The organism is Micromonospora zhanjiangensis (assembly GCF_042650605.1).
GTDB classification, from domain to species: domain Bacteria; phylum Actinomycetota; class Actinomycetes; order Mycobacteriales; family Micromonosporaceae; genus Micromonospora_J; species Micromonospora_J zhanjiangensis.
Genome location: NZ_JBHSBN010000023.1, coordinates 1 through 108999 on the forward strand (window position 1 = coordinate 1; position 108999 = coordinate 108999).

Consider the following 108999-nt stretch of genomic DNA (forward strand, 5'->3'; position numbering starts at 1 on the left):
AGTGATCAAGACCGTCGCCCGCGACGCCTACGGCTTCCGCAACCCCATCAATCAGCGACTACGCACCCGCTGCGCCACCACTCGACGAACCCGAGGACACCTCAACCCCCGCTAACTTCGCTGAGCCACTTTAACTTGACAGCCCAGGAATCATTCGCCTTGACGACGATCACCAAAGACGCCTATACGAAGCACCGCTTAATTGACAAACTGGCCCTCGGTAGATGGCGACCGCGCCTACGAAAGCATGGACACCCCCGGTCGAGGTGCATCAGCAGCCTCACGCCGGGTGGGACTCGTAGCTGTACCCCGGAGCAGGGGCGAGCGTGAGCAGCGCGTCCAGGGCGTCGACGGTGTCGGCGCCCCACATCTTCGACAGCACCCAGGTCTGCCCGTCGGCGTGGAACGGGGCCTCGAAGAACCAGCGGCCGAGTTGGTGGGCGTACTTCGGGTAGGCCGCCGCGAAAGCCTCCTCGTGCTCCGGGCCGCTGACCGTGCCCTGAACGGCCAGGAGTCGCGGGTGCCCGGGCAGCTTCCCGGCCATCGCCGCCGGGCCGACGCCCGCCTCGTAGAGTGCGGTGGCGAGCGCCAGCAGGGCGCGACGCTTGGCGAGGGCTGGCGTGGTCGCCTCCGGCGTGGTGACGGAATAGCGGGTGAAGTCCCGTCCGGTGCTCGCCTCCGCGGCCCGCACGGCGGTCTCCCGGCGCCGAAGCCGGACGGTCAGTTCGGCCGCTTCCGGCAGCGGGATGACCTGTTGTACGTCGACCAGGAGCTTGCCGGCGACCCGGTACGGCGTCAGCCGGACGCAGGTGATGTCCAGACCATAGATGTCGTTCAGCCACAGCACGGTGGTGGTGATCTGCGGGTCGAACCCGGCCGCCGCGAGGATGATACGGACCTGGCGTTGCAGCACGGCATTCTCGCCACCGGCTTCGTCGAGCCAGTCCGCCAGCCGCTCGCGGGCGTCGTCGGCACTCGCCGGGTCGGTGCGGTTGAGATGCCCTTGATAGGTGTCCACGAGCTGCTCGAAGGTCATCGCCGACACCATGGCGGCGTAGCGGAGAGCCTGCAACTCCATGTGGCCGCCGTCCTCGGTCCGCTTCAGCTCGACGACCACGAGGTGACCGGTCCGGTCGACGCAGAGCAGGTCGATGCGGCGCCGTACCTCGAAGTCGCCGAACTCCTCGGCGACGACGAGTAGGTCGTCGCCGATCGCCGCGATGTGTTCGCGGAGCGCCCGCTGAAGATCACCGCGTTCGAGGACCTGTTCCGCCGCGAAGGTGGTGGCTGGCACGGACACGAGTTCGCCGCCCGGGGTCATCTCGAACAATCCCATGTGGAGCAGTGTGGTGATCGGTCGACACGTGTCAAGGCCGAGATCATCCGGGGTCAGGACGGGCGGATCGTCTCGACCGTGAACCAGTCCGCACGATGACTCCTCCACGCAGCAGTGACGGCGAAGCCGGCACGAACACACAGGACGGCGAACTCGTGCTCGGCGTAGTACGTGAACCATCGTTTCCCCGGCACCTCGGCCGTGCGGCTCCATTGCGCACCCGACCCGACCTTCATCGAGAAGCTCGCCCGGCCGCCTTTCGTCGTCGCCCGCCGTATCTCGGCAATCGCGGCCAGGCACGACGCGCGGGGCAGATGCAGCAGTACGCCGCTGGCGATGACGCCGGCAAACAACCCGTCGGGGAACGGCAAGGACAGCACGTCGCAGCAGACCACCCGGTCGCGAGGTAGCTGCCGCAGCAGGTTGATCGCCGCGTCGGCAAAGATCACGGGTCGGCCGAGAGTTGACGCGAACAGACCGTCGCGGCCCGATCCGCATCCGATGTCGAGCACAGGGCCGGTCGGCAGTCCACCGATGAACCTCTGGATCTCCTCCCGCAGGCCAGGGAAGCGGTCGTACGGCAGAGAACTCGCCCGGTAGTCCTGAGCCGCCGCATTGTACGACCGACTTACTTCTCGACGGATCCGCAGGTGTTCGTCCGGCTGGTTGTCAGCTCGACGTGACGTCATCTGCGTCCCGCCGCTGCCTGGGCGGCGCCGACCCGCCCTCGGACGAGTCGGACACGAGCAGACTGATGTCCGATTGCTGATGCTTCCAGGCAACGCCGGGAAGCGCTCCTACCGATCCGTCCGGCCCTACCGCGCGGACTTCGCCGGCGTCTGTCGCACGCCCGATGGCGTAGAGGTCAAGACCGTGCGCCAAGAAATCGGCACGGCACGCGTCCAGGTCTTGTTCGCCGACCGTGAAGGCGAGTTGGAAGTCCGCCGAAGCGCTCATGGCGAGGGCCGTCCGTCCGACCCCCATCACCTCGGCCACGGCCGCGACCGTTTCGTCCAGCGGCACGTCGCCCGTGGTGACGTCGAATCCCACTCCGCTGGCCTCGGCGATCTGCTCGATGGTCGCCTTGAGTCCGTCAGAGGTGTCCTGGCAGGCCGTGGCGTAGGGTTTCGCTGCGAGCAGTCGACCTTCGGCGACTCTGGCGACTGGCCGCTTCCAACTACCGAGCAGCCGTTTCTCGAGTTCCTCGGGTAGTTGCCAGCCCTTTTCCTCGCGCTTCGGAAAATACGCGACGGCCGCTCCCAGCAGGCCGCAGGGCCCGGTGACACAGAGGACATCGCCAGGTTTGGCGCCGCCCCGAGTCAGGACCTTTCCGGGGGCGCAGACTCCGATGGCCGAGGCGGACAGGATGAGTCGCTCGGCGTTGCCGATGTCGCCGCCCACGTTGAGGGTGCCGAAGTCCGTGCAGGCCTGGTGGATGCCGGCCATCACCGACCGGAACCTCTCGTCGGTCAGGTCCGGCGGATACCGGACGACCGTGCAAACTCCGATCGGCGTTGCTCCCATCGCGGCGACATCGCTGACGTTGGCCGCGACAAGGTAGTAGCCGATGTCGAAGTCCGACAGCAGGCCGAGTTCGTACAGTCTGAACTTGCTGCCGCGCACGTAGTCCGAGCCGAAGACCAGGGAGACCGAGCCGCCGATGTCAAAGACGGCGCAGTCGTCCCGCCGGTCCGCACCGACCGCCAGCGTGATGGCGGGGTTTCCCGGCCCCACCTCCGAGCCTGATTGCCCGGTCAGGAAGGCCGCGACCAGTTGGCGGACACGCGTCGGTTCATCGGCGAACTGTGCCATGCGGGAGATCCTCGATTTTCCGCAGTACCGCGCGTAGAACCGCGGTGGCCGGCAGGAACGTGCTGTCGAGTTCGATCGAGTTCGGCATCGTGCGGAGCGCTTCAAGGGTCCGGATGTCCAAGGCGGTTGCCGGACCCACGGCGGTGGACCGTCCGATCACGTCGCGGTACTGCGCTCGCCGGCGCTCGCGTCGCACCGTCAGACCTGCCCACAACGCGACGTGGAGGGTGGCGGAGGGCAGCAGATCCGTCGCCACGTCCCGTCCGACCAGCACTATTGACGGATTCGCCTCGACAATGTCGCGATGATAGTTCCGGATCTGGTCCCGCCACAGTGGATTTGCCGCGACGAGACCCAGCTGCCGCTCTAGGCCCGGCGCGAAGATCTTGTCGGTGACATCCTCGCCATGAAAGAGGACCCGTTCACTTCGCTCTGCCCCGGCGACGGGTTCGGCCCAGCTAAAGGGCTGGTGCTCGACCGCCTTGCACCAGCCGTCGTACGGCTCGAAGGGTTGCTGGGCGAGTGCGTAGCTGATGGCTCGGAACGTGAGGCCGGTATCGAAAAACGCCGTACGGAGCGCTGTCGCAAGCGCCATGCCCAGAGTGGTCTTGCCGCTGGCCGTGGGTCCGTCGATGGTCACGGAGACATTTACCGTCATGCCCCGCCGCCCGACCTGAGCGCCTGCTTGTGGGTTCTTCCGGTCGGAACGAATCCGGGTGAGGCGAAGGGCGCCGCCACGTTCCAGTCGGCCGTACGCCTCATCGTTTCACGCAGCAGCTCCTTACGAACCACGACCGCATAGTCCCACAAGGGATCGGGTATGTCCAACACCCTGGCCATTGCGGATCTCAGGTACTGCCGGCGGGTGTTGAAGTCCCCGCCGTAGGCTACGTGGCGGTCGTCAAAGGCGGAGTAGAAGTAGGCCGCATCAGCGTCCGCATACCGTCCGAGGTCGGAATAGTCGTGGAGGTCTTCGGCATTGAAACCGTCGGCCAGGACGATCCGGTGCACCTCGACTGCATCGAGTGGAACCAGGTGCCAGTGCGCGTGGGTGATGCACGCCCTGGTCGTCATGTCGGATGACGAACCGTGTTCGAGAATGAGTGAGGTGCCGAATGTCGAGCGGTATCGCGGCAGGACGAAGTCGAGAAAGCACTGTATCTCGGAGGCGATCTCCTTTGCGGCATGACCGAAACTGAGGTAATGCCGGACCGGCAAGATCAGCATGTGCCCCAGAACCAGCGGCGACATGTCGGCGACGAGCTTCAGGGATCCGCCGTCGACGATCATCCGATTAGGAGGATCGCCCGCATAGGTAGCCGCAAAACTCGTATCGGCAGCACCCGCAAGTTCCTCGCACAGGTCTGATCCCGAGCATCGATACCTTCCCTCCATGATCCTCCTTCGGACATGGCTCGACCGGGAGTGCGGGTTTCGTCGGTGAAAGCAACATACAGTGTCCACGTTGGAAGCGAAAGCAATGGATCGGCGATCAAGTTTGACGATCGGCATAGGATGCGGCCATGCGCCCGCCGACCGCGAAGCTCCTCGACCGCCTCATTGTCCTTGCTGCCACACTGATCCTGACCGCCCGCCAGTACAGCTTGCCCAACGAACAACTCTGGATTGGCCTCGTCGGCGGAAGAAGTTACATTCTTCTCATCCTGTTGACGATCATAGCCATATTCGGCGCATTCACCCCGTTCCAGGATCTGGCCACACGTCGCCTCATCGATCGTCGGTCGGCAATCCGACAGCAGGTGCTGGTCCACTACGGGCAGATGCTCAAGGTGTCGCAGCGCATCAGGCCCCCGTTGGACCTGGCGGACCTGGGCCTACACGTCTGGCGGATCCGTCGTTCGTTTCGCCACCCGCTCAAGGGCCACCTCAAGCGGGTCGCTACCTACCGCCTCGGGAGCGCGCCGACGACCAGGGCCTTCGCGCCACCGAAGGGGGTGGGCGTGGTGGGGCTCTGTTGGGAGCGGAACGAGGAGGTGCACGTGGATGTCGCCGCGATCGCGTCCGCCTGTCCCACGGAGGCCGAGTACGAGGCGTTTCGCGCCCGTGAGGGCGACGCGGCCGTCATGAGGTTCCCCTGGAAGGAGTTCCAGCGTCTCAAGCATCGGGGCGCGGTGTTCGCCAGCCCGATCAGGAACGGGCACGGCAAGTTCATCGGGTGTGTGAGTGTGGACGCGAGTCATGGCTTCACCACGCTCGACACCCGGGCGTTCTGGCGGGAGATCAATCAGGTCTGCGTACTCATCGGGCACGACCGGTTCCGGAGTCTCTGAGCCGGCGCCCTGCTCTGTCAGGTCGCGGACGCGGCGGGCTCTCGTTGCTTCTGCGACCAGAGGTCGGGGTCGCAGTCGGGAAAGATACGCCGCACTCCGCCACGAGGGTCGGGTACGTCACCGTAATATCTGGGGATCAGGTGAATATGCAGATGGTCGATCGTCCGGCCGGCTGCCTGCCCTTCGTTCACACCTACGGTGAAACCTTCCGCATTCCACCGCTCAGTTATCTGTTCCTGAGCACGGACCAGCAACTCGTAGGCATCCTGGACCTCGCCGGGCGTCAGGTCGAAAAACGAAACGACATGACGTTTCGGTACGACTTCCAAGTGTCCCTCGGCCGCCGGAAAGTTGTCCCAGCGCGCATAACAGGTGCTGTTTTGGATGACGACGGTGTTCAGAGTAGGGTTGCCCATCTGGCAAAATAAGCAACCAGACACCGACCTTGACGTAGTCATGGTTTCGCTGCCCTTCGCGGCGATAAGCCGGTTGATGATGTAAGCGATTCCAGGAACCCTGCGCAACACGCCTGCCGTCCTCGTACGATCCATCATGCCCGACGACCCTAGATGCTGGTCCCACAACACGCCATAGCGCTACCGGTCACTTCACGGACAGTCATGGCCCCGACCTGCGGACACGCCAGCACGAATCCCACTCATGGGCGGCGTCCAGTCTTTCGCGGCCGGGCGACTCAGGCAGCCGTTGCAGGAAAGACCACGAGCGATCCGTCGCTGCTTCGTTCGATCTCGATCGCAACGTCGGTCTGGTGGGTTCCCACGTCGAGGCCGTCGCCCAGGGCGCGCAGGCGGTAGGCGGCTCTGAGCAGGTCGTCGACCTCGCCCTGGGTGAGCATGATGTTCCGGAACCCGCCACTGCGCTTCACCTCGAGAGTCGACAGCCGCAGCAGGACCAGGTTGATGCCCGATTCCAGTTCGTCGACGCGACGCTCGTCCTGCTGCAGTGTCCCGACGAAGTTCTTGAACAGGTTGTCCGCCCCCACCGACTGCGCGTGTTCGACTGCCTGGAGCACGAGCACCCGGCGCTTGAGGGCGATGGCGAGTCGGGCAAGCTCCAGGTGCGCGCGGAACGTGCCGCCTTCCTCGTTGATGCCGGGAAAGGCGTTCGTCAGCGCGCCGACTTCAACCGGGCCGTCGGGCAGTGCGGCCAGCGCATCCTGCCACTTGATGAGCCGGCGCTTGGCACGTTCGATGGCCGTGCTGATCGCGTACGACGAGGAGTCCAACCCCAACGACAGGCCGATCCGGCCCTGGTCGAGGAGGACCGACGTCGCCTTGTCGATCGCGTCACGGCAGCCGTCCAGCTCGCTGCGTTCCTTCTCCAGGCTGTCTTCGTGCAACTGCTCCAGGAGGTCGGTGATCCGCTCGATCGCCTGCTGTCGCTGGTGATCGGCGTAGGCGCTGACGCCGACCGCGACGGCCATCAGCACCAGTGGCGCGGCCACCGTCAACGCGCCGGCGCTGGCCGCGGCCACACCGGCCGTGGTGGCCGAACCGGTTGCGGCACCCGCCACGGCGGCCTTGCCGGCAACGGGCACCAGCTTGGCGTGGGCAGCGATGCGGCCGGTGGTGGAGTTGACCAGCACGCCGCGAACAAGTCCGGCGGATCCCTTCGCAATCATGGGCCGGACGAGTCCCTTGCCGACCTGCGCGGCGACCTTTGCCGGCACCACCATCTTGTAGAGCACGTCACCGGAAGCGGCGACGTTCAGGCTCGACGGTGCTGACTTCGCGGTCTGGGTCACGAGCTGCGTCAACTGCTGGGCGAGCGGGCTGGCCGCATGCAGCGGAATCCCGCCGTCCCGGTCGCGCTTGGCCGGCAGCGGGTGGGCTTCCAGCGTGGCGATGGGGGAATCCGCCAGGGTCGCCAGCACTGTTCGCAGCTCCGCGAGTCGGGCCGGTGTCATGCCCTCGTCGCCGAGCAGGCTCGGCACGTTCACGGCCTCCGTGGCGAGTGTCCACACCGGCACGGGTGCCTTGTCATCAGTGGTCACGTCCTGCTCCCTCCCCGAGCTGACACCAACAGAACATCGGGCCGCGGCCCGTACTCATGCCTTGGCCTTTCGGCCGCGGGCGGCCTTGACCGGTCGCCACGACGTCAGCGCCTCGTCGGTGAGGTGCAGCCGGTTGGTGGTCTCGGCGAGGAAGCCGGCGTAGATGTCGGCCGGCGAGGCTCCCCACTCCGGGTCGAAGTCGCCGTGCCACTGGCGTACCCAGGGGAGGATTTCACGCAGCCCCGCGACCAGCGGCAACAGCCGGTCGGCGGCCCAGCCGTCCTCCTGCTCGCGGGCCACGACCAGGGTGGCCAGGGCCTGGGCCTGTTCGCGGTGGTCCCAGCCGGCCCAGCCGACCAGCAGCGACGGGTCACCGTCGCGGCTGGCTCCCGGGTACGACACGAAGCGCTCCTTCGGCACGTCGAGCTTGCCCCGGTGCTTCCAGAAGCTGGCCTTGCGGAAGTCTGCCGAGGTGTACTTCGGCGGCACCGGGATCTGCTTGCGGAACTCCCGCTTCGCCGCCTCGTCGGGCAGCGCGTCCTCCTGCCGTTGCAGGTCCCAGACCTGCTCCCAGTCGGCCCGCTTGGCCAGCCCGGTGTCCTTGTAGCGCAACGCGGCCAGGTGCGGCACGTGCTCGTCGGCGACCAGGTCGGCGATCACTTTGCCGAGGTCCTGGCCGGGCGCGTAGAGGTTGGCGACGGTGAGCACGTCCTCGTCGCGGCGCAACTCGTCGGCGAGTTGGTTGGTGGTCAGCGGACGCGGCTGCTCCAGCCCGTCGACGTGGTGGTACCACAGCTCGCGCGCCTCGCACCGGTCGAGCAGCCAGTCGCGCAACGCCTTGCGCTGCATCGCGTCCCAGCCCTCGGTGGCCCACCGCCGCTTGCACTCGGGCCGCTCGATCAGCCCGATGTTGCGGTTACCCTCGATGACCTCGATCCGCCGCCGCACGATCGCCTTGTACTCGTCCGACCAGTGCTCCGGCAGCTCGGTGATCGGCGTCGAGGAGTGCCGGGCGAACCACTGCGTCTCCGCCTCGCCGGCCGCCACCTTGCGGGCCAACACGATCTCGAATGCCCGCTGCCCCAGGCTGAGCATCGGCGGCCGGACGCTCTCCGGCGCGGTCAGGTCCTCGTCCAGCAGCCCGTAGAGCGAGTAGACCTGCCAGTCCAACTCCTCCTGCAGGCAGATCATCTGCCCCCGGACGGCATGCCACTCGTAGGCGGCGGCGTCCAGCCGCTCGCGGGTAGGCACCCCAGAGGCCGCGACCGCCGCCGGACTCACCGTGGCAAGCCGCTGCGCCAGCCCGTCGATCTGCCGAGCAAGCTCTAAAGGGTACGCCGAGGGCAGCGGAAACTCCTGAAGTTTGGTGCCTGTGAACTCGTATCGTTCCTCCCATGCCTCATCCTGCATGCCTCTACCATTGCCTCCGCCAGCCTTCGGCTGGCTAACCTGCTTCAGCCAGAAGCAGGACACCGAGCTGTTTAATACGCCCAGCACCTGGACGTAGTCCTTCTCGGAGGCCAACCCTTCTTTTAGCCTGATCACGGGGGCAGAATGGTTGAGCACCTCATTTGACCGTCGTAGATAAAAATGATTATGAGTTGTGACAAACGCTAGGCCAATCACTAACTCCGCATTGAGCCTCATGCGGGAGAGCATCGTGTACTCATGCCATGACATTCCCCGCCCTTCTCGAGTCTTACCAAATGCCAGCCCAGCTCGGAGCACTGTGCGAAGCTCCCAGAAAGGGCTGCGAGACTGCTCTTCAAGGGCGACGGAAAGACCAGGGGCGTACGGAAAGAGCGCTGAAATTGGTTCTGAACACCAATCCCGGATTCCGTCGCCAATCAAGAAAGGCTTCATCGTCAGCTTCGACCGCCTCCACTGAGGAGGGCCGACCAAATCGGAGGCGTAAGCTTCATCAAATCCCGTAACCGCCATGAAACCGATCGGGTGAGCAGCTTCGTTAAGCCGACGAGAGGCGCCGACCTCCACCGCAGATATCAGCTCCTTGGCCCCTCCACCACTTAGCGCCCAAGGGTGCTTAACCAGGTTGTTGCGAGGTATATCAGCGACGCTAACCCACTCAGACTCGCTGCCGGGCTCGTCAGCTTGATCCACAATCGCTCGCCACACAGGCGCAGTTTCCGGATTTATCGGAACACTCGGCTCGCCACGTATGCCCATTACGACCCGAACGACATTTGTGCGGTTAGGCCTACGAGCGCGACCGACCAATAGAACGGTAGGCGTGCCATGACCAGGAATATACGCACCCGAAGTGTCGATGATACGAGTCAACTCAACACAACTCGCAAAGTATTCTTCAATCAACTTCTTGCCGAATTCGCGTTTCATAAATGAATTCGAAGTAATTTGACCAACAAAACCCGAGCTACTTCCGCTAGATATCGCAAGCTCAAAAAATCTCTGCGCAAAAGGCGCAGACAATGAATACTTCATATGGCATACGGGATAAATCTTGCGATAAAGCAGATTGAGCGCTTTGTCTCTAACGGTTACATACGGGGGGTTTCCAACAACTACATGGTACCGACCTTCCTCAAGTATGCCCCGGTACTCGTGAGCATCGTAGGTCGCGTTCGAGCTACCAAAAAGGGCCAACTGCTCAGTCTTAACGAGAGAGTCCCCTACGGCTAACCGAATGGGAAATAGGTAACGGGTTGAATCTGCGAGGGCCTTGATGTTGCATGCGCGAAGGGCGGCAACCAAGAGCCGGAACCGGGCAATGGCGACGGCGAAGGGGTTGATGTCGACCCCATGCACGGCGTCGAGTACGAGACGTACCCGCTCGTACGGCTCACGGTTAGGGGCGTGACGCTCCCACTCCTTGAGTAAGCGGTGGAAGGTGCCGAGGACGAAATGGCCCGAGCCACATGTCGGGTCAATCATCTTAATCACATCGTGGCCGAACTCGTCGATCGCCGGCGTGAGTGTCAGGTCAAGAATGAACTCCTCCACGAACTCCGGGGTCTGGAGCAGAGCATAGGTCTTCTTGGCGTACTCGGAGAGGTCCTGGTAAAGATCGCCGAGGAAGCGGGTGTCCCACTCGGGATCGGTGAAGTCGTGAGCCAGATCGCCGGCCTCGCCGCGTCGACGCCAGAAGGCGATTAGATTTTTCGCCTCGTCGTGCGACAGCGGGATTTGGTAGAGCGGGTTGTGCCCTTTGTCGAACAGCGACTTGCCAGCCTCGGTACTTGAGATGGCCTCAAAGCCCTCATGGAGCCAACCACGCAGCGTCTCGTTGGGGCGCTCGCGGAAGAACTGCGCCTCGGCCTCCTCTGCGAGGACCAGGCGGTCCCCCGGCCCGGCCAGGTAGGGGTCCAGCAGCAGACCGTTGTCCTCGCAGAAGCGTACGAAGACAGTGCCGAGCACCCACGCAACGGCGACCTGGGTGACCCGCTCGTTCCGCCAGGCTGCCCACGTGGCGGCGGTGCGTCCGACCTTGAAGGCGCGGTCGTACTCGGCGCGCAGCTTGATGCGCACCTCCTCGACCGACTCAGCCTGCTCCCGCAGGTCTTTTTCCAGGTTCTTGACCTGCTTCTGCAGGTCGGACAGGAGCAGCTTCCGATCGATCACCCGGAGACTCTAGCCGTCCCGTTGACGCGACGTAGCCACCCGCCAGGGCAGAAAATCTGGCGGACTTGCCACCTACAGCAGCCCGTGGCGTCGTGCGTAGCCGCCGAACTCCGCTCCCGTGCAGGGCAAGCGGGCACCCGTCGCCCGAAGCGCGTCGATGAGATTCCCAGCGCCGAACTCTGCCAGTTTCCCGTCTCGGCAGGCTCGGGCCAACAGCCAGATCGTGCCGTGCACATCCGCTCCGTACTTGCGCGCCACCCGCGTCGCATCCCGATCGTCGGTGAGGGCGACACCGGCGCGCAGCTCTGCGGCGGCGATCACTGACGCTTCCCCGAGGTCCCGGTCACCTGCTCCGAGCCGGGTTGCCCACTTCATGAAGCACTTGATCTCGGCGAGGGTGTCCAACTGCTCGACGTTGAGCCAGTCCACGCCGAACGCGACGGACAACGCCGGATACGCCGCCGAGCCTGCCCGCAGCTCTTCGATGACGGCCCTCGTCGTCCAGCACTCCGAATCGACAAGTAGGTCTTGCAACTCGTCGAACCGGTCTGCCTTGACGAACTGACTGAGGCACATCGTGTCGAGCACCAGCACGCGCGTCGGATTCGACGGCATGGTCACGGCTCGATCTCCAGTTCGTCGATGGCGGGCAAATCTACGTCAGTTATCTGCCCGTGCATCAGCTCCACGGCCCTCGCCCGGGTGATGAAGCTCTCCCGCCATGCTTCCATGACGGCGTGGGCGTAGATCGGAGGCACGCGCACCGAGCCGAGATCCGGCTGAGGAACCCAGCCGAGCGCCTCCATGAACTCGGCGCGCGTCGGACGGGACTGATTCCACTCGATCCGGGTCGCCTCGTCGATCAGAGCCGCCCGGGTCGCCTGCCGCAGCGCCAGCGACCACGACACCCGGTATCGGGCCGCCAGCTTCACCAACAGGTCGCGGTCAAGGCCGCCCGGCTCGTCGGCGGCAGATTGCAACGCCGGTACGGGGAGCAGCAACTCGGCAGCGAATGCGTCGATGCCACCTTCTCGCTCGGCCCGCGACGCATGCACGCCGAGATCGCTCGAATACTCGTCGCCGATCACGAGATGCCCCAGTTCGTGCGCCGCAGTAGCGCGCCGCCGGCCCGGATCTCCGGTGGTGCTGACCACGGCCACTGCCAGGTCGCCGTCGACCAAGGATGCCCCGTCACCGGGTACATCGGTGACAAGGACGAACTGGCCGCCGCGCTCGCACACATCCACCACGCTGCCGATCGGCTCATCACCGAGGTCGAGTTGCCGGCGTACCCAATGGGCCGCATCCCTGGCGTCGGCCTCCGACGTGACGGTGCCGGGGTAGCGCAGGAATGGCTGTGGTCGCAGCACGCCGTAGTCGACGACCTGTCGGACCTCGCGCAGCCACTCGGCGAGCGCAATCTCCAGCCGCTGCGAGGCGCGCGACACGTCCGAATCGCTGTCCTCGGTGATCTGAGCAGACCGGCGGGACAGCACCTCCGGGCGGGGCGCGATCAGGTAGTCCATCGAGACTTGAAGCGCCGACGCCAGCCTCGACAACTCCAGGGCGTCCAGCCGTCGGGTGCCCGCCTCCACCTTGGCGAGCATCGTGCGGTCCAGACCGATGACGCGGGCCAGATCGTTCTGCGACATGCCGAGCGCCAACCGCACCTGCCGGACCTGGTCCCCGACAGCACTCCACTCAAGCTCCCCAGCCATGGTGCGATAATCGCACACCTCGCACCCCGTCAACGGTTAGACCGTCACCTCTGGAAAGTCACGGCTCCCGCATCCAGAGTTTGGGCTCGTTCACGAAGATGCCCTTGCCTTGGTGCCGCCAGATGACCCGCAACGCTTCCAGCCGGACGAAGACCTGTTTGATCGTCGACGGGCTGACGTCATACATCGTGGCGAGTTGGGCGATCGAGGGCAGCTTCTCCCCCGGCCGGTACTTCTTCGCCCGGATGTCGGCCGTGATCTCGTCGGCGATGCGGATGTAGTCAGCAGTGATCGGCATGTCTCTCCCTGCGTGGCACGCCAATTTGATCACGCATGGAGACGTCTCGACAACTCTGCGTTTGACTCAGATGACTGGGACAGCTAAGTTTGCGTCTGAGCCTCTCCTCGCGTGGCAACGATGAACGGCTCATCCCCTGGTCGGGGCGGGTTGTACGGCCCGTCCCGACCACCCGAGAGGCTCTGTCTCGCCGTACCGCCGAATTGAGGCTGCGGAGGGGCGGAGCGGGCGGGGCGTCCGCCACCGGCAGGCGGACGGCCCGCCCTTCCAGCACAGACCCCCGAGAGGACCACCGACAACAGCACAGGAAAGGACCGAGGTGGCCCAGGTCTCCCGCGGCGGCCGGATCTACCGATCCGGCGGCCCGACCCGGCTGACCCCCTACGAGATCCGAACCCGGGAGTTCACCGCGCGCCGCCGCGGTGTCGACCCCGATCAGGTACGCGAGTTCCAGCACCAGGTCGCCGACGAACTCGCCGACCTGCACCAGGCGGTACGCCTGCTCGGCACCGAGAACGACCGCCTCAAGCGGGTCCTGCGCGACTGGCAGATCATGCACGCCCGGCAGTGCGAGGACCAGCCGGACGACCGGCCGAACCGGGGGCACTGGTGACCGCGACCTTCCAGCCGCGACCCGGTGACCTGCTCGTCATCGACGGCCGGGCGTCGGTGCAGTTCGCCGGCGATTGCGCCCTGCTGTTCCGGGTCACCACCGTGTCCGAGAGACCGACCTACCACGGCTGGATCTGGCTCACCGGTTACGTGCGCCACGAGGCGCTATTCGATCGAGTGGAGGTGGGAGACCTGCACCGATGTCCTGTCGTGGTAGGGCATCGAAGCTGAGGGCAGTCTGATCTTTGGGAATGCGGGGATTGGGCGGGAAGCAGCCCTGACAAAGTCGTGACGGGCCGAGACTGCCAGGCGGTTCGGGTTCGGCAAGCGAGACGCGAAGGTGTACGTGAAGGAACCGGCGGTAAAGCTCCTTAAGTGAATACGCCGACTCAAATCTGGTGGATAGGGGTCGGTCAGCGGTCAGGCTCCTTTGATTTGTAGCTGTTGAGGGAGTCACCCGAGGGGTTTGTAACCGCTCGCTCGGGTGGGGGCGGGGAAAGTCCACGGCGTACCCGCGTCGAGGGCCGCAGGGGCAGAGTCGGGCGCCTCACGCGTCGATCGATCGGTAGTGAACGTGGGAACCATCTGGTGTGGACCCGCCGCACTCACGGCCAGTGGGGGTGGAGATGGGAGGGCTCGTTGCCGGCCGGGGCGTCAGATGGGGCGGAGTCCGCGTAGTAGTCCGAGGTCGGGAAAGCCGGCCACATGGCGAAGGCGGACAGCAGGTTACGTGCAGAGAGGAGATTGTCATGCCAGGAGACACGTTGGTGAAGACCGACGTTCCGTGGATGGTGTCCGAGGATGCCGTGTCACGGGTACTGGAGATTCAGGCCAAACTGCATCGGTGGGCGGCACGGGATGCGTCTGCCAGGTTCGATGATCTGTTCAATCTCGTTGTTGATCCCGCGTTCCTTGCGGTGGCGTGGGGTCGAGTCAGTGGTAACACCGGAGGGCGCACGGCGGGGGTGGACGGCTGGTCCGCCCGCCACGTCGAGGCGCACTACGGGGTGGAACCCTTCCTGAGCACGATCCGGGAGGTGGTGCGTTCGGGGCAGTTCCGGCCCCGACCGGTGCGGGAGCGTCTGATCCCGAAACCGGGCGGGAAGAAACGCCGGCTGGGTATCCCGACCATCGTCGACCGGGTGGTGCAGGCGGCGCTGAAGTTGGTCCTGGAGCCGATCTTCGAGGCGGACTTCCATCCGTGCTCGTTTGGCTTCCGGCCCGGCCGACGCGCCCAGGACGCGATCGCCGAGATCCATTTCTTCACCTCCCGCGCCTACGAGTGGGTGTTGGAGGCGGACATCGAGGCGTGTTTCGACTCGATCGACCACACGGCCCTGATGGACCGAGTGCGCACACGAGTCGGAGACAAACGAGTCCTGGCGTTGGTGAAAGCCTTCCTCAAAGCTGGTGTCCTCACCGAGACCGGCGACCGGGAAGCGACAATCACCGGCACACCGCAGGGAGGGATCCTCTCACCACTGCTGGCCAACATCGCCCTGTCGATACTCGACGACCATATACACGGGTATTGGCAGTCAACGGCGATGTCGACCGAATCGCGGCGGCAGAAACGACGGCTCAAAGGACTGCCGAACTGGCGGCTGGTGCGTTACGCGGATGACTTCGTCATTCTCGTCACCGGCACCCGTGAGCACGCCGAACAGCTCCGAGACGAGGTCGCCGTGGCCCTGGCACCGATGGGCCTACGCCTGTCACCTGCCAAAACCGCGGTGGTTCATATCGACGAAGGCTTCGACTTCCTCGACTTCCGCATCCAGCGGCACCGTAAGCGAGGCACGAACAAATCGTATGTCTACACCTACCCGGCCAAGAAAGCCCTCAAGGCGGCCACGGCCAAGGCGCGGACCCTGACGCGCCGCAACGCGTCACACGACCTGGCCGGACTACTCCGGCGAGTCAACGCCACCACCCGAGAATGGGCCAACTACTTCAAATACGGAGTGTCGAAAGCGACCTTCAACTACCTCGGCCACTTCACCTGGCAGCGGGTAGCGTACTGGATCCGCAAACAACACCCCGGACTGACGTGGAAGGCCCTACGACGGCGGTACATGCCCGGATGGGTACCCACCGCCGACGGGATCACCCTGTTCAACCCAGCGTCCACCACGGTCAGCCGGTACCGATACCGGGGCAAGATCCCGACCCCCTGGGCGGCGCGCAACGCCAACACCTGACCCACCGGCAGGAACCTGTGGAGAGCCGGATGCCCGGAAACGGGCACGTCCGGTTCGGGAGGCGGGCCAGGGAAACGGACCGGCCGAAAGGCCGAGAACGCGCCCTGGCCCGACCTCACGTGCTCGACCGGTCCGGCCGCGCCACCGACAAGCGCGAGATCTTCGTCCAACTCACCGGCCTCCGCCGCGCCCCTGCCGCCACCGCGCCCACCGAACGCGGACGGCACCCGGCCGCACCGGCCCGTCGCTCCGCCGAACCACCGGGGCAACCCGCTGCCAACCGCGAGAAGCGCCGCGACTTCGTCGACTGGTTCAAGTCCGGTGGCCCGCCCGAGCTGCATAGAATTGCGAGAAACCCTCCCAACTAGACCGATCATGTTAATTATCGAGTCGGGTCGGGCGTCCTTGACAGTGATGTCTGCGACGGCATACTGGGCTTTGCTCAGCATCCCGGTTGTGAGCCGTTCCAGCAGATGCGGTGATCCATGGACGACTTATCGGCGGCGGCCCTCGCTGCCGCGGCGAGCACGGCATTGATCCAGGCCATGGCCGCGGACGCCTGGCCTGCCCTAAAACGCCGCGCGGCGCGGATCATCAGTCGTGACGACCCCGACGCCACAACCCGCCTGTCGCAGGCGATGGACGTTTCCCGCGGCCAGATTATGACGTCGGCCGACGACAACCAGACGCAAATACGGGCGGTGGAGACAGCCCGTTGGGCCGGTCGACTGGAAGCCCAGTTGGATCAGGACCCGGCCTTTGCCCATGCCGTACGGGAACTCCTCGCCATGGTCTCCTCGGCAGGCGTCGGATTCGATCAGCAGGCCGTGGTGCGGCAGCACGTGGTGGCGGGGCGGGACGCATACACCGCCGGCCGCGATCTTTCGGTCGGTACGCCCGCCGACCGGGCACCCTGAGCAGTCCATGCCTGATCCGCGCCAAGACGTTCGACCCCAGCGCGACGGGTACGTGGCTGGTCGGGACCTCCACCTGCATCTCACCGGAAAACAGCTCAGCTTCTATCCGGAGGAAACCTTCGCCGTCCCGCTGACCTACGATCGAGCGCGCCCCATCTTCGTGCAGTATCTAAACCCGGAGATACGGTCCTGTTACGGCAAGCCTGCCGCAGGTGCCTTCACCGACGCCGACCTCGCGCAGGTGTTGCACGCCACCCGGCTGGCAGTCCTCGCAACCGACGAGGAATTGATCATCCCTGCGTCGTACCTGTTCGAGGTGCCGATCCTGCCGGTCTTCCTCACGAGGATCAGGCCGCTCATCGCTCGTGGCGAGGTTCACTACTCCTCGCACATCGGAGATCTGCAGTCGTACGTGGAACACAAAGCCGTCGAATATCGTCATGACGTTCGTAATCCGTATGGCCTGGCGCCCACTCGGAGCGTCACCGACGGTCTGATCTGGCGGCCTCGATATGCCCGAAACACCGCCTCCGACATCGAGCAGGGCTGGCGCGAGGCGCTGAGCCCGGATGGTCAACTGGGCGCCGCCCTGCTCGGCATCTCCCGCCGGTGGCCGCCCTCGGCCGGCGATGCCGAGACGCACCTCCTCGAAGTCCCCGAACGCCTTGACGGGCAGGCTTTCATAAGCCGGTTCGTCCGCGCCACGCTACCTGTGGATCTTAAACCCGAGGAACGGATCCGGATCGACATGTTCCTCTCCCGCGAGTATCTCGCCAGCTATCTCCAAGACTTGGACGCCGCGGTCGTGGCCGATTTCGACTTCGGCGACTACTCCTGCGGGGTTCGACAGGTCTACGGTCAACTCGGAGACCGCGTGCTGTCGGCCCGGACGTTCGACCTCGCACTCCGATGGCTCGGCATCTACAACTTCGTCCATCGCGGTGCGCGGTGGGGGCAACTGCTGGCCCTTCGCTCGACGGCCGAGTTCGGCGCTGTCGCCATTGCCACGCAGCATCCCGCCATGCGGGTCCGGCTCCGAGACGCGATCATTCGCACGAAGGGGCGCCGCAGATACAGGAACGCCGAATCACTCGGGCAAGCACGCGAGATCGTCTCCCTGGTTGCCGACAAGCTCGACGTCCAATTCGATTCGCAACATCTCAACAGGAGGACAGCCTGATGCCGCTTTCGGTGTATTGCTCCGGTTCTATCTTGAAAGGTGCCGACGACGCGCGACGTCCGTGCTGGACAGACGCCGAGAGGAAGGATGTCGCCGAGGGCGCGGCGCCCTACGACGTCGTCTTCCTCAACCCCGACGACCCCATCCCCGACGCCGGCAACACCCTGGGGCAGTTCGGGCGGGACATGTATCAGGTGCTGCTTGCGACAGCGGTAATCGTGGACGCGCGGGTGCGGCGCGGCTTGGGCATCGGCGTCGAGATGGCGGCGGCCGCGGCGCTGGGCACACCACTTGTCGTTGTGGCCCCGCACAACTCTCAGTACCGCAGCGACGTGCTCGAGTACCGCGGCGTGACGGTGAACAACTACGTTCATCCGCATGTCGCTTCGCTGGCGACGGTGGTTGTCGACGACTTTGTCGCCGCGGGCGCGGCGCTCGCCTCGCTGGCCCCCGGCACGAGGACACCCCGACCAGTTCCCACCTGGTTGTCGGCTGCGCTGACCGAGTATGAGGACAACGTTCTCGGTGTCGACTCGCCCATGCTCGAAGCCATGAGAAGGCTCGGCGCAACCGTCAGGCCGACGGCGAGCCCGCTCTCGCGATGATCGCGGACACGGGTTCCAGCAGAGTCGAATCCATTGCGGACAAGAGTGACGTCAGCGGCCTTCATCTCGTTCACAACGAGCAGTTGGAGGCGCTCCTCTTCGATCGCAACTTGACCGGGCTTGCCTTCCGCCAGGCATGCTTCGCCGCGAGCCGCCAGTTCGTTCGACACGTTCGGGATGATCTCGACACCGACGAGATCGCCGAGCTGATGATCCTGAGCAAGGGCCTGATCTATCAGCTCGCTGAGGCTGTGGCCGTCGAAGTCAACCGGAACCTACCGACAAACCTCGTTTCGACCACAAGGTTGGAAGTGACGTCCGACGACGCGACCGTGGAGGTGCCCTACGCACGCTTCGACGCCGGGGGTTCGACGCTCCTCATCGGCGACACCGTCGCTTCCGGAGCAACGATCGTGGCTGCTCTCAGGGAATATCAGAAGTTCCACGTGGTACGCCGCGTCTACGTGATGTCGTACGCCGGCGCGCTGCAGGGTGCGGCCCGCATCGCTGGCTACTGCGCCGAAAACGCGATCGAGTGCACGATGCTCTTCGGCCTGGCCGCGTTCGGCCTGGCCGAGAACGGGTTCGACCTCTCCTTCCTGAATCCCGCGACGTTGACCAGAGACGAGTACCGCCAACGGGCGTGGAGACAGTTCAACGGCAGGCCGGTCTCATCGGTCGGTTGGGATTTCGGCTCCCAGGCCATGGCGCCGGGGAAGTATCGACAACTCTGCTGGATGGAGGCCGAGATCTGGGGCCTCCACGGCTCACCCGGCCTGTCGATCGCCAAAGCTCCGGGGAGCATGGATGTCCTCGCCCACGAGGCCGCCGCCTACGCCAGTCGGGTACCGACCGTCGGATCGGACCAATCCGCCTCTAGGGCGGCCGACCACGCAACGAGCACCAACCGTTCAGGCGACGGCAGCGCTGCGGTGGGCGTTGACCACCCAGGCGTCCGGTAGGGCGATCCACTCGTTGTCGCCAACCCGTACCACCGAACCGTCCAGCTTGGGCAGTCGGTCCGGGTCGTCCATCGGACAGAGCACCCACAGGTCCCCCGCTCCGCCCCGGGCCGCGTCGGCCAACTCGTACAGCCGCTCCATCCCCCGGTACCGGTCCAGCACCCCGGCGTCGTGCAGCAGCACCGGACCGGCGTCCCGGTGCAACTGCGCCCGCAGCTCCGGGACGGCCAGCGTCCACGCCTGTTCGACGTACTCGCTGAGCTTGATGGCCGCCCGGGAGCCGGGTTCGGCGACGTCCGCCCGCACGACCGTCTCCCAGGTCGGCTTCGGGCGGGCGTCCACCAAAGCACGCAGGTGGGCCAGGAAACGGGCCGCCACGTTGACCGGGCGGGCGTCGAACCGGCGTACCAGTTCCTCCCGTGCCAGGTGGTAGCGGGACAGTCGTACCGTCAGGGCCCGGAACCCGCCGGCGGACGCCGCGCCGGTCAGCCGCTCCTCGGCCCGCAGCGCCGCCGCCAGTTCCGGCGACTCGGCCGACCAGTGGGTCGGCGACGCCGACCCGGACGGCCGGCGCTGCACGATGGACATGCTGGTCGAGCCGGCCCGGGGCGGCGGCGGGACGAACCGGTCCCGGTCCCAGCGCAGGTCGAAGCCGGCCTCGGCGAGCAGCCGGTGCAGTTTTCCCGGCTCGGTCGGCAGCGGGTCCAGCTCCGGGAACCGGGCGGCCACCCGGCCGGCCACCTGCGCCGGGGTCAGCCCGCGTCGCGGCTCGGCCGCGTTGGCCGGCGGCACCACGCCGGCCTGCGCCAGGCGCAGCGCCCGCACCGGTTCCAGGTCGCGCGGGTAGATCTCCAGCCGGGCGGTCGCGGCGGCCCGATCCGAGGCCACCGCAGCGAGCTGCACCCGCCGCCGCTCGTCGACCGCGTCGGCCGCGCCGCCGGGGGCGGTCACCGCGCCGAGGGTACGCAGCACCGTGGCCGGGCTGGGCAGCACCTCGCTGGCGGCGAGCCGGTCGGCGGCAGCGCCCAGCGCGTCGGCGTAGTCCAGCAGCGCGGGCGCGGCCGGAGTGTCCGGCGGGTCGTCGTCGCCGGCCTCCAGCGCCACCAGCACCCGGTCCCGGCTGGGCCTCCCCTCGGCGGCGGCGTCCTTTTCCGCGTCGTGCCGGCGCAGCAACAGCCGCTGTTCGTCAGCCAGCGCGTCGACCTCGACGGCGGCCCGCACGGCGGCCAACGCCACCGCGTGGCGCAGCTCGTGCCCGGTCTTGACCGAGCCGCGACTGACCAACAGGGCGCGGGCCAGCTCGTCCACGCCCATCACCCGCCCACCGTCGCGCAACAGCTCGACGATCTCGGTACGGATGCTGCCCACCACCGGCAGTGCGTGCCAGCGTTTGCGCTGCTTGCCGAGGATCTGCGCGATACGGCCCCGGGTGACCCCGACTGCCGTCGCCACCTTCGGCTGCCGGGGCCACGCCGGCGGCTCCGGCAGATTGCCGTCGGCGTCGGGCAGCCGCAGCAGCAGGCGGGTGGCCTCCGCCTCGCTGATGTTTCGGCTCGTCTTCGCCGGAACCAGCAGGGTGGCGATCGCGTCCAGCCCGACGCGTACCAGGTCGGGGTCGCCGTCGTGGCCGGCCTCGGTCTCGACGGACGCCTCGGCGGTGGCGGCCCTGCGGGCGGCCGGCGTGGTGGGGATGGTCTCCCGCTCGCCCAGCCGGGTCCGCCACTCCTTGACCCGGCGTTGCAACTCCTGCCGGGTCTTCGCGCCCAGGCCGGGCAGGTGGGCCAGCTTGTTGGCCACGGCGAGCAGCTCGCCGACGGTGGCGGCGTCCAGCCGGTGCGCGGCGGAGACAGCGCGTGGCGTCAGGCCGGCTGCCTCCAGCGCGGTGGCCCGGGTGGCCTTGCCTGCCGCCTCGTCGCGGGCCGTCGCGGCGGTGTCGACGTCCGGCTCGTCGGTGATGGACTCCGGATGGTCGGTGCCGACCGGTGCGCTGGCGTCCGACCGGCGGAAGACCTGCGACCAGGCGTCCCGCATGTCCTTCAGCGAGGCGAACCGGCGGCGGCTGTCCCGGTGCAGGGCGGTCCGGAAGAAGTCCACCAGCCCGTCCCGGACCGCCGGGTCGAACGCCTCGACCGCGAGCACCGGCGGGCCCTCGGTGAGCTGCGGCTCGGTGCCGCCGTCGCCCCAGACGGGCAGCTCGCCGGAGGCCATCTCGTGCAGGGTGACGGCCAGGGCGTACCACTCGGCGTGCTTGTCGTAGCCGGGCCGGTTCGCGGTGCCGAGGAACGGGTCGAGGTAGCGCGGGGTGCCGGCGTTGATCTCCTTGACCGACACCCCGGCCAGCGAGAAGTCGAACAGCACGAGCTGCCGGGTGCGGTTGGGCCGGATTCGGACGGCGATGTTGTCCGGCTTGACGTCCCGGTGGTAGACGCCCTCCCCCTCCAGGTAGTCGAGGGCGCCGAACAGGTAGTCGCTGTAGGTCTCCAACTCGTCGACGGTGAGCCGGCCGTCCTCGCGCAGCTTGCGGGCCAACGTCAGCTCGCCCGCGTGGTCGAGGACGATCACGGTGCGGCCGGCGATCTGCAGCGGCTCCGGCCGGGCCAGCCGGATCACCCGCGAGTCGGTGAGCGGGCCGAGCACCCGGGCCTCGTGCGCCAGCCGGGCGCCCTTCTCGTCGGAGAGGCCGACCTTGAGCACCTCGGCCCGGCCGGTGCGCTCGTTGTGTGCCAGGAACGCCCGGCAGGTGGAGCCGGTGCCGAGCCGCTTGCGGATCGTCCACTCGCCGACCCGGTCGCCGGGCCGTGCTTCCAGCGGGTCGGCCGGCTCCGGTTCGACCGGCTCCGGATGCACCGACGCCGCCGGCGGGGCGGTCATCTCGCCCTCGACGACCTCCAGCATCTCGACGAACTCGGCGACCGTGGTGAGCCGCTGCGCCGGCACCGGCGCGGTCGCGGCCTGCACCATCTCGTCGGCGAACGCGGACATCGCGTCGTCGACGGCACTGGCCCGCAGCCCGTTGTCCCGGGCCAGCCGGGCCAGCAGCTCGGGGCGCTTGGCTGCCGGCGGCTCACCGGTCAGCAGCAGATAGGTCAGCGCGCCCAGGCCGAACACGTCCATGGCTACCGGGTCCGGCCGCGGCGCGGTCAACTCCGGCGCCAGGTACGCCTCGGCGGACCGCTCGATGTGCGCGGCGGCGTGCGACGACAGGGCCACCGGGTCGCCGCTGCCGCCGGTGGCGCCGGTCGAGTCGGCCGCGCGGGTGGCCGCCTGCCAGTCGCTGATCTGCAGTTGCGGCGTCAGCCACGCCTCGTCCTCGTTGCCGCCCCGGCGCTGCCGTCCCGGGCTGACCAGCACGCTGCGGGCCGACAACGCCCGGTGGTGCAACCGCCGGCCGTGCGCGTACGCCATCGCCTCGGCGAGTTGGCGGATCATCGCCAGCCGGGTGAGCGCGTCGAGCCGGTCGCCGTACTGGCTGATGTAGTGGTCCAGCCGGACCGACCGCGGGTCGTAGCGGAAGATCAGCGCCGGACCGGCCTCGTGCGACTCCATCGAGTCGACCTGCACGATGCCGGGATGGTTGATGCCGTGCAGAGCAAGCATCTCCCGCTTCGCGGCGCGTTCGATGCTGGCCCGCTCGGCGCGTACGGCGTTGCGCTCGACCAGGTAGATCCGCACCCGGCGGTGTTCCCGCTCCAGGTCGCGGTGCCGGGCGTGGTGGTCCTGCCAGGTCGGGCCGACGTCGAACGGGCGGGTGTCCAGCTCCCACGCCCCGACCTGGTAGTGCCGCCGGCTGCGGGCGACGCCGATCGCCTCCAGCAGGCCGGGCAGGGCCCGCGAGGTCTCCACGGTGACCCGCTGCCGCTCGTCCTGTGGTGGCCGTTGCAGCAGCGAGGTGATGGTGGGCAGCGCCCCCGGCTGCGGTTGGTGACCGGCGGCCGGCTCCGGGCCGAAGATGTGGTGCCGGTGATGCTCGGAGAGTTCGACCTGCAGGCCCGGCTTGGACAGGAACACCGCCGCCTGCACGAACGGGACCCTGACCCGCTGCCCCGGGCGACGGTCGGCGGCCGTCTGGAGCAGCGACTTCAGCTTCTTGGCCTTGGCGTCGGCCAGGTGCAGCGGGTTGTCGAAGGTCCGGGTGCCGTTCGGCCCGTGCAGGATCCAGTTGGAACCGCTGGAGGACAGCCGCCCGGTCAGGCTCTTGATCTCGATCAGATAGAAGCCGCCGGGCGTGGCGACCAGCAGGTCCACCTCGTACGGGTGGCCGGTCTGCGCGGTGAAGGTGAAGTTCGACCAGGCCCGGTACGGCTCGGTGTCCGGCAGCAGCGCCTGGACGTGTGCCAGCGCCTCCCGCTCGTGCGCGAACTGCGACGGCGTGATCGTCGTCCACCGGCCCTCCTGCATGACACGGCATCTTAGGCCAGGTCGGGGTGACTGCCCCGGTGCGGTGAGTCGCAGCGGTCGACGCGAATCGAAGGTGCCAATAGCAGGGCAGCGATCATTCGATCGCTGCCGGTAACGTCGACTCGGTCGAGGTCGCCGCGACGAGCGAGTAGGACAAGAGTGCCGGAGTTCGAGCCGCCGCCGGGAGCACCGTCCTCGTCCCAGCCCGGGGCTCCGCCCCAGCAGCAATTCACGCCAGCCGAGTCTTCGCCACCACTCGGCCCTCATCATCAGCAGACCTGGCCACCACCCGCCGCTCCGGTGCCCCCGCCGACACGTACGGGTCGCCACCGCAGATGGTGGCTGTTCGGTGGGATCGCGGCGGTGCTGGTGCTGGTGGTGGGTGTCGCGGCGGCGGTGTTCGTGGTCCGTCGGATTTCAGACTCCCCGTCGGTGGCGTTGCGTGGGGCGGCCGACCGGATCCGATCCGCGCCGGCGGTCCGGGTGGGCGTGGCCTACCGCGACGCCGGTGGCCACATCATCATCGGGCAGTTCACCGTCACCGGCGACAACCTGGTCAGCGGAACCGTGACCGACCCGCAGGGCGGCCGGGCCGACCTCGTCGCCAGGGCCGGGACCTCCGCCGTACGCGGCGACGCCGACTGGTGGGCCCGCCGCTCCCCCAAACAGATCCGCGCCATCACCGGCCAATGGGTACGCCCCGAACCCGGCGTCGCGTTCCCCTTCGACATCGCCGCCCTGCTCAACCCGACCGCCCTCGCCCGCCGAATCGACGCCCTGGCCGGCGCCGCCCACCGCCCCGACCAGAACACCGAGGACGCCACCGACGACCAGATCCGCACCGTGGTCTCCGGCGACTGGACCGCACTGCTCGACACCAGCAAAGACCGCAAACTGCGATGGCTGGGCGGACCACTCGACCCCAGCCTGGTCATCCAACCCGCCGCCTACCACCACAACGACAACCACTCCACCGACATCGTCCCGGCAAGCCACTCCAGACCGACCACGCCCGGCCGGCCGGCACCGGTAGTACCGGCACGCTACGACCCGATCGCCATCCCCCCGTACGTCGCCATCACCCCCGAACCCACCGGGTCCGACGCCGCCAGCACGACCCAGACGGCAGTGGCGAAAATCCTGCCCGAAGCCAGCCCCGGCACCGCCTCCGGCCCGCAACCACCCGGCCCGGTCGCACAACGCACCGTCAAACCCGGCTACGCCACCTTCGACCTGGAGTGGACCGCCCAGGACTGCAACACCCCCACCTGCACCTGGACAGTCACCGTCACCAACACCGGCACCGCACCCGGCACCGGCGTGCTCTACGCCTCGGCCACACCCGGCATGCCACTGCTCACCTTCCCCATCACCCTCCCCGCCAGCGGCACCTTCGTCACCCCACCCATGACCTTCCCCAACCCGGCCCCCGTCATCAAAGGCAAGAACACCCAGATCACCGTCTCCTACAGCGCCTGGGTCCACAACTCCTCCTTCGGACCCGACCCAGCCCTGCCCCAACGCCTCGACGACCGAGGCATCAACCCGAACACACTCACCCCGATCGACCCCGGCTACGAAACCTCCAGACTCAACCTCCTCGACCAAATGATCGGTCACCTGCCCAAAGGAGACACCAGCCTCGCCACACCCGCCATCAACGCCGTCGACACCGCCATCCAAGCCGGCATGCTCCCCGAACTGAAAGCCATCGCCGACTCCGGACGCCTGGAGAATCCCGCAGACCTGGTCAAGAAATTAAAGCTGGTAAGCAGTAACACAACTCGAGGAGCACCTCCCCCTACGGACGGCAAGATCGGATTTCGCCGCGAGGTCGAGCAGGCCGCCGAGATCTTGCGCGAAGATCCCAAGGCTCGCATACTGCTCGATGGCGCCTTGCGGAATGCGAGCACCGGCGAACTGGAGGGCGCCGACATTCTCGACATGGAAAACAAGGTCGCGTATCAACTGAAGACCGTCAGCGGGCCTCAGATAATCGCCGCGATCAAGGCGGCCATCAGGCAACTGAATGGCGGAAACCGTCCAAGCGGAGATACCGACGTCATACAGAAAGCGCCACCTGGATACAAAAAAGTGGCCCTGATCTACGTTGAGCCGCAATCCAAACGGCATCAGTCAACGCGAGCAGCGCTCACCAGATTGCTATCTCACGAAGCCAAGGAATTAGCGATATGCGACGACGATGGGAGCGCGAGAATGGATCAACTGACGGTTGTCACGGCACAAGGCGTTTTTACCTGGCAGAAGGGAGGGTTTGATGCCATCGGACAGCCTTGCTAACAATTGGAGCAGCTTCGACGGAGATGAGATCTGCTGGTGGGACGCCACCTTCCCCTTCACACTCGGTCCCGACATCCTGCGCCTGTGGCAAGATCTTGTCATCGAGGCCGGCGAGAACAGTGAAGTCTACCGGATCGAACGGATCGACCGAATCGACTACCTACGCGACCGGGACGGGCCCATCAGCAATTTTTTGCAAAGGACTGCGGGCACCATTTACGCAAATAACCCATGGCTGCCCAAGAGCTTCCTGCTCGGACGCCTCGATCAAATAGCCTCCAGCCGACTCGTTTACGCCGATTCAACTGGAAATGCGCGTGACGCGTGGGTCAGCGACATGCATCAGTTCGCATACCCCTTGGGACTCGAAAGGTCGTACCCCTATCCACCCCTAGCTGTTCACACAACGGTCTTCGATGAAGAAGATCCTACCGAGAGTGAGACGGTGACGAGCTTCGCCCTCAGCACCGACATCTGGTTTCCCTGGGGCAGCGCCTTCTCCCACGAGTCCGGCTGGATCGACGAGGTGCTCGACAACCGGGGCCTGGCGGCTCACAACGCCCCCCGCCTCAACCAGTTTCTTCGACAGGCGTACGACGCGACCCTCCGCCTCGGCGGCACCTGGACGGCGAACGGTGGGTTCGCCCACATCCGGGCGCAACTCGACGAGACCGGCGTCAACCTGGCAGCGCCCCGTCCGTCCTGAGGATCGCGCCAACCAACAGCGCCGGCGGCAACGGCCGAGCCCCCGTGGCGCCGGCCCGCTGAGAGCCGGCGCCACGGTTCATGCCGGGCGAAGCCGACCCGTCAGGCCGGGCCCGCCGCCCGGTTCGCGTGCAGGCCGTTGGCGGCGAGGTCGTCGGCGATGTCCAGCCCGAGCCGGACCCCGCCGACGTTCTGGTCGAGGTCGACCCGGCCCTCGTGGTCGACCGCGAACGCGTCGAACACCCAGTGCACCCCGAGGTAGACCCGACTCCGGCCGACCTCCTCGATCATCTGCCACAGGCCGCCCGGGAACCGACGTACCAGCCGGGGTCGGACCGTCCCGGCGTTGTCGACGGTGACGCCGTTCAGCTCGTCCGAGACAAACGTCAGGCCGTCGGCCAGGTGGTCGGACCCACAGCCGGTCTGGCCGTAGAAGCGGCGGACCGTCTGGAACGCCGCCGCGCCGAAGGTGGCGTGCCCGGACGGGTACGACGGGAAGTTCGGCGTCTTGTTCTTCTGCCCGACGCTGTTGCTGCTCGGCGCGCCGAGCGGCAGCCAGCCGATGTCGGTGTCCTGGTCGAGTTCGCCGCCGGGCTCGCCGGCCGGGCCGAGCGCGCTGTCGTGCTCCCGGATCCCGAGCACGGGACGCCACAGGTCGTACGTGTACTTGTCCGCCCAGCAGAGGATGCCGGCGTCCGCCATGGCGGCGTTGACCAGTGCGAACAGTCGGGCGTTGCGGGCCGTGTCGTTGCCCTGCGCCTGGGCCACCACGCGGACCATCTGGTTGTACAGCCGGGGCGGGGTGCCCAGGCCCTTCGCCCCGTCGTACGCCCAGAACAGGCCGACCGCCGTCTCCTCGGGCGTCCGGACCGGGGGCAGCCGCTTGGGCACCGTACCGATCAGGTTCGGCGCGATGCCCTTGACGCGGACCTCCCGCAACGCGCGGCGGTAGGCGGCGTCGCCGGGGCGTGGCGGCTCGTCCAGGTGGTGCCGGCGGGTCACCGCGAAGCAGTGCGACCGGGCGCCGTAGAACGGCGCGTAGTAGCCCTGGCCCGGGTTGTCCGGGTCGACCCGGTGGTGCTGCGGGGCGACCGACGCGGCGTACCCGTCGTCGCCGACGCCGGGGTCGCCGTGCCGCAGCGCCAGGATCTCGGTGGCGACCCGCTGCCCGAAGGCGTGCCCGTCGCCGTCGTGCTTGCCGGCCACCAGCCCGGCGGCGTGGTGCCGGGCCTCGAAGTACGCCTTCTGCGCCGGGTACAGCGCGGTCAGCGTGGCGCGGGCGGCGCCGGCCACGGCTGCGGCCGGGTCGGCGCCGTGCGCCGGTGCCGGCAGCCGGTCGCCCAGGTAGCAGTCGTCGCCGCCGGTGATGCCGAACCAGGCGTCGTGCATGGCCAGGTGTACGACGGCCAGCGCCCGCGAGCTGCCGACCGGGCCCTGGGCCTGCGCCTCGCGCGGGTCGCCGGTGGTGTGGGTGGTGCGGTCGGCCTCCAGGGTGACCTCGTTCCAGTACAGGACCGGATCCATTTCCTTTTCTCCCCGTGAATTGGTGGTGTCACCTGTCGCATTCACCCGCCCGGCCGGCGGCGGCGCGGTGGGCATGCGCGTACGCCGCGCGGGCGCGCGGAATGTGGACTGCGAAAGTGATCCCCGTTGTTTTCCACGACCGGTTCGATCTCCGGTCGCGATGCCCGCCGGGCAATCGGACGATTACCGTCGGGCATTTACATGGTCGCCAGCGGCCGCGCCGAGCGTCAAGGTCGGACGTGAAGAATCCTGGCAACTGTCCGGTGTTGGCGAATTCGCCGCCGGCCGCAACCATCCGCACATTTGAACGGATCGAGCCGGCCGAACCATTGACTGGTCCGGCCGGCTCGCGACGATCCGTACGGTCGTGGCGGCGGCCACGACCGGTGGGTACTACTGCGCGGCGCCCCCCGGCTGGTGCGGCGGCGCCGCGGGGTAACCCTGCTGGTGCGGCGGCGCCGCGGGGTAGCCCGGCTGGCCCTGCGGACCGGCGGGGCCGGCCGGCGTGGGCTGCCCGTACGCCATGCCCGGCATGACCTGCTGCTGGGTGGCGGCCTGCTCCCGTTCCTTCTTCTCCTTGTGCGCCTTGAACGCCTGCACGATGAACAGGATCGGCACGATGAAGGCGTAGAAGAAGATCCGGTACGACCCCCCGGTGAAGATGAACTCCAGGTAGAAGCCGTAGCCGAAGAAGGCGAGACCGACGACGACGCTCAGCACCCGGGACAGGACGCTCGGGCCGCTGACGGCGGCACCGATGACCACGAGCAGCAGCCCGCTGATCATGAGCAGGATCGTGTACGCATCAAACATGGAAACCCCGTTCAGGATGTGATCGGCTGCCCACCTTAGAGGCGTTGGCCGATCATGCGCAGCCCCGTTCGCCTTGGCCGTTCGGGTGGTTCGCCTCGCGAAAGGACGGACCGCCACCGGCGGTTCGGTCAGCCCGGCACGACGGCCGTGAAGCTCTCTCCCGCGTTGAGCCGGCGCAGCAGGTCCCGTACCGCCTCGGCGCCGCCGTGGGCGGCGGCCCAGCGGCTCACCCGGCAGGCGGCCCGCGCGTAGAGCTGGTCTCCCCCGTCGGCCCGCATCCACTCGGCCAGCGTCGCCGGCAGCGTTCCGGGCTGGTCGACCAGGCACCGGTCGGCCGGCCCGTCCGGCCCGAGGTAGCGCGGGTCGTCCGAGACCAGCACGGCGAGCCCTTCGTCGAACCACTGCGGCACGCCGCCGGAGTTGAGCCGTTCGTGGAACTCCACGTGCGCCAGCTCGTGGGTGGCGATCACGACGTTGATTCCCTCGGGGGACAGCATCAACGTCCGGTTGAGGAACGCGCGGCCCTTCTCCCGGCCGCCGCCGATCCGCTGGTAGCACTCGTCGGTGGTGCAGATCAGCACGGTCGGCCGGCTGAGCCGGCTGCCGTAGAAGTCGCCGATCCGGTGGTCGGCCGCGGTCATGATGGTGCCGATCGCCCGCCGCCGGTCGTCGGAGAGGCCGCCGCCGGCGTACACCCGGTCCTCGACGCGCTCGAAGCCGTAGCAGCCGGGACAGGCCGACGCGGCCATCGCCGGGTAGCTCACCACCAGCACCCCGACGGCCGCCAGCAACGCGGAGACCAGCCCGGTGCCGGCCCAGACCCACCACCGGCGCCGTCGCCCGGCACCCTCGCCCCGGGTACGCCCGAGCCGGCGCCAACGGTCCGGAATCATGATCGCCCCCAGCGGCTCGGTACGGGCGGTCCAGCCCCGGACCGACCCCGATCATCGACGTGCGCCCAAGGCTATCCCCGGCGTCCCCGAACCCGCGAGACGGTGCGGGGACGGCTTTCCGCCGAGGGGCCGCGAGATCCAGCCCGGCGGCGTCGGCGATCCGGTCCGGGCCTCGGGACCGGCCGCGGACGACGACGAGAGGTCACCGGCCGGCCCGGCTCGCGCTCCGGCCGGACGTGTTCTGCCTGGTCCGGGGGCTGGGCCCGGACCGGGACCGGCTAGCCTGCCCCGGTGAACTGGCTCGACGTGATCGGCTGGGGAGGATCGGCGCTGCTGGTCTGGTCCCTGCTGCAGACCCGCATCCTCCGACTGCGCGCCCTGAACCTGGTCGGCTGTCTGGTGCTGATCGGCTACAACGGGGTGCTCGGGGTGTGGCCCATGGTCGGCCTCAACGTGGTGCTCGCGGTGATCAACATCTGGTACCTGCGAAAGATGATCGCGACCCGGCACGACGACCGGACGTACGAGGTGGTCGAGGTCGGCACCGGCGACGTCTTCCTGGCGCACACGTTGCGGGTGCACGCCGCGGACATCGCGCGGTTCAACCCCGGCTTCCGGTGGGACCCGACCGACCCGGCCCGGTCGGCGTTCCTGGTGGTGCACGGCGATGAGGTGGTCGGCGTGGTGCTGGTCCGGGCGACCGACCCGGCGGTGGCGCAGGTCGAGCTGGACTACGTGACCCGGCGGTACCGGGACTTCACCCCGGGCGAGTTCGTCTACCGGCGCAGCCGGCTCTTCACCGACCGGGGGTTCCGCCGGGTGGTCAGCCCGCCCGGCATGGTGGCCCCCTACTACGACCGGCTCGGCTTCCGCCGCGAGGCCGACTCGTACGTCCTGGACCTGCCCGCCACCCAACCGGCCTGACGCCCGCGGAGCCGACCGTCCCCGGCCCGGCGCGGACCCGCTCCCCCGCGCGGCGCCGGCCCGGCGGGGAACGCCGGGCCGGTCCGGCGCGGGCCGGGTCAGGGCAGCGGTTCGAGGATGTCGACGCGGGGCAGTTCGGCGTCCTCCAGGGTGCCCACCCCGGGGATCTCGTAGCTGGCCAGCAACCGCAGCTGGTCCCGGGGCAGGAACGGCCGGCCCGGGTCGCCGATCAGCGCCCGGCCGCCGCGGGCCAGCACCCGGTGCAGGAACGGCAGCACCCGGGCGGCCATCGCCCGGTGGTAGAAGACGTCCCCGGCCAGCACCAGCTCCGCGTCGCCGCCGTCGGAGTCGAGCAAATCGGCGCCCGTGGCCAGCAGGGTGACGCCGTTCACCTCGGCGTTGAGCGTGGTGGCGGCCAGCGCGTACGGGTCGACGTCGTTCGCGGTCACGGTGGCGGCGCCGGCCAGGGCGGCGGCGATGGCGACCAGCCCGGACCCGGTGGCCAGGTCGAGCACCCGCCGTCCGGCGACGACCCGCGGATGGTCCAGGACGTAGCGGGCGAGACCCTGTCCGCCGGCCCAGGCCGACGCCCAGAACGGGGGCGCCAGCCCCTCGCCCGCCTCGGCCTCCATCCGGGCCCACCAGACGATGGCGTCCTCGGCCAGGTGCAGCCGCACCTCGGGGACGAACGGCGTCCCGGTCAGCCGGAGCCGGTCCAGACCGGGCGGTTCCGTCCCGGACAACTTCCGTTCTAGATCGGCCAGGGCACGTCCGGTGGGGGTCGTCACGCGCTCAGCATGCCGGAGGATCGGCTCGCCGGGGCGGAAACCGGACCGGATTTGCCGAGCCGCTTCGCCAGCATTGGGCCCTTTGGGGCGCTACTGTCATGGGCGGGTGGGCGAGCCTTGTCGCGGATCGGTGATTCCACCTCGCAGCGCTCACCCCGATGAAGGAGATATGCATGGCAACGGGCACGGTGAAATGGTTCAACTCGGAAAAGGGCTTCGGCTTCATCGAGCAGGACGGCGGAGGACCGGACGTCTTCGTCCACTACTCGGCCATCGCGGCTCAGGGATACCGGGAGCTGAACGAGGGGCAGAAGGTCGAGTTCGAGGTGACGCAGGGCCAGAAGGGACCTCAGGCGGCGGACGTCCGGCCGCTCTGACCCTTCCGGGCCGGCACCGGCCCGACATGCGGTAGAACCGTCACGCGGAAGCCGGGACCGGCCGGCCGGTGGATCCCCCATCGCCGGCCGGTCCCGGCCGTTCCGTCGGGTCCGCCACCCGGGGTCGCGGGTGGGTGGGCAGGTCGCGGTGCCGGCGCAGTGGGCCGATCAGCAGGACGAACCAGGTCAGGGCCATCCCGCCGGTGAGCACCCACATGGCCGGCCGCAGCCCGAGTGCGCCGCCCAGCGCGCCGGCCAGCACGGCGCCGACCGGGATGGTGCCGAGGTTGACCAGCTGCATGCTGGAGATGACCCGGCCGAGCAGGTGGTGCGGCGTGTAGACCTGCCGCCAACTGCCCTTGATCACGTTCCCGGCGACCACCCCGGCGCCGACGATCACCCCGCCGGCGACCACGCAGGCCAGTCCGGCGCCGGGCCGGGCGAGCGGGATGAGCAGGCCCGCCGGCATGGCCACCAGCTCGGCGAGCAGCATGCCGCGGGCGGTGCCGAACCGCCGGGCGATCCGGGTGGCGACGACCGCGCCGAGCACTCCGCCGCAGCTCATCCCGGCCATGACAGCGCCGACCGCGCCGGGACCGACGCCGACCTCGCGGATCAGGAAGACCACCAGGATCGCCTGGTAGCCGACCAGCCAGAAGTTGCTGGCCGCGCCGAAGACGGTCAACACCCGCAGGTACGGGTCCCGGGCGACGAACCGGAGCCCCTCGGCGATCTCCCGGCGCAGGGTGCTGGAGCGCCGCCGCGGTCGCGGCTCGGGTTCCCCGGCCCGGATGCCGAGCAGGCAGAGCGCGGAGATCAGGAAACTCGCGGCGTCCACCAGCAGCGCGGTGACGGCGCTGCCGGCGAGTTGCACGATCAGGCCGGCGACGCCAGGCCCGCCGACCTGGGCGACCGACTCGGTGCCCTGCAGCTTGGCGTTGCCCTCCGGCAGTTGGTCCGGGGTGAGCAGGCAGGGCAGGTAGACCTGGTAGGCGCATTGGAAGAAGACGCTGGCCACACCGGTGCCGAAGGCGACCGCCAACAGGTGCGCGAAGGTCAGCACGCCCGCCCAGGCGGCCGCCGGCACGCTGAGGAACAGCAGCAGCGAGGCCAGGTCGCAGGCCACCATCACCGGCCGGCGGGGCAGCCGGTCCACCCAGGCGCCGGCCGGCAGGCCGATCAGCAGCCAGGGCAGCCAGACCGCGGCCGACAGCAGCGCCGCGGCGAACGCGCCGACGTCCAGGGTGGCGACCGCGACCAGCGGCAACGCGACGGTGGTGACACTGCTGCCGAACTTGCTGGCGCCCTCGCCGATCCAGAGCAGCCGGAAGTCCCGGTGCCGGAACAGCCCTCCCCGGCGCGGGATGCCGTGCTCCGGCCGGGTCAGGGACGGGGCGGTCACGGCTGGGCCGGGAAGCCGTACGCGAACAGGAAGACCGGTTCCCGGGTCTGCCCGTCGTCCGGTGCCTGCCGGTCCTTCCACCTGGTCAGCACGGCGATGAGTTCCTCGCCGAGTTCGGCGAGTTCCGCCGGGGTCAGTTTCATCCAGTTGTCGGTGGAGAACGGCCCCTCGCCCCAGCGGCGGTGCTCCTGCTCGTCGGCGGCGTACCAGGCCCGGGCCAGGCTCATGTGCCGGTCGAGGTTGAGCGACCGGGCGGCCTCGGCGATCGCCTGGCCGGACGGGTCGCTCTCGAAGTCGCTGCTGGACCAGCGCAGCCCCGGCGTGCCCAGCCGCCACCAGCGTTCGCGCCGGTCGCGGGCCAGTTCGGGTGCCTCGACGACGAGTTCGCCGCCGGCCAGCACCTTGAGGTGGTGGCTGATGTTGGCCACGGCCTGACCGGTCCGCTCGGCCAGCATGCTGGCGGTGGACGGGCCGTCGACCTTGATCACGTCCATGATCCGGCGGCGCAGCGGGTGGGACAGCGCGGCGAGCACCCGGGAGTCGGTCACCTGGCGGATCGGCGGTTTCGCTTCCATGCCGCCAGCCTGACATTCGCAACAGCAGTTGCGCAAGAGTTATTGCGCAATGTCGCTTGCACAATTCGCCGAGCGCTACTCGTTCGAGATGATCCTGGTCGCCCGCTGACCCGCGGCTTCCCACCCAGCGGACGGGTGGCGCCGCGGGCCGGGATGTTTCGGTAGGCTGTATGTCAGGTCGAGAGGCGCTGCAACGGGCTCAGCCCGCCACGCTCGACCCGCCAGACCCCAGCTGACAAGGGCGCCTCCGAGTTCCTTCGGAGGTGCGACCCATGAATCAGCTTCACCGTTCCGCCGACGCCGCGCTGCGTGAGCTGCTGGACAGCAAGGTCGTGGTGCTGGACGGCGCCTGGGGCACGATGCTGCAGGGTGCCGGCCTGACCCCCGCCGACTACCGGGGTGACCTGATCGTCGACCACCCGCGCGACGTCACCGGCGATCCGGACCTGCTCAACCTCACCCGGCCGGACCTGGTCCTGGACGTGCACCGGCGCTATCTCGCGGCCGGCGCCGACATCACCACCACCAACACCTTCACCGCCACCGGCATCGGCCAGGCCGACTACGGCCTGGAGTCGCTGGTCCACCGGATGAACGTGCGGGGCGCGCAACTGGCCCGGCAGGCGGCGGACGAGGTGGGCGGCCGGTTCGTCGCCGGCTCGGTCGGCCCGCTCAACGTCACCCTCTCGCTGTCCCCCCGGGTGGACGACCCGGCGTACCGGGCGGTGACCTACGAACAGGTGCACGCCGCGTACGCCGAGCAGATCACCGGGCTCGTCGAGGGCGGGGTGGACCTGCTGCTGATCGAGACCATCTTCGACACGTTGAACGCCAAGGCCGCCATCGCCGCCGCCCGCGAGGTCGCCCCGCAGCTGCCGCTGTGGATCTCCGTGACCATCGTGGACCGCAGCGGCCGGACCCTGTCCGGACAGACCGTGGAGGCGTTCTGGCGCTCGGTCGAGCACGCCGAGCCGCTGGTCGTCGGGGTGAACTGTTCGCTCGGCGCGACCGAGATGCGCCCGCACGTCGAGGACCTGGCCCGGTCCGCCGGCACGTACGTGGCCGCGCACCCGAACGCCGGGCTGCCCAACGCGTTCGGCGGGTACGACGAGCGGCCGGAGCAGACCGCCGCGCTGCTCGCCGAGTTCACCGAGGCCGGGCTGGTCAACATCGTCGGCGGCTGCTGCGGCACCGGCCCGGAGCACATCGAGCGGATCGCCGCCGCGGTGGCCGGCGCCACGCCCCGGACGCTGCCGACGCCCGTCCCGACGACCCGGTTCAGCGGCCTGGAGCCGTTCGCCATCGGCCCGGACACCGGCTTCGTGATGATCGGCGAACGCACCAACGTCACCGGCTCGGCCCGGTTCCGCCGGCTGATCGAGGCCGACGACCACCAGGGCGCCGTCGACGTGGCGCTGGAGCAGGTACGCGGCGGGGCCAACCTGCTCGACGTGAACATGGACGCCGACCTGCTGGACAGCGAGCGGGCGATGACCACCTTCCTCAACCTGATCGCCACCGAGCCGGAGGTCGCCCGGATCCCGGTGATGATCGACAGTTCGAAGTGGAGCGTGCTGGAGGCCGGCCTCAAGTGCGTGCAGGGCAAGGGCGTGGTCAACTCGATAAGCCTCAAGGAGGGCGAGGAGCCGTTCCTGGCGCAGGCCCGGCGGATCCGCGACTACGGCGCCGGGGTGGTGGTGATGGCCTTCGACGAGCGGGGCCAGGCCGACACCACCGAGCGCAAGGTGGAGATCTGCGGCCGCGCGTACGACCTGCTCACCGGCCCGGCCGGGTTCCCCGCCGAGGACATCATCTTCGACCCGAACGTGCTGGCCGTGGCCACCGGCATCGCCGAGCACAACGGGTACGCCAAGGCGTTCATCGACGCGCTGCCGCTGATCAAGCAGCGCTGCCCGGGTGCCCGGACCAGCGGTGGCATCTCCAACCTGTCGTTCGCGTTCCGCGGCAACGACGTGGTCCGCGAGGCGATGCACTCGGCGTTCCTGTTCCACGCCGTCCGGGCCGGCCTGGACATGGGCATCGTCAACGCCGGCCAACTCGCCGTCTACCAGGACATCCCGGCCGACCTGCTGGAGCTGGTCGAGGACGTGCTGTTCGACCGGCGGGAGGACGCCACCGACCGGCTGGTCACCTTCGCCTCGACGGTGACCGGGTCGGGCACCCAACGGGCGGTGGACCTGGCCTGGCGCGAGGCGCCGGTGGCCGAGCGGCTGTCGTACGCGCTGGTGCACGGCATCGTCGACTTCATCACCGACGACACCGAGGAGGCCCGCAAGCAGTTCGACCGCCCCCTCGACGTGATCGAGGGCCCGCTGATGGACGGCATGAAGGTCGTCGGTGACCTGTTCGGCGCCGGGAAGATGTTCCTGCCGCAGGTGGTCAAGAGCGCCCGGGTGATGAAACGCGCGGTCGCCTACCTGGAGCCGTTCATGGCGGCCGAGAAGGAACGCGCCCGGCTGGCCGGCGAGCTGGACTCCGGCCGCGGTCAGGGCAAGGTGGTGCTGGCCACGGTCAAGGGCGACGTGCACGACATCGGCAAGAACATCGTCGGCGTGGTCCTCGGCTGCAACAACTACGAGGTCGTCGACCTGGGCGTGATGGTGCCGGCCGCGAAGATCCTGGACACCGCGGTCGCCGAGGGCGCCGACGTGATCGGGTTGTCCGGGCTGATCACCCCGTCGCTGGACGAGATGGTGGCGGTGGCCGGCGAGATGCGCCGCCGCGGGTTGCGGCTGCCGCTGCTGATCGGCGGCGCCACCACCTCCCGGCAGCACACCGCGGTCCGGGTCGCGCCCGCGTACGACGGGACGACCGTGCACGTGCTGGACGCCTCGCGGGTGGTCGGCGTGGTCGCCAACCTGCTGGAGCCGGGCCGGGCCGAGGAGTTGGACCGGTCGAACCGGGTCGAGCAGGAGCGGCTGCGCGAGCAGCACGCCGGCCGGCACCAGCAGGCGCTGCTGCCGCTGGCCCGGGCCCGCGCCAACGCCGAACGGGTCGACTTCACCGACCTGCCGGTGCCGACGTTCACCGGGATCCGTACCGTCTCCCCGGCGCTGACCGAGCTGCGCGAGATGATCGACTGGCAGTTCCTGTTCCTGGCCTGGGAGCTGAAGGGCAAGTTCCCGGCGATCCTGGACCGGCCCGAGGCCCGGGAGCTGTACGACGACGCGAACGCCCTGCTGGACACCATCGTGGCCGACGGTTCGCTGACCGCCCGCGGCCGGTACGGCTTCTGGCCCGCGCACGCCGACGGCGACGACCTGGTGGTCGAGCCCGTCGACCGCACCGACCCGGTCCGGTTCCCGATGCTGCGCCAGCAGACCGTCAAGCCGGACGGTCGGGCCAACCGGTGCCTCGCCGACTACCTGGCCCCCGCCGGCGACCACCTGGGCGGCTTCGCCGTCGCCATCCACGGCGCGGAGGCCCTCGCCGGCCGGTACGAGGCGGAGCACGACGACTACCGGGCGATCATGGTCAAGGCGCTGGCCGACCGGCTCGCCGAGGCGTTCGCCGAGTGGATCCACCTGCACGCCCGGCGGGACTGGTTCGAGCCGGACGCCGAGCCGGAGCTGGCCGATCTGCACGCCGAACGGTTCCGCGGCATCCGGCCCGCGCTGGGCTACCCGGCCAGCCCGGACCACACCCAGAAGCGGGAGCTGTTCGACCTGCTCGGCGCGGTGAGCCTGGACATCGGCCTGACCGACTCGTACGCGATGACCCCGGCCGCCGCCGTCAGCGGCCTGATCTTCGCGCACCCGGACTCGCGGTACTTCACCGTCGGCCGGATCGGCCGGGACCAGGTCGAGGAGTACGCCACCCGGCGCGGCCTGGAGCTGGCCGAGGTGGAGCGCTGGCTGCGCCCCAACCTCGGCTACGACCCGGCCTGACCGGCGGTCAGCGGACCGCGACGACCGGGTACGCCAGCGGGTGGACGTCGCGCCGGTCGTCGGCGTAGGCGTCGGTGGGGATGCCGTCCCACTGGGTGTGCGCGGTGGTGAGGAAGTAGCGTTGCCCGGGATCCCAGGTGTGTCCGGTGGCCCGGCGGTGGTAGACGTAGCCGAGCGGATGGGTGCGGTAGATCCGGGCACCGGCCCGGCGCAGCCGCTGGATGAGGCCCAGGTCGACCGAGCGGGGCACGGGCCGCCACCCGCCGACGGCCTCCAGGTCACCCCGGGCGATGAGCATGGTGCCGCCGGCGACCAGGTCCCCGTCGTACTCGGCCCGGCCCGACGGCCGGCGCACGGTGATGTTCAGGTCTTCCAGGTGGACGAACTCGGCGCCCTTGCCGACCAGGGTGGCGCCGCTGTAATGCCGGGCCAGCACCAGGTCCCACACGTGGTCGACGCCGTAGGAGTCGTCGTCGTCGACCTTGGTCACCAGGCTCCCCCGGGCCCGCCCGGTGGCCACGCCCAGGGCCGCGCCGAAACCCGTCGACGCCGGCACCGGCACCACCTCGAACGGCCGTCCACTGTCGACCAGCAGGGCGCGCACCGGGTCGGGCAGGTCGCAGCCGTGCAACCCGAGCACGATCTCCAGCTCCGGATACGACTGTCCGAGCAGCACCGGCAGGATGCTGGTCAGCAGGTCCGGGCGGCGGGTGGTCAGCACGACGCTCACCGACGGTGGGCCCGCCGCCCCGAACGCGGCCGCGGTCAGGTCGGGCAGGGCGAACCCGGTGGCGTGGCCACGCATCGCGGCCCGCCGCTGCCGCACGCTCCGGGCCTCCAGGGCGAGCGGGTCCGTCCCGACCGTCGGCGCGGTCACCGACCGGGCCAGGTCGGGGGCGAGCAGGTCGGCCACCGCCGCCGGCAGGTCGGGCGCGTGCAGCACCGCGCCGGTCATCGCCACCTGCGCCAGCAACGCCGCCGCCCCCACCGGGTCACCGTCCGGGACCGGGCCGCACTCCACCACGCCCACCTGCCGCAACGACGCCAGGTCCGCGGCTTCCAGACCCGTACCGGTGAGGGGTCGGAAGGTCGACCCGCCGCGACCGCCGAATCCCCACCGCCGGTCCCGGCCGGCGCCGCCGAACTCCAGCCGCGCCCGCGGCGCGTCCGGCAGGTACGAGTCCTCGCGCCGGCCGTACGGGTTGATCCGCCGCGCGTCGACCAGCACCGCTGGGCGTCCCCCGACGGTCACGGCGTGCCGACCGGCCGGCAACGCCACCGCGTACGGGGTCTGGGCCGGCTCGCCCGGCGACGACCCGCCACCGGTCGACCCGACCGGCCCGGCGTCCGCGGCAGCCGGGTCGAGCAGCACGTCGTGGGCGCGGATGTCCGTACTGGTCGGCAGCTCGCCGGCGGGCACGGTCACCCCCGGCCCGGCGGGCAGGTACGCCGGCAGCCCGCCCACCGCGGTCAGGTCGGCGCTCGCCGGGGCGGGCAGCGGGCGGTTCGGGGCGAGCGCGCCGAGCGCCGCCTCCAGCACGTCCCGCAGCGGCGCCGCCCGGGCCAACCGCAGGTGCACCGACGCGGTCCCCCGCCCGCGCCGGGGCAGCGACACCCGCTGCCCGGTCAGGTGCCCGACCGGGCCGACCCCGCCGGACCAGCCCCGCCACGGTGCCCGCCACACGGCCACCACCACGGCGACGCCGCGCACCGGCCGCAGCGAGCGCGGGTCGGCCTGGGCCTGCCGGATCCGGTCCACGGTGCCGGCCAGCACCAACACCCGACCGGAGCCGGGCATCCGCAGCACCCGCAGACCGGCCAGCCCGCCGACCCGCTCGGGCAACGTCGGCGCGGGCCGTCCGGCCAGCCGCCAACCCATCCGCCCGCCGGCCACCGGCCGGTCGGTCGACGATCCCCCCGTCACGCCCGCCATCTACCGGACCGCTCCGGCCGTCGGTCGCGCGCCGCCGGTCGGCACCCGCCGGCCGGGCGACCGGAGCGTACGCAGCATCCGGCCGCGGGTCTGCCAGCCGGTGTTCAACGCCTCGTACGGCCAGTACGCGCCGACCGCCACCAACCGCTGCTTCACCCCGTCGTTCCCGCCGGGCACCGCGACCCCGGCCAGCGGCCGGTACCGCCGGTACAGGTCACACACCTGGCGGAAGTAGTCGTGCCGGTCCGCCCTGGGCACCCGGCTGTCGTGTCCCAGCACCTGCAACACGTGCCAGATCATCTTCTGGAAGATGCGCGACCGCAGGACGGTGGGCGTCCCCGGGTGAGCGTCGAGGAACTCGAACACCCGCCGCCACTGGTCGAACACCTCGAAGTGTCGCCGGCTCACCGTGAACGTGATGGCCCCCGCCGGCCGCTGCCGGTACGCGTAGCAGTACCGGTCCAACAGGCTGATCCGCTCCGCCGCCAGCAACGCCGGCAGGACGAACGCCACGTCCTCGTACCAGCCCGGGCCGAACACGAAGCCGTGCCGGTTCAGGAACTCCCGCCGGAACACCTTGTTGCACGCGATCCACAGCACGTCCAGCAGACCCGGTTGCTGCGCGAAGGTGAACACCCCCGGCACCACCGCGCCCCGGGTCACGTCACCGACCGTGTAGTGCTTCACCCGGCTGTCCGGGTACACCCGCGCGTAGCCGGTCACCAGCACGTCCGGCGTGGTCTCGCGCAACCGGGTCGCCACCGCCGCCAGCGTGCCGTCCGGCAGCCAGTCGTCGCTGTCCACGCACCACACGTAGTCGCCGGTCGCGCGCGCGATCCCCGCGTTACGGGCGGCGCCCAGACCGGCGTTGGCCGGCAGCGTCACCACGTGCAGCCGGGGGTCCCACCGCGCGTACCGGGCCAGGATGTCCGCGCAGCCGTCGTCGGAGGCGTCGTCCACGGCGATCACCTCGACGTCGGTGAACGACTGGCCCAGCACCGACTCCAGGCACCGCGGCAGGAACTCCTCCACCCGGTACACCGGGATGATCACACTGAGCAGGGTCACGCCGTCAACCTCGCAATCTCGGCCTGCACTCGTCGTGGTACGTGCCCGGAGACCGGAAAATCCGTCACGGTCGCCGACGCGGGTGGCACCCGGGAGTCCTCGGCCACGAACAGTGAGCCTTGACGTCCCGGGCGAATCGGTCCTGAGCGGCGGGCGAACGTCGGGTTACGTAACCAAGACGCTGCGGTACCGGCCGGGGTTGCGGTCCGGGCGGGCGTTCCGGGTCGGAGCCTGGAAACCAGCGGCCCGGCACGCGATCCGGTCCGGCAGCCAGCGGCCCGGGGCGGGATCCGGTCCGGAAACCGGCGGTCGGAGGGCGCGATCCGGTCCGGTAACCGGTTACAGTTCTCGGACCCGGCCCGACCCGCATCAGGAGGTACCCCGGTGACCCGTGCGAACGACCAGCCGCCCGCGGACGCCCGAGCCGACTGGGCGGCCCGCATCGCGCGACGCAGCGACGAGCGGCGCGTCCCGCGTACCCCCGAGCTCCCGCCACCGGCCGGGGTCGAGGCCGTTCCCGGCGTCGGGCACGTCCGGCTGTCCTGGCGGCCGGTGGACGGCGCGGTCGGCTACCTGGTGCACCGGGCCCCGGTCCGGGCCGGCGTCCCGGACGGGGACCTCGTCCCGGTGGACCACCTGGGCGGGGACGTGCTCGCCGTGCCGGACCCCTGGTACGTGGACACCACCGGCGAGCCGGGCCAGCCCTACGCGTACGCGGTCGCCTCGGTGCCCGAGGTCACCGTCACCGGCGTGCTCGGCGAGCCGGTGACCGCGGTCGCCCTGCCGGCGGCCGACGAACCGCCGACGGTGGTGCTGCACGTGGACGCCGCCGCCGACGGCGCCCCGCTGCACCGGCCCTGGCAGCCGATGATCGGCAGCGAGCGGCTGTCCCAACTGTTGTGCCGGGACCTCTCCGGCGGCCGGGAGATCGGCCCGGAACTGCTGGCCGCGCTGCGCCGGGTACGCGACGAGATCGGCGTGCGGACCGTCCGCGCGCACGCGATCCTGCACGACGACCTCGGCGTCTACCGCGAGCTGGACGGCGCACCGGTGTACGACTTCACCGGCGTGGACCGGGTCTACGACCTGATCCTAAAGATCGGGCTGCGACCGGTGGTGGAGATCGGCTTCATGCCGCGCGACCTGGCCCGCGACCCGGACCGGACGGTGTTCGCCTACCGCGGCGTCATCTCCCCGCCGAAGGACTGGCAGCGTTGGGGCGACCTGGTCCACGCCCTGGTCGCCCACCTGCTCGACCGGTACGGGGAGCAGGTCCTGACCTGGGACTTCGAGGTGTGGAACGAGGCCAACCTGGAGGTCTTCTGGAGCGGCACCCGGGACGAGTGGCTGCGCCTGTACGACGTCACCGCCCGCGCGGTCAAGGCGGTCGACGCCCGCATCCCGGTCGGCGGCCCGTCGTCGGCCGCCGCCGGCTGGGTCGACGCGCTGCTGGCCCACGCCGCCGAACACCGCTCGCCGGTCGACTTCGTCTCCACCCACACCTACGGCAGCCCGCCGCTGGACCTGCGGCCCACCCTGGACCGGCTGGGCTTCCCCGACGCCCGGATCCTGTGGACCGAGTGGGGCGTCACCCCCACCCACTTCCACCCGGTCAACGACGGCACCTCGGCCGGCACCTTCCTGCTCAGTGGCATGCGGTCGGCCGCCGGCCGGGTCGACGCGCTGTCCTACTGGGTGGCCAGCGACCACTTCGAGGAACTCGGCCGCCCGCCCAGGCTGCTGCACGGCGGCTTCGGCCTGCTCACCGTCGGCGGGTTGGCCAAGCCCCGCTACCACGCGCTGCGGATGCTCGCCCAACTCGGCGAGGTCGAGCTGCCGGTCCGGGCGTACGGCGACGGCGCCGACGGGCTGGTGCAGACCTGGGCCAGCCGGCGGGCCGACGGCGCCCTGGTCGTCCTGGTCTGGAACTCGACCCTGGACCAGGACAAACGCGACGGCGACCCGGCCCTGGCCCGCCGGATCCGACTCACCGTCGCCGGTGGTGCTGGGCGCACCGTGACCCGCACCCGGCTGGACCGCCGGCACGGCGACGTCACCACCGTCGCCGACCGGCTCGGCGTCGGCGACTGGCCCACCGACGAGCAGTGGCGGGCGCTGCGGGCGGCGGACGCGCTGCCGGTGGAGAAGGTGGAACCGACCACCGAGGACGGTGCCGCCGTGGTCGAGGTGCTGCTGCCCCAGCCTGGGGCGGTACTGATCGAGGTGTCCGGGGCCTGACCCCCCGCCCGCCCGGGCCGGTCAGGTCGGGTCGGGACCGCCCGGCTGCGCGCGTTCCGTGGTCCGCTGCCGCCCCGGCACCGACACCGACACACCGCCGGCCAGCCGGGCGGCCAGCTCGTCGGCCACCTGCTCGGCCAGGGCGGCCGGGATCGCCGCGGCGATGGCGGCCGGGGACAACCCGGCCAGCACCCCGGCGACCAGGGCCGGATCGTCCGGCGGCTGGTCCCCGGCCAGCCGGGCGACCTGGGCCGCCACCCGGGGGAACGCCTGCGCCATCGCCAGCACCAGCTGCGCGGGTGAGCCGGGCTGCGGCGGGTTCACCACCCCCGGTGCGCCGAGGGCGCTCCACTGCCAGTTACGCAGGTTCTGCACGTCGGCCAGGAAGTGCGCGACGGTCCGACCGGTCAGCCCGGTGTCGTAGAGCAGCTTGTCGGTCTGTTGCAGGTCGGCCTCCGGCACCGGCTGGGCCGGCCGGAGCAGGCCGATGTCGGCCAGGTAGCGCCGGTACAGCGGACGCAGGTCGTGCCCGGACGAAGTGGCGTCGCGGAAGTAGCTGAAGTGGGTGGGCAACCCCGGCCGCAGCGTCCCGGCGGTAGGCCGGTCCAACCGGTCCCAGCGCCGCACGGTGCTACCGTCCGGCGAGTAGATGATCTCCCGGATGTCGGCGCTGTCGGGGGTGTCGGCCCGGCACTGGGTCACGCACCAGGTGGAGAAGGTGCGCAGGTTGTGCACCGTGCCGCCGCTGCGGACCTCGAACCACCCGACGTCCAGGGCCGAGGCGTACGGACTCAGGCCGGCCCGGTCGCGGGGCGAGTCGGCCACCGAGTAGTCGTCGGCACCGAGTTCGTCGGCGCCGCGGTGGTAGCCGCCCGGGCCGGCCTCACCGTCGACGATGTCGGCGTCGAGCTGATGGTCCCCGACGCCGCCGGACGGATGCAGATGGTGCAGCAGCAGACTGCGTACGGCCAGCAGGTTGGCCGGCGCCACGGACATGACGTCCCCCCACAGCGGGTCTCGACCAGCGTTTTCCCTGGTGGAGACGTTACAACGGGACACCCGCCGATTACCCGTCGGATGCACCCGGCGCACGATCGCCCACCACGCCACGGAACGGAACGGCACCCGGTCGTCGCGTCGGCTCGCTCACCGGCAGGCGCAGCACCGACGGGTACGCCGGGCCGTGCCTGACCTCCCGGTGCCCGGCGCGCAGGTCGACCGCGCTGCCGAGCGGCTCACCGGTGCCGGGATTGCGGGCGTACCGGGGGTGCGCCCCGCCGCTGACCTGCAACCGCAGCCGGTGCCCGGCGGCGAACCGGTGCGCCACCGGCCACAGCTCGACCGGCACCCGGACCACCCCGTCGGCGTCCGCCGGGAACCGGCCCGGCTCGACCCGGACCAGCCCGTCGCAGACGTTCCACGACCGACCCCGCCGGTCCACGTCGCACAGCCGCAGGAAGACGTCGAAGTACGGCAGGTCGCTGCGCACGTACACCTCGGCCTCGACCGGGCCGACCAGCTCCAGCGGCGCGGTCAGCGGCGCGCCGGTGTAGGTGAGCACGTCCGGCCGGGCCTCCACCGGGCGGTTGTCGACCGGACCGGCCCGCTGCGCCACCAGCAGCGGCCCGCCCAGCGACGGGGTCGGATCGGCCGGGTCGTACCAGAACCGGTCCGCGCCGGACGACGCCACGACACCCGGGCCGAGCCCGCCGCCGACGCGCAGGTGCCAACCGGTACGGGTGGCCGGCGGCGGCCAGTCGGGCAGGTCCCGCCAGCCGCCGCCCACGCCACCGACGTGGATGCGCACGGGCGCGTCCCGTACCCCGGCGCGGTCGCCGGTCAGGTGTGCCCGCAGCCAGCCGAGCCCCTCCCGCACCGCGGCGCCGAACAGGCCGACGCTGCCGTGCGTCCACGGCCCCACCGTCAGGTACGGCCGCCGGCCGGCCGCCCGCAGCGCCGCGTAGTCGGCCAGTTGGGCGGGCAGGAAGATGTCGTGCCAGCCGGTCACCATCGCCACCGGGGCGGACACCTCGGCGAGGCGACCCCGGCGGCGGCACCGCGCCCGAGCGGCCGGGGCCGGCACCGGGCCGGCCGAGGGGCGCCGCGAATCATGGCGGCACACTAACAACACCGGCCCCGGTGGGCCCACCGCCGGACATCGGCGCCGACGGCGGACGCCGGGCCGCCAACCGCCCGGCACACCGACCCGCGACGCCCACGTATGCTTGAACCCCGTCCGGTGGCGGGACGACCCCGCCCGACGGACGACGGTCCGGACCCGACGAACCGGTGCCCCCGCCACGCGCCAGGGAAACCGGACCGATCGGGCTGCCCGCGGCGGCACCGTGCCCACCATCCCGAACAGAATGGACCTTATGCAGACCCGCGCCGATCTCCGTAACGTCGCCATCATCGCGCACGTCGACCACGGCAAGACGACCCTGGTGGACGCCATGTTGCGACAGGGCGCACAGGTCCACGCGCGGGGCGAGATGACCGACCGCGTGATGGACTCGATGGACCTGGAGCGGGAAAAGGGCATCACCATTCTGGCCAAGAACACCGCCATCAGCTACGTACCGGACAGCGGCGACCCGATCACCATCAACATCATCGACACTCCCGGTCACGCCGACTTCGGCGGCGAGGTGGAGCGCGGGCTGACCATGGTCGACGGCGTGGTGCTGCTGGTCGACGCCAGCGAGGGTCCGCTGCCGCAGACCCGGTTCGTGCTGCGCAAGGCGCTGCGCGCCCGGCTGCCGATCATCCTGGTGATCAACAAGGTGGACCGGCCGGACGCCCGGATCAAGGAAGTGGTCGACGACACGTACGAGCTCTTCCTGGACCTGGACGCCGACGAGGAGCAGATCGACTTCCCGATCATCTATGCCTGCGCCCGGGACGGGATCGCCTCGCTGACCATGCCGGCCGACGGCACCGTACCGGCCGACAGCGACAACCTCGAACCGCTGTTCCAAACCCTGCTGACGACCATTCCGGCACCGGCCTTCGAGGAGGGCGCACCACTGCAGGCGCACGTCACCAACCTCGACGCGTCGCCGTTCCTCGGCCGGTTGGCGCTGTGCCGGGTCCGCCAGGGCATCATCCGCAAGGGCGAGACGGTGGCCTGGTGCCGTACCGACGGCAGCAGCCAGCGGGTCCGCATCTCCGAGCTGCTGATGACCGAGGGCCTGGAGCGCAAGCCCGCCGAGCAGGCCGGGCCGGGCGACATCATCGCGGTCGCCGGCATCCCCGAGATCATGATCGGCGAGACGCTGGCCGACGCGGAGAACCCGGTCCCGCTGCCGCTGATCACCGTGGACGAGCCGGCGATCTCGATGACCATCGGCACCAACACCTCGCCGCTGGTCGGCCGGGTCAAGGGCGCCAAGGTCACCGCCCGGATGGTCAAGGACCGGCTGGACAAGGAACTGATCGGCAACGTGTCGCTGCGGGTGCTGCCGACCGAGCGGCCGGACGCCTGGGAGGTGCAGGGCCGGGGCGAGCTGGCGCTGGCCATCCTGGTCGAGCAGATGCGCCGGGAGTCGTACGAGCTGACCGTCGGCAAGCCGCAGGTGGTCACCCGGGAGATCGACGGCAAGATCTGCGAGCCGGTGGAGCGGCTCACCATCGACTCGCCGGAGGAATACCTCGGCGCCATCACCCAACTGCTGGCCACCCGCAAGGGGCGGATGGAACAACTGGTCAACCACGGCACCGGCTGGATCCGGATGGAGTGGCTGGTCCCGGCCCGCGGCCTGATCGGCTTCCGGACCGAGTTCCTCACCGACACCCGCGGCACCGGCATCCTGCACCACGTCTTCGAGTCGTACGAGCCGTGGGTCGGTGAGCTGCGGACCCGCAACAACGGCTCGCTGGTGGCCGACCGCTCCGGTGTGGTCACCCCGTTCGCGATGATGAACCTCCAGGAGCGCGGCACGCTGTTCGTCGAGCCGACCACCGAGGTGTACGAGGGCATGATCGTCGGGGAGAACTCCCGCTCCGACGACATGGACGTCAACATCACCAAGGAGAAGAAGCTCACCAACATGCGCTCGTCCACCAGCGACGAGACCGAGAAGCTGATCCCGCCGCGCAAGTTGTCCCTGGAGCAGGCGCTGGAGTTCTGCCGCGAGGACGAGTGCGTCGAGGTCACCCCGGCCGCGGTACGGCTGCGCAAGGTGGTGCTCGACCAGACCCAGCGGGCCCGCGCCACCGCCCGCCGCAAGCACGCCGCCGGCTGACCGGCCCGGCACCCGACCCGACCCGACCCGGCTTCGCGTTCCGGCCCGACCGCCCCGGCACACCCGGGCCGGCCGGGCCGGTCCGTCCCCGGACGGCGCGACCGGTGATCCGCTACGGTCACCGGCATGACCTGGGCCGACCTCGACGCGCAGCTGTCCACCGTCGCGGGCACCGTCTCGGTGTACGCGGGACGGCTGACCGGACCGCCGGCATACACCCGGGAGGCCGACGCCACCCACTACGCCGCCAGCACGATGAAGGTGGCGGTGCTGACCGCCCTGTACCGAGCGGCCGAGGCCGGCACGCTGGACCTCGACGCGCCGGTGCCGGTGGTCAACGACTTCGCCTCGGCGCGGCCCGACGCCCCCCGGTTCGGCTGCGCGCGGGACTACGACAACGACGGCGCGGTCTGGGACCGACTCGGCGGCCGGGCGTCGCTGCGCTGGCTCGCCCACCGCATGATCGTCCGATCCAGCAACCTGGCCACCAACATCGTGCTCGGGCACCTCGGCACGCCCGCGGTCGCCGAGGTGTGGACGCTGGCCGGGGCCCGGCACAGCGTCACCGGGCGGGGCATCGAGGACTTCGCCGCCCGGGACGCCGGCATCACCAACCTGGTCACCGCCGCCGACCTCGCCGCGCTGCTGGGCGCGATCGCCCGGGGCGCGAGCGAGCCGGGCCCGCTCGCCGCGCCGGCCGGCTGCGCCGCCATGCTGGCCGTGCTGTTCGCCCAGGAACATCACGAGGACCTGGCCGCCGGCCTGCCACCGGGCACCCGGATCGCGCACAAGAACGGCTGGGTGCACGGGATCCGGCACGGCGTCGGCGTGGTCTTCCCCGACGACGCCCCGCCCTACGCCCTCGCCGTCTGCACCACCACCACCACACCCGCCCCCGCCGACCCCCAGAGCACCGACGACGCGGCCCGCCGCCTGCTCGCCCACATCTCCGCCACCACCTGGTCCACCCGCCAAACCCTCACCCCCTGAACCCACGCCCACCTCCGGTTGATCATGAGGTTGTTGTCGCGACACGCCGGCAGGAACGACAACAACTTCATGATCAACGAGGTGGGACGGGGGTGAGGAGGTTGGTTTGGAGGGTGGTCAGGGTGTTTTGGGTTAGGGCTAGGCCGGCCCGCAGGTAACGGTCGAAGGTGCCGTACGACTCGCGGACCTGGGCGTAGGCGGCGTCCAGGTATTCCGGGCGGACCTGCAGGACCGGGCGGACCGACTCGACATCCAGGCCCGGGTTCCGGTCCGCCATCGCCCGCAGGATCACCTCCTGCAGGCTCTCGGTCAGCTCGTTGGTGCGCAGGTAGTCGGCCCGGATCACCGGCTCGGCCACACCCAGGGCGGTCAACAGGATCACCGACAGCCAACCGGTGCGGTCCTTGCCCGCCGTGCAGTGGAACAGCAGCGGCAGGTTCGCCGGCTCGGCGGCCAGCCGTACCGCCGCGGCGAAGCCGGCCCGCGCCGACGGGTCGGTGACGAACCACCGGTAGATGGCCGCCATGGCGGCCGGCGTACCGTCCGCCGCGAGCCCCCGGTAGGCCGCCAGGTCGTGCCCGAGCAGCACCGCCGAGACGTACGTGAAGACCGGGTGGGCCGGGTCGTGCACCGGCAGCCGGACCACCCGGGGCCGGCCGGCCAACCGGTCCGGCGGCGCCACCGCGATCTCCGAGTCGTCCCGCAGGTCCACCACGCAGGCCACGCCCAGCCGGTCCAGCACCGGCAGGTCGGCGTCGGTCAGCCGGCCCAACGCGGCGGTACGGATCAACCGGCCGGGCCGGATCCGCCGCCCGCCGGCACCGACCAGACCACCCAGGTCACGACTGTTCGGCGCGCCCACCAACACCAGTTCCGGCTGCCCCATCCGGCCTCCCCACCGTCGTTCCGCCTGCTCTAGGGTGCCGTACATGACGATCGCCGAGGTACGCACCCACCGGCTGTCCGCCCCGCTGCACACCCCGTTCGTCACCGCGCTGCGTCGCACCAGCACCGTGGAGACGCTGGTGGTGGAGGTGGTCGACACCGACGGGCGGTCCGGCTTCGGCGAGGCACCGCAGGTGTGGCAGGTCACCGGCGCCAACGTCGCCGGCTCCCGCGCCTGCGTCGAGGAACTGCTCGCCCCGCTGCTCGTCGGCCGGGACGCCGACGACCTGGTGGCCCGCTGCGCCGAGGTGGCCGGCGCCGCGGCGGGCAACGAGGCGGCCAAGGCGGCCGTCGACACGGCGCTGCACGACCTGGCCGCCCGGCGGCTCGGCGTACCACTGGTCCGGCTGCTCGGTGGGACGACCCGGCGGGTACCGACGGACGTCACCCTCGCCGCCGGGTCCGCCGACGACCTCGCGGGCGCCGCGAAGCAGCGCGCCGCCGAGGGCTTCGACGTGCTCAAGCTCAAGGTCGGCGCCGATCCGGGCGGCGACCTGGCCCGGGTCGGCGCGGTCCGCTCCGCCGTCGGACCGGGCACCCGGATCCGGCTGGACGCCAACCAGGGCTGGACGCCGCGGCAGGCGGTCCGGATCATCCGCGGCATCGAGGACGCCGGCCTGGACGTCGAACTGGTCGAGCAACCGGTGGACCGCCGGGACCTGGCCGGTCTGGCCTGGGTCAGCGACCGGGTCGACGTGCCGATCCTGGCCGACGAGTCGGTCTTCGGCGTACGGGACCTGGTCGAGGTGATCCACCGCCGGGCCGCCGACATGGTCAACGTCAAGCTGGCTAAGTGCGGCGGCCTCGGCCCGGCCCGCACCCTGCTGGACCTGGCCGCGGCGCACGGCATGGGCACCATCGTCGGCTCGATGATGGAGAGCCAGGTCGGCCTCGGTGCCGCGGCCAGCCTGGTCGCCGCCTACCGCACCACCGCCGTCTCCGACCTGGACGCCGCCTGGTGGCTGGCCACCTCACCGGTCCAGGGCGGCATCCGGTACGACGGCGCGACGGTCGTGCTGCCGGACGAACCGGGCCTCGGGATCACCGGAATCGCCTGAAAATTACCTACGCAATGCCGTTGCCCGGCTGACGGTTACCTTCGTAGGGTCGACAGTGGCAGGCCATCGGAAGGGCGTACGGGGATGACCATTCAGACGGATCAACAGGCGGTCGTCCGGGTCGCCGTCGCCACCCTGTGGGCCGACCCCGACGCGGTACGCCCCATCGACGCCCCCGCCCTGGCCCCCGGCACCGACCTGGCCGCCTGGGTGGCCGGCATGACCGGCGACCAACAACTCGGCGACTGCGTGCTGAGCCAACTCCTGCTCGGCGAACGGGTACACGTCGACCGGATCCGGGACGGCTGGGCCCGGGTCGTCGCCGTCGAACAGCCCGCCGCCCGGCTCGACGCCCGCGGCTACCCCGGCTGGGTACCCGTCGACCAGCTCGCACCGGCCGAGCCGCCCTCCTCGGACGAACCGTTCGTGGTCGACGCCGAAACCACCACCCTGCACGCCGCCCCCGGCGGCGAACCGGTGCTGCGCGGCGTCGTCCTCGGCACCCGACTCACCCCTGCCGGACCGGCGCACGGCGGGTGGCGCCCCGTCCTGACCCCGGGCCGCGCCGACCCGCTGTGGATCCGCGACACCGACCTCGCTCCCGCGCCGACCGGCACACCCGCCGCCGTCGACATGCTCGCCGTGGCGAGCCGGTTGCGCGACGTCGTCTACGTCTGGGGCGGCGTCTCCAGCTACGGCATCGACTGCTCCGGCCTGGTCCACCTGGCCTGGCGCCGGCTCGGCGTACGGCTGCCCCGCGACGCGTCCGACCAGGCCGACGCCACCACACCCGTCCCGTTCGGCGACGAACGCCCCGGCGACCTCTACTTCTTCGCCCGGGACGGGCGCCCGATCCACCACATCGGCATCGTCACGGCCGCACCCGACCCGGACGGCACCCGCCGGATGCTGCACGCCTGCTACAACCACCGCCGGGTCGTCGAGGAGCCGATGCCCCCGGACCGCACCGCCACCCTGGTCGCCGCCCACCGCGTCTGACCCGCACCCGCATCCACCCGACCGCGACGAACGGTCGGGTGGGCCGCCGTGAGCGGTCAGACCTGGGTCGCGGGCACCTTCCGGCCGGCCCGCCGCCGGTCCCGGGCCAGCTTGATCAGGCTGGCCGCCGTCGCCACGGCCAGCGAGGAGAGGATGACCAGCAGCGACAGCCAGATCGGGATGTGCGGTGCCCAGGCCACCGGGTCGCCGCCGTTGACGAACGGCAGCGTGTTGTCGGCCAGCGCCTCCAGCACCAGCTTGACGCCGATGAAGGCGAGCACGAACGCGAGGCCGATGTTGAGATAGACCAGCCGGTCCAACAGGCCACCGAGCAGGAAGTAGAGCTGCCGCAGCCCCATCAGGGCGAACACGTTGGCGGTGAACACCAGGTACGGCTCCTGGGTGATCCCGAAGATCGCCGGGATCGAGTCCAGCGCGAAGATCAGGTCGGTGGTGCCGATGGCGATCATCACGATCAGCATCGGGGTGAACCGCCGCCTGCCGCCGTCCTGACGGGTGGTCAGCCGGGCGCCGTCGAAGCCCTTGGACAACGGCAGTGCCCGCCGGCTCCAGCGGATCAGGACGTTCTCCTTGAACTCGCCCTCGTCCGGCTCCCCCTCCCGGAAGAAGTTGATCGCCGTGTAGATCAGGAACGCGCCGAAGATGTAGAAGACCCAGGAGAACTGGGCGATCAGCGCCGCGCCGGCGGCGATGAAACCGCCGCGCATCAGCAGGGACAGCACGATGCCGACCAGCAACACCTTCTGCTGGTACGGCCGCGGCACCGCGAACCGAGCCATGATGATCACGAAGACGAAGAGATTGTCCACAGAGAGGCTGTACTCGGTGAGCCACCCCGTGTAGAACTCGATGGCCGGGGTCGCCCCGGCCGTCAGCCACAGACCGACCCCGAAGAGCAGGGCCAGCCCGACGTAGAAGGCCACCCACATGGTGGACTCGCGGATGGTGGGCTCGTGCGGCCGTCGGCCGATGATGAACAGATCGACGAGCAGGATCGCCGTCAACACGACGAGGGTTCCCACCCACACCCAGGCAGACACGTTCAAGTCAATCCTCCGGCAGGCACGCGGCACAACCGGGACGGCACACGCTCGCGGAGCGGGCCGGCCAGGCGGTACCGACACGGGTGTCTGTCGGAGGTCTCTCCCGCCGAACCTCCGGTGGGCGGACCCGCCGAACGTCGACCGCCGGCGCCGGGTCGAAGCCGGCGGACCGGCTGACGACCGTGTTGACGACACCGTCGCGAGGGAATACTCCCCTCCTCGTTGGTCATTCTTCACCATCGACGCCCGTCGGCGCACCCTGGGAGTGCCTATTGATAACCAAGAACACTCCCCCTACGGCTTCCTAGGAGGCTAGCCTTCGGGTCCGGCGCGCGCCCGGATGGCCCGTCGTGCGAGGCTTGGCGGATGGTGTTGGAAGTCGCGTTGATCGAGGTGTCACCGGGCCGCGAGGACGAGTTCGCCGCCGCGTACGCGAAGGGGCGTCCGGTGCTCGCCGGCACCCCCGGGTGCCGCTCGGTCCGGATGACCCGCGGGATCGAGTCGCCCCAGCGGTTCGTGCTGCTGGTGGAGTGGGACTCGGTGCAGGCACACGAGCAGAATTTCCGGGCCACCGAGCGGTTCGCCACCTGGCGGTCGCTGATCGGCCCGTACTTCGCCGCGCCCCCGGTGGTCGAGCACTTCCAGGACGTACCGGCCTGACCCCCGGCGGTCAGCCCGTGGTTCCGGCCCGGTGTCAGGCCCGAACGATCACCGGGCGGCGCCCGGCGCGGTGCGGGCCGGGACTCAGTCGGCGGGCTCGAACCGGGCCCGCGTGCCGACCGGGGTGAAGCCGAGCCGCCGGTACAGTTCGCCGGCCGGGTTGTCCACGTTGACGTCCAGCAGCACCGCGTCGCCGCCGCCGGCCCGCATCCGGCGCAGCGCCTCGGTCACCAGGGCCGCGCCGAGGCGGCGACCGCGCTGGTCGGGCCGCACCCCGACCTGCACCACCCAGCCCTCGGCGCAGGTGATGAAGCCGACGTCCCCGAGGCCGGGCCGGCTGGCCAGCAACGACCAGCCGGGTCGGAACTCGTCGTCGCCGGCGGTCCAGTCCACCCACCGCGGCAGCGGCCAGCCGGGAAAGCCCGGCCGGTCCCGGAACGCGGCGGTGTAGACCGCGAAGAACCGGGCCGCCGCCTGGGCCGACCAGGTGTCGATCCGCACGTCGGCCGGCAGCGGTGCGGCCGGTAGCGGCGTCCGGGCCAGGTCGAACCGCAGCACGTCCTCGGCGAACACCCGGCGCAGGCCACGGCCGGCGAACAGGTCGGCGGCCGGGCCGGTCAGGGCCTCCGTCTCCACCGTCACCGTGTCGGCCAACGCCGCGGCGCGGGCCAGCCCGTGGTCCAGCAGCGCGGCGCCGATGCCGCGGCCTCGATGGTCCGGATCGACCAGCCCGGTCAGCACCGCCCGGTGTGCCCCGTCGGCCGCCTGTTCGACCCGGACCGCTCCCGCCGCCAGCAGCTCACCCGGGTCGGCGGCGAGGCCCCAGGCCGCGCCGCCGGGCGCCGCGAACCGGCGGCCGAGGAACGACTCCCCGGCGGCCAGCGGCAGCCCGCCGTCGTGGGCCAGGCAACGCGCGGCGAGCGCGGCCACCCGGGACAGGTCGGATCGGGTCAAGGCCCGCCAGGCCGGTTCACTGGTCACGGCCCGGAATCGTAGCCACCACCGCTGATCGAGCCCACCGGATAACCCCGCCGCCCGGCGCGCCTGGTCCGGTCCCGCGCCAGCTCGGTCCGCCGGGTCAGCGGACGCCGGCCGCGTCCATCCCGCGTAGCTCCTTCTTGAGTTCGGCGACCTCGTCACGGATCCGGGCGGCCAGTTCGAACTGCAGCTCCCGCGCGGCGGCGAGCATCTGGTCGTTGAGGTCCTGGATGAGCTGCGCGAGGTCGGCGCGGGCCATCCCCTCCCGGGACGGGGTGGCCGCCGCGGACCGGCTCCGGCTGCGGGTCTCCTTGACCGGCGCCTTGCCCCGGGACAGCTGCCGGGCCGCGCCACCCACCCGGCTCGCCTCGGTGTCCTCCGCCTCCCGGTAGATGTCGTCCAGGATGTCGTGGATCTTCTTCCGCAACGGCTCCGGGCTGATCCCGTGCGCCTCGTTGTGCGCGAGTTGCTTGGCCCGTCGCCGGTTGGTCTCGTCGATCGCCGCGGCCATCGACGGGGTCATCTTGTCGGCGTACATGTGGACCTGGCCCGACACGTTACGGGCGGCCCGGCCGATGGTCTGGATCAGCGAACGACCGCTGCGCAGGAAGCCCTCCTTGTCCGCGTCGAGGATCGCGACCAGGGAAACCTCGGGCAGGTCCAGGCCCTCGCGCAGCAGGTTGATGCCGACCAGCACGTCGTACTCGCCCTTGCGCAGCTCGCGCAGCAACTCGACCCGGCGCAGCGTGTCCACCTCCGAGTGCAGGTAGCGCACCCGGATGCCGTGCTCCAGCAGGTAGTCGGAGAGGTCCTCGGCCATCTTCTTGGTCAGCGTGGTGATCAGCACCCGCTCGTCCCGCTCGGTGCGCAGCCGGATCTCGTGCATCAGGTCGTCGATCTGGCCCTTGGTGGGCTTGACCACCACCTCCGGGTCGATCAGTCCGGTCGGCCGGATGACCTGCTCGACGAACTCGCCGCCGGCCTGACCCAGCTCCCACTCGCCCGGGGTCGCGGACAGGAACACCATCTGGCCGACCCGCTCCAGAAACTCGTCGAACCGCAGCGGCCGGTTGTCGGCCGCGCTGGGCAGCCGGAAGCCGTGCTCGATCAACATCCGCTTGCGGGAGGCGTCGCCCTCGTACATGGCACCGATCTGCGGGACGGTCTGGTGCGACTCGTCGATCACGGTGAGGAAGTCGTCCGGGAAGTAGTCCAGCAGGCAGTGCGGCGGGCTGCCGGGCAGCCGTCCGTCGATGTGCATCGAGTAGTTCTCGATGCCCGAACAGAACCCGACCTGGCGCATCATCTCGACGTCGTACGTGGTGCGCATCCGCAGCCGTTGGGCCTCCAGCAGCTTGCCCTGCCGCTCCAGCTCGGCCAGCCGCTCGGCGAGCTCGGCCTCGATGCCCTGGATGGCCCGCTCCATCCGCTCCGGGCCGGCCGCGTAGTGGGTGGCCGGGAAGATCAGCAGGTGGTCGACCTCCTTCATCACGTCCCCGGTCAACGGATGCAGGTAGTAGAGCTTCTCCACCTCGTCGCCGAAGAACTCGATCCGCAGGGCCAGCTCCTCGTACGCCGGAATGATCTCCAGTGTGTCACCGCGGACCCGGAACGTGCCCCGGGCGAAGGCCATGTCGTTGCGGGTGTACTGGATGTCGACCAGCCGGCGCAGGAGCTTGTCCCGCTCGATCTCCTGCCCCACCTTGATCCGGACCGCCCGGTCGAGGTACTCGTCCGGGGTGCCCAGGCCGTAGATCGCCGAGACGGTGGCCACCACGATCACGTCGCGCCGGGTCAGCAGGGACATGGTCGCCGAGTGCCGCAGCCGCTCGACCTCCTCGTTGATCGAGGAGTCCTTCTCGATGTAGGTGTCGGTCTGCGGGATGTACGCCTCGGGCTGGTAGTAGTCGTAGTAGGAGACGAAGTACTCGACCGCGTTGTGCGGCATGAGGTCGCCGAACTCCTTGGCCAGCTGGGCGGCCAGGGTCTTGTTCGGCGCGATCACCAGCGTCGGCCGCTGCAACCGCTCGACCAGCCAGGCCGTCGTCGCGCTCTTGCCGGTGCCCGTCGCGCCCAGCAGGACCGAATGCCGGTCGCCGCGCCGCACCCGCCGCTCAAGATCCTCGATGGCCGTCGGCTGGTCGCCGGAGGGCTGGTAGTCGCTGACGATCTGGAACCGACCGTCGAGCCGCGGAATGTCGAGCGCCATGCCACCAACCGTACGCCGCGGGTCCGACACTCCAGGCCCACGACGGTGGGTACACGATCGGCTTCGATATTGTCATTGTCTGCTCGGAGCCGACCCGATACCGTCTCCAGAGTAGGCCGCTCGCGGCGGCCGACCGGATCCGCGACCCGGCCGCCTGACTAGGCCGGTCGCCCCGGGCGCAGGGGTTGCAGCCCCAACCTCGGTTGGCGTGCGCACCCGACGCGGTCGCGCTCACGCGCCGACCGGCCGCCGCGAGCGCCCCTGCCACACACCCGACGACCCCCGCCGATCGTGAATCGGGACGGCACGTCACCTTGTGCCCGACCCGCACGTTCAACCCGGCGTGGACCACCACCCGCTCCGACCGGACGGCCGGCGGCCGGCCGCGATGGTCGTACTCGCCTGCCTCGCCCTCGGCTCCGGCGCCGGCCTCGCCGTCGGGCTCGCCGGGCGGCCCACCACGGACGGCCCGGACGAGGGACGCGCGTTGTCCGCCGCCGAGGCCCGCCGGCTGGCCGCGATGCGGGTGACCAACTACCGGGACGGCCGGGCCGGGCTGCGGGCCACGCTGGGACCGCCCGAGGGGCCCACCCGGCTCACCGGTTGGGTGGACTGGAACCGGGCGCTGATCTACCTGTCCGTCACCGGGCCGGGTACCGCGGTCGCGCACGGACTGATCCAGGCGGTGCCGGGCCTGATCGCCAGCCGCCCCGACCCGACGGCCCGTACCGACGCCGGCGACCCCGGTCCGCTGCCCGCCGGTCCGGGGGGCGGCACCGACCGGCCCACGGATGGCCCGGCCGCCGGGCCCGGGACCGAGCCCGCCGTACCCCCGATCGAACCACCGGCCGACGGGTGGCGGATCCGCCGGCCGGACCCCGGCGGGGCCCGGCCGGAACCGATCGACACGCTGGTCGCCCTGCTGTTCGGGGTCGCCACCGACCGGCCGGACCCGGTCGACGGCCTGGCCGACGGGCCGGCCCGCTGGCTCGGCCGCGACCGGGCGGCGGGCACCGCCGTCGACGTACTGCGGGGTCCCGCCGCCGGGCCGACGGCCGGTGGCACGCCCGGTCCGGCGCCGCTCTCGGCGGTGGGCGGCACGGTCCGGTACTGGCTGGACGACGACGCCCGGCTGCACCGGCTGGCCGCCGTCCTGCCCGGCGGACTGCCGCTCGCCGTCGACCTGGACCGCTCGGCCCGGCCCGAACTGATCGCGACGGCCGGCCTGGGTGGTCGCCCGGTCCGCCCCCGGGCGGTGACCAACGCCGAGGCGGACCAACTCGCCGGGCTGCGCCCGACCAACCGGGCCCGCGGCGGCGCCCGGGTGTCGCTGACCGTGCCGACGGTGCCCGCGGCCAACCTGCGCGGCAGCGGCTGGCTGGACTGGCGGACCGGGGTGGCCTATCTGGCCGTCGGTGACCGGGACGACCCGGCGCGGACCCGGCTGCTGCGCGCCGACCGCGCCGGCGTCGCCGACCGTCCGGCGCCCGCGCCGACACCCCCGGCCGGTACGGTCGGCGGCTCGCCCGGCCCGCACTCCCGCACCGGTCCGGCACCCGGTCCCCGGCCGTCGGCGGGGCCGGGGTCAGCCGGCGCCGCGCGGGACGGCGTACCGGCGTCCCCGCCGCTGCCTCCGCCCACCGAGCGGGCCTGGACCTTCACCAGTTGGCAACGGCGGGCCGACGCGCGGGGCGGGCTCGACCTCGACCTGCTGGTCAACGAGGCGCTGTCGTGCGGAGGGCGGGCCGCCGCCGATCCGGTCGAGCTGCGTTCCTCGGCGGTCTGGTTGCGCGGCGACACCATCGCCGGCCGGCCGGTGTCGGTGTTCGAGATGCCCAAGCCGGCCGAGGCCGGCGAGCCGCCGGGACAGGCCCGGCTGCGGTACTGGGTCGACGGCGGGGGGCTGCTGCGGCGGTTGGAGCTGCGCACCCGCATCGGCGCGTTCGCCCAGCTCGACCTGGATCCGGGGCCCGTGCCGTGGATATCGCCGGTGCCGCTGGACTGAGGTCGCGGCAGCCGCCCGGACGGCGCGGTCAGCCGGTCGGGCCGTGGTCCGCGGCCGGTGCACCGGTCACCCGCACGTACACCACGACCGGGTTGTCCGGATCGGCGCTGCCGTACCGCCGTCGCTCTCCGACCCCGTCGGCCGTGTCCGCCGTGTCCGCCGTGTCGGCCGTGTCCGCCGTGTCCGCCGTGTCGGCCGCGTCCGCCGTGTCCGCCGTGTCCGCCGTGTCCGCCGTGTCCGCCGGGTCGGCCTCGACGGGTGGGCAGGGCGCGAAGCCGGCTGCGGCGAGTGCGTCCACCTCGGCCGCCGACGCGACGTCGAGCCGGATCTCCAGCACCTCGGCCGGGCCGTGGACCTGGTCGGATCCGTCGGAGGCCCGGTCGACCGGTGCCGTCGACCGGTCCGGCCGGGCGGTGTCGTCGGCCGGGTCGACCGGCTCGATCCGCGCGGCGGGCCCGAGCGCGTGCCGGATCCGGCCGGCGACCCGGGCGTACCGGGCGGACCGGTCCGGGGCGGGATCGGCGCCGACGCGCCGGGGGGCGGGCGCCGCCGCGCGACGGTGCCGGAGATTCTCCTCGTAGGGCACCAGCCGATCGCGCCACAGCGCGTCGACCCGCGCGTGCAACGCGTCGAGCGGGCCGTCGTTGTCCAGCACGACGTCCGCGGCGGCCGTCCGCTCGGCATCGCCGGTCTGCGCCCGGATCCGCTGCTCCGCCTGCTCGGCGGTCATCCCCCGGTCGCGGATCAGGCGGTCGATCCGGACCCGCCGGGCCGCCCGCACCACCAGCACCAGGTGGTACGTCGGCGCGAGGCCCACCTCGACCAGCAGCGGTACGTCGTTGACGACGATCGCGTCGGCCGGGGCAGCGGCGACCAGTTGGGCGCTGCGAGCGCGTACCCGGGGATGGGTGATCGCCTCCAACCGGGCCCGGGCCGCGTCGTCGCCGAAGACCGCCGCACCCAACGCCGGCCGGTCGAGGGTGCCGTCCGGCCGCAGCACCCGTTCGCCGAACGCCGCGACGATCTCCCGCAGCCCGTCGGTGCCCGGTTCGACCACCTCGCGAGCGATCCGGTCGGAGTCGACGATCACCGCCCCGTGTCCGGCCAGCCGTCGGGCCACCACGCTCTTACCCGACCCGATCCCGCCGGTGAGTCCCACCATCAGCACCGGACCAGTCAACCCGCCCCGGCCGGGCACGGCAAATCCCCGCACCGCACCGCACCACACCGGCGCGGCCGGACCCGGACCCGGCGCGGTGCCCGACCCGGAGACGGCTGCGGAGCCGGGGCCACGCCGGGTCCGGACACGACGGAGGCCCCGTCCGCGACCGGTGATCCGGTACGCGGTACGGGGCCTGCGTCAGTGCTGCGGCTACTTACTTACCGCCGGCGAGCTTCTCCCGCAGAGCGGCGAGCGCCTCGTCGGTGGCGAGGGTGCCGGCCGGCTCCTCGGCCTGCCGGGACGGAGCCGGGGTGGACGAGCTCGCGCCGCCGCCACCGGTGCTGGCGGCCGGGGCCGGGTTGGCCGCCGCCTCGGCCTCCGCCGCGCGGGAGGTCTGCACCTGCTTGGTGTGCGCCTCCCACCGCTGACGTGCCTCGGCGTACTGCGTCTCCCAGGCCTCGCGCTGCTTGTCGAAGCCCTCGAGCCACTCCCCGGTCTCCGGGTCGAAGCCCTCGGGGTAGATGTAGTTGCCCTCGTTGTCGTACGTCGCGGTCATGCCGTAGAGGGTCGGGTCGAAGTGCTCCTCGCCCTCGACGAAGCCCTCGTTGGCCTGCTTGAGCGACAGCGAGATCCGCCGACGCTCGAGGTCGATGTCGATGACCTTGACCATGACGTCCGAGCCGACCTGGACGACCTGCTCCGGGATCTCCACGTGGCGCTCGGCCAGCTCGGAGATGTGCACCAGGCCCTCGATGCCGTCGTCGACGCGGACGAACGCGCCGAACGGCACCAGCTTGGTGACCTTACCCGGGACGATCTGCTGGATCGCGTGGGTGCGGGCGAACTGCCGCCACGGGTCCTCCTGGGTCGCCTTCAGCGACAGCGAGACCCGCTCGCGGTCCAGGTCGACGTCCAGGACCTCGACCTCGACCTCCTGGCCGACCTCGACGACCTCGGACGGGTGGTCGATGTGCTTCCAGGACAGCTCGGAGACGTGCACCAGGCCGTCCACGCCGCCCAGGTCCACGAACGCGCCGAAGTTGACGATCGACGAGACGACGCCCTTGCGGACCTGTCCCTTCTGCAGCTTGTTGAGGAACTCGGTGCGCACCTCGGACTGCGTCTGCTCCAGCCACGCCCGGCGGGACAGGACCACGTTGTTGCGGTTCTTGTCCAGCTCGATGATCTTGGCTTCGAGCTCCCGACCGACGTACGGCTGCAGGTCCCGGACCCGGCGCATCTCGACCAGCGACGCGGGCAGGAAGCCGCGCAGCCCGATGTCGAGGATGAGGCCACCCTTGACCACCTCGATGACGGAGCCGCGGACGACACCGTCCTCGTCCTTGATCTTCTCGATGGTGCCCCAGGCGCGCTCGTACTGCGCCCGCTTCTTCGAGAGGATCAGACGCCCCTCCTTGTCCTCCTTCTGGAGGACGAGGGCCTCGATGTGGTCACCGACCGACACCACCTCGGCGGGGTCGACGTCGTGCTTGATCGACAACTCGCGCGAGGGGATCACACCCTCGGTCTTGTAGCCGATGTCGAGCAGGACCTCGTCCCGATCGACCTTGACGACGGTGCCTTCGACAATGTCGCCGTCGTTGAAGTACTTGATGGTCTCGTCGATCGCGGCGAGGAATGCTTCCTCGGAGCCGAGATCGTCGTGGGTGACCCGGTTGGCGCTCGAGGTGGCCTCGATGCTGCTCGTCATGTGGGCGGTTGCTCCGGTCGGTGGGATGTCACAGCTGGCTTGCGTCTGGCTTGCGTCGCGGTGACCTGTTTGCGCCTGCGGATCTGTCGGCGGCCACGCCGAACGATCACGGTTAAGGATCATGGGACGCATCCGTCGACCACGGAACCTGCTCCCTGCCGAGGCACACGATCCGCGAGCGCATCGAACAGCTTACCGTGCGCATTACCACAGCGTGCAAGCCCTCCCCGCAGGTGATCCGGGTCGCTTCCCGGCAGCCCGGAAAATAGCGGGGATTCCCGCCCGGTGTCTGCTGCGTCACACCCCCGCCACCGCCCCGACACACCGGCCGGAGGGCCCGGGAGACCCCTTCCCGACCGGCCGGCGGCCGGCACGCCTAGCGTGAGCGGCGTGGAACCCGAATCCGGCGCGGTCGCCCGCCGACCCGTCAGTGACGCCGCCGCCCGCCGCGCCAACCGCGCCTGGTGGGACCTGGACGCCGACGACTACCAGGCCGAACACGGCGCCTTCCTCGGCGACGTCGACCTGGTGTGGTGTCCCGAGGGACTGCGCGAGGCCGACGCCGGGCTGCTCGGCGAGGTCCGCGGCCGGCGGGTACTGGAACTCGGCTGCGGCGCGGCGGCGGCGGCCCGCTGGCTGGCCACCCAGGGCGCGGAGGTGGTCGCCCTGGACCTGTCCGCCGGCATGCTGCGGCACGCCGCCTCGGCGGCCGGCTCCTGCGGGGTACGGGTGCCGCTGGTGCAGGCCGACGCGCTGGCCCTGCCGTTCCCGGCCGGGGCGTTCGACACCGTGTTCACCGCCTTCGGCGCAATCCCGTTCGTGGCCGACTCGGCCGCGGCCATGAGCGAGGTGCACCGGGTGCTGCGCCCGGGCGGCCGGTGGGTCTTCTCGGTCACCCACCCGATGCGCTGGGTCTTCCTGGACGACCCGGGCGAGGCGGGCCTCACCGCGGTGCACTCCTACTTCGACCGCCGCCCGTACGTCGAGCAGGACGCGCGCGGCGTGCCCACGTACGTGGAGCAGCACCGCACCCTGGGCGACCGGATCCGCGAACTGGTCGGCGCCGGTTTCGTCCTGCGCGACCTGCTGGAGCCGGAGTGGCCGGACGGGCACGACGGGATCTGGGGCCAGTGGAGCCCGCTGCGCGGCCGGCTGTTCCCCGGCACCGCCATCTTCGTCACCACCAAACCGGCGGGCTGAGCGCGCGTCGCACGTCCGGTGCGACCCACGCCGCACCGGACGGCGTTAGGCTCCCCCCATGAGCGCCGAGCCCATTCCGACATCACCTGGCCCCTGGTGTCCGGACCCGATGCGGCAGCAGCGTGCGGACTACACGCTGGAGGACCTGCTCGCCCTGCCGGACGACGCCCCCCGCGTCGAACTCGTCGACGGAGTCATACAGGTGACACCCTCCCCCACCCTGGGCCACCAGAACATCGCCAGCCTGCTCTGGCTCTGGCTGCGGTCACATGCGCCGGCCCACCTGCAGGCGGCCCAAGCGATTAGCGTCGATCTCAGCCCCAACACCAGCCGAGAACCGGACGTGCTGTTGCACCGGGCCGGCCTGCCGTCGGACCGGTCGCGGCTGCGGCCGTCGGACGTGGTCCTGGCCGTCGAGGTCGTCTCGCCGAGCACCCGACGGGTCGACCGGTTCGCCAAGCCGGGTGAGTACGCCGCGGCCGGCATCCCGTTCTACTGGCGGATCGAGCAGGATCCGGTGCACCTGTACGCGTACCGGCTCGGCGACCGGATCGGGCCGGGCGGCGAGCGGCAGTACGAGCTCGTGGCCGACGGCAGCGAGGTGGTCGAGCTGACGGAGCCCTTCACCATCAAGCTGCCGATCGCCGAGATCCGGCCGTAGGCGGGACGCCACGGCTCGCCGGGCCGGCGAGACACCCGGCCCGGCCGGCTGAGCGCGTGGCCGGTCCCGACGCGGCCTACGCCGCCGCGTCCACCGCCCGCTTCACGAGCGCGCCGATCCGCTCCTCGGCCGTGAAGCCGGCGTACGTGCCGTCCTGGGTACTGCTGCACATGGAAGTCTCCCCTTGTCAGATTGATCTACGAACGCTTGCGACGGGACGTCAGAGCCCGATCTTCAGGTCGGGGCCACCGGCCCGTCCGGCCGGATCGGCCGGGCCGGCCTCGCCGTACCGCCCGCCCGAGGCGGGGACGGCCTCCCACGCGAAACCGTCCGGGTCGGTGAAGGTCCCGGCACTGCTGCCGATGGCGAGCCGGTGTGATCCGGTGCCGTCGGGAGAGACGCCCGCGTCCTTGGCGGCGGTACGGCGGCCGTACAGCGCCAGCTTGATGTTCGAGGTGGCGAACTCGACGTACTTGCGGCCGAAGCTCTTGGCCACGGGCAGGCCGCGCTCGACGTAGAACCGTTTGGTCGCGGCGACGTCCGCCACTCCCAGCAGGAGCACGATCTCGTCGATGTGCCGGCTGGCCGGTCCGGTGTCCTTCTTCGCCGAGGTCGCGATCTTCCAGATGGTGCCGTACGGATCACACAGCACCCCGCCGTAGCCCCAGAACCCCTTCGTGGCCGGCTTCAGCGTCGTCGCTCCGCCGTCGAGGGCGGTGCCGAAGAGGCTGTCCACGGTGCTCGGCTGGGACACCACGAGGGACAGGGCGTATCCGCGGAAACCGGTCGTCGGCGCCTGCGTGGCGCGGACGCGGACGCGGTCGCCCAGATCGAAGGCCGTGCGGTAGAAGGCGTCGGCGGCCGAGGGCTCGGGCACCTCGAGCGTGACGAATTCGATGGCGGACATGGCAGGTTCCTTCCAGGAGGTTCGGATTGGCGTGGACGCTGTCGCTCAGCGGTCCTGGATCAGCCCCAGGACGTTGCCGTCGGGGTCGGTGACGGTGGCCACGAGGCGGTCGCCGCCGACGTCGTGCGGGTGCTCGGTCACGGTGGCGCCGGCGGCGGTCAGCTCGGCGAGCTTCGCCTCGATGTCCGGCACGTGCCAGTAGGCCACCGGCGAGGTCATGCCCTGCGGTCCACCGCCGGGCACCAGCCCGATGTGCTGCCCGCCGGCGTCGAAGCCGACGTAGTAGGACGAGTCGACCGTCGGCGGGACGCCGAGCAGGGCCGTGTACACCGCCTTGGCGGTCACCAGGTCCGAGACCGGATGCAGCACGGTCCTGATTCCCTGGTCGGCAGAGTCGGCCATGGTTACTCCTTCAGGTCGGGGGTCGCGGGTCGCCGTCGGCCCGGTCGGTGTGTGTTCACAGCCTGCCCTCCGGCACGTCCGCCCGGATCCGTGCCGACCACGGAGCCGACCACGGAACGGAGACACGGACGGGCCTACGACAGAATGGGCCGGTGGTCGACGTCTCCCCTCGGGAAGCCGAGGTGCTCGCGCTGGTCGGAGAACATCTCAGCAACGCCGAGATCGGGGCCCGGCTGTTCATCTCGGTACGTACCGTGGAGACGCACGTCTCCTCGCTGCTGCGCAAGCTGGAGGTTCCGGACCGTCGGGCGCTCGCCCAGCGCGCGCCCGACCTGGCCGGCACCGGCCCGGCTCACGCGGCACCGGTCCTGCCGGCCCCGCTGACCTCGTTCGTCGGCCGGGTGACCGAGCGGACCGAGCTGACCGAGCTGATCGGGGCGCACCGTCAGGTGACCGCGGTCGGCCCCGGCGGCGTGGGCAAGACCCGGCTCGCGCTGGCGGTGGCCGCGCAGGCCGCGGCCGGGTACCCCGACGGGGTGTGGTTCGTCGACCTGGTCCCGGTCGGCGATCCTGGCATGATCGCCACCGCGGTCGCCGGAGCGCTCGGCCTCGGCGAGCAGCCCGGCCGCGACATGACCGAGTCCGTGGTCGCCGCGCTGGCCGACCATCACGCGCTGCTGGTGCTGGACAACTGCGAGCACGTGGTGGACGGGGTGGCGCGGTTTCTCGAGCGGCTGTTGGCCGGGTGTCCCGCGGTGACGGTGCTGGCGACCAGCCGGGCCCGGCTGATGGTGCCGTTCGAGCGGGTGTATCCGGTGCCGCCGCTGTCGCTGATCGTCGACAGCGGGTCGGACGCGGTGGCGTTGTTCATGGAGCGGGCGGCGGCGGTGGGCCGGCCGCCCGCTCCCGCCCTGCGCGACCAGGTCGCCTCGATCTGCGAGCGGCTGGACGGCATGGCGCTGGCGATCGAGCTGGCCGCCGCCCGGTACCCCACCCTCGGGCTGGACGGCATCACCGCCGCCCTGTCCCATCCGCTCCGGATGCTCACCGGCGGCTCCCGCGCCGACGACCGGCACCGCTCGGTGCGGGCGACGCTGGACTGGAGCCACGCCCTGCTGGAGCCGGCCGACCGGGCGCTGCTGCGCCGGGTGTCGGTGTTCGCGGCGCCGTTCACCGCCTCGGCGGCGGCGCAGGTCGCCGGAGCCAGGGAAGGCCAGGCCGCCGAAACCCGGGACGGCCAGGTCACCGGAACCGGGGAAGGCATGGTCGCCGACGGACTGGCCCGGCTCGCCGAACAGAGCCTGTTGGTGGTGACGGCCGCTCCGGGCGGCACCCGGTACCGGGCGCTGGAGACCATCCGCCGGTACGGGACGGAGCGACTCACCGAGGCCGGCGAGTGGGTCGAAACCCGCTCCCGGCACCTTCGCTGGTGCCTGGCACAGGTCGCCGACCTGGCGGTGGTGCGTGCGGACTGGCGTACCCGGTTCGACCCGGTTGCCGACGACCTTCGCGCCGCTCTGGCCTGGGCGGCCGACCGGCCGGACCGGCGCCCGGATGCGTACCGGCTCGCCCGGCACCTGGCGGAGCTGACCTTCACCCGCAACCTGATCGGAGAGTCCCAGCTGCGCTACGAGCAGGCGGCCGCGCTCGCGGACGATCCCGCCGCCACCGCGTCGATGCTCCGCTACGCCGCCGCCGTGGCCGGATGCCGGATGCGTGGTGAGGACATGTACCGCTGCCACCGCGCGGCCGCGGCGGCCGCCCTCCGGTCCGGGGACACCGCCGGCGCCGCCGTCGACCTGGCGACCGCCGCCACCAACGCGTACCGGTTCTGGAGCAAGTTCGAACGGGTCCCACCACCGGACGAGGTGGCCGCGCTCGTCACCGAGGCGCGGGACCTGGCCGGCGACGACCCGGCAGCCCGGGCGGCGGTGGCGCTGGCCGAGGCCGCGGTGTTCACCGACGCGTTCGGCGCCGCCCAGGGCCCACCCGACAACGTCGTTCCGGAGACGATCGAGCGTGCCGAGCGGGCGGTCGAGCTCGCGCACCGTACGGGCGACCCGCTCGCCGAGTCCGCCGCGCTCGACGCGCTCACCGGCGCCCGGTGCTGGGCCGGTGAGACGTTCGCGAGCGCGGCCACGGCGCGGCGCCGGGTCACGCTGCTCTCGTCGCTGCCGGCGACTCCGGCCAGCACCCATGAGCTGCTCGACGCGCTCGGCAATGCCACCGACGCCAGCCTCGGCGCGGGCGACCTGCCGGCCGCCCGCCGGTGGGCACGGCAGCTCGCCGACCATCCGTTGCTGGCGGAGGTCGGCCATCGCGCCACGAGTTGGCTGCTGGTGGTCGACGCGGTGGCGGGCAACGTCGACGAGGTACTCGCCGGCAGCGGTCGGTTCCTCGACGCGTGGCAGCGGGCCGGCAGCCCCACCAGGTCGGTCCTCGCTCCGGCGGCGGCCGGCGTTGCGATGATCCATGGCCTCCGCGGCGACCAGGAGGCCCACCGCGCGTGGGACGCCGTCCTGAAGCAGCTCGGCACCCCGCCGGAACACGTCTACGGCTACGGGGCGGTCTTCGACGCGATGCTGCTGCTGCACCACGGGCAGGCGTCGCGGGCGCTGGAGCGGATGGCACCCGCGCCCGGCGAGGTGTGGAAGTGGGTCACCTGGATCTGGCTGCACTGGTATGTCGCGCTGCGCGCCGAGGCCGCCGTACTCGCGGGAAGCCCCGACGCTCGCGACCGCCTGGCCGAGGCCCGGACCGTCGTGGCCGGTAACCCGGTCGCCGATGTTCTGGTGCAACGCGCCGAGGCCCTGCTCGACGGCGACCGGGAGGCGCTGCTCGCCGCGGCGGAGGCGTTCGACGCCGTCGGCTGCCGCTACCAGTCCGCACGGACCCTGGTGCTCGCCGGCGGCGGGTATGCCCGGCGCGGCGCGGCCGCGCTGGGCGACCTCGGATTCGCCCCGATGAGCCCCTGCGGGCCCTGGACCACCACGACCTGAGACCCTCCGGGATCAGGAGACTTCCACCGGCGGGTGCGACCGCTCGCGGTCGCCGGGCAACGCGGCTCGTTTGGCCCGGGATCGCCCGGGTACCCCCGGCACATGGCCGAGCAGAGCTTCCGCGAGGGCGACCACGTCTCCTGGGCCAGCCACAGCGGCCGGGGGCACGGCGTGGTGCTGGGAAAGATCACCGAGCGGACCCAGGTCCGGAACCGGACGGTGAACGCGTCGCCGGACGAACCGCAGTACCGGATCCGCAACGACCATTCCGGCAAGGACGTCGTACACCGACCCGAGGCGCTGCGCCGTGAGTCGCGGTGAGGATCCGCAGCAGACGTACCGGGAGTTCACCGAGGCGGTGAACATGCGGCCCGGCGAACTGTCGTCGTGGCTGGAGACCGACGAGTCCAAGCACGTCGGTTGGCGGAAGAAGGGCAGCGCGGGCGGCGAGTCGGTGGGGCACGACTCGGGTCGGAAGATCGTCGACCTGCTGCGCCGCAAACGGGCCGACCTCACCGCCGCCGACTACCGGCACATGCGCAAGGTCATCGGTTACGTCCACCGGCACCTGGCGCAGCGCCCGTCCGGCGACGTCCGCGACACCCGGTGGCGCTGGTCGCTGATGAACTGGGGGCACGACCCGCTGAAGGGCTGACCGGCCCGGTCAGTGGTCGGCGCTGTTCCAGTCGCGGCCCTCGCCGACGGAGACCTCCAGCGGCACCGACAGCGGGTACGCGTCGCCCATCCGGGTGCGCACCAGCGCCTCCAGCGCCGCGCGCTCGCCCGGGGCGACCTCGAAGACCAGCTCGTCGTGCACCTGCAACAGCATCCGGGAGCGCAGTCCGGCCTCCCGCAGCGCGGCGTCGACGTGCAGCATGGCCACCTTGATGATGTCGGCCGCGGAGCCCTGGATCGGCGCGTTCAGCGCCATCCGCTCGGCCATCTCCCGGCGCTGCCGATTGTCGCTGACCAGGTCCGGCAGGTAACGCCGGCGGCCCAGGATGGTGGAGGTGTAGCCGTCCTGCCGGGCCCGGGCCACCACCTCGTTCAGATAGTCGCGCACGCCACCGAAGCCGGCGAAGTAGTTCTCCATCAGCCCACGCGCCTCCTCGGCGCTGATGCCGAGCTGCTGAGCCAGGCCGAAGGCGCTCAGCCCGTAGGCGAGGCCGTAGTTCATCGCCTTGATCTTGCGGCGCTGGTCGGGGGTGACCTGGGCGACCTCCACCCCGAAGACCGACGAGGCGGTCGCGGCGTGGAAGTCGTGCCCGGAGTTGAACGCCTCGATCAAGGCGTCGTCGGACGACAGGTGCGCCATGATCCGCATCTCGATCTGGCTGTAGTCGGCGGTCAGCAGGCACTCGTAGCCCTCGCCCACCACGAAGGCGCGGCGGATCCGCCGGCCCTCCTCGGTCCGGATCGGGATGTTCTGCAGGTTCGGCTCGGTGGACGAGAGCCGGCCGGTGGCCGCCACCGTCTGGTTGAACGTGGTGTGGATCCGCCCGTCGTCGGAGACGGACTTGAGCAGGCCGTCCACGGTGGACTTGAGCCGGGCCACGTCGCGGTGGCGCAGCAGGTGCTCCAGCAACGGGTGCTCGGTCTGGGCGTAGAGCCACTGCAGGGCGTCCGCGTCGGTGGTGTAGCCGGTCTTGATCTTCTTGGTCTTGGGCAGGGCCAGCTCGGTGAAGAGGATCTCCTGAAGCTGCTTGGGCGAGCCCAGGTTGAACTCCCGGCCGACCACCGCGTACGCGCTCTGCGCCGCGGCCTTCACCTCGGCCGCGAAGTGGGCCTCCAGCTCGGACAGGTAGCCGGTGTCGGCGGCGATGCCGGTCCGCTCCATCCCGGCCAGCACCCGCATCAGCGGCAGCTCCACCTCGGCCATCAGCCGGGCCGACTGCTCACCGTCGCGGGACAGCTCGGCGTCGATCGCGTCGGCCAGGTCGAGGGTGGCCCGCGCCTGGAGCATCAGATTCTGCTCGGCCACCCCCTCCTCACCGAGCCCGTCCAGGGTGAGCTGACCGGTCTCCGGGACGTCGACCCGCAGCTCCCGGTGCAGGTAGCGCAGCGCCAGGTCGGTCAGGTCGTACGAGCGCTGGTCGGGCCGGGCCAGGTAGGCGGCGATCTGGGTGTCCCGCGTGATGCCGGCCAGCGACCAGCCGTGCGCGGCCAGCGCCAGCAGGGCCGGCTTGCTGTCGTGCAGCACCTTGGGCCGGGCCGGGTCGGCCAGCCACGCCGCGAGGGCCGACTCGTCGGTCGGGGTCAGCTCGGCCGGGTCGGCCCAGGCCGCGGCGCCCTCGGCGTCGGCCAGGGCCAGCCCGGTCACCGAGGCGGTGTGCCGACGGTTGGGACCGGTGTCGAGCTTGACGGCCATCCCGACCGGGGCGTCGGCCACCGCGTGCGTCTCCAGCCAACCGGCCAGCGAGCCGGGTTCGGTGAGCACCTCGCCGGCCAGCTCGAAGCCGGCCTCCGCCTCCGGCTCGACCGCGTCCAGGTATTGGTAGAGCCGGTCGCGCAGGATGCGGAACTGGAGCGTGTCGAAGACCTGGTGCACGGCCTCCCGGTCCCAGCCGGTCCAGCGGGCGTCGACCGCGCGCAGCGGCAGGTCGAGGTCGGACACCAGGCAGTTGATCTCGTAGTTGCGGATCACGTCGGCCAACCGCTCGCGCAGGCTGTCGCCGGCCTTGCCCTTGATCTCGTCGGCCCGGGCCACCACGCCGTCGACCCCGCCGTACAGGTTGATCCACTTGGCGGCGGTCTTCGGTCCGACGCCCGGCACGCCGGGCAGGTTGTCGCTGGTCTCGCCGACCAGCGCCGCCAGGTCCCGGTAGCGGTCCGGCCCGACGCCGTACTTCTCGGTCACCGCGGCCGGGTCCATCCGGGCCAGGTCGGAGACGCCCTTGCGCGGGTAGAGCACGGTGACCCGGTCGCCGACCAGTTGGAACGCGTCCCGGTCACCGGTGCAGATCAGCACCGACATGCCCTCGTCCCGAGCCTGGCAGGCGAGCGTGGCGATGACGTCGTCGGCCTCGTAGTCCTCCTTCTCCACCACCGGGATCCGCAGCGCCGCGAGCACCTCCTTGACCAGGCTGACCTGGCCGTGGAAGTCGGCCGGCGTCTCCGACCGGCCGGCCTTGTACTCCGCGTAGCGCTCGGTGCGGAACGACCGGCGCGACACGTCGAAGGTCACCACGATGTGGGTGGGCTTCTCGTCCCGCAGCACGTTGATCAGCATGGAGGTGAAGCCGTAGACCGCGTTGGTGGGCTGCCCGGTCGTGGTGGAGAAGTTTTCCACCGGAAGGGCGAAAAACGCCCGGTAGGCCAGCGAGTGACCGTCGACGAGGAGCAGGCGCGGCGAAGTGGCTGTCACAGCAGGCGACTCTAGTCGCCCGGTCCGACATCCCGGCACTCCGCCACCGCACGCGCCGCCGGACCCGGGGTCGGGCCGGCGGCGCTCGCGCGGGGGCGGTGTCAGAGCACCTTGGCCAGGAACGCCTTGGTGCGCTCGTGCCGCGGCTCGGCGATCACGTCCCGCGGCCGGCCGGACTCGACCACCACGCCGCCGTCCATGAAGACCAGCGAGTCGCCGACCTCCCGGGCGAAGCCGATCTCGTGGGTCACCACGATCATCGTCATCCCCTCGCGGGCCAGGTCCTTCATCACGTCCAGCACCTCGCCCACCAGTTCCGGGTCCAACGCGCTGGTCGGCTCGTCGAAGAGCATCAGCTTGGGCCGCATCGCCAGCGCCCGGGCGATCGCCACCCGCTGCTGCTGGCCGCCGGAGAGCTGACCCGGGTAGGCGTCCAGCTTGGCACCCAGGCCGACCCGCTCCAGCAGGGCCACGGCCCGCTCCCGGCTGGCCGCCCGGCTCTCCCGCAGCACCTGCACCGGCGCCTCGGCCACGTTGTCCAGCGCGGTCATGTGCGGGAAGAGGTTGAACCGCTGGAACACCATGCCGATCGACCGCCGCTGCGCGGCGATCTCCTTGTCCCGCATCTCGTGCAGCTTGCCACCGCGCTCGCGGTAGCCAATCAGCTCGCCGTCCACCCAGATCCGCCCGGCGTTGATCTTTTCCAGGTGGTTGATGCACCGCAGGAACGTCGACTTGCCCGACCCGGACGGGCCGAGCACGCAGCACACCTCCCCGGTCCGGACCTCCAGGTCGATGCCCTTGAGCACCTCCAGCGGCCCGAACGCCTTGTGCACGTTCTCCGCCCGGACCATCGGCCCGCCGCCGGCCCGCGCCGAATCGTCGGGTTCCCCGGCACCGGCCGGGTCGCCGGACCGGGCGGTGGCGACCGCCGTCGACCCGGTGGTCGTACCCGGGGCGGATCCGGTGCCGGCGTCGGCCGCGGCACCGGTCGCCGCCGCGCCGCCGGTCGGGTCGGACGCCGCGCCGCCGGTCCGGTCCGGTGCGGGCCGGGGTTCGGCGGTCGGGTCGGCCGCGGGTGCGGCGCCGGTCTCGTCGGCCGGCGCGCCGCCCTGCTCGGGAATGCCGTACTCGGTCACTGCTGGCCGCCCCCTCCGCCGCCGCCGGTCTCCGCGGCGATCGTGCGCAACCTGATCCGGGCCAGCTCGGTACGGCCGTAGCCCTTCGAGAAGTGCCGTTCCAGGAAATACTGACCGATCAGCAGAAGGCTGCTCAGGAACAGGTACCACAGGCAGGCCGCGACGTACATCGGGAAGATCTGGAAGGTCCGCTTGCCGACGTTGTCGAGCTGGAAGAACAACTCCGCGCTGACCGGTACGTAGAGCAGCAGCGAGGTGTCCTTCAGCATCGCGATCGTCTCGTTGCCGGTGGGCGGGATGATCAGCCGCATCGCCTGCGGCAGGACCACCCGGCGCAGCACCTGGGTCCGGCTCATGCCCAGCGCCGACGCCGCCTCGGTCTGTCCCTCGTCCACCGACTGGATGCCGGCCCGGACGATCTCGGCCATGTACGCCGCCTCGGACAGCGCCAGGCCCAGCAGACCGGCGGTGAACCCGGTCAGCACCTCCCGGGAGGTGAAGCCGAACGCCCGCAGTTCCAGGTTCTCGATGCCGAACAACTTGCCGATCTGCGTGTCGAACGGCACCCCGAACTCGATCCGGGCCCACAGGATGCCGATGTTGCCGAAGACGGCCAGCAGCACCAGCCGGGGCACCGCCCGGAAGAACCAGGTGTACAGCCAGGAGACCGACCGCAGGATCGGGTTGTCCGACAACCGCATCACGGCGATGACCACGCCGAGCACGATGGCGATCAGCATCGCGCAGATCGTCATCAGCACGGTGCCGCGCAGCAGCCCGTCGATGATCGGCGGCCGGAACATCTTGTTGACCATGAACGACCACTGGAAGGCGCTGTTCGTGACCAGCATGTGCACGAACATCAGGGCCAGCACCGCGAGCACCGCGATGGCCGCCCACCGCCCCGGATGCCGTACGGGCACGGCCTTGATCGGCTCGGTCCGTGCCCGTACGGTCTCGTCCTGCCGCGTCGTCATCGCGACGTCACGGGTTGATCGCCGGCTCGGTGATCGCCCCGTCGGCGACCTTCCACTTGTCCAGCACCTTCTTGTACGACCCGTCGGCGATGATCGCCTTGGTCGCGTCCCGGACCGCCTCGGCGAACTGCGTCTGGGTCTTGGCGACCACGTAGCCGTACGGCGCTGCCTCGTACATCTTGTCCAGCAGCTCCAGCGCGCCGTTGGCGGTGGTGACGGCGTACACGCCGACCGGGTAGTCGGCCAGCATCGCGTCGTCCTTGCCGGAGACGACCGCGGCGGTGGCCGCGTCCTGCCCGGGGAACTGGTCGACGGTGATGGCCGGCTTGCCGCCCTCGGTGCACTTCTTGGACCGGGCGGTGATGTCGTCCACCTGGACGGTGTCCTTCTGCACGGCGATCTTCTTGCCGCACGCCGTGTCCAGGGTGATGCCCGTCGGGTTGCCCTTCTTGGTCACCCACTGGGTGCCGACCTGGTAGTAGCTCACCATCAGCGCCTGGCCCTTGCGCTCGGCGTTGATGGTGAACGACGAGACCCCGATGTCGTACTTGCCGGAGTTGACGCCGTTGATGATGTCGCCGAAGTTGGCCGACGTGAACTCGGCCTTGAGGCCGAGCTTGGCCGCGACGGCGGAGAACAGCTCGGCGTCGAACCCGATCACGGTCTTGCCGTCCGGGTCGAGGAACTCGGCCGGGGCGTAGCTGGAGTCGGTCCCGACGACGATCTTGCCCTTCGACTTGATCGCGTCGGGCACCTTGGCGGCCAGGGCCGCGTCCACGGACGAGGCGACCGTGGGTCCGGCGCCCGGCTGGTCGCCGCTCTTCTCCTCGCCGCAGGCCGCGACGGAGAGGGTGAGCAGCACGGCGCCGACGAGGCCGACGGCCGCCCGACGCCCACGGGTGAGGCTGGTTGACATGATGCGCTCCTTTGCAGGGGTGGAACGTAGAGCGCCGGGGGGGGCGCCGCGGGTCCCGGGTCGGGGCCCGCGGCGCCACCACTAGGCGACGCCCAGGTATGCCTCCTTCACCGAGGCGTCGTGCAGCAGCTCCTGACCGGTGCCGCTCTTGACGATGCGACCGGTCTCCAGGACGTACGCCCGGTGCGCGCGGGACAGCGCCTGCTGGGCGTTCTGCTCGACCAGCAGGACGGTGGTGCCCTGCTGGTTGATCTCGGTGATGATCGAGAAGATCTGCTGGATGAGCATCGGGGCGAGCCCCATCGACGGCTCGTCCAGCAGCAGCAGCTTGGGCCGGCTCATCAACGCCCGCCCCACGGCGAGCATCTGCTGCTCACCGCCGGAGAGCGTGCCGCCCGGCTGCTTGCGCCGCTCCAGCAGCCGCGGGAACAGGTCGAACACCCGCTCCAGGTCGCCGGCGATGGCGGCCTTGTCCCGGCGGGTGTAGGCGCCCATGTCCAGGTTCTCCTGGACCGACATGCCGGGGAAGATCCCCCGGCCCTCCGGCGACTGGCTGATCCCGCGGACCACCCGCAGGTCGGCCCGCAGCTTGGTGATGTCCTGCCCGGCGAACCGGATCCGCCCGGCCGACACCGGCCGGATCCCCGAGATCGCCCGCATGGTGGTCGACTTGCCGGCGCCGTTGGCCCCGATCAGGGCGACGACCTCGCCCTCGTCGACGGTCAGCGAGATTCCGTGCAGCGCCTGGATCCGCCCGTACAGCAGGCTGACGTTCTCCAACTCAAGCAGCATCGTCCGGTACCCCCAGGTAGGCCGCGATCACCTTCGGGTCCTCCCGCACCTCGGCGGGCAACCCGTCGGCGATCTTCTTGCCGAACTCCAACACCACGATCCGGTCGGTGACGCCCATGACCAGCCGCATGTCGTGCTCGATCAACAACACCGTCACCCCGGTGTCCCGGATCCGCCGGATGAGCGCGAGCAGCTCCTCCTTCTCCGCCGGGTTGAAGCCGGCGGCCGGCTCGTCCAGGCAGAGCAGGGTCGGCTTCGTGGCCAGCGCCCGGGCGATCTCCAGTCGGCGCTGCTCGCCGTAGGAGAGGTTGCGGGCCAGCTCGTCGGCGCGTCGGCGGATGCCGACGAACTCCAGCAACTGGTGCGCCAGCTCCCGGCCGGACCGCTCCTCACGCCAGTGCCGGGGCAGCCGCAGCAGCGCCGACACCACGCTGGCGCGGTGGTTGGCGTCCGCGCCCACCTGGACGTTCTCCAGGGCCGTCATCTCCGGGAAGAGCCGGACGTTCTGGAACGTCCGGGCGATGCCGGCCCGGGTGATGGTGTGCTTCTTCCGGCCGACCAGTGACTCGCCGCGGAACCGGATGTCGCCCTCTCGCCGGCGCCGGGCAAACAGACGGCGCCACGCGCTAGATCCTCGCTTAGGAAGAAAGGACGGTTTGTAGACGCCGGTGATCGCGTTGAAGCAGGTGGTCTTGCCCGCGCCGTTCGGCCCGATCAGACCGAGGATCTCGCCCTCCCGGATCTCGAACGAGACCCGGTCCAGGGCGACCACGCCGCCGAACCGCAGCACCAGGTCGTCGACCTGGAGCAGCGTCCCCCGGTCCGTGGTGGCCGTGCCGGACCCACCCGCGGTCCGCTGGGCCGGCGCGGTCTTTCCGACGGCTTCCGCCGCAGCGGACGCGGTCGTCTCCGGCCCGGTGGCCGGCGTACCGACGTCACTCACCGACGGTCACCTCCTTCTCCCGGTCCTTGAGTTCCTGTGTCCGTCGTCGGTTCGGGATCAGACCCTGCGGCCGGAAGATCATGATGAGGATCAGGATCGCGCCGAACAACAGGAACCGGTACTCGAAGGCGTCCGTGTCGCCGATCTTGAGGCCGCGCAGCCGCTCGGGCAGGTACGCGATCAGGGCACCGCCGACGATCACGCCGACGATGTTGCCCGAGCCGCCCATCACCACCCCGGCCAGGATCAGGATCGAGAAGATCAGGTCGAAGTTCTTCGAGTTGATGAAGCCCTGCTGCCCGGCGAACATCACCCCGGACAGCGAACCGATGGCCGCGCCGATGGCGAACGCCCACAGCTTGAACTTGAAGGTCGGCACGCCCATCGCCTCGGCCGCCTCCTCGTCCTCGCGGACGGCGACCCAGGCCCGGCCCACCCGGCTGCGGTCCAGGTTCCGCACCGCGAAGATCACGATGATGATCAACGTGAGTCCGAGCCAGTAGTACGGCCGCGCGTCGATCACCCCGAACAGCGGCGTGCCGTCGGCGTACTGGCCGGGCGGGTGCGGGATGTCGCCGATGCCGCGCTGGCCGCGCAGCGCCGGCGTGGCGGTGGCGATCACCCGGATGATCTCGGCGAAGCCGAGCGTGACGATGGCCAGGTAGTCACCGCGCAGGCGCAGCGTCGGCCAGCCCAGCAGGACACCCGAGATCATCACGACCACGATGGCCACCGGTACGGTCGCCGCCCAGCTCCACTTCGTCCCGAAGTCGCTCTCGTCCGACGCGAGCAGCGCGGTGGTGTACGCGCCGAGGGCGAAGAAGCCGACGTAGCCCAGGTCGAGCAGGCCGGCCTTGCCGACCACGACGTTCAGACCGAGCGCGAGCAGCACGTAGTAGGAGACCGTGAACAGGGTGGTCGCCCAGTCCGTCTCGGTGGTGACCAGGCCGGGAATGGCGATGTTCGGCAGCGCGTAGAAGAAGACCGCGATCAGGACCAGGGCCACCCAGCGTGCCGGTCGGGGCAGGTTTTGCCACCGGTCGCCGAGCACGCCGGTGCCGGAGCGGAGGCGTTCGAGGACGTTTGTCATGCCCGGGCCCTCCCCAGCGACTCGCCGAGCAGGCCGGTCGGCCGGAACAGCAGAATCAGGATCAGAACGACGAACGCCACCACCGGCGTCCACTGCGTACCGAACAGGCCGGAACCCCAGCCCTCCAGCACGCCGAGCAGCAGACCGCCGAGCAGTGCGCCACGCAGGTTGCCGATCCCGCCGAGCACCGCCGCCGCGAAGGCCTTGATGCCGAGGTCGAAACCGGCGAAGAAGTGGGTACCGGTGATCTTGATGTCGTACATCAGCGCGGCGGCGCCCGCCATCATCCCGCCGAGCAGGAAGACCAGCGCGATCACCCGGTCCTTGTTCACGCCCATCAGCGCGGCGGTGTTCGGGTCCTGGGCGATCGCCCGGACGCCCCGACCCAGCCGGGTGCGGTTGATGAACGTGTCCAGCGCGACCATCAGCAGGATCGCCAGCAGCACCAGGAAGACCTGGAGGTTGGTGATCGACGTGCCGGCGACGTTGAACAGTTCCTTCTGCTCGAACAGCCGCGGCGCGCCCCACGGCCGGCGTTTGGTCGCGATGCCCACCGCCTCGGACATCACCACCGAGGCACCGATCGCGGTGATCAGGAAGGTCAGCACCGGCGCGTTGCGCCTCCGCAACGGTCGGTAGGCCACCCGCTCCAGCACCAAGGCGGTGGCACCGGAGGTGAGGGCCGCGGCGACCAGGCCGACGATCAGGTACAGCACCATCGCGCCGAACCCGGGGATGGGCGAGTTCTGGTCCAGGCCCAGCCAGTTCCAGGCGATGATCGCCCCGAACGAGCCGACCATGAAGACCTCGGAATGGGCAAAGTTAATCAGGCGTAGCACGCCGTACACCATGGTGTAGCCGAGAGCGAACAGCGCGTAGATCGCGCCCTGGGCCAGCCCCTGGATGCTCAGGTCCCCGAAGTTGGAGAACAACTGGTTGAAATTCACATCGGTCTCCGAATGAGATCGGACAGCGGACGCGGCCGGGAGGCGATGCTCCCGACCGCGCCGTCCGTCAGCTGGTGGCCCGCCACATCAGGCGACGGGCCACCCCCGGGTCACTGCGTCTTGATCTCCTGATCGGCCTTGATCTCACCGCCGGCGACCTTGTACGCCCAGATCTTCAGGTACTGCGAGTCGAGCTCGCCCTTGTCGGTGAACTTGTAGGTGTTCGCGATGCCCTCGAAGGTCACGCCGGTGACGAACTCCTGCATCTTGGCGGTGGTGGTGTTGCCGCCGTCGATGCCCTTGAGGAAGATGCCGGCCGCGTCGTACGCGATGTCGCTGTACGTACCCGCCTCCTGGCCCCACTTCTTCTTGTAGTTCTCGGCGAAGTTGCCCTTGGCCTCGGAGGCCGGGGCACACGGGCAGGTCAGGACCGTACCCTCGGCGGCCGCCTTACCGGCGGTCTCGATGTAGGCCGGGTCCTTCACGCCGTCCGCGGCGACCAGGGTGGCGGTGACGCCGGCGGCCCGCATCTGCTTCACCAGCAGACCGGCCTCCTGGTAGTAGCCGCCGTAGAAGACCGCCTCCGCACCGGTCGACTTGATCTTCGTGATCACCGGGTTGAAGTCCTTGGTGACGTTCCGCTCGACCTTGTCGTCGCCGACCTTCTGCGCGCCGAGGGCGGTCTTGACGTTGTCGGCCAGGCCGGCACCGTACGCGCTCTGGTCGTCGATGACGAAGACCTTCTGCGCCTTCAGCGTGTTCTTGATGTAGGCGGCGGCGGCCGGACCCTGCGAGTCGTCGTTGCCCAGGCCCCGGTGGAACACCTTCCAGCCCTTGCTGCCCAGGCTGGTCCGGGTCGCCGACGGGGAGATGATCGGCAGCTTCGCCTCTTCGAAGATCGGCGTCGCGGCCTCGGTCTCGCCGGAGAAGGCGGGGCCGACCACACCGATGATCTTCTTGTCCTTGACCACCTCACGGGCCAGGCCGGCGGCCTGCTTCTCGTCGCCCTGGGAATCCTTCTCCACCAGGTCGACCTTGCAGTCCGAGTGCTTCTCGTTGTATTCCTCGATCGCCAGCTTGGCGCCGTTCTTGATGTTGATGCCGAGGTTGGCGGCGTCACCCGTCAGGGCACCGAAGAAGGCGATCTTCAGACCGCACTTGCTGTCCGAACCCGACCCTCCCCCACTACCGCCGGAACAGGCGGATGCGCCCATCACCAGCGCACTGGCGAGCGCCACGCCGCCAACAACACGTACGAGCTTCTGCCTCAAGGCACGAACCCCTTCTCGATTCGGCGGTCCAGAGCACCCGGCGCGTCGGTCCCCGCGGGTGTGATGAACCTGACCACAAACCCGATCTGGGCGGGGACGTTATCCCACCGGCCAACCACGCCGGTAGACCCGAGAACAGGGGTTGACCTAACCGTTACACGGCGTGGTGACTCCAAACATGAACCTGTAAGAGATCGTCGGGCGGGGACCGTCCGCCGGGCCGACCCGCCGGGCCGAGCCCGCCGCACGGGCGGGCGCCTCACCCGGCCGGCTCAGGGCAGCGCGGCGTACCAGACCGCGGCCTCCCGGCCGTCGTCCACCGCGGCCAGCAGCCCGGCCGGATCCGCACCCACAGTGACCGTCGGCGCCGCCGAACCGGGCCCGGCCGGACCGCCACCCGGCGGGGCGCCCGGACCATCCGACGACGTCGGAACCGACCCGCCGGCTCCCGCCGGCGCGGCCAGACCCACGCCGCCCCGCCGGAACCGGCCGGCACCGGCAGCGACACGGCCCGCCAGGCGGGCCGCACCGGCTCCGGCGGCGCGTCCACACCGGACCGGCAATCGCCGACCAGCAGCACCCCGACCACGCCGAACAGCACAGCGGTACGCCCGCGCCGCGCCACCCGGCCGTGCCTGGTGACGTACGACGATCGACGACAGCCCCGGACGGCCCGGCGGTGGCGCTCAGTCCTGCGCCGGAGCCGGCTCGTCGGGCCCCGTCCCGACGATGCCCTCGGCCAGGATCCGCTCGGCCACCTCGCGCATGGTCATCCGGTGGTCCATCGCGGTGCGCTGGATCCACTTGAACGCCTGCGGCTCGGTCATCCCGTACGCGGTCATCAGCGCGCCCTTGGCCCGCTCCACCGTCTTGCGGACCTCCAGCCGGTCGGTCAGCCCGGCCACCTCGGCCTCCAGCGCGGAGATCTCCGAGTAGCGGGACAGCGCGATCTCGATCGCCGGCACCAGGTCGCTCTTCTGGAACGGCTTCACCAGGTACGCCATCGCCCCGGCCGCCCGGGCCCGCTCCACCAGGTCCCGCTGACTGAACGCGGTGAGAATGATCACGGGGGCGATCCGCTCCCCGGCGATCCGCTCGGCCGCCGCCAGGCCGTCCATGATCGGCATCTTGATGTCCAGGATGACCAGGTCGGGCTTCAGCTCCTCGGCCAGGCGGACGGCGGTCTCGCCGTCGCCGGCCTCGCCGACCACCTCGTAGCCCTCCTCGACCAGCATCTCGGCCAGATCGAGCCGGATGAGCGCCTCGTCCTCGGCGATCAGCACCCGCCTGCGCTCCGCCTGCGTCTCGGCCACCGGTCGTACCCCCCAAAAATGCCGCCTGCCTCCGACACCTACGGAACCGGGTGTCGCGGGGTTCAGCGTAGTGGGTAGTCTGTGAGGCGCCAGCATGCCCCGGCATCAATTAGCAGGCCCTGGCACCGAAAAGTCCCTGTACTCCAATCGGCAGAGAGGCGGAGCTCAAACCTCCGACAGTGTGGGTTCGAGTCCCACCGGGGACACCAAAATTGTCGTACGCCGGTTCGAAAATGACCGGGTGCATCCAGTTGAGATCCGCACCCGGGCTCGGCAGCTTTACCTTACGGGCACCTCGGTGGCGGGTGCCGCGCGTGCGGTCGGCCTGCCCTACCGCACCGTATGGCACTGGTGCCATGACCGCCCCGAGCCGAAGAAGGTCGGCACCGCCACACGCTGCTTCCGGTGCCAGCCGTCCGCGACCGTCGACGAGCCGGCCTACGCCTATCTCCTCGGGCTCTACCTCGGCGACGGCCACCTGGTCAACTCCGCCCGGGTGCCGGTGCTGCGGATCGCCTGCGCGGACGCCTGGCCGGGCCTGATCGAGGCCTGCGACCAGGCGATGCGCGCCGTCCTGGCCGCAAAGGTCCAACGGGTGCGGAAGCAGGGCTGCGTCTCGGTGCAGAGCTACGGCACGCACTGGCCGTGCCTGCTGCCGCAGCACGGCCCGGGCAAGAAGCACGAACGGCCGATCGTGCTCACCGACTGGCAACGGGACATCGTCGCCGCCCATCCCGGGCCCTTCCTTCGCGGCCTGTTCCACTCCGACGGTGCCCGGTTCAGCAACCGGGTGAAGGTGCGTGGCAGGTACTACGTCTATCCGCGGTACATGTTTGTCAACCACTCCGCCGACATCATGGGTCTGTGCCAGTGGGCGCTGGACCTGCTGGGCATCGCCTGGCGGATGAACCGACCCGTCTCGCTCTCCGTCGCCCGTCGGGACGCCGTCGCCTTACTGGACCGGTACGTCGGCCCGAAGAACTGATCCGGGACGAGACCGACATGGGACGCGCCACCCTGTCAGTCGGCCCGCAGCGCGTCCAGCGCCGCGTCGATGCCGGCCGCGAGCCGGTCCCGGTCGGCCGCCGCGCGGGAGACCAGGGCCCGGCCGACCGCCGCGGCGAGCCTGACTCCGCTCGCCGCGGCGGTCGACGGGCGCCGGTCGGCCCGCTCCGGTCCGCGCTGACCGGTCGGTCCGTTCGGACCCGGCCGGCCGGTTCGGTCAGTCCGTCGCGCCCGGCGGGCGCCACATCCGGTAGAACGGGGTGCCGTCGGTCAGTCGGATCGCCGACGGCGTCATCTCGGCGTACCCGTGCCGGCGGTAGACGCGCTGGTTGTCGGGGTTGGTGGCCTCCAGGTAGGCGGCCAGTCCCTGCTCGTCCAGGCGGGTGTGGGTCTGCCGCATGAGCGCGCTGCCGAGGCCCTGGCCCCACCGTGCCGGTTCGACAGCGAGGAAGGCCAGGTGCCAGTGCGGCTCCTCGGGATGGTTGCCGTCGAACAGTTCGTCCAGTTCGGTGAACCGGTGCAGGTGCGGGCCGGCGAGGTCGGCGAGCCGCTGTTCGTAGTCGGCCGGGGCGCTCGGTTCGGCCGTGCGGTCGAACCAGACCGCGGTGGCGGACCGGTCGGCGGTCAGCAGCACCTCCCCCGCACCGTCCGCCGCGTGCGCGGTGAGCAGGTGGAAGAAGTCCCGCATGACCGGCAGCCGCCGGTCGGGGTCCGGGACCAGGTAGTGGTTGGCGTCGAGGTGGTCGAAGGACCGGGCGATCAGGTCCGCGGCGAGGCGGACGTCGTCCGCGTCGGTCACCCGTTGGATGGTGGTCGGCGTGGTCATCGCCGGCCCTCCTCGTCGTCGAGCAGTGCGGAGAATCCGGTGGCGCTGGCCGCGGCGGCGCGGGGTCCCAGGCCGATGCCGTCGTAGACGGTGCGGTTGGTGACCCGCAGCACCAGGCCCCAGACCGTGCCGATCACCAGCATGGCCAGCAGGAGCAGCGGCACCACGAAGGCCGGTCCGGTGCCGGGGTCGACACCGAAGAGGGCGTCCAGGTTGGTGACCGCCAGGTAGCTGATGACCAGGAGCAGGACGCTGGCGATGGCCGGCGCGATCGCTCGCCGCCACAGGTTCTCGCCGCGGGCGCCGCGGCCGAAGTAGCCGAGCACGGCGACGCTGGTGGCGGTGATGAGCAGCAGGACGCCGAGGCCGCCGGTGCTGCCGCCCCAGAAGAACAGCTGCACCAGGGGGTCCCAGTCGGCCGCCGCGAACAGAATGATCACCATCAGGCCGCAGACCGACTGGACGAGGGAGGCGTTGCGGGGCGCGCCGTCGGCGGTGGCCCGGCCGAGTACCCGGGGGAAGACCCCTTCCCGGCCGAGGGCGAACATGTAGCGGGAGATGATGTTGTGGAAGGCGATCATCGCGGCCAGCAGCGAGGTGACGAAGAGGGTCTCTCCGATCTGGACGGCGTTGCCGCCGAGCGATCCGGACGCCAGGTTGAAGAACATCTCCGGGCCCTCCGCGCGGGCCCGGTCGACGGCCTGGTCGCCGGCCGCGGAGATCTGCACCCAGGAGGCGAAGGCGTAGAGCACGGCGATGAGGACGATGGTCACGAAGGTCGCCCGGGCCACGGTGCGTTTCGGATCGCGACTTTCCTCGATGTACACCGCGCCCTGTTCGACGCCGGCGAATCCGGTGGCGGCGATGACCAGCAGCGCGCCGGCGCCCGGTCCCCAGAGGCTGCTCGGCGACACCGGGGCCAGGGACGGGCTGAAGCCGTCGGAGAAGAGGATCACGACGCTGTAGACGAGCACCAGCACGGTTTCGCTGATGACCAGGACCGCGAGGACCTTCTCCGACACGCCGACGTCCCGGATGCCCAGCAGGGCGGTGATCAGCCAGGCGACCAAAGCGAGGCCCCACCACGGTAGGTCCAGGCCGGCGGACTGCTTGAGCAGCGGCGCGGCGATGACGCCCAGGCCGCCGTACGAGGCGAACTGGAAGCAGTTGTACGCCACCAGCGCGACCCACGCGGAGCCGACCCCGAGGGGGCGGGAGATGCCCAGGGCGATGTAGGCGTAGAAGGCGCCGGCGTTGGTGATGTGCCGGGCCATCGCGACGTAGCCGACCGCGAAGATGATCAGGGTGAGGGCGACCGCGACCATGGCGATCGACACCCCCGACAGTCCGGTGACGGCCAGGCCGGTCGTGACGACGCCCGCGACGACGGTCAGCGGGGCGATGGACGACGCGATGGACAGGCCGATCCCGGGCGCACCGAGGCGGTCCCGGGCCAGCGCGGAGGACACGACGCTCCGCTCGGACACGCGAGGTGCCGAGGGGCGAGGCGATTGTACGGCGGACAAGGGGTTCTCCTATGGGTGGGGAAGGGAGGAAGGGCCAGGATTTTGGTGGCAGATGGAGGTCGGGGTGTGCCCGGTTACCATCGCGCGCAGGGTCAGCGGGTCATCACCGTTTCGCCGACCGCGGTCTCGGCGTGGTGCAGGATCTCGCGCAGCATGATGTGCATCCGACGCTTGATCTGCTCGGCCAGGCGGACCAGTTCGTGCTGTTCGAGCAGGGCCAGCGTCCGCTGGTGCAGGCCGGTCGCCAGCATCAGCCCGGCCAGCACGAGGTCGAGTTCGGACAGTTCCCGGCCCTTCTGCAGGGCGGTGCTGATCCGTACCGCCGGCCACCCGGTGGCGTTCGTGTCGGTCGGGGTGTAGTAGACGGTCGGCCGACCGAGCAGGCTGCGTCGTTCCTGCCGGCTGACCAGGCCGGTCCGGGACAGCCGGGCGACCACGAGATCGGCTGCCCGGTTGTCGGCGGACAGGAAGGCGATCCAGTCCCGCGCGCGCTGTCCGGCCGGTGTCGGGTCGAGGCGGTGGGACCGGTTACGGCGTTCCTCCTCGATCAGCTGGCTCATCACCGGCGCGAGCGCCGGGTCGTCCGGCAGCGTCGCGCCCGGGACCGGGTACAACCGACCGGAGGAGATGGTCAGGCAGCGCCAGATCACCAGCTCGGTCAGCAGGGCGGCCGCCAGCCCGATGCCGAGCGGGCGGCTGCCGAGTTGGGCGCGACGCACGACCGTGTCGTGGGCGCAGAGCCAGAACTCGTCCGCCAGCGGGATCTGTGCGCTCACGTCGCGCACGACGGGCCGGTGCGACGTGGACGACGGTTGTCGCGTCGGGGCGACGGGTGCCGACAGGCGGCAGCGGGGCGCGCGGTGCCCGGCATAGAGGGGTCCTCCGAGGGATCCGTGGAGTAGCGGTTACTTCACGATCACAATGAGTTCGGGCGTCACCATACTGGAGATCGCCTATGTCGACCATCCGCCTTTGTAAACAGACAAAAAACTTAATGGTCGTTGCGTACCGGCACGCGCCGGCTCCAGACCGTGTTCAGCACCGCTCCGTCGGCCGGCGTGTAGGCCAGCACCAGCACCCGGTCGGCCCGGATCCGGTCGGTCAGGCGGGCCGCCACGCCGCCGGCCTCCGGGACCGGGGCGACGACGATCGGGACGGTGCCCTCCTCGACCAGTTCGTCGACCACGGTGCCGACCCGGGTCAGCGCGCCGGGCCGTGGGGTGAGCCGCAGGACCGCGATGTCGTGCCGGGGCAGTCGCTCCGCCAGCCCGGCCACCAGGAGTTCGGCGCCGCGCCGGGGGCGAGCCGGTCGGTCCGAGCCGTACACCACGACCAGTTCGTCGCTGGTGGCCAGCTCGGCGAGCCGGGCCACCACGGCCGGCGCGTCCGCGCGCAGGGCGGCCTCGTCGACCACGACGACCGAGGTCGCCGTCTCGGTCGACTCCACATCGGACCGGACCGCCAGCCCGAGACCGACCCGGAGGCCGTGCGCCTCGACGTAGTGGGCCACCGCGAGCAGCGTCAGGGCGCTGATGATCCAGGCGGTGGCGGCGGAGTGGCTGAGCCGGTGGACCGCGATCAACGCGAGCGGGGGCAGCAACGCGCCGAACGCGGCGGCCGAGCCGGTGACCCCCAGCAGCGCGCCGACGGTGTCGGGCCGCGCCGCCTTGCCGATCAGCGCCAGCAGCACGCCGCCGGCCAGGCCGTCGCAGACGGCGATCACCGCGATGACGGGTACGGCCAGCCACCACAGCCGGGGCGCCACCGCCACCACGAGGCACAGCGAGGCGGCCACCACGTAGCAGGTCGTCAGCAGCCGTACGGCGGGCCGCCGGTCGGTCAGCCATCCGCCGACCAGCCGGGCGGCGGCGGCGAGCGTCACCACCGCCGCGGTGATCACCAGCGCCGCGTACCAGGACAGCCGGAACCTGATGAACAGGTAGAGCGGCAGGTACATGCTGACCGCGACCAGGCCACCCAGCGCGACCGCGTACAGGGCCGACAGGGAGGTGGTGCAGGCGAGCCGGATCAGCTCCAGGCTCCGGCGGACCGGTGAGCCCGCGCGGTGCACGACGACGTGGTCGCGGAAGGTCAGCGCGGCCAGGCCGGCGAAGCCGACCAGGGCGGCGCCGAGCACGACGGCCGCGCGGCGACCCTCCGGGTCCCAGGCGCGGGCGACGGCGGAGAAGAGCACCGCCAGGGCGGTACCGCAGCTGAAGACCCCGAGGGCGCGGCCGCGATGGCCGTACCGGAAGGTGGTCGCGACGAGCGAGCCGCCGACGACCAGGGCAGTGCCGGCCACCCCGGACACCGCGCCGGCGGCCACCACGGCGGGCAGCCGCCCGGCCAGGCCCATGCCGACGGCAGCGCCCGCGGCGACCAGGCTGACCACCGGGTACGTCAGCCGCGGCCCGTACCGGTCGGTCAGTACCCCGACCGGCAGCCGGGCCAGCGCGGCCACCAGCAGCGGCAGTGTCATCAGCAGCGCGTACGTCGGCCCGGGCGGGACGCCGAACCGGTCGTGCAACTGCGGGCCGAGCAGGATCCAGGCCCGCAGGTTGAGCCCGAGCCCGACGGTGGCCAACAGCAGGACGACGGTCGCGCGGGGTGCCCGCGGTGCCGGCACGGTCGGTCCGCAGGGGTCGTTGATCACCGTCAGCCGCTCCGCGTCATGGCTGTCGTCTCCCGGATCGTCGTCGTGGTGATCCAGCCTGCACCGTCGGTAGTGATCCGCGCCACCCCCGGTGGACCGTCCTCGGCGGGTACGGGCCGATGAGACGAGGGTCATTCCTCCCGGCGACCCGGAAGAAGTCGACCGGGGCCGCAGTTGGCCATCGTGTGATCGACGTACCCCTGTCCGTGCTCGACCTCGCCCCGGTGGCCGCCGGCACCCGGGCCGGGGACGCGCTGCGGCACACCACCGAACTGGCCCGGCGCACCGAGGAACTCGGCTACCACCGGTTCTGGGTGGCCGAACACCACAACATGCCGGGCATCGCCAGTTCCGCGCCGGCCGTCCTGCTCGCCCACCTGGCGGCGCACACCTCGACCATCCGGGTCGGTTCGGGCGGGGTGATGCTGCCCAACCACGCCCCGCTGGTGGTCGCCGAGCAGTTCGGCACCCTGGAGGCGCTGCACCCGGGCCGGGTCGACCTGGGCATCGGTCGCGCGCCGGGCACCGACCAGATGACCGCGCTGGCGTTGCGCCGGACGATGGAGGGCCTGTCCGCGGAGGGTTTCCCGCAGGAGCTGGCCGACCTGATGGGCTACTTCGACGGCTCCTCGGCCGGCCGGATCACCGCCACCCCGGGCCACGGCGACCGGCCGGCCGTCTGGCTGCTCGGGTCCAGCGGTTTCAGCGCCCGGCTGGCCGGGCTGCTCGGGCTGCCGTTCTCCTTCGCGCACCACTTCAGCGCCGCCAACACCGTGCCGGCGCTGGCGTTGTACCGGGAGAGCTTCCGGCCGTCCCGGTGGTTGGACGAGCCGTACGTGATGGTCGCCGTCAGCGCGATCTGCGCCGACACGGACGAGCGCGCCGAGTGGCTGGCCGGGCCGAGTGCGCTGTCCTTCCTGCGGTTGCGGGCGGGTCGACCGCAACCGTTGGCCACGCCGGAGGAGGCGGCCGCCCATCCGTACACGGACCTGGAGCGGGAGTTCGTCCACGAACGCCGGGTGGGGCAGGCGCTGGGCTCGCCGGCGACGGTCCGCCGGCAGCTCGCGGAGTTGCTGGCGCGGACCGGGGCGGACGAGCTGATGCTGACCACGATGGTCTACGACCTCGCCGACCGGTCCCGGTCGTTCGAACTGATCGCCGAGAAGGTGGCCGGCGGCCTGCGCCGACCCGCCTGACCGGGTCCCGGCGGGCCGCGGTGTCCGTCGGCCCGCCGGAACCGGTCCGGTCGCCGCGGGTCAGCGCGCGTCGACCACGGCCCGCAGGAACGAGCGGGTCCGGTCGTGCTCCGGTTCGGTGAAGATCTGCTCGGGTGGCCCCTGCTCGATCACCTTGCCCTCGTCGAACATCATCACCCGGTGCGACACGTCCCGGGCGAAGTGCATCTCGTGCGTGACGATGAGCATGGTGATGTCGGTGCTGTCGGCGATCTCCCGCAGCACGTCCAGCACCCCGGCCACGAGTTCCGGGTCCAGTGCCGAGGTGACCTCGTCGAGCAGCAGCACCTTCGGTTCCATGGCCAGCGCCCGGGCGATGGCCACCCGTTGCTGCTGACCGCCGGAGAGCTGGTGGGGTCGGGCGTCGGCCTTGTCGCTCAGGCCGACCCGGTCCAGCAGTTCCCGGGCCTTCCGCTCGGCCTCGGCCCGGTCGGTGCCCAGCACCCGCACCGGCGCCTCGGTGATGTTGCGTAGGACGGTCATGTTGGGGAACAGGTTGAACTGCTGGAACACCATTCCCACGGACTTGCGCGCCTGGCGCAGGTGCTTCTCGTCGGCGGGCCGGAACCCGTCGCCGTGCGGGACGTGGCACAGCGGCTGGCCGTCGACCCGGATGCAGCCGCCGTCCGGCTTCTCCAGGGTCATCAGCAACCGCAGGATGGTGGTCTTGCCCGAGCCGCTGGGCCCGATCAGGGTGACCCGTTCGCCCGGCGCGACCTGGAAGTCCAGCTCGCGCAGCACGATGGTGTCGCCGAACTTCTTGACGACGTTGTCGAACCGGATGATCGGCTGCGCCGGCCCGGGTCGTTCGACGGTTTCGAGGACGGGTTCAACGGCCAAGGCGGGTCTCCAATCGTCGCAGCGCGATGGCGGTGGGGTAGCTCGCCGCCAGGAAGATCAGGCCGGCCAGCGTGATCGGTTCCAGATAACGGAAGCTGGCTCCGCCTATCGACTGCGACCGTTGCACCATTTCCGGAACGGTGATGAGCGCCAGGAACGGCGTCTCCTTGAACATCGAGATGACGAGGTTGCCCAGGGCCGGTAGCACCCGGCGGACCGCCTGCGGCAGCACCACGCGTTGCCAGGTGTACCGGGGCGGCATGGACAGCGCGGTGCACGCCTCCCACTGGCCCTTGGGTACGCCGTCGATGCCGGCCCGGTACACCTCGGCGTAGTAGCAGGCGTAGTGCACGCCCAGGCCGATGACGCCGGTGGTGAGCGCCGGCAACGTGATGCCGGCCAGCGGCAGCACGTAGAACAGGAAGAAGAGCTGCACCAGCAGCGGGGTGCTGCGGACGAACTCGATGAACCCGCCGACCACCGGGGCCAGTACCGGCACCCGGGCCCGGCGCACGACGGCGAAGACGAGCCCCAGCGCCGCGCCGACCAGGGTGCCCAGCACCGTGGCCACCAGGGTGAACCGGACGAACGCGGTGAGCAGGTCCGGCAGGATCTCCAGGGCGTAGCCCCAGTCCCAGGTCACGCGGCCTCCTTCTCGACGAGCGGGCCACGCAGCCGGAACCGGCGACGGGCCGGCTCGTCCTGTCCGACGGCCGCCTTGGCCCGCCGTTCCAGGAACCGGACGCCCAGCGTGAGCAGGTACGCCAGCACCAGGTAGACCAGCAGGGCCAGCGAGAAGATGAACAGCTCATGCCCCTCGGCGGCGCGGAAGCTCTGGGTCACCGCCGTCACGTCCACGATGGTGATGGTGTAGACCAGTGGCGTCGCCTTCAGCAGTTGGATCAGCAGGTTGCCGAACGGCGGGATCATCCCCACCACGGCCTGCGGCAGGACGACCAGTCGCATCCGTTGGTAGGGCGTCATGTTGAGGGCGACGGTGGCCTCCGACTGGGTCCTCGGCACCGCGTTGACGGCTCCCCGGACCACCTCGGCGCCGTAGGCGCCGTAGTTGAGGCTGAAGGCGAGCACGCCGGCCGCGAGTGGTTCCAACGTCCAGCCGAAGGTGGGCATCACGAAGAAGAGCCACCACAGCTGCACCAGCAGCGAACTGCCCCGGAAGAACTCGATGAACAGCCGGGCCACGAACCGCTGCGGGCGGCCCCTGGACAGCGACAGCAGGCCGAAGGCGAACGAGACGACCAGCGCCCCGGCGGCGCCCAGCACCGTGACGAGCACGGTGATCCAGACGCCGCCGAGCAGGTCGTCGAACCAGGGGGCGAAGGTGGAGATGGCGTCCACGACGACCGACTCAGCCCTGGCAGAGCTTCTCGGTGGTCAGGTCCGCCGGTGGCACGGTCTCCGGGCCGAACCCGAACGGCTGGATCAGCTCCAGCAGCTTGCCGGACTCCCTCAGCTTGGCCAGTTCGCGGTCGAACGCCATACGCAGTTCGTCGCTCTCGTTGCGGAACACGGCACCGCCGGCGCCGATCTGCTCCTTGCCGTCGACGACCGGGGTGAACGGCTCGGTCAGCTCGAAGCCGGAGTTCGGGTTGTCCTTCAGCATGTTGCGCAGCGAGATGCTGGTCAGCGCGAACGCCTGGATGCGGTTCGCCTTGAGGGCGGACAGCCCGTCGCGCTGGCTGGCCACCTCGACGGTCTTGGTGACGCCCTGCTTCTTGCCGAGGCTGGCCTCGACGGAGCCGGGCAGGACGCCGAGGGTGATCCCGGACTTCGCCACGGACGGGAAGTCGGTGATCTGCTTCGGGTTGCCGGCGGGCACCAGGAACGCCTGCGGCGCGACGTAGACCGGCGCGGAGAACTTCGCCTGGGCGCAGCGTTCGGGCAGGATGAACATGCCGGCCGCGACGACGTCGAATCGCTTGGCGTTCAGGCCGGGGATCAGTTGGCCGAACTCGACCTGGACGCCGCGCAGTTCCTTGATGCCGAGCGACGTCCAGATCTCGCGGTGCACCGCCGGGTCCTGCCCGGTCAGGTCGCCGCCCTCCTTGTACGCGTACGGCGCCTCGCCGGCGAACCCGACGGTGAGGTAGCCGCGCTCCTTGGCCTGCTTCAGCAGGCCCTGGCCGCCGGCGCCGGAGTCCGCGGTACCGGTCCGGGAACAACCGGCCAGCGCGCCGGACGCCACCACCGCCCCGGCGGCGGCATACCGGAACAGGTTGCGTCGGGTCACTACACGTTCAACGGCCACGGTCACTCCCTCTGATAGACAAATCGAGTGCCTGGACGGCCGACGCTAGTCAAGATCAGTTAGGGGTACAAATTTGATTGGCGCATTGTGACCAGACCTTAATCACTCTCCGCGAGAAAACGCACCGACACTGAGCGGCGCGCTCTCGCAGATTGAGGCGGAAAGACTACTCTGTGTGACTGGCGGGGAGAGCCGCCACCTGAACCGGTATGTCGTATAAATAGTGCTATGGGGTCTGAGCCGGAGCCTGTTTCGCGACTGATCCATGCGGTACGCCCCGGAGCGCGCGTCGAGCGGCTGGAGCTCTTCTTCGATCTGGTCTTCGTCTTCGCGTTCTTCACCATCACCCGGTCGGCGGTCCGCGACCTCACCGCCGGCGGACTGCTCCAAGGGCTGTTGATCATCGCGCTGCTGTGGTGGTCGTGGTGCGCGCACACCGTGGTCGCCAACCGCGTCCGGCTCGGTGACGGCATCGCCCCGATAGCCGTCTTCGCCTCGATGGCGGCGGTCTTCGTCATCGCGTTGAGCATCCCGCAGGCGTTCCGCAACCAGCCCGGCGGTCTCTACGAACCGCTGGTCTTCGCGCTCGGCTACCTCACCGTACGGACGATGCACCTGGCATTGCATTGGTACGCCGCCCGGGACGACCCGCCGCTGCGCCGGCAACTGCGCCGGCTGGCGCTGTCGATGCTGGTGGCCACCGCGCTGCTGGTGCTGTCCGGACTCGTGCCGGAGTACGTCGGCGGCCGGCACCAGACCCTGCTGAAGTTCACCTTCTGGATCCTGGCCGTCGCCGTCGAGTACGGCGTCGGGATGGCCATCGGGGTGTGGGGCTGGGCGGTCGCCTCCGCCGGCCACTGGGTCGAACGGTTCGAACTCATCATCATCGTCGCGTTCGGCGAGACCATAATCGGAATCGGCGTCGGCAGTGAACTGACCGGGGAGTCGATCACCTGGATCACGGTGCTCGCCTCGGTGCTCGACATCGTCATCCTGGCCATCCTGTGGTGGACCTACTTCGACGTCGTCGGCCCGGCCGCGCAGAGCACCATGCACGGCACGCACGGACCGGCCCGGGTGGCGCTCGCCCGGGACGCCTACGTGTACCTGCACCTGCCCATGGTCACCGGGCTGATCGCGCTGGCCCTGGGCGGTGAGTTGCAACTGCGTCACCTCGGTACCGTGGGCGTCGACCTCGGCGCGCCGCAGCCGGACAGCGCCGTGCCGCTGACCTACAGCGGCGTCGCTCTCTACCTGCTCGGACTCATCGGCTTCCAGCTCCGCGCGCTGGGAACGCTGCTGTGGAGCCGGCTGGTCGCCGTCGCCCTGCTCGTCGCGTCGATCCCGGTCGCCGACCGGCTGCCCGCGCTGGCCGCTCTCGGCATCCTGGCCACGGTGTGCGTCCTGCTCCAGGCCACCGAGTTCGTCGCCCTCCGACAGTCCCGGCAAGTGCTGCACGAGGCGATCCGGCGGGAGCGGGCCGCGCACGAACGGCGGGAGACCCAGTGGCGGCGCGAACCGTACCGGTGACGGTGCGGCCCGGCGCGGCGGACCGGCGGGGTCAGACCCAGGCCTCCGGATCGGCGGCCAGTTCGCGGACCCGGGCGGGCAGCTTGCCGGAGGCGACGTCGGCGATGGAGACCAACTCCAGGATCTCCCGTTCGCTGGCCCGCAGCGCGATCCAGACCTCCTGCAGGGCCTGGGCGGTGCCCCGGTAGCCGAGGTTCTCCGGGCGCTGGCCCCGGATGTTGGCCAGCGGACCGTCGACCACCCGGATCACCTCGGCGAGGGAGATCTCCGCCGCCGACCGGGCCAGCCAGTAGCCGCCCTCCGGGCCACGCTGGGCGTGCACGATGCCGCCCCGGCGCAGTTGCAACAGGATGCTCTCCAGGAACTTCGGCGGGATCTCCTGGGCGCGGGCGATCTGCTCGGCGGTGACCGGCCGGCGGGCCGGCGCGGACCCGCCGACGGCGGCCGCCTCCTGCTCGGCGGTGGAGGCGGCCAGTTCGGCGACGGCCCGCAACGCGTAGTCGACCCGGGCGGAGAGACGCATCCGCCCAGGCTATCGGGCGCCGTCGGGACGCCCGCCGGCCGGTCCGGGTCGGTCGGTGGTCATCAGGCGCCGACCCGGCGCAGCAGCCCTTCCTGTACGGCGCTGGCGATCTGCCGCCCGTCGGCGGTGAACATCCGGCCGGTGGCCAGGCCCCGGGCGCCGGAGGCGGACGGGCTCCAGCAGTCGTACAGGAACCACTCGTCGGCGCGGAACGGCCGGTGGAACCACAGTGCGTGGTCGAGGCTGGCGCCGACCACGCCGCCCGGTCCCCAGACCTCGCCGTGCACCGAGAGCACCGAGTCCAGCAGCGTCAGGTCGGAGGCGTAGGTCAGGGCGCAGGCGTGCAGCAGCGGGTCGTCCGGCAGCTTTCCGTCGATCCGCATCCACACCCGTTGGTGCGGGTCCGCCGGCCGGTCGCCGGGGGCGACCCAGCCGGGCTCGCCGACGTACCGGACGTCGATCGGTCGGGGGATCTGACCCCAGATGCCCAGCCGGTCCGGGTAGCGCGACAGCCGGTCGGCCATCGTCGGCACGTCCTCCGGCCCCGGTACGTCCGGCGGCACCGGCGCGTGGTGGTCCAACCCCTCCTCCTGCCGCTGGAAGGAGGCGGACATGAAGAAGATCGTCTTGCCGTGCTGCAGGGCCACCGAGCGGCGAACCGAGAACGACCGGCCGTCGCGGATGTTCTCCACGTCGTACTCGATCGGCTCGGCGGGGTCACCGGGTCGGACGAAGTAGCCGTGCAGCGAGTGCACGAACCGCTCCGCGTCCACGGTACGACCGGCCGCCACCAGCGCCTGCCCGGCCACCTGCCCGCCGTAGACCCGCTGCGGGCCGACCGGCGGGCTCATCCCGCGGAAGGTCATCCCGCCGACCTGCTCCAGGTCGAGCACCTCGAGCAGTTGGTCGACGGCGGCCTGACCGACCAGGGACCCCGCGCCGGTCATCGCAGTGACCGGGCCGAATGCTCGTCGACCAGCGACCCGAGCTGGTGCACCCGCAGCGTGTTGGTGGAACCCGGGCTGTCCGGCGGGCTGCCCGCGACGATCACCACGTAGTCCCCCGGGTTGGCCAGGTCGATTCCGAGCAGGGCCTGGTCGACCTGGCGGAACATGTCGTCGGTGTGCTGCACGAACGGCATCAGGAAGGTCTCCACGCCCCAGGACAGGGCGAGCTGGTCGCGGACCTCCGGCACCGGCGTGAAGGCCAGCAGCGGCAGGTCGCAGTGCAGCCGGGACAGCCGGCGGACGGTGTCCCCGGTCTGCGAGAAGGCGACCAGCGCCTTGGCGCCGATGTTGCGGGCGATCTGCGACGCGGCGACGGTGAGCGCACCGCCGTGGGTACGCGGGTCGTGCTGCAGCCGCGGCACACCGAACGACCCGCCCTCGGTGGTCGCCACGATCTTGGCCATGGTGGAGACGGTGAGCACCGGGTACTTGCCCACGCTGGTCTCGCCGGAGAGCATCACGGCATCGGCGCCGTCGAGCACCGCGTTGGCCACGTCGGAGGCCTCCGCCCGGGTCGGCCGGGAATTCTCGATCATGGAGTCGAGCATCTGGGTGGCGACGATGACCGGCTTGGCGTTCTCCCGGCAGAGCTGCACGGCCCGCTTCTGCACCAGCGGCACCTGGTCCAGCGGCAGCTCCACGCCCAGGTCGCCACGGGCCACCATGACACCGTCGAAGGCCGCCACGATCGCCTCCAGGTGGGCGACGGCCTCCGGCTTCTCGACCTTCGCCAGCACCGGCCGGTGGACACCGACCTCGGCCATGATGCCCTGGACCAGCTTGATGTCCTCGGCCGAGCGGACGAAGGACAGGGCCACCAGGTCCGCCCCGAGGCCGAGCGCGAACCGGAGGTCCTCGGCGTCCTTGTCCGACATGGCCGGCACACTGACCGCCACGTTCGGCAGCGAGACGCCCTTGTTGTTGGAGACCGGACCGCCCTCGGTGACCAGGCAGCGGATGTCGTTGCCGTCGACCGCGCTGACCTCGACCGCCACCTTGCCGTCGTCGATCAGCAGCCGGTCACCGACCTGGACCTCCTGCGGCAGCCTGCGGTAGGTGCAGGAGACCCGGTCCTTGGTGCCGACGATGTCGTCACCGGTGATCACCACCGAGTCGCCGGTACGCCACTCGTGCGGGCCGTCGGCGAACCGGCCGAGTCGGATCTTGGGGCCCTGCAGGTCGGCCAGGATGGCCACCGCCCGCCCCGTCGTCTCGGCGGCCCGCCGGACGAGCCGGTACACCTTTTCGTGGTCGTCGTGGCTGCCGTGGCTGAAGTTGAGCCGAGCCACGTCCATGCCGGCCTCGACCAGTCCCCTGATCCGCTCCGGGGACGACGTGGCGGGTCCCAGCGTGCAGACGATTTTCGCGCGGCGTGTCACGCCCATCAGGCTAGTCTCTCCCCCGGGTCGACCCAGCTGCCGATCCCTGTCGGAATTCAATACTTTTGTCCAACGCCGCGTGGCGGCCGGGTGGCCGGCGGGAGTATCGATACGCCGGGGGCGTCGGGGCGGGCATCAACGACCGCGAGGACAGAGCGTACTCGCCGGGCCCGACCCCCGGCGTCCGACCCGGCCCCGGTGCCGCCGAACGGCCGTCCGGGCCGTGGCCCACCGGCGCTCCCGTCCGGGCCGTGGCCCGCCGGCGCTCAGGGTGCCGCGCCGGGCTGGAACGCGTCCACGCTGATCACCCCGTGCCGGCACACCGGGTCACCGGGCCAGCCGGCGCGCAGCTGGCTGGTCTCGTCCGGCGGGATCACCTTGATCGCCATCGGTCGTGGCTGGCAGCTGCCCTGCTGCGGCTCGTCCACGTCCGGCTGGGCGTTCCAGGTCAACGCCGCGTAGACCTTCCCGCCGGGCGCCACGGTGACCAGCGTCGGCGGACCACCCCGGTCGGTCACCACCCGCCGGGCCGTGGTGGGGATCTCCGTACCGTCCGCGGCGACCAGCTGCAGGCCGGGATAGCCGTAGACCCGGCAGCGCACGCCGGAGGTGTTGGTCAGGGTGAGCCAGCCGGCGTTGAGCCCGGTGCTGGCCGCGGCCTCGTCCTCGGTCATCGCCAGCGACAGTCCGTCGGTGTGGCAGCGCCCGATGTCGGGCGACGGCGGCTTCCGGCCGTCCGGTCCGTCACCGGGCAGCACGTCGGCGTCGGCCGAGCCGGACCGGCCCGGATCGACGCTCGGCGAGCCGACGCCGGCGGTCGGGCGGGTCGGACCCGCCGATCCGGACAAACTCGGCATGACCGGTCGGTCGGTCGGCCCGAGGGTGGCCGACGACGGCAGCGGCGCCGCGGCGAGCCGGCTGAGCAACCCGACACCGCCCACGACGACCACCAGCCCGGCCGCCGCGAGTACGGCCGTCCGGCGCTGCCGCCGCCGGCGGACCCGGACGAACACGCCCGTCGCGTCCGGGCGGCCCACGCCGGTGCGTACGGCGTCGGTGAGCGCGTCGAACGCGCGGCGCAGCTCCGGGTCCGGGTCCCCGCCGGTACGCCGTTGCGCCGGCACCCGCCCGCCGGTCACGACCGGCCCTCGCGCGGCGCCGGCTCCGCCGGGTCGCGCAGCAACTCGGCCAGCGCGTGACGGCCCCGGAACAGCCAGGACTTCACCGTGCCCTCCCGGACGCCGAGCAGCTCGGCGATCCCGGCCACCGGCATGTCGGCCAGGTAGTGCAGCACCAGTGCCCGGCAGTGCTGCGCCGGCAGCCGGCGCAGCGCGTCGGTCAGCCCCACGTGGTCGGCCGAGATCTCCGGGACGTGCTCGGGACGCAGCCGGGACAGGTACCGCCGGGCAACCGACCGGCGGCGGGCCTGGCTGATCGCCAGATTGGCCGCCACCCGCTTCACCCAGGCCACCGGGACGTCCCGGGACTCGACGGTCCGCCAGTGCTGCCAGGCCCGGCAGAACGCCTCCTGGGCCAGGTCGTGGGCGTCCGACATGCCACCGGTCAGTGCGTACAGCATCGCCACCACGTCGCCGAAGCTCGCCTCGTAGAACTCCCGGAAGGCCTCCTCGGCCGGCCGGTCCCAGACCGGTGACGTCGGCGCGCCACCGTCGGACTCCACCGACGCCACCGGGGGAGGCTGCCGCACCGGCGAGCCCCCTTCCGACGCCGCCGACCGTTCGACGGGTGGCCCGGAACCGTCCGGCACCGGTCGACGGAGCAAGGTCACGGTCCCTCCGGCGTCATCCACGGCATCTCCCCTCACCGGAGCCCCCAACGGCGGCTCGACCCGATGGCCGGCACCGCGACGTCCCCCATGGACGCCCGACCCGGACGGAAGGTTGCGGTTGACCGGAACTTACCTTCCGCGCGCCACCGTCCCGGGTGTCCGGACCGGGATCCGACAGCCGGTCCGTCGGCCCGGACCGGCCGCCAGCAGCCCGGCGACGATCAGGTACGGCACCGCGAACAGGGCGAACACCGGACCGTGTCCGGCCACCGTGGACGCGGCGGCGTACCCGCCGTACACGGCGAGGGTGGCCAGGTCGGTGCCCAGACCGGCCAACGAGGTCACCGTGGCCCGGCTCGGTCCGGCGAGCCGGTCCTGCAACCGCGCGTCGACCACGACGGTGACCGCCTGGAAGACGCAGAACGCGACCGCGACCGGCAGCAGTCCGGCCGGTCGACCGGAGAGCGCCCCGCCGGCCAGCGCCACGGCGGCGAACGCCAGCACCAGACCCGTCGCCCGCCCGCCCAACCGCCGGCACGGCCCGGCGAGCAGCCCACCGGCCGCGACCCCGACCCAGACCATCAACAGCAGCCACGGCACCGACCGGTCGGACACCCCGGTGCCGGCCGCCAGCAGCGGGACGTACTCGTCGAGGGCGCCCCAGACGGCGGTGACCGCCGGGACGAGCAGCAGCGCCGTCCGTACCGACCGGTCCCGCCGGACCTCGGCGAGCCCGGCCCGCAGGGTCGCCAGGTACCCGCGGTCGCCGCCGGTGTCCGACGGACCGGCGGTGTCCGACGGTCCGGCGGTAGCCACCGTGGACCGTCGGCGGTGTTCCGGCAGCGCCGCCGCGGCGGCGGCGGCGAGCAGGCAGCCGGCGACGCTGACCGCCCCGACGGCGGGATACCCGCCGGCGTCGAGCACCGGGCCGGCGGTGGCGATGGCCAGCACCACGGCGACCAGGCCGGCGGACCGCGCCCGGCCCATCACCGTGGGGTACCGGTCGGCCGCGCCGCGGAGCGCGAGCTCCTCGTAGACCAGCGCCTCCAGGGCGCCGGACTGCAGCGCGCCCTGGACGCCCCACAGGACGAACCCGACCGCGAACACCCCGTACGACGGGACGAGCACCCAGAGGCCGAACCCGGCGCCGGCCGCCAGCGGGCCGACCACCAGCAACAGCCGACGGGACACCGCGTCGGCCAGCACACCGGACGGGACCTCCAGCAGCAGCCCGGTCACCGACCAGAGGACGAACAGCGCGGAGATCTGCGCGGTGGACAGCCCGGTGTCGGCGAACAGCAGCGCGTACACCGGGTAGATCGGACGCAACTCGTCGAGGAACGAGTAGACGTAGAGGGTGGCGGACAACCGCCGGACGGGCGCCGACGGACGCGCGCCGGCCACCCGGAACGAAGATGTGCTCATGAGGCCTTCCCGCGGGGACGATACGGACACCGGGCAGCGGGCAAGCCCGGCGGTCCGCGGCAACACGCCCCGCCTCGACCTCTAGATGTGCGTCAACATCGCCACGTCATGACGGCGACTGTAGCGGACCGGGCCCCGGTTTCGGGACCGCCCGGAGCAGGACAGCAGCCGCGGCGCGGTGTCCGGCGGGGTCACCGCCAGCGTGGCCGGCCCGCCCCCGATCCCGTCGCCGGTGGCCTTCACCACCGCCTCCTTGCGGGTCCATTGACTTCCTCCACCGCCATGAATGGCGGGAATCCCCTCCACGCTGCGCGTGGAACGCGCAGCGTCCGGGCGGGTTCCTGCTTCACCGCGCGGTGCCGGGACGAGTCTCGGTCCTACCCACGCTCCACAGGCGTTTTCCGTCTCCGCAAGCCCTGCGGCGACGTTTCGTGCTCGGACCCGAGCTTGGTTATCGCCCGGACCCGTTCCGACCGTACCACGGTCAACGGCACTGCTCGGGCCTTGGCGGCCCTCCCAGCGCGGGCCTTCACCCCCGGCCTGAAGGCCGGAGCACTGGCCCGCATTCCGGTAGCGCATCAGGTCACGCGACCGGTCCGGACCGGGCCGGTCGCGCACAGCGCCACGCCCACCCAGCGGCCGGAGTGCGTCAACGACACGTACGCCGGACCGTGCGTCGGGACCACCTGCGGCTTGCCGTGGGCGGCGCCGCACCGCGCGCAACTCCGGTCGAACCGTACGTCGGCCGGGGTGACCCGCAGGGCGTCGGCCACCACGAGCCGGGCCAACGCGTGCGCGACGAGGAACCGGTCCCGGTCCTCCGGTCGGACGAACCGGTCGAGCCGGGGCCGTTCCTCGTCGTCGAGCAGGTCGACCAGCCGGGCCGCCGGATTCCGGGCCTCGGCCCACCAGAGGTCGACGTCGGTCATGCGTCCACGTCCCGTCCACTCGGCTCGCGTCCGAGCCGGAGCATAGGCGCCGGGTCATCCGTTCCGGTAACCCATGGGTGGTCAACCGGTCACCGGTGAACTCCCGCTGTCGGTCCGGTAGCCGGCACCGTTCGGAGGAACGTAGCCGGCATCGATCCAGGCTAACGTGCCCGGGTGACGTCCGACGTGACCATTCAGCTGCCCCGTGTCCCCGCCGAACCGGACGATCCGTGGCACCGTCCGGTATTTGCCTGGGGGCCGGTCGGGTTGGTGGCCGGGGTCCTCGCGGTGACCCTGATGGCCACCAGCGGTGGGTACGGCTACCACCGCGACGAGCTGTACTTCCGGCTACTCAGCCAGGACCTGAGCTGGGGCTTTGTGGACCAACCGCCGGCCACGCCGATCCTGGCCTGGCTCAGCACCTCGATCTTCGGCGACAACCTCTTCGCGTTGCGGTTCCCCGGCGCGCTGGTGGTCGCGGCGACCGCGGTGCTGACCGCGCAGCTGGCCCGGGAGTTCGGTGCCGCCCGGGGCGGCCAGCTGCTCGCCGCGCTGGGTGTCGCGTCGGTGTTCCCGCTGACCTTCGGCCACGTCCTGTTCACCGCGACGCTCGACCTGCTCGTCGGCGCGGCGGTGCTGCTCTGCGTCACCCGGGCACTGCTGCGGGACGTCCGCTGGTGGCTGGCGGCCGGCGGGGTCGCCGGTCTCGGGCTGTACAACAAGTACCTGATCGTGCTGACCCTGGTCGCGATCGTGGCCGGCCTGCTGCTGGCCGGCCACCGCCGGACGGTGGCGTCCCACTGGTTGTGGGCCGGCGCGGCGATCGCCCTGCTGGTCGGCGCCCCCAACCTGATCTACCAGGCCACCCACGACTGGCCGCAGTTCACCATGGCCGGGGCCATCGCCCGGGACAAGGGCACCGAGTCGCGGCTCATGTTCCTGCCGATGCAGCTGGTTTTGCTCGGCCTGTTCCTGGCGCCGGTGTGGATGGCCGGGCTGGTCCGGCTGCTGCGCGACCCGGCCCTGCGACCGGCCCGGTCGCTCGCGTTCGCCTACCCGGTGTGCTGCGCGTTGGTGCTGCTGAGCGGCGGCCAGCCGTACTACACCCTGGCCCTGGTCCTCGGCCTGTACGCGGCCGGATGCGCGCCGACCGTGCGCTGGCTGGCCGGTCGGCCGGGCCGGCGGCTGGCGCTCGGCGTCGCGGTGGTGCTGAACGTGGCCGTCTCCGTCGTGACGGCGCTGCCGGTGATCCCGGCCGGGTCGCTGGCCAGGACGCCGGTCGCGGACGTCAGCCAGGCCGTGAGCGACCAGATCGGCTGGCCGGTGTACGTGGCGCAGGTGGCCGAGGTCTGGCGGTCGCTGCCGGCCACCGACCGGACCCATGCGGTGATCATCACCGCCAACTACGGCGAGGCGGGGGCGCTGGACCGCTACCGTGCGGTGCACTCGCTCCCGGCCATCTACAGCGGACAGAACGAGCTGTGGTTCCGGGGCCGGCCGCCGGACGACGCGGACGTGGTGATCCTGGTCGGCTTCTCGGACAACAGCCTGTTCGACACCACGTTCGACTCCTGCCCGGTGAGCGGAAAACTGGACAACGGCATCGGGGTGCCGAACGAGGAGCAGGGCGCCGAGATCCGGATCTGCCGTGGCATCCGCCGGCCGTGGGGACAGCTGTGGGCGCGGTTCCAGCACTACGACTGACCACCACGACCGGCGGCGACCGGGTCAGTACCGGCCGAGGTTCCGCACCGGGCTGAGCACGATCCGCGGCGACGCGCCCGGGTCCAGCCAGCGCAGCACGCCGACCAGCGGCTCGTGGGCGAGGCTCACGCAGCCGGCGGTCGGCCCGGCACCGGTGCTGTGCTGGTGCAGGAAGATGCCGCTGCCGGCGTACGGCACCGGGGCCGCGACGGTGGGTGGCATGTTGTATGTGATCACCGCGAAGTGGGTGTACTGCGGGTCGTAGCGCCACAGCGCCTCGCTGTACCCGCCGGGGCTCACCGTGCTGTGCTGGAAGGTGTTGTAGGCGGCGGACTCCGGGTTCTCGTTCCACCAGTCGTCGACCACCACCCGGTGGTAGGCGTGGCGCACGCCCGGGTCCGCCGCGATGCCGTACATCGTGGCGCCGATCGCGTAGACCCCGGTCGGGGTGGCGGCCAGCCCTTCGGCGGGATGGTCGGTGAAGCCCTCGGCCCCGATCCGGGCCGACACCCCCGGGTTGACGAACCGCCACACCCCGCCGACCCGCTCGTACGTCTGCAGGGTGGCGGTGGTGGTGGCGTAGTCGGGGCCGTGGACCACGATCACCTGGGTGGTCTGCGGCGGCAGGGTGGTCAGCCGGGCGGCCAAGTTGACCGGCTGGACGGCGGGCCCCCACCGGTTGACGGCGGCCTCGGCGGCGGTCCCGGCGGTCAGCACGGGCGCGACCGCGCCGACCGCCGTCGCCCGCAACAATGATCTGCGATTCACGCCGTCATTGTGCGCGGGCTGTTGTCGGCCGCGCCACCTGGCCACCCTGAGCACCGTCCGTCCGGACGGCACGCCGCATGTCGTACCGGTCGGGGTGACGGTCGACCTGGTGGCCGGGCTGGCCCGTGTGATCACCTCGGCCGGATCGCACAAGGCGCGTCTGGTGGCCGCCGCCGGGGCGGCCGGCATCCCGGTCGCGCTCTGCCAGGTCGACGGCCGTCGGTGGGTCACGGTCGAGGGCCGGGCGGTGGTCCGGGACGACCCGGCCGCGGTGGCCGAGGCCGAGCGCCGGTACGCCGAGCGCTACCGCCAGCCGCGTCCCAACCCGGAGCGGGTGGTCCTCGAGGTCACCGTCAGCCGGATTCTCGGCAGCCTCTGACGCGTCGGGAACCCGCCGCCGGCGGCATAGGGTGGCTGCCATGGACATCGGAATCGGACTGCCGAACACGTTGCGCGGCCCCGGCGCGGCCCTGCCGGAGTGGGCCCGCCGGGCCGAGGAGCGCGGCTTCGCCGCCCTGGCCACGATCGACCGGATCGTCTACCCGAACTACGACTCACTGACCGCGCTCGCCGTGGCGGCCGGCGCGACGTCCCGGATCCGGCTGCTCACCGACATCCTGCTGGCGCCGGCCTATCCGCCGGTGTGGCTGGCCAAGGCCAGCGCCAGCCTGGACGCGATGTCCGGCGGCCGGCTCACCCTGGGGCTGGGCGTCGGCGGCCGGCCGGACGACTACGCGGCGATGGACCGGCGGTACGAGCGGCGCGGCCGGCTGATGGACGAGACGCTGGACCTGCTGCACCGGTCCTGGGCCGGCGAGAGCGTCACCGGCGACGCGCACCCGGTGGGTCCGGCGCCGGCCGCCGGTAACCGGATTCCGATTCTGATCGGCGGCACCTCCGACGCCGCGGTGGACCGCACCGTGAAGTACGCCGAGGGCTGGACCGCCGGTGGCGGCAGCCCGGACCAGGTGGCCGGGATGGTCGGCACGGTACGGCGGGCCTGGCGGGACGCCGGCCGGGACGGCGAGCCGCGGTTCGCCGCGATGGTCTACTTCGGACTGGGCGACGACGAGGCGTCCCGGTCGGCGCTGACGCACTACTACTCGTTCCTGGGTGACCAGGTGGCCGGCGCGGTCGCCGGTTCGGCGGTCCGCTCGGTGGAGGCGGTGCGGGAGTCCGTCCGGCGCTTCGCCGAGGTCGGCGTCACCGAACTGCTGTTCTACCCGAGCATCGCGGCGGTCGACCAGGTGGACCGGCTCGCCGACGCGGTGTTCTGAGCCGGATTTTCCCTAGGGGACGCCGGAAGGGTGACACCGGGGACATCCCGGGTCGATCCCCGGTGTCACCGAACCAGGGCTGTTCCGTCGGTGCGGGATGTGGTCGGCTGGTCGGACGCACATCCAGCGACGAATGGAGCTGTCTGTATGCGAAGCATTTTCCGACGCGCGGCCGGCGTCTCGCTCTCGGCCGTCGTCCTGCTCGGCGCGGGGTGGGGGCCGGCCGGCGCCGCGTCCGCCGCCCCGGCCGGTCCCGCCGCCCCGGCCGGTCCCGCCGCCCCGGCCGGTCCCGCCGCCCCGGCCGGTCCCGCCGCCGCGGCGGGTTCCGCCGGTCCGGCCGGGGCCGGTCCGGCCGGCTGGCGGCCCGGGCGGCTCGACTGGCAGCCGTGCCCCGAGACGCCCGACGACGCCACGCTGCGCTGCGCCGGTCTGGAACTGCCGATCGACTGGGCCCACCCGGCGGCCGGGACGTTCGAACTGGCGCTGGCCCGGCACGCCGCGACCGATCCGGGCGCCCGGATCGGCCCGCTGCTGATCAACCCGGGTGGTCCGGGTGGCTCCGGGGTGTCCTACGCCCTGCGCGCGCGGGACGAATTCACCCCGGACGTGCTGCGGCGGTTCGACATCATCGGCTTCGACCCGCGCGGGGTCGCCCGCAGCAGCCCGGTGCGCTGCTCGCGCGACCTGCTCGCCGCCGGGCCGGCCGGGCTGCCGGAGAGCCAGGCCCAGTACGACCAGCTCCTGGACTACAACCGTCGGCTGGCCCGGGACTGCCGGGCGCACACCGGTCCGATCTTCGACCACGTCGACTCGGTCAACGTCGCCCGGGACATGGACGCGATCCGGGCCGCCCTCGGCGAGCGGCAGATCAACTACTACGGGATCTCCTACGGGACGTTGATCGGCCAGATGTACGCGGAGCTGTTCCCGGACCGGGCCCGGGCCCTGGTGATCGACAGCAACATGGACCACAGCCTCGGCACCGGGGCGTTCATGCGTACCGAGGCGGTCGGGGCCGAGACCAGCTTCGGCGAGTTCGCCGCCTGGTGCGATCGGGCCGCCACCTGCGCTCTGCACGGCCGGGACGTGCCGGCGGTCTTCGACGACCTGATGCGCCGCGCCGACGCCGGCACCCTGGTCGATCCGGACAGCGGCACGAAGCTGACCTGGCTCGACCTGAGCAGCGTGGCGCGCGGCGCGTTCTACGGGCCGTACTGGTCGGAACTGGCCGACTGGCTGGCCGCCCTGGACGGGTCGACCGCCGCCATCGCGGCCCGGCCGGGTGCCGACGCGCGCCGGCCGGTTGGTCCGCTCACCCGGCTCGGCGCGTCCGGCCGGGCCGACCGGACGGGGTTCGGCCGGGCCGACGAGGAACTGGCCGAGTATCCGCTGCCGGTCTTCTGCGAGGACTGGTCGCTGCCGGTCGGCGGCTTCGCGCAGTGGTCTCGGTATCTGGCCGAGTCCCGCCGGGTGGCACCGCACATGCGGGCCTCGACGATCGCGCTGGGCGTCACCGCGTCCTGCCTGGCCTGGCCCGGGCCGGTGAACAACCCGCAGCACCGGCTCCGGGTCCGCACGTCGACGCCGCTGCTGGTGACGAACTCCTGGTACGACCCGGCCACGCCGTACCAGTGGGCGCAGGCGGTGGCCGACCAGGTGGGCGACCGTGGCCGACTGCTCACGTACCAGGGGTGGGGTCACGGCGTCTACGGGCGTACGCCGTGCACGACGGGCGCCGTGGACCGGTACCTGATCGACCGAGCGTTGCCGCGGCGCGGCGCGACCTGCGCCCCGGCGGCTGACCCGGAGCCGCAGGAGCGCGCCGGTACGCGCTCCCGGGTGCCGACGGCACCGCCGGCGCCGGCCTGGCCGGGCTGGTCCACCGGGCGGTTCTGAGCCAACCGGCCGGCGGGCCGACGGGGACATCCGTCGGCCCGCCGGGCTCACTCAGTGACCGAACACACTCTCCAAAACTCCCTATCTGACCATTCAAAGGGTAGGTTAGGGAGTCATGGAGCGCGACTGGTACTCGGTGGATCAGGTCGCCGAGCGGCTCGGGCTGCACGTGCGCACGGTTCGCGGCTACATCCGCGACGGACGGCTGCCGGCGGTCCGGATCGGCAAGCAGTACCGCGTCGCGCGGGCCGACCTGGCCGCGTTCACCGCCCGACCCGGTCCGCCGGCCCGGCCCCGCGACGCCACCACCCGGCCACGGGTGGACGTCTCCGCCGTCGTGGAGTGCGACGGCCTCACCGCGACCGCCGCCGACCGACTCAGCACCCTGCTGGTCGCCGGCGCGCAACTGCGCCGGGACGACCCGGAACCGCTGCAGATCCGCACGGCGTACGACGAGACGCGCTCCCGGCTCAAGGTCATCGTCCTGGGCGGCGCCGCCGCGACGGCCGATGTCCTGCGCACCGTCCACGACATCCTCTCGACGGAGAACGACATGCTCCCGACCGACCCCGACGAACCGGTGGTGCCCCGTGACTGACCTAATGACCGAGCGCCGTGGCGTGCCTGTGCTGGTCTGCGACGAGGCGGGTCCGCCGATCGCCGGCACGCAGGACGCCCTCGACCTGATCGGCGCCGCCTTCTCCGGCGCGCAGGTGGTGGCCGTACCCGCCGCCCGGTTCGGCGACGACTTCTTCACCCTGCGCACCGGGCTGGCCGGGGAGATCATGCAGAAGTTCGTCAACTACCGCATCCGCCTGGTCGTCGTCGGGGACCTCTCCGCCCGGACCGCGGGCAGCACCGCGCTGCGCGACCTGGTGGCCGAGTCCAACCGGGGCGACCAGGTGTGGTTCGTCGCCGACCTCGACGAACTCGACGCCCGGCTGGCGCGATGACGCGCCCCACCGGGCGACCCGCGGACCGGACCGTCACCGGACCGGGACGTCCCGGGTGCCGATGTCCGGCGGCACGTCCCGGGTGATGCCGCGCAGCCACACCTGCACGGCCGTACCGTCGTCGGTGAGCTGGACGAAATGCCGGCCGGCCACGGCACCCCGGTCGCACCAGGGGCGGGCCAGGTAGCGGCCGACCACCCGGCCGGCGCCGGCCAGGCCCGGTTCGCGCAGCTCGGCCACCGTCCGGTCGCCGTCGCGGACCCGCCCGTTCGGCGGGCCGGAACCGGCGGCCAACCTCAAGTCCACGACAAGATCTCACCGGGACGGTCCGATTCGGACGCCTGTACTCCTAGCCTGTCTCGTAACGTTCGCCGGCTGCCGGGAACGCCCGCCTCCCGGCGGGCCGCCACCGAATCACCGCCGGCGTTCCGCCAACGGGGCTCGTGCGGGCCGGGTCCCGGTGCCGGTGAGGGTCCGGTCCGACGGTCGGAGGGGGCCGCCGGACCGGACCGACGGCGGCGCCGTGCCCGTGCGGCGGGTCAGCGCCACCCCGACCAGGACGACCGCCATCCCGGCGACGACCCGGAGCCCGACCGCCTCGCCGAGCACCACCGCGCCCAGCGCCACCGACACCACCGGCAACAGGTAGCCCACCGTGGCGGCGTCTGTCGCACCCTCGGCCGCGATGATCCGGTACGTCAGGTGGAAGGTGACCCCGGTGGCCACCACCCCCAGCACCAGCACGGCGGCCAGGCCGACCGGTCCGACGTGCACCGGCACCGGCCCACCGGTCGGCAGCAGGGGCACGGTCAGGCCGGTCGCCACCACCAACTGCCCGGCGGACAGCGAGATCGTCGGAACACCCCGGCCGACCAGGTACCGGCCCACGTACGCGAAGCCGACCGCGTAGCTGGCCGCCGCGACCAGCACGGCGAGCGCGCCCGGCCCGACCGCGCCGCCGGTCCGCCACGGAGCGAAGATCAGCGCCACCCCGACAAAACCGAGCAGCAGCCCGACCAGCCGGACCGGCCGCGGCCCGCGCTCGGTGCCGATCAGGACGCCGATCAGCAGCGACCACAGCGGGGTGGTCGCGTTCAGCACCCCGGCCAGCCCCGAGTCGATGCTCCGCTGCCCGATGCTGAACAGCGCGAACGGCAGCGCGTTGCAGAACAGCGCGGCCACCGTCAGGTGCGTCCAGACCAGCCGGCCGCGGGGCAGCCGCCGGCCGCCGGCGAGGCAGCCGACCAGCAACGTGGTGGCGCCGAGGACACACCGGGCGACGGTGACCTGCACCGGCGTGAACGTCCGCAGGGCCAGCTCGATCCAGAGGAACGTCGAGCCCCACAGCAGGGCCAGCACCCCGATCCGCCCCCAGCCCCGCGCCCCGCCCGTCATCGCGTTCACCCGCCGCCTCCTGCTGCTCGTCGTGAGGGCCCACGCTGCCGCAACCAATCCGGTAGGACAAGCGAAAGATCGTGCAGCTTCGTTAAGCTCTGCTACATGATCGACGTACGCCGGATGCAGGTGCTGCGGGCGGTGGTGGCCAGCGGGTCGGTGACCGCCGCGGCCGGGCACCTCGGCTACACGCCCTCCGCGGTCAGCCAGCAGATCGCCGCGCTGGAGAAGGAGACCGGCACCGTCCTGCTCGAACGGGTCGGCCGGGGCGTGCGGCCCACCGCGGCGGGCCGGCTGCTCACCGCGCACGCGGCCGTCATCGGCCGACACGTCGCCGAGGCCGAGACGGCGCTGGCCGACCTGCGCGCCGGTCGGACCGGGCGGCTGTCGGTGCGCTACTTCGCCTCGGTCGGTCCGACCCTGCTGGCGCCCGCCCTGGCCCGGCTGCGGCGCGAGCACCCGGGCGTCGCGGTCGACCCCCGGCTGGCCGAGCCGGACCCGTTGCCGGACGTCGAGCGGGGACACGCCGACCTGGCCGTCGTGGTCCGCCGACCGGATACCGCCGCGCCGGCCGGGGTCCGGCTGGCCCACCTGCGCGACGACGCGTACCGGGCGGTGCTGCCCGCCGGTCATCCGCTCGCCGCGCGCCGGGTGATCGACCTGGCCGACCTCGCCGGCGAGCCGTGGGTGGGCAGCGAACCGCCCGGCCCGTGCCGGGACGCCCTCCTCGACGGTTGCGCCGCGGCCGGCTTCAGCCCCGACGTCGTGGCCACCAGCGAGGACTACGCCACCGCGCAGGGCTTCGTCGCGGCCGGGCTGGGGGTCGCGCTGATCCCCCGGCTCGGGCTGGGCACCCGCCACCCGGGCGTCACCGTCCGCCCGGTCCGCAACCCGGAACCGGTACGCGCCGTGCACGCCGCCGTACGGGACACCGCCCCGCCACATCCGGCCCTGGCCGCCCTGCTCGACGCGCTGCGCGACGCCGCCACCCGGTGACGCTCGTGCGGGATCATGGGGACATGACTGAAGGGCACCCCCCGACGAGCAGCACGAGGATCACCGATCCGCAGGTCATGCGGGCGCTGGCCCACCCGGCCCGGATCGAGATCATGGAGCATCTGGCGAGCACCGGCGAGGGGGTGACCGCCACCCAGTGCGCCACCCTGGTCGGGCTGTCGCCGAGCGCGACCAGCTACCACCTGCGCGAGCTGGCCCGGTACGGCCTGATCGAGCAGGCGCCCAGCCGCGGGGACGCCCGCGAGCGGGTGTGGCGCAGTGCCGTGCAGGGCTGGAGCCTCGGTGGCGACCTTGCGGAGCCGGAGGCGCGGGCGGCCGAGCGCGGACTGATCGACGTACATCTGGCTCGCGACTTCGCCCGGATCCGGCACTGGTTCGTCGAGCAGCAGGACGCGCCGAGGCCGTGGCAGGACGCCAGCGAGCTCAGCAACCAGTTGCTCCTGCTGACTGCCGAGGAACTGGCCCAGGTCAACGCCGCCGTCCGCGACGTGCTGGCGCCGTACCGGCGGCGGGACCGGCTGCCGGACCCGCCGGCGGACGCCCGGACGGTGGCCGTGCACTACGCGGCCTTCCCGGTGGACTAGACGCAACGCCGTTCAGTTAGGCAGGGGCGGGTGTGGTCAAGGGTGTGTTGATCAGGAAGTAGGAAGCGGAGTTCCGGTATCAAGGTTTGTCACTCCAAGACAACCCAGAACCAGGAACTCCGCTTGGTGG

Annotated in this window: 95 protein-coding genes, 1 tRNA gene, 1 pseudogene and 1 riboswitch; of the genes and pseudogenes, 37 read left to right on the plus strand and 60 right to left on the minus strand. The window is 71.1% G+C overall.

Annotation, left to right across the window (positions count from 1 at the left end; all coding sequences use genetic code 11):
• Positions 1 to 280 precede the first annotated feature (280 nt).
• From ACFOX0_RS25655 to ACFOX0_RS25675, 5 genes are read right to left on the minus strand one after another with little or no spacing between them, the layout of a single operon-like run.
• Positions 281 to 1336 carry a hypothetical protein gene (locus tag ACFOX0_RS25655; RefSeq protein WP_377550531.1) on the minus strand — a complete coding sequence of 352 codons (1056 nt, stop codon included), beginning with the start codon at positions 1334 to 1336 and terminating at the stop codon, positions 281 to 283.
• Positions 1337 to 1389: 53 nt separating this feature from the next.
• Positions 1390 to 2025: a class I SAM-dependent methyltransferase gene (locus ACFOX0_RS25660; RefSeq protein ID WP_377550533.1), complete on the minus strand. Its 636-nt coding sequence runs from the start codon at positions 2023 to 2025 to the stop codon at positions 1390 to 1392.
• Positions 2006 to 3148 (minus strand): thiamine-phosphate kinase, encoded by a 1143-nt coding sequence (thiL, locus tag ACFOX0_RS25665; RefSeq protein WP_377550534.1) that lies wholly within the window; start codon positions 3146 to 3148, stop codon positions 2006 to 2008. The genes ACFOX0_RS25660 and thiL overlap by 20 nt, the downstream gene beginning before the upstream one ends.
• Positions 3129 to 3788 (minus strand): (d)CMP kinase, encoded by a 660-nt coding sequence (locus ACFOX0_RS25670; RefSeq protein ID WP_377550536.1) that lies wholly within the window; start codon positions 3786 to 3788, stop codon positions 3129 to 3131. The genes thiL and ACFOX0_RS25670 overlap by 20 nt, the downstream gene beginning before the upstream one ends.
• Before the next feature lie 14 nt (positions 3789 to 3802).
• Entirely contained in the window at positions 3803 to 4438 is a 636-nt protein-coding gene (locus ACFOX0_RS25675; RefSeq protein WP_377550538.1) for a hypothetical protein, read from the minus strand.
• Positions 4439 to 4671: 233 nt separating this feature from the next.
• Here ACFOX0_RS25675 and ACFOX0_RS25680 point away from each other — a divergent pair, with 233 nt between their 5' ends.
• Complete coding sequence (locus tag ACFOX0_RS25680; RefSeq protein WP_377550540.1) at positions 4672 to 5439, plus strand: hypothetical protein; 768 nt, start codon at positions 4672 to 4674, stop codon at positions 5437 to 5439.
• Between the two features lie 17 nt (positions 5440 to 5456).
• On the opposite strand, the gene ACFOX0_RS25685 is transcribed toward ACFOX0_RS25680, so the two are convergent.
• The 6 genes from ACFOX0_RS25685 to ACFOX0_RS25710 form a co-directional block, all read right to left on the minus strand.
• Positions 5457 to 5993 carry an HIT family protein gene (locus ACFOX0_RS25685; protein ID WP_377550542.1) on the minus strand — a complete coding sequence of 179 codons (537 nt, stop codon included), beginning with the start codon at positions 5991 to 5993 and terminating at the stop codon, positions 5457 to 5459.
• 140 nt (positions 5994 to 6133) lie between these two features.
• Positions 6134 to 7453, minus strand: coding sequence for a hypothetical protein (locus ACFOX0_RS25690; RefSeq protein ID WP_377550544.1), 1320 nt, complete (start codon positions 7451 to 7453; stop codon positions 6134 to 6136).
• A gap of 54 nt (positions 7454 to 7507) precedes the next feature.
• On the minus strand, positions 7508 to 11053 hold the full coding sequence (gene pglX / locus ACFOX0_RS25695) for a BREX-2 system adenine-specific DNA-methyltransferase PglX (RefSeq protein ID WP_377550546.1): 3546 nt from the start codon (positions 11051 to 11053) through the stop codon (positions 7508 to 7510).
• A gap of 72 nt (positions 11054 to 11125) precedes the next feature.
• A complete protein-coding gene (locus ACFOX0_RS25700) occupies positions 11126 to 11674 on the minus strand; it encodes a hypothetical protein (protein ID WP_377550548.1) in 549 nt (182 codons plus the stop codon).
• Positions 11671 to 12771: a helix-turn-helix domain-containing protein gene (locus tag ACFOX0_RS25705; protein ID WP_377550550.1), complete on the minus strand. Its 1101-nt coding sequence runs from the start codon at positions 12769 to 12771 to the stop codon at positions 11671 to 11673. Before ACFOX0_RS25705 ends, ACFOX0_RS25700 begins: the two co-directional genes overlap by 4 nt.
• Before the next feature lie 58 nt (positions 12772 to 12829).
• Positions 12830 to 13069, minus strand: a complete 240-nt coding sequence (locus ACFOX0_RS25710; protein ID WP_377550552.1) for a winged helix-turn-helix domain-containing protein — start codon at positions 13067 to 13069, stop codon at positions 12830 to 12832.
• 319 nt (positions 13070 to 13388) lie between these two features.
• Between ACFOX0_RS25710 and ACFOX0_RS25715 the strand changes: the two genes are divergently transcribed.
• From ACFOX0_RS25715 to ACFOX0_RS25745, 7 genes are all read left to right on the plus strand, one after another.
• Complete coding sequence (locus tag ACFOX0_RS25715; protein WP_377550554.1) at positions 13389 to 13682, plus strand: DivIVA domain-containing protein; 294 nt, start codon at positions 13389 to 13391, stop codon at positions 13680 to 13682.
• Positions 13679 to 13912 carry a hypothetical protein gene (locus ACFOX0_RS25720; protein ID WP_377550556.1) on the plus strand — a complete coding sequence of 78 codons (234 nt, stop codon included), beginning with the start codon at positions 13679 to 13681 and terminating at the stop codon, positions 13910 to 13912. The genes ACFOX0_RS25715 and ACFOX0_RS25720 overlap by 4 nt, the downstream gene beginning before the upstream one ends.
• A 536-nt stretch (positions 13913 to 14448) precedes the next feature.
• Positions 14449 to 15882 (plus strand): group II intron reverse transcriptase/maturase, encoded by a 1434-nt coding sequence (gene ltrA / locus ACFOX0_RS25725; RefSeq protein ID WP_377550558.1) that lies wholly within the window; start codon positions 14449 to 14451, stop codon positions 15880 to 15882.
• Positions 15883 to 16367: 485 nt separating this feature from the next.
• Entirely contained in the window at positions 16368 to 16799 is a 432-nt protein-coding gene (locus ACFOX0_RS25730) for a hypothetical protein (RefSeq protein WP_377550560.1), read from the plus strand.
• A 7-nt stretch (positions 16800 to 16806) separates the two neighbouring features.
• Positions 16807 to 17979 (plus strand): hypothetical protein, encoded by a 1173-nt coding sequence (locus ACFOX0_RS25735; RefSeq protein ID WP_377550562.1) that lies wholly within the window; start codon positions 16807 to 16809, stop codon positions 17977 to 17979.
• The gene (locus tag ACFOX0_RS25740) at positions 17979 to 18584 is read left to right on the plus strand and encodes a hypothetical protein (protein WP_377550564.1); all 606 of its coding nucleotides are present in this window, start codon (positions 17979 to 17981) and stop codon (positions 18582 to 18584) included. The genes ACFOX0_RS25735 and ACFOX0_RS25740 overlap by 1 nt, the downstream gene beginning before the upstream one ends.
• On the plus strand, positions 18581 to 19546 hold the full coding sequence (locus ACFOX0_RS25745; RefSeq protein WP_377550565.1) for a hypothetical protein: 966 nt from the start codon (positions 18581 to 18583) through the stop codon (positions 19544 to 19546). The genes ACFOX0_RS25740 and ACFOX0_RS25745 overlap by 4 nt, the downstream gene beginning before the upstream one ends.
• On the opposite strand, the gene pglW is transcribed toward ACFOX0_RS25745, so the two are convergent.
• On the minus strand, positions 19496 to 23944 hold the full coding sequence (pglW, locus tag ACFOX0_RS25750) for a BREX system serine/threonine kinase PglW (RefSeq protein ID WP_377550567.1): 4449 nt from the start codon (positions 23942 to 23944) through the stop codon (positions 19496 to 19498). The two genes, ACFOX0_RS25745 and pglW, sit on opposite strands and share 51 nt — an antisense overlap.
• Positions 23945 to 24307: 363 nt before the next feature.
• Between pglW and ACFOX0_RS25755 the strand changes: the two genes are divergently transcribed.
• Both ACFOX0_RS25755 and ACFOX0_RS25760 read left to right on the plus strand, forming a co-directional pair.
• Positions 24308 to 26245, plus strand: coding sequence for a hypothetical protein (locus ACFOX0_RS25755; RefSeq protein ID WP_377550569.1), 1938 nt, complete (start codon positions 24308 to 24310; stop codon positions 26243 to 26245).
• On the plus strand, positions 26223 to 26951 hold the full coding sequence (locus tag ACFOX0_RS25760) for a hypothetical protein (protein WP_377550571.1): 729 nt from the start codon (positions 26223 to 26225) through the stop codon (positions 26949 to 26951). Before ACFOX0_RS25755 ends, ACFOX0_RS25760 begins: the two co-directional genes overlap by 23 nt.
• Positions 26952 to 27052: 101 nt before the next feature.
• Here the strand turns inward: ACFOX0_RS25760 and ACFOX0_RS25765 are convergent, their stop codons facing one another.
• The 3 genes from ACFOX0_RS25765 to ACFOX0_RS25775 all read right to left on the minus strand — a co-directional run bounded on the left by ACFOX0_RS25765 (position 27053) and on the right by ACFOX0_RS25775 (position 30180).
• On the minus strand, positions 27053 to 28474 hold the full coding sequence (locus tag ACFOX0_RS25765; RefSeq protein WP_377550573.1) for a vanadium-dependent haloperoxidase: 1422 nt from the start codon (positions 28472 to 28474) through the stop codon (positions 27053 to 27055).
• A 393-nt stretch (positions 28475 to 28867) separates the two neighbouring features.
• Positions 28868 to 29287, minus strand: coding sequence for a hypothetical protein (locus ACFOX0_RS25770; RefSeq protein ID WP_377550575.1), 420 nt, complete (start codon positions 29285 to 29287; stop codon positions 28868 to 28870).
• Between the two features lie 128 nt (positions 29288 to 29415).
• Positions 29416 to 30180: a hypothetical protein gene (locus ACFOX0_RS25775; protein ID WP_377550577.1), complete on the minus strand. Its 765-nt coding sequence runs from the start codon at positions 30178 to 30180 to the stop codon at positions 29416 to 29418.
• Positions 30181 to 30471: 291 nt separating this feature from the next.
• On the opposite strand from ACFOX0_RS25775, the gene ACFOX0_RS25780 reads away from it, so the two are divergent.
• Positions 30472 to 31104, plus strand: a complete 633-nt coding sequence (locus ACFOX0_RS25780) for a hypothetical protein (RefSeq protein ID WP_377550579.1) — start codon at positions 30472 to 30474, stop codon at positions 31102 to 31104.
• A gap of 98 nt (positions 31105 to 31202) precedes the next feature.
• Here ACFOX0_RS25780 and ACFOX0_RS25785 read toward each other — a convergent pair whose 3' ends face one another.
• Positions 31203 to 31847: a class I SAM-dependent methyltransferase gene (locus ACFOX0_RS25785; protein ID WP_377550703.1), complete on the minus strand. Its 645-nt coding sequence runs from the start codon at positions 31845 to 31847 to the stop codon at positions 31203 to 31205.
• A gap of 218 nt (positions 31848 to 32065) precedes the next feature.
• Here ACFOX0_RS25785 and ACFOX0_RS25790 point away from each other — a divergent pair, with 218 nt between their 5' ends.
• The gene (locus tag ACFOX0_RS25790) at positions 32066 to 32269 is read left to right on the plus strand and encodes a cold-shock protein (protein ID WP_377550581.1); all 204 of its coding nucleotides are present in this window, start codon (positions 32066 to 32068) and stop codon (positions 32267 to 32269) included.
• 40 nt (positions 32270 to 32309) lie between these two features.
• On the opposite strand, the gene ACFOX0_RS25795 is transcribed toward ACFOX0_RS25790, so the two are convergent.
• Both ACFOX0_RS25795 and ACFOX0_RS25800 read right to left on the minus strand, forming a co-directional pair.
• On the minus strand, positions 32310 to 33671 hold the full coding sequence (locus ACFOX0_RS25795; RefSeq protein WP_377550582.1) for an MFS transporter: 1362 nt from the start codon (positions 33669 to 33671) through the stop codon (positions 32310 to 32312).
• On the minus strand, positions 33668 to 34246 hold the full coding sequence (locus ACFOX0_RS25800; RefSeq protein WP_377550584.1) for an ArsR/SmtB family transcription factor: 579 nt from the start codon (positions 34244 to 34246) through the stop codon (positions 33668 to 33670). Before ACFOX0_RS25800 ends, ACFOX0_RS25795 begins: the two co-directional genes overlap by 4 nt.
• 174 nt (positions 34247 to 34420) lie before the next feature.
• Positions 34421 to 34500: riboswitch (S-adenosyl-L-homocysteine riboswitch) on the plus strand.
• An 18-nt stretch (positions 34501 to 34518) separates the two neighbouring features.
• Between ACFOX0_RS25800 and metH the strand changes: the two genes are divergently transcribed.
• Complete coding sequence (metH, locus tag ACFOX0_RS25805) at positions 34519 to 38154, plus strand: methionine synthase (protein WP_377550586.1); 3636 nt, start codon at positions 34519 to 34521, stop codon at positions 38152 to 38154.
• A 7-nt stretch (positions 38155 to 38161) separates the two neighbouring features.
• On the opposite strand, the gene ACFOX0_RS25810 is transcribed toward metH, so the two are convergent.
• A complete protein-coding gene (locus ACFOX0_RS25810) occupies positions 38162 to 40078 on the minus strand; it encodes a glycosyltransferase (protein ID WP_377550588.1) in 1917 nt (638 codons plus the stop codon).
• Positions 40079 to 40087: 9 nt separating this feature from the next.
• A complete protein-coding gene (locus ACFOX0_RS25815; RefSeq protein ID WP_377550590.1) occupies positions 40088 to 41155 on the minus strand; it encodes a glycosyltransferase family 2 protein in 1068 nt (355 codons plus the stop codon).
• Between the two features lie 384 nt (positions 41156 to 41539).
• Between ACFOX0_RS25815 and ACFOX0_RS25820 the strand changes: the two genes are divergently transcribed.
• Complete coding sequence (locus tag ACFOX0_RS25820; protein WP_377550592.1) at positions 41540 to 43393, plus strand: GH39 family glycosyl hydrolase; 1854 nt, start codon at positions 41540 to 41542, stop codon at positions 43391 to 43393.
• A 21-nt stretch (positions 43394 to 43414) separates the two neighbouring features.
• On the opposite strand, the gene ACFOX0_RS25825 is transcribed toward ACFOX0_RS25820, so the two are convergent.
• Both ACFOX0_RS25825 and ACFOX0_RS25830 read right to left on the minus strand, forming a co-directional pair.
• On the minus strand, positions 43415 to 44389 hold the full coding sequence (locus tag ACFOX0_RS25825; protein ID WP_377550594.1) for a hypothetical protein: 975 nt from the start codon (positions 44387 to 44389) through the stop codon (positions 43415 to 43417).
• Positions 44390 to 44459: 70 nt separating this feature from the next.
• Positions 44460 to 45434: pseudogene (locus ACFOX0_RS25830) on the minus strand (CocE/NonD family hydrolase); the annotation flags it as partial.
• A gap of 334 nt (positions 45435 to 45768) precedes the next feature.
• Here ACFOX0_RS25830 and typA point away from each other — a divergent pair.
• On the plus strand, positions 45769 to 47637 hold the full coding sequence (gene typA / locus ACFOX0_RS25835; RefSeq protein ID WP_377550705.1) for a translational GTPase TypA: 1869 nt from the start codon (positions 45769 to 45771) through the stop codon (positions 47635 to 47637).
• Between the two features lie 126 nt (positions 47638 to 47763).
• On the plus strand, positions 47764 to 48627 hold the full coding sequence (locus ACFOX0_RS25840) for a serine hydrolase (protein WP_377550596.1): 864 nt from the start codon (positions 47764 to 47766) through the stop codon (positions 48625 to 48627).
• Between the two features lie 73 nt (positions 48628 to 48700).
• On the opposite strand, the gene ACFOX0_RS25845 is transcribed toward ACFOX0_RS25840, so the two are convergent.
• Positions 48701 to 49513, minus strand: coding sequence for a tyrosine-protein phosphatase (locus ACFOX0_RS25845; protein ID WP_377550597.1), 813 nt, complete (start codon positions 49511 to 49513; stop codon positions 48701 to 48703).
• A 43-nt stretch (positions 49514 to 49556) separates the two neighbouring features.
• Between ACFOX0_RS25845 and ACFOX0_RS25850 the strand changes: the two genes are divergently transcribed.
• Both ACFOX0_RS25850 and ACFOX0_RS25855 read left to right on the plus strand, forming a co-directional pair.
• Positions 49557 to 50630, plus strand: coding sequence for a mandelate racemase/muconate lactonizing enzyme family protein (locus ACFOX0_RS25850; RefSeq protein ID WP_377550599.1), 1074 nt, complete (start codon positions 49557 to 49559; stop codon positions 50628 to 50630).
• 84 nt (positions 50631 to 50714) lie between these two features.
• A complete protein-coding gene (locus ACFOX0_RS25855) occupies positions 50715 to 51629 on the plus strand; it encodes a C40 family peptidase (protein ID WP_377550601.1) in 915 nt (304 codons plus the stop codon).
• A 56-nt stretch (positions 51630 to 51685) separates the two neighbouring features.
• Here the strand turns inward: ACFOX0_RS25855 and ACFOX0_RS25860 are convergent, their stop codons facing one another.
• Complete coding sequence (locus ACFOX0_RS25860) at positions 51686 to 52696, minus strand: TerC family protein (RefSeq protein WP_377550603.1); 1011 nt, start codon at positions 52694 to 52696, stop codon at positions 51686 to 51688.
• A gap of 363 nt (positions 52697 to 53059) precedes the next feature.
• Here ACFOX0_RS25860 and ACFOX0_RS25865 point away from each other — a divergent pair, with 363 nt between their 5' ends.
• The gene (locus ACFOX0_RS25865) at positions 53060 to 53353 is read left to right on the plus strand and encodes an antibiotic biosynthesis monooxygenase family protein (RefSeq protein ID WP_377550605.1); all 294 of its coding nucleotides are present in this window, start codon (positions 53060 to 53062) and stop codon (positions 53351 to 53353) included.
• Between the two features lie 84 nt (positions 53354 to 53437).
• Here ACFOX0_RS25865 and ACFOX0_RS25870 read toward each other — a convergent pair whose 3' ends face one another.
• Both ACFOX0_RS25870 and uvrB read right to left on the minus strand, forming a co-directional pair.
• Positions 53438 to 54334: a GNAT family N-acetyltransferase gene (locus ACFOX0_RS25870; protein WP_377550607.1), complete on the minus strand. Its 897-nt coding sequence runs from the start codon at positions 54332 to 54334 to the stop codon at positions 53438 to 53440.
• 97 nt (positions 54335 to 54431) lie between these two features.
• Positions 54432 to 56540: an excinuclease ABC subunit UvrB gene (gene uvrB / locus ACFOX0_RS25875; protein ID WP_377550609.1), complete on the minus strand. Its 2109-nt coding sequence runs from the start codon at positions 56538 to 56540 to the stop codon at positions 54432 to 54434.
• A 343-nt stretch (positions 56541 to 56883) separates the two neighbouring features.
• On the opposite strand from uvrB, the gene ACFOX0_RS25880 reads away from it, so the two are divergent.
• On the plus strand, positions 56884 to 58545 hold the full coding sequence (locus ACFOX0_RS25880) for a hypothetical protein (RefSeq protein ID WP_377550611.1): 1662 nt from the start codon (positions 56884 to 56886) through the stop codon (positions 58543 to 58545).
• Positions 58546 to 58573: 28 nt separating this feature from the next.
• Here the strand turns inward: ACFOX0_RS25880 and coaE are convergent, their stop codons facing one another.
• On the minus strand, positions 58574 to 59758 hold the full coding sequence (gene coaE, locus ACFOX0_RS25885) for a dephospho-CoA kinase (RefSeq protein ID WP_449288867.1): 1185 nt from the start codon (positions 59756 to 59758) through the stop codon (positions 58574 to 58576).
• A gap of 163 nt (positions 59759 to 59921) precedes the next feature.
• The gene (rpsA, locus tag ACFOX0_RS25890) at positions 59922 to 61418 is read right to left on the minus strand and encodes a 30S ribosomal protein S1 (RefSeq protein WP_377550613.1); all 1497 of its coding nucleotides are present in this window, start codon (positions 61416 to 61418) and stop codon (positions 59922 to 59924) included.
• 390 nt (positions 61419 to 61808) lie between these two features.
• Here rpsA and ACFOX0_RS25895 point away from each other — a divergent pair, with 390 nt between their 5' ends.
• Entirely contained in the window at positions 61809 to 62618 is an 810-nt protein-coding gene (locus tag ACFOX0_RS25895; RefSeq protein WP_449288868.1) for a class I SAM-dependent methyltransferase, read from the plus strand.
• 109 nt (positions 62619 to 62727) lie between these two features.
• A complete protein-coding gene (locus ACFOX0_RS25900; RefSeq protein WP_377550617.1) occupies positions 62728 to 63279 on the plus strand; it encodes a Uma2 family endonuclease in 552 nt (183 codons plus the stop codon).
• A gap of 220 nt (positions 63280 to 63499) precedes the next feature.
• Here the strand turns inward: ACFOX0_RS25900 and ACFOX0_RS25905 are convergent, their stop codons facing one another.
• Positions 63500 to 64186 (minus strand): glyoxalase, encoded by a 687-nt coding sequence (locus ACFOX0_RS25905; RefSeq protein ID WP_377550619.1) that lies wholly within the window; start codon positions 64184 to 64186, stop codon positions 63500 to 63502.
• 45 nt (positions 64187 to 64231) lie between these two features.
• On the minus strand, positions 64232 to 64588 hold the full coding sequence (locus ACFOX0_RS25910; protein WP_377550621.1) for a VOC family protein: 357 nt from the start codon (positions 64586 to 64588) through the stop codon (positions 64232 to 64234).
• Positions 64589 to 64740: 152 nt separating this feature from the next.
• On the opposite strand from ACFOX0_RS25910, the gene ACFOX0_RS25915 reads away from it, so the two are divergent.
• From ACFOX0_RS25915 to ACFOX0_RS25925, 3 genes are all read left to right on the plus strand, one after another.
• Positions 64741 to 67587, plus strand: coding sequence for an ATP-binding protein (locus ACFOX0_RS25915; protein WP_377550623.1), 2847 nt, complete (start codon positions 64741 to 64743; stop codon positions 67585 to 67587).
• Between the two features lie 102 nt (positions 67588 to 67689).
• Entirely contained in the window at positions 67690 to 67908 is a 219-nt protein-coding gene (locus ACFOX0_RS25920; RefSeq protein WP_377550625.1) for a hypervirulence associated TUDOR domain-containing protein, read from the plus strand.
• Positions 67895 to 68242, plus strand: a complete 348-nt coding sequence (locus ACFOX0_RS25925) for a DUF3140 domain-containing protein (RefSeq protein ID WP_377550627.1) — start codon at positions 67895 to 67897, stop codon at positions 68240 to 68242. The genes ACFOX0_RS25920 and ACFOX0_RS25925 overlap by 14 nt, the downstream gene beginning before the upstream one ends.
• A gap of 9 nt (positions 68243 to 68251) precedes the next feature.
• On the opposite strand, the gene polA is transcribed toward ACFOX0_RS25925, so the two are convergent.
• The 11 genes from polA to ACFOX0_RS25980 form a co-directional block, all read right to left on the minus strand.
• Positions 68252 to 70951 (minus strand): DNA polymerase I, encoded by a 2700-nt coding sequence (polA, locus tag ACFOX0_RS25930; RefSeq protein ID WP_377550629.1) that lies wholly within the window; start codon positions 70949 to 70951, stop codon positions 68252 to 68254.
• Positions 70952 to 71052: 101 nt separating this feature from the next.
• Positions 71053 to 71805 carry an amino acid ABC transporter ATP-binding protein gene (locus ACFOX0_RS25935; RefSeq protein WP_377550710.1) on the minus strand — a complete coding sequence of 251 codons (753 nt, stop codon included), beginning with the start codon at positions 71803 to 71805 and terminating at the stop codon, positions 71053 to 71055.
• A 281-nt stretch (positions 71806 to 72086) separates the two neighbouring features.
• Complete coding sequence (locus ACFOX0_RS25940; protein ID WP_377550631.1) at positions 72087 to 73067, minus strand: amino acid ABC transporter permease; 981 nt, start codon at positions 73065 to 73067, stop codon at positions 72087 to 72089.
• A gap of 7 nt (positions 73068 to 73074) precedes the next feature.
• Positions 73075 to 73983, minus strand: coding sequence for an ABC transporter substrate-binding protein (locus tag ACFOX0_RS25945; protein ID WP_377550633.1), 909 nt, complete (start codon positions 73981 to 73983; stop codon positions 73075 to 73077).
• Between the two features lie 81 nt (positions 73984 to 74064).
• The gene (locus ACFOX0_RS25950; RefSeq protein ID WP_377550635.1) at positions 74065 to 74775 is read right to left on the minus strand and encodes an ABC transporter ATP-binding protein; all 711 of its coding nucleotides are present in this window, start codon (positions 74773 to 74775) and stop codon (positions 74065 to 74067) included.
• A complete protein-coding gene (locus ACFOX0_RS25955; protein ID WP_377550712.1) occupies positions 74765 to 75586 on the minus strand; it encodes an ABC transporter ATP-binding protein in 822 nt (273 codons plus the stop codon). Before ACFOX0_RS25955 ends, ACFOX0_RS25950 begins: the two co-directional genes overlap by 11 nt.
• 124 nt (positions 75587 to 75710) lie before the next feature.
• Positions 75711 to 76808, minus strand: a complete 1098-nt coding sequence (locus tag ACFOX0_RS25960) for a branched-chain amino acid ABC transporter permease (RefSeq protein WP_377550637.1) — start codon at positions 76806 to 76808, stop codon at positions 75711 to 75713.
• Positions 76805 to 77755 carry a branched-chain amino acid ABC transporter permease gene (locus ACFOX0_RS25965; RefSeq protein WP_377550639.1) on the minus strand — a complete coding sequence of 317 codons (951 nt, stop codon included), beginning with the start codon at positions 77753 to 77755 and terminating at the stop codon, positions 76805 to 76807. Before ACFOX0_RS25965 ends, ACFOX0_RS25960 begins: the two co-directional genes overlap by 4 nt.
• 110 nt (positions 77756 to 77865) lie before the next feature.
• A complete protein-coding gene (locus ACFOX0_RS25970; protein ID WP_377550641.1) occupies positions 77866 to 78993 on the minus strand; it encodes a branched-chain amino acid ABC transporter substrate-binding protein in 1128 nt (375 codons plus the stop codon).
• 305 nt (positions 78994 to 79298) lie between these two features.
• Positions 79299 to 79496, minus strand: a complete 198-nt coding sequence (locus tag ACFOX0_RS25975; protein WP_377550643.1) for a hypothetical protein — start codon at positions 79494 to 79496, stop codon at positions 79299 to 79301.
• Positions 79497 to 79712: 216 nt separating this feature from the next.
• A complete protein-coding gene (locus ACFOX0_RS25980; protein WP_377550645.1) occupies positions 79713 to 80339 on the minus strand; it encodes an ANTAR domain-containing response regulator in 627 nt (208 codons plus the stop codon).
• Positions 80340 to 80471: 132 nt separating this feature from the next.
• On the opposite strand from ACFOX0_RS25980, the gene ACFOX0_RS25985 reads away from it, so the two are divergent.
• A tRNA-Leu gene (locus tag ACFOX0_RS25985) sits at positions 80472 to 80548 on the plus strand.
• Positions 80549 to 80637: 89 nt separating this feature from the next.
• Positions 80638 to 81324 (plus strand): transcriptional regulator, encoded by a 687-nt coding sequence (locus tag ACFOX0_RS25990; RefSeq protein WP_377550647.1) that lies wholly within the window; start codon positions 80638 to 80640, stop codon positions 81322 to 81324.
• Positions 81325 to 81561: 237 nt separating this feature from the next.
• On the opposite strand, the gene ACFOX0_RS25995 is transcribed toward ACFOX0_RS25990, so the two are convergent.
• The 4 genes from ACFOX0_RS25995 to ACFOX0_RS26010 all read right to left on the minus strand — a co-directional run bounded on the left by ACFOX0_RS25995 (position 81562) and on the right by ACFOX0_RS26010 (position 86349).
• Positions 81562 to 82170: a GNAT family N-acetyltransferase gene (locus ACFOX0_RS25995; protein WP_377550649.1), complete on the minus strand. Its 609-nt coding sequence runs from the start codon at positions 82168 to 82170 to the stop codon at positions 81562 to 81564.
• Positions 82167 to 83657, minus strand: coding sequence for an APC family permease (locus tag ACFOX0_RS26000; RefSeq protein ID WP_377550651.1), 1491 nt, complete (start codon positions 83655 to 83657; stop codon positions 82167 to 82169). Before ACFOX0_RS26000 ends, ACFOX0_RS25995 begins: the two co-directional genes overlap by 4 nt.
• Positions 83658 to 83788: 131 nt before the next feature.
• Entirely contained in the window at positions 83789 to 84472 is a 684-nt protein-coding gene (locus ACFOX0_RS26005; protein ID WP_377550653.1) for a GOLPH3/VPS74 family protein, read from the minus strand.
• Between the two features lie 215 nt (positions 84473 to 84687).
• Positions 84688 to 86349, minus strand: coding sequence for an MFS transporter (locus ACFOX0_RS26010; protein ID WP_377550655.1), 1662 nt, complete (start codon positions 86347 to 86349; stop codon positions 84688 to 84690).
• Positions 86350 to 86534: 185 nt separating this feature from the next.
• Between ACFOX0_RS26010 and ACFOX0_RS26015 the strand changes: the two genes are divergently transcribed.
• Entirely contained in the window at positions 86535 to 87545 is a 1011-nt protein-coding gene (locus ACFOX0_RS26015) for an LLM class flavin-dependent oxidoreductase (RefSeq protein ID WP_377550657.1), read from the plus strand.
• Between the two features lie 60 nt (positions 87546 to 87605).
• Here ACFOX0_RS26015 and ehuA read toward each other — a convergent pair whose 3' ends face one another.
• The 4 genes from ehuA to ehuB are packed head-to-tail and all read right to left on the minus strand — an operon-like array spanning position 87606 to position 90693.
• Positions 87606 to 88424 (minus strand): ectoine/hydroxyectoine ABC transporter ATP-binding protein EhuA, encoded by an 819-nt coding sequence (gene ehuA, locus ACFOX0_RS26020; RefSeq protein WP_377550659.1) that lies wholly within the window; start codon positions 88422 to 88424, stop codon positions 87606 to 87608.
• The gene (ehuD, locus tag ACFOX0_RS26025; protein WP_377550661.1) at positions 88414 to 89067 is read right to left on the minus strand and encodes an ectoine/hydroxyectoine ABC transporter permease subunit EhuD; all 654 of its coding nucleotides are present in this window, start codon (positions 89065 to 89067) and stop codon (positions 88414 to 88416) included. Before ehuD ends, ehuA begins: the two co-directional genes overlap by 11 nt.
• Positions 89064 to 89783, minus strand: coding sequence for an ectoine/hydroxyectoine ABC transporter permease subunit EhuC (gene ehuC, locus ACFOX0_RS26030; RefSeq protein ID WP_377550663.1), 720 nt, complete (start codon positions 89781 to 89783; stop codon positions 89064 to 89066). The genes ehuD and ehuC overlap by 4 nt, the downstream gene beginning before the upstream one ends.
• Positions 89784 to 89793: 10 nt before the next feature.
• Complete coding sequence (gene ehuB / locus ACFOX0_RS26035; RefSeq protein ID WP_377550665.1) at positions 89794 to 90693, minus strand: ectoine/hydroxyectoine ABC transporter substrate-binding protein EhuB; 900 nt, start codon at positions 90691 to 90693, stop codon at positions 89794 to 89796.
• Between the two features lie 228 nt (positions 90694 to 90921).
• On the opposite strand from ehuB, the gene ACFOX0_RS26040 reads away from it, so the two are divergent.
• Positions 90922 to 92223 (plus strand): low temperature requirement protein A, encoded by a 1302-nt coding sequence (locus tag ACFOX0_RS26040; protein WP_377550667.1) that lies wholly within the window; start codon positions 90922 to 90924, stop codon positions 92221 to 92223.
• 31 nt (positions 92224 to 92254) lie between these two features.
• On the opposite strand, the gene ACFOX0_RS26045 is transcribed toward ACFOX0_RS26040, so the two are convergent.
• The 8 genes from ACFOX0_RS26045 to ACFOX0_RS26080 all read right to left on the minus strand — a co-directional run bounded on the left by ACFOX0_RS26045 (position 92255) and on the right by ACFOX0_RS26080 (position 99275).
• Positions 92255 to 92746: an RrF2 family transcriptional regulator gene (locus ACFOX0_RS26045; protein ID WP_377550669.1), complete on the minus strand. Its 492-nt coding sequence runs from the start codon at positions 92744 to 92746 to the stop codon at positions 92255 to 92257.
• Positions 92747 to 92808: 62 nt separating this feature from the next.
• Positions 92809 to 93693, minus strand: a complete 885-nt coding sequence (locus ACFOX0_RS26050; protein WP_377550671.1) for an acyl-CoA thioesterase — start codon at positions 93691 to 93693, stop codon at positions 92809 to 92811.
• Positions 93690 to 95138, minus strand: coding sequence for a pyruvate kinase (pyk, locus tag ACFOX0_RS26055; protein ID WP_377550673.1), 1449 nt, complete (start codon positions 95136 to 95138; stop codon positions 93690 to 93692). Before pyk ends, ACFOX0_RS26050 begins: the two co-directional genes overlap by 4 nt.
• 260 nt (positions 95139 to 95398) lie before the next feature.
• Complete coding sequence (locus ACFOX0_RS26060; protein WP_377550675.1) at positions 95399 to 96271, minus strand: DUF4232 domain-containing protein; 873 nt, start codon at positions 96269 to 96271, stop codon at positions 95399 to 95401.
• Positions 96268 to 96840 carry an RNA polymerase sigma factor gene (locus tag ACFOX0_RS26065; RefSeq protein WP_377550677.1) on the minus strand — a complete coding sequence of 191 codons (573 nt, stop codon included), beginning with the start codon at positions 96838 to 96840 and terminating at the stop codon, positions 96268 to 96270. The genes ACFOX0_RS26060 and ACFOX0_RS26065 overlap by 4 nt, the downstream gene beginning before the upstream one ends.
• 210 nt (positions 96841 to 97050) lie before the next feature.
• The gene (locus ACFOX0_RS26070) at positions 97051 to 98346 is read right to left on the minus strand and encodes an MFS transporter (protein WP_377550679.1); all 1296 of its coding nucleotides are present in this window, start codon (positions 98344 to 98346) and stop codon (positions 97051 to 97053) included.
• 81 nt (positions 98347 to 98427) lie between these two features.
• Positions 98428 to 98589, minus strand: coding sequence for a hypothetical protein (locus tag ACFOX0_RS26075; RefSeq protein WP_377550681.1), 162 nt, complete (start codon positions 98587 to 98589; stop codon positions 98428 to 98430).
• Positions 98590 to 98924: 335 nt separating this feature from the next.
• The gene (locus tag ACFOX0_RS26080) at positions 98925 to 99275 is read right to left on the minus strand and encodes a 4'-phosphopantetheinyl transferase family protein (RefSeq protein ID WP_377550683.1); all 351 of its coding nucleotides are present in this window, start codon (positions 99273 to 99275) and stop codon (positions 98925 to 98927) included.
• Between the two features lie 174 nt (positions 99276 to 99449).
• On the opposite strand from ACFOX0_RS26080, the gene ACFOX0_RS26085 reads away from it, so the two are divergent.
• A complete protein-coding gene (locus ACFOX0_RS26085; RefSeq protein ID WP_377550685.1) occupies positions 99450 to 100979 on the plus strand; it encodes a glycosyltransferase family 39 protein in 1530 nt (509 codons plus the stop codon).
• Between the two features lie 24 nt (positions 100980 to 101003).
• On the opposite strand, the gene ACFOX0_RS26090 is transcribed toward ACFOX0_RS26085, so the two are convergent.
• The gene (locus ACFOX0_RS26090; RefSeq protein WP_377550687.1) at positions 101004 to 101747 is read right to left on the minus strand and encodes a L,D-transpeptidase family protein; all 744 of its coding nucleotides are present in this window, start codon (positions 101745 to 101747) and stop codon (positions 101004 to 101006) included.
• Between ACFOX0_RS26090 and ACFOX0_RS26095 the strand changes: the two genes are divergently transcribed.
• From ACFOX0_RS26095 to ACFOX0_RS26115, 5 genes are all read left to right on the plus strand, one after another.
• Positions 101737 to 102126 carry a pyridoxamine 5'-phosphate oxidase family protein gene (locus ACFOX0_RS26095; protein ID WP_377550714.1) on the plus strand — a complete coding sequence of 130 codons (390 nt, stop codon included), beginning with the start codon at positions 101737 to 101739 and terminating at the stop codon, positions 102124 to 102126. The genes ACFOX0_RS26090 and ACFOX0_RS26095 overlap by 11 nt on opposite strands.
• Positions 102127 to 102166: 40 nt before the next feature.
• A complete protein-coding gene (locus tag ACFOX0_RS26100) occupies positions 102167 to 103024 on the plus strand; it encodes an LLM class flavin-dependent oxidoreductase (protein ID WP_377550689.1) in 858 nt (285 codons plus the stop codon).
• A gap of 147 nt (positions 103025 to 103171) precedes the next feature.
• Positions 103172 to 104920, plus strand: a complete 1749-nt coding sequence (locus ACFOX0_RS26105) for an alpha/beta hydrolase (RefSeq protein ID WP_377550691.1) — start codon at positions 103172 to 103174, stop codon at positions 104918 to 104920.
• Between the two features lie 115 nt (positions 104921 to 105035).
• Positions 105036 to 105518, plus strand: coding sequence for a helix-turn-helix domain-containing protein (locus ACFOX0_RS26110; protein ID WP_377550693.1), 483 nt, complete (start codon positions 105036 to 105038; stop codon positions 105516 to 105518).
• Positions 105511 to 105873, plus strand: coding sequence for a DUF4180 domain-containing protein (locus ACFOX0_RS26115; RefSeq protein WP_377550695.1), 363 nt, complete (start codon positions 105511 to 105513; stop codon positions 105871 to 105873). The genes ACFOX0_RS26110 and ACFOX0_RS26115 overlap by 8 nt, the downstream gene beginning before the upstream one ends.
• 33 nt (positions 105874 to 105906) lie before the next feature.
• Here ACFOX0_RS26115 and ACFOX0_RS26120 read toward each other — a convergent pair whose 3' ends face one another.
• Together ACFOX0_RS26120 and ACFOX0_RS26125 are read right to left on the minus strand one after the other, a co-directional pair.
• A complete protein-coding gene (locus ACFOX0_RS26120) occupies positions 105907 to 106179 on the minus strand; it encodes a hypothetical protein (protein ID WP_377550697.1) in 273 nt (90 codons plus the stop codon).
• A gap of 108 nt (positions 106180 to 106287) precedes the next feature.
• Positions 106288 to 107268, minus strand: a complete 981-nt coding sequence (locus ACFOX0_RS26125) for a DMT family transporter (protein ID WP_377550716.1) — start codon at positions 107266 to 107268, stop codon at positions 106288 to 106290.
• Between the two features lie 105 nt (positions 107269 to 107373).
• Here ACFOX0_RS26125 and ACFOX0_RS26130 point away from each other — a divergent pair, with 105 nt between their 5' ends.
• Together ACFOX0_RS26130 and ACFOX0_RS26135 are read left to right on the plus strand one after the other, a co-directional pair.
• Complete coding sequence (locus ACFOX0_RS26130; protein ID WP_377550699.1) at positions 107374 to 108264, plus strand: LysR family transcriptional regulator; 891 nt, start codon at positions 107374 to 107376, stop codon at positions 108262 to 108264.
• A gap of 23 nt (positions 108265 to 108287) precedes the next feature.
• Positions 108288 to 108869 carry an ArsR/SmtB family transcription factor gene (locus ACFOX0_RS26135; RefSeq protein ID WP_377550701.1) on the plus strand — a complete coding sequence of 194 codons (582 nt, stop codon included), beginning with the start codon at positions 108288 to 108290 and terminating at the stop codon, positions 108867 to 108869.
• Positions 108870 to 108999: the final 130 nt, after the last annotated feature.

Bases quoted from the DNA above. Each gene is read 5' to 3' on its own strand.
- ACFOX0_RS25655 (WP_377550531.1), bottom strand. From the start codon at position 1,336: ATGGGATTGTTCGAGATGACCCCGGGCGGCGAACTCGTGTCCGTGCCA.
- ACFOX0_RS25660 (WP_377550533.1), bottom strand. From the start codon at position 2,025: ATGACGTCACGTCGAGCTGACAACCAGCCGGACGAACACCTGCGGATC.
- thiL (WP_377550534.1), bottom strand. From the start codon at position 3,148: ATGGCACAGTTCGCCGATGAACCGACGCGTGTCCGCCAACTGGTCGCG.
- ACFOX0_RS25675 (WP_377550538.1), bottom strand. From the start codon at position 4,438: ATGATCGTCGACGGCGGATCCCTGAAGCTCGTCGCCGACATGTCGCCG.
- ACFOX0_RS25680 (WP_377550540.1), top strand. From the start codon at position 4,672: ATGCGCCCGCCGACCGCGAAGCTCCTCGACCGCCTCATTGTCCTTGCT.
- ACFOX0_RS25685 (WP_377550542.1), bottom strand. From the start codon at position 5,993: ATGATGGATCGTACGAGGACGGCAGGCGTGTTGCGCAGGGTTCCTGGA.
- ACFOX0_RS25705 (WP_377550550.1), bottom strand. From the start codon at position 12,771: ATGGCTGGGGAGCTTGAGTGGAGTGCTGTCGGGGACCAGGTCCGGCAG.
- ACFOX0_RS25710 (WP_377550552.1), bottom strand. From the start codon at position 13,069: ATGCCGATCACTGCTGACTACATCCGCATCGCCGACGAGATCACGGCC.
- ACFOX0_RS25730 (WP_377550560.1), top strand. From the start codon at position 16,368: ATGGACGACTTATCGGCGGCGGCCCTCGCTGCCGCGGCGAGCACGGCA.
- ACFOX0_RS25735 (WP_377550562.1), top strand. From the start codon at position 16,807: ATGCCTGATCCGCGCCAAGACGTTCGACCCCAGCGCGACGGGTACGTG.
- ACFOX0_RS25740 (WP_377550564.1), top strand. From the start codon at position 17,979: ATGCCGCTTTCGGTGTATTGCTCCGGTTCTATCTTGAAAGGTGCCGAC.
- ACFOX0_RS25745 (WP_377550565.1), top strand. From the start codon at position 18,581: ATGATCGCGGACACGGGTTCCAGCAGAGTCGAATCCATTGCGGACAAG.
- pglW (WP_377550567.1), bottom strand. From the start codon at position 23,944: ATGCAGGAGGGCCGGTGGACGACGATCACGCCGTCGCAGTTCGCGCAC.
- ACFOX0_RS25760 (WP_377550571.1), top strand. From the start codon at position 26,223: ATGCCATCGGACAGCCTTGCTAACAATTGGAGCAGCTTCGACGGAGAT.
- ACFOX0_RS25765 (WP_377550573.1), bottom strand. From the start codon at position 28,474: ATGGATCCGGTCCTGTACTGGAACGAGGTCACCCTGGAGGCCGACCGC.
- ACFOX0_RS25770 (WP_377550575.1), bottom strand. From the start codon at position 29,287: ATGTTTGATGCGTACACGATCCTGCTCATGATCAGCGGGCTGCTGCTC.
- ACFOX0_RS25775 (WP_377550577.1), bottom strand. From the start codon at position 30,180: ATGATTCCGGACCGTTGGCGCCGGCTCGGGCGTACCCGGGGCGAGGGT.
- ACFOX0_RS25790 (WP_377550581.1), top strand. From the start codon at position 32,066: ATGGCAACGGGCACGGTGAAATGGTTCAACTCGGAAAAGGGCTTCGGC.
- ACFOX0_RS25800 (WP_377550584.1), bottom strand. From the start codon at position 34,246: ATGGAAGCGAAACCGCCGATCCGCCAGGTGACCGACTCCCGGGTGCTC.
- metH (WP_377550586.1), top strand. From the start codon at position 34,519: ATGAATCAGCTTCACCGTTCCGCCGACGCCGCGCTGCGTGAGCTGCTG.
- ACFOX0_RS25825 (WP_377550594.1), bottom strand. From the start codon at position 44,389: ATGTCCGTGGCGCCGGCCAACCTGCTGGCCGTACGCAGTCTGCTGCTG.
- typA (WP_377550705.1), top strand. From the start codon at position 45,769: ATGCAGACCCGCGCCGATCTCCGTAACGTCGCCATCATCGCGCACGTC.
- ACFOX0_RS25840 (WP_377550596.1), top strand. From the start codon at position 47,764: ATGACCTGGGCCGACCTCGACGCGCAGCTGTCCACCGTCGCGGGCACC.
- ACFOX0_RS25845 (WP_377550597.1), bottom strand. From the start codon at position 49,513: ATGGGGCAGCCGGAACTGGTGTTGGTGGGCGCGCCGAACAGTCGTGAC.
- ACFOX0_RS25850 (WP_377550599.1), top strand. From the start codon at position 49,557: ATGACGATCGCCGAGGTACGCACCCACCGGCTGTCCGCCCCGCTGCAC.
- ACFOX0_RS25855 (WP_377550601.1), top strand. From the start codon at position 50,715: ATGACCATTCAGACGGATCAACAGGCGGTCGTCCGGGTCGCCGTCGCC.
- ACFOX0_RS25865 (WP_377550605.1), top strand. From the start codon at position 53,060: ATGGTGTTGGAAGTCGCGTTGATCGAGGTGTCACCGGGCCGCGAGGAC.
- uvrB (WP_377550609.1), bottom strand. From the start codon at position 56,540: ATGGCGCTCGACATTCCGCGGCTCGACGGTCGGTTCCAGATCGTCAGC.
- rpsA (WP_377550613.1), bottom strand. From the start codon at position 61,418: ATGACGAGCAGCATCGAGGCCACCTCGAGCGCCAACCGGGTCACCCAC.
- ACFOX0_RS25900 (WP_377550617.1), top strand. From the start codon at position 62,728: ATGCGGCAGCAGCGTGCGGACTACACGCTGGAGGACCTGCTCGCCCTG.
- ACFOX0_RS25905 (WP_377550619.1), bottom strand. From the start codon at position 64,186: ATGTCCGCCATCGAATTCGTCACGCTCGAGGTGCCCGAGCCCTCGGCC.
- ACFOX0_RS25910 (WP_377550621.1), bottom strand. From the start codon at position 64,588: ATGGCCGACTCTGCCGACCAGGGAATCAGGACCGTGCTGCATCCGGTC.
- ACFOX0_RS25920 (WP_377550625.1), top strand. From the start codon at position 67,690: ATGGCCGAGCAGAGCTTCCGCGAGGGCGACCACGTCTCCTGGGCCAGC.
- ACFOX0_RS25935 (WP_377550710.1), bottom strand. From the start codon at position 71,805: ATGGTCCGGGCGGAGAACGTGCACAAGGCGTTCGGGCCGCTGGAGGTG.
- ACFOX0_RS25940 (WP_377550631.1), bottom strand. From the start codon at position 73,067: ATGACGACGCGGCAGGACGAGACCGTACGGGCACGGACCGAGCCGATC.
- ACFOX0_RS25945 (WP_377550633.1), bottom strand. From the start codon at position 73,983: ATGTCAACCAGCCTCACCCGTGGGCGTCGGGCGGCCGTCGGCCTCGTC.
- ACFOX0_RS25950 (WP_377550635.1), bottom strand. From the start codon at position 74,775: ATGCTGCTTGAGTTGGAGAACGTCAGCCTGCTGTACGGGCGGATCCAG.
- ACFOX0_RS25960 (WP_377550637.1), bottom strand. From the start codon at position 76,808: ATGACAAACGTCCTCGAACGCCTCCGCTCCGGCACCGGCGTGCTCGGC.
- ACFOX0_RS25995 (WP_377550649.1), bottom strand. From the start codon at position 82,170: ATGACCACGCCGACCACCATCCAACGGGTGACCGACGCGGACGACGTC.
- ACFOX0_RS26040 (WP_377550667.1), top strand. From the start codon at position 90,922: ATGGGGTCTGAGCCGGAGCCTGTTTCGCGACTGATCCATGCGGTACGC.
- ACFOX0_RS26045 (WP_377550669.1), bottom strand. From the start codon at position 92,746: ATGCGTCTCTCCGCCCGGGTCGACTACGCGTTGCGGGCCGTCGCCGAA.
- ACFOX0_RS26050 (WP_377550671.1), bottom strand. From the start codon at position 93,693: ATGACCGGCGCGGGGTCCCTGGTCGGTCAGGCCGCCGTCGACCAACTG.
- pyk (WP_377550673.1), bottom strand. From the start codon at position 95,138: ATGGGCGTGACACGCCGCGCGAAAATCGTCTGCACGCTGGGACCCGCC.
- ACFOX0_RS26070 (WP_377550679.1), bottom strand. From the start codon at position 98,346: ATGAGCACATCTTCGTTCCGGGTGGCCGGCGCGCGTCCGTCGGCGCCC.
- ACFOX0_RS26080 (WP_377550683.1), bottom strand. From the start codon at position 99,275: ATGACCGACGTCGACCTCTGGTGGGCCGAGGCCCGGAATCCGGCGGCC.
- ACFOX0_RS26100 (WP_377550689.1), top strand. From the start codon at position 102,167: ATGGACATCGGAATCGGACTGCCGAACACGTTGCGCGGCCCCGGCGCG.
- ACFOX0_RS26105 (WP_377550691.1), top strand. From the start codon at position 103,172: ATGCGAAGCATTTTCCGACGCGCGGCCGGCGTCTCGCTCTCGGCCGTC.
- ACFOX0_RS26110 (WP_377550693.1), top strand. From the start codon at position 105,036: ATGGAGCGCGACTGGTACTCGGTGGATCAGGTCGCCGAGCGGCTCGGG.
- ACFOX0_RS26125 (WP_377550716.1), bottom strand. From the start codon at position 107,268: ATGACGGGCGGGGCGCGGGGCTGGGGGCGGATCGGGGTGCTGGCCCTG.
- ACFOX0_RS26130 (WP_377550699.1), top strand. From the start codon at position 107,374: ATGATCGACGTACGCCGGATGCAGGTGCTGCGGGCGGTGGTGGCCAGC.
- ACFOX0_RS26135 (WP_377550701.1), top strand. From the start codon at position 108,288: ATGACTGAAGGGCACCCCCCGACGAGCAGCACGAGGATCACCGATCCG.